This is a genomic window from Nocardia sp. Marseille-Q1738, from assembly GCF_965283145.1.
Genome location: NZ_CBDIMS010000003.1, coordinates 169,431 through 283,737 on the forward strand (window position 1 = coordinate 169,431; position 114,307 = coordinate 283,737).

Here is a 114,307-nt window from a genome sequence, read left to right on the forward strand (position 1 = left end):
GCCGATGTGCTCGCCTCCATCGCCCTGCACGACGGTTCGGACGAGGACGAACCGAAGGCAACGGTGACGATCGAGGCGAACGGTGGATTCCGCCACGGTGTGCAGGTCGGCAGGCACCGTAAGGCCGACGCGGAGTACATCGGCGCGACCGCCCGGGCCAGGCGCCGCGAGATCCGCTCGACCGAGCTGACCGCGGCCATCGCCACCGCGGAGGAGGACCGGCGCGCCGCCGAGCGGCAGGAGGCGGAGGCAGTCGCCGAACTCGCGCGAATCTCCGCCGCCGCCAAAGGGCTGCCGCGCCCGGCCGCGGTGATCACCGCGCTGCGCGCGGTGTCGGAGGCCGCGGGCATGATGCGGTCCCGCGCCGAAGCCGCCGCCCACGCCGAGCGCGAACTCGACCAGGCGATCGGCGAATTGTCCGCCGCGGAGAAGAAGCTGCGCGCCACCGCGGCGGCGCACCGCACCCCGCGCACGGGCCGGGAGATCGACGCCCTCGCCGCCGCCATCCGGCACTTCGAGAACACCGGCGCCGGACTGCTGCGGCTACGCGGCGACCACGAGCGAGAACGCGAGCGCGAGCGGGAAGCCGAGGACCGCCTGGCCGAGGCTTCCGACCTGGCCGAGGCGTTCGCGGAGGAGGCCGACGCCGCACGGTCCGGCTACCTGGAACAGATGCGCAAGCTGGAGACCCTACGCGAGGCGCTGGGCGCAGGCGCGGCCGACATCGACCGTGAGCTGGAGCAGGCCAGGCAGCGGATCGAGGCGACCAAGGCCGAGCAGAAAGCCGCGCGCAAGGCCGCCAACGAGGCCATCGAGGCGGTCGGAGACGCCGAGGCCGCCTACCGCACCGCGCACGAATCGCTGGCCACCGCGCTCACCGAGGTGCTCGCGGAGGTGAAAGCCCTTGCGCCGTACGCCCAGCCGGATCTGCTCACCCTGCTGGGCGCATCCACCGGCGGGCGCTGGCCCAGCAGCGACGCCGCGTGGTCGACGCCCGAACAACTGCTGTACCGAATCTCGACGGCGGGACCACAGACGCAGCCGCGGGTGCTGCCCGACGAGGTCGCCGAGCTGTTCGAAGCCCTTGCCGCCGCCACCGCCTCGGTACGGGCCGGCGAGTCGACACGCAAGTCCACCCGCAGCGCGGTGACCGCGGCGCTCCAGGAGTTCGACTCCGCCCTCGCCGGTTCCGGCCGCGACTACCGGCTCCAGTGGGACGCGGCCGACGGCCTCACCGTCGTGCAGGTGCAGGACGAGCACGGCGTCTCGGCGCTCGCCGAGTTCGCCGACCGCGTCGACGCCGCGCGCCGCGACCAAGAACTGCTGCTCACCGACGCCGAGCGACGGATCCTGGAGGACGCGCTGCTGACCGGCCTGGCCCAGCAGATCCACGAACGCACCAGCGACGCACGCGATCTGATCGCCAGGATGGGCGCGGAGATGAAGCAGCGGCGGATGTCCTCGGGCAACACCATCGGCGTGCACTGGGTGCTCGCCGACAACCTGTCCGACGCGGCGCGGGCCATGTGCAAGCTGCTGGACCGGGACGCCTCGGCCCTGACAGCCGAGGATCTGGCGGCGATCCGGGCGCATTTCGCCGCCGAGATCCGGGCGGCCCGGGCCGCGCACCCCGAACGCTCCTATCCCGAGATCCTCGCCGCCACCCTGGATTACCGCGGCTGGCGGGTGTTCTCGTTCACGCTGATCTCCGCCGACGGCAGCGAGGACAAGCTCACCGTGGCCCGGCACAGCGCGCTGTCGGGTGGCGAGCAGTCGGTGTCGCTGCACCTACCGCTGTTCGCCGCGGCGCACGTCATGCTCGATTCGGCCGATCCGCAGGCACCGCGCCTGCTCGCGCTGGACGAGGCGTTCGCCGGCGTCGACGACAACGGCCGTAGCGAATTGCTCGGCCTGAGTGTGCAATTCGACCTCGACCTGTTCATGACCGGCTACGACCTCTGGATCACCTATCCGCACGTGCCGGCCTGCGCGCACTACGACCTGGCCCACGCCGCGGCCGAGAACACCGTCAGCGCGACGCTGCTGGTGTGGGACAGCGGCGAGCTGCTCGCCGAACACGACGGGACCGATCTGACCGCCGCGCTCGGCTCCCCCGATCGCCGCCGAGTTCCCAGCACGATCGAGGGCGGACTCGAACTCGCGCCGGTGACCTGATCATCCGGCACCGCCCCGCGATGTACGCGGCCCGGTGTGGCTAACGCACGCTCGCGTCCGGCTTCATCGGCGGGCAGTCCGCGCCCGGCAGGGTGGCCAGTTCGAAATGCCACCACTCGTTTTCGAACATCCGGCACAACCCCCATCGGTGGCCGTTCGCCTCCAGCCACTGCGCGCCCTGCCGCGGACCGACGTCGATCGCCTGCCCGGAGACGTGCGTCGACTCCTCCGGCGGCAGCACCCAGCGATGTGCGCCGTCCGGGCCGTAGGTCGCCACGCCGTCCTCCCACAGCGCCTGCTGCTCGGCGGGCGTGCGGTATCCGGAGGTGATGGACAGCGGCACACCCTGCGCGTGCGCCTCATGTTCGGCGAGCGTGTACGCCAGGGCCAACGCGGGCTCGAGACCTTCGGTCCCGGTCGCGGAGCCCACCGGCTCCCGCTGATCTATGCCGCGAAGGTCGGCCTGTGCCTGCCCCGCGAGAACGCCGGTCGCGACCAGCGCGGGCAGCACCGCCACCGATAGTCGCGCCGGCAACCGATTCCGACCATGATTCCGAAGCACCATGCGCCGATGCTATCGTCCGCGGTCGCCTATGCCGGGTATGCCCCGGTTCGTCGGGTGCGGGCACCGTCGCGAGGCGGCCTCCGGCACGAGCGCGGCCGGTCCTGACAGCGAGTACCCGACACGCCGACTGTCCGCCAGTCGGCGGCGTGGCGGCGCCAGGCCATCCCCAAGAGATCTTGTGGACAACATTCAGCGAATTCCACAGAGAACGGCGCTACTTCACAGTATAGCGACCTGGTATGTCCGATATGTGCCCAATTATCCTCAGGCGGCTAATATTTCGCTCACATGGAAGGGCTGCTGTCCACAATCTATTCCAGTGTTGTGGATCACGCCGGAGGGATCGACGCTATCACTGGCGGAATTGTCGGAATTCGCAGCCCTTCTCAAGGAGTCCCGTCACCTCGCGCGGTCACGTCAAGGTACATCCGGGCCAATTCGCGAGCGACTTCCCGCCATGCGAGCATTCCGTTCGACCCGAATTTCACACTCCGTCCCCATGCGGAGATCGAGTCGGGTGCCACATGAACCTTCGCGGACGGCGGCAACGACGGCCGCGCACCGCGCGAAATCCTTTGCTTCCCAAGCAGGGTGAAGGGCAACACCGCCGACGCACCGCGGACGGCTACCGGCCTGCGCCGGATAACCGTCCGCGAGTGACGTGAGACTGTGCACAGAGTGTGAGCATTTCCACATTTCGCTCCACAGTATGTGAAGACCTACTGCACCGGACAATCCGGCCGAATCACGCGCGTGGCGGACCGTCCAGTACGCTCGACCGCATCGCCCTCGCGGCTACTCGCCGCCGACCGCGGCGAATCGCTTCCACCGCTTGCCTATTGCGTCCGATCCGGTCCAGGATCTCGCCGCCGTGTGCCCTGGCGTAGGCGAGTGCGATCCTGATCTTGCTCGTGTGCAGATCCGACTTCGCGCTGAGCACCGCGATGCGGCGCTCCACCGGACCGTCCAACTCCCGCAGGCGCGCAACGACTTCCCAGATGTCGGGTCCGGCGGCCAGCGCCGCGCGCCGATCGTGCAGCGGGCCACGGAAGACGACCCCGGGATGGTCGAGCTGGTCCACACCCTCGCGGATCAGCCGATCGAGCAGGACGGCGCAGGTGGTTCCGTCGCGCGCGGCGCGCTCGGCCAACCGGCGCGCGGCCGACTCCGAGACGCGCAACGACGGCGGCACCGGCCTGGACTTGCTCCTGGATGTACTCATTGCCACTCCTCGACCCGCATAGGTACCGGAATCAACGACGTACTGGGCTCAGGGTGCCCGGTGCGACGGCGAGGCCATCCCGGCGATCGAGGTGACATCACCGTGTCCGCGGACTGCCGCCCGCGGGCCGAGGATGGCTCAGACGCGCTCTTTGGAGCGGGTACGCACGCGCAGCGCGATGGGCTTCTGCGTTTCGGCGAAGAAGTCGTTGCCCTTGTCGTCGACCACGATGAACGCGGGAAAGTCCTCGACCTCGATCTTCCACACCGCTTCCATGCCGAGCTCGGGATACTCCAGCACCTCCACCGACTTGATGCAGTCCAGCGCGAGCCGCGCGGCGGGGCCGCCGATGGAGCCGAGGTAGAAGCCGCCGTGTTCCTTGCACGCCTTGGTCACCTGCGCGGATCGATTGCCCTTGGCCAGCATGACGAACGAGCCGCCCGCGGCCTGGAACTGGTCGACATAGGAGTCCATCCGGCCCGCGGTGGTCGGGCCGAAGGAACCGGACGCGTAGCCCTCCGGAGTCTTGGCCGGGCCCGCGTAGTAGACGGCCATGTCACGCAGATAATCCGGCATCGGCTCGCCCGCGTCGAGGCGCTCCTTGATCTTGGCGTGCGCGATGTCGCGCGCGACCACCAGCGGACCGCTCAGCGAAAGCCGGGTCTTCACCGGGTATTTGGACAATTCGGCGCGGATCTCGTCCATCGGCCGGTTCAGGTCGATGCGCACCACGTCACCGCCGAGGATGGCGTCGGTCTGCTCGGGCAGATACTGCGCGGGCTCGCGCTCGAGCTGCTCCAGGAACACGCCTTCGGCCGTGATCTTGGCCAGCGCCTGCCGGTCCGCCGAGCAGGACACCGCGATGGCGACCGGACAGCTTGCGCCGTGCCGCGGCAGACGCACCACCCGCACGTCGTGGCAGAAGTACTTGCCGCCGAATTGCGCGCCGATGCCGAAGGACTGGGTCAGCTTGAAGACCTCTTCCTCCAGTTCCAGGTCGCGGAAGGCGTGCGCGGACAGCGACCCCTCGGTGGGGAGGTTGTCCAGATAGTGCGCCGAGGCGTATTTGGCCGTTTTCAAAGCGAACTCGGCGCTGGTTCCGCCGATGACGACCGCGAGGTGATAGGGCGGGCAGGCCGCGGTGCCGAGCGAGCGGATCTTCTCGTCCAGGAATTCCAGCATGCGCTGGGGATTCAGGATGGCCTTGGTCTCCTGGTAGAGGAAGGACTTGTTGGCCGAACCGCCGCCCTTGGCCATGAACAGGAACTTGTAGGCCGGGTGCGCCGGATCGCCTGCCGTGGAGTACAGCTCGACCTGCGCGGGCAGGTTGGAACCGGTGTTCTTCTCCTCCCACATGGTGATCGGCGCGAGCTGCGAGTAGCGCAGGTTCAGCTTGGTGTAGGCGTCGAAAACGCCCCGGCTGATCCATTCCGCGTCGTCGGCGCCGGTGAGCACGCCCTCGGACTTCTTGCCCATGACGATCGCGGTGCCGGTGTCCTGGCACATCGGCAGGATGCCGCCCGCGGAGATGTTCACGTTCTTGAGCAGATCCAGCGCCACGAAGCGGTCGTTACCGCTGGACTCCGGGTCCTCGATGATCTTGCGCAGCTGGCCGAGGTGCGCCGGGCGCAGGAAATGGCTGATGTCGTGCATCGCCGTTTCGGTGAGCAGCCGCAGCGCCTCCGGCTCGACCTGCAGGAACGTGCGCCCGTTGTGCTCGAACGTGCTGACGCCCTCAGTGGTGAGCAACCGGTAGGGGGTGTCGTCCGCGCCGATCGGCAGCAGATCTGAATAGCGGAAGTCCGGCGCGGTCACCAGTCGCACTCCTTCGGATGGGCCCGGGCGCCATGAGCGGCCGGGCTGGTCACGAGCACAGCGAGCCTAGCCACCGCTGCGCGCGCACCGAATGGTTAGGCAACCCTATCTCGGACAGTTGGCCAAGAAAGGTTGCACGTTCAACCCCGGTGATGCTACCTCTCATCTCTGAGAACGCGCTCGGGCGTCCGATCGCCCGGCCGCGCGCAGACTGTTCGCGCGCCGCACGCGGCGACGCCGGACGGTCTTTGTGATCACGTCAGAGTTTGGAGCGCTATCGTGACCGATCCACATTGGCTAGATGAGGTCGAGATGCGCGCCTGGATAGGTTTCGTGCGCACCCGCGACCTCATCGCCGCGGCGGTCGGGCGAGACTCCACCAGGGAGTCCAACCTCACCTATGTCGAATATTCCGTGCTGGCCTATCTGGCCGACACCCCGGACCACCTGCTCACCTTCGCCGCCTTGGCGGCCAAACTCGAGTGGTCGCAGAGCAGGCTGTCGCATCAGATCACCCGGATGGAGAAGCGCGGCCTGGTCGTGCGGGAGCCGATCCCCGACGATGCCCGCCGCACCGCCGCGCGGCTCACCCCGCACGGCGCCGAGGTACTGACCGGCGCCGCGCCCGGGCACGTGCGCAGCGTGCGCAGGCACATGATCGACGTCCTCGATCGCCAGCAGCTGGCCGCCCTGGCCGATATCTACGACACCCTGCTCGCGCACCATCGACGATCGGCGACCGAGAGCTGACTCACGCGGGCGCGGCCGCCGCACGATCCCCCGAAGTGCCTGCCGCACCGGCTGTTTCCGGCACCCCCAGCGCCAGCTCGAAACCGGCGGGCACCACCACATCCGAGCGGTCCAATTCGGTGACGCGAGTCTTGCGCAGGCCCAGCAGCGCCGAATCAATGCCGCCGCGCAGGATGTCCAGCACGTTCTCCACGCCGGCCTGCCCATTCGCGGCCAGCCCCCACAGATAGGCCCGCCCGATCAGCACCGCCCGCGCACCCAGCGCCACCGCCTTCACCACGTCACTTCCGCGCCGGATGCCGCCGTCGAACAGCACCTCGATCTGCGAGCCCACCGTGTCGGCGAGCACCGGCAGCGCGCGGATCGCGGCCGGAGTGCCGTCGAGGTTGTTGCCGCCGTGGTTGGACACCGAGATCGCCGCCACACCGGCGTCCACCGCCCGCAGCGCGTCGTCGACCCGCATGACGCCCTTGAGCAGCACCGGCCCGTTCCATTGCTCGCAGACCCACCGCACATCCGCCCAATCCGGCGCCGGCGTGCCCATCCATTCGCCGTAGGCGCCGAAGAAGCCGGGCGCTGGGCTGTCGCCGATGGCCATGTTCGGAGCGGTCAGGTCCGGGATGCGGCCCGAACGCAGGTAGGTGGCCAGCCACCGCGGACGCGCCAGAGTCTGCGGTGCGAATTTCAGCATGGTGCGCAGGTCGAGTTTTTCCGGAATGACCGGGCTGCCCCAATCGCGTCCGTGCGAGAACGACCAGTCCAGCGTCAGGATCAACCCCACCGCCCCGGCAGCTTCGGCCCGCGCCATCCGCTGCAGGATCTCGTCCTTGCCACCACACCAGTACAGCTGGAAGAAGGTGGCCGGGTTGGCCGCGACCACCTCTTCGATCGGCCTGCTGGCGAACGAGCTCAGCCCCATCGCGATACCGCGCGCGGCCGCGGCGCGTGCGACGGCCACCTCGCCGTCCGGATGCACGGCCTGCACGCCGGTCGGCGAGATCAGCACCGGCATCGAAAGCTGTTGGCCCAGCACGGTCGTCGACTGATCGCGCGCACCGATCGGTCCCGCGACATGCGGCGCGAAACCCAGTTCGGTGAACGCCTTCTGGTTGTCCTCGATGGTCTGGCCGCGCTCGGAACCGGCGATCAACGCGCCGTACACCGATTTCGGCAGCCGCTTCTTCGCCCGCCGCTGCGCTTCGGCGACGGTCTCGAACCACGGGTTCATGTTCCGGTCCTTTCCGGGAAGTTCTCCGGCCACCAGAGCCGGGTTCGGTCGAGCAGCTCGGCGCCCAGGTGATCGAGCAGGGCGGCGCCTTCGGCTTCGGTCGCGCCCGCCGGGTCGCCGAGCACGCCGTTGGCGCTCACCGCGCGTACGCCTGCGGCGCGCAGCACCGGCAGCAGCTCGGCCAGCGGACGCGGGTCCCCCGCGGCGGCCCGGTCGACCCGCACCCGGCCCGGCGCGAGCGCCAGCTGGAGCGCGGTCTCCGACCGCCCCGCGTGCAGGTCGCCGTCGAAGCGCGGCAGGTAGACGCGCACGTCGCGGGACTCGGCGCGCAGCAGATCCTTCGCCCGGCGCAGCGGTTCGACATTGCCGCCGTGCCAGTTGACCAGCAGGATGCGGTCGAAGGCGCCGGTCGCCGAGCGGCACAGCTCGACCACCAGCAACTCCAGCGCCGCCTGCCCGATCGAGAGCGTGCCGGGAAAATCCGCGTGCTCACCGCTGGCGCCGTACGGGATCGCCGGTCCGACAAGCACATCGGATCGTGCGGCGGCCAGCCGGGCACACAGCGCCGCCGCGACGTCGGTGTCGGTGGACAGCGGCAGATGCGGGCCGTGCTGCTCGGTCGCCCCGACCGCGACGGCGAGGATCGCGCCCGCGCGGGCGCGCTCGCCCGCCTCGGGCCAGGTCAGATCCGCCAACATGCGGCGAGATTATCGTCAGTCACTGACATAATCAAGAGTAGTGCACGATCGAGCAGAATCAGACGATGCGGCAGAGCCAGACCACGCGCGGACGCCCACGCGGCACCACCAAGCGCCAGCTCGAACTGATCGCCATGCGACTGTTCACCGAGCAGGGCTTCGACGAGACCACCGTCGAGCAGATCGCCGCCGCCGCCGGCATCAGCGGACGCACGTTCTTCCGCTACTTCCCCACCAAGGCGGAGGTGCTCTGGTGGCAGTTCGACGACGAGGTCGCGGCACTGCGCGCGGCCTTCGCGACAGTGCCCGACGACGTCCCGATGATGACCGCCGTGCGCCGAGTCGTGGTGAACGCCAACCGATATCGCGCCGAGGACGTCCCGGAACTGCGCACCAGGATGCAGCTGATCGCCACCGTCCCCGCGCTGGCCGCCACCGCAGGCACACACTACGACGCCTGGGAACGCGCGGTGAGCGCCTTCGCCGCGGGACGGCTCGGCGAGCCGGAGGACGGGCTCATTCCGCTGGCCGTCGGGCGGACCACGCTCGCGGCGGCCCGAGCCGCGTTCGACGCCTGGCTCGCCCGCGCCGACGCGGACCTCACCGTGTATTTGGACGAGGCGCTCGCGGCGCTGGAGCGCGGGTTCGCTACGGTGCCGTGAGAGCAACCACATCCGAACGCCAGGCGAACAACCGGCAGGTTTCGTCGGCGACTCGGGTGGGGTATGACTAGGCTCGGAATCGGCTAGCAGCCGAAGCACGAAAAATCCCGACTCAACCGTCGAAAGGGGCAGGAGTTTCCATGTCCGAGGTGTCTATGAGCCTTTCGGCGGATTCCCTGGCCGCAGGACCGATCGACCAATTGCTGCCCCAGCTCGTCGAGCACCTGCGCCAGAACCGCACTGCGCTGCGTGAAGAGTGGGCGCGCCGCATCGCCGACGCCCAGCTACTCACCGCCATGACCCCGGAGGAGATCTTCTCCGAGGCGACCTCGATCTACGACGGCTACGTCGACGTGCTCGAGACCGGTAGCGTCGAAGCGCTGCAGGCTTACGCGCGCGACCTGTCCGAACGCATCATCCCGAGAGGCGTCGAGACCGACGAGGTCATCGGCATCGTGCTGCTGCTGCGCGACGTGCTGGCACGCAGCCTTTTCGAGAAGTATCAGTCGGACTTCGAACTCCTCAACAAGGTGCTCGACGCCTACGAACCGGCCGCCAACCGCATCGCCAACACGGTGACCGTGTCCTTCGTCCAAGAGCGCGAGCGCGTCATCCGCCAGCAGCAGGAAGCCATCCGGGAGCTGTCCACGCCGGTGCTCCAGGTGCGTGAGCAGCTGCTGATCCTGCCCATCATCGGCGTGCTGGACAGCCAGCGCGCCCGCCAGCTCACCGAGCAGCTGCTGCGCGCCATACGAGCCAACCGCGCGAAGGTCGTCGTCATCGACATCACCGGTGTGCCCGCGATCGACTCCACGGTGGCCAACCACTTGGTGCAGACCGTCGACGCGTCCGGACTGATGGGCGCGAACGTGATCATCACCGGGCTGTCCTCGGAGATCGCGCTGACCCTGGTCACCATCGGCCTCGATCTGTCGAAGATGAACGCGGTCGGCGACCTGCAGGGTGGCATCGAGGAAGCCGAACGCCTGCTGGGTTACGAGGTCTCCCGCGTCACCGAACGCGACGGCCGCTGATCAGGCGGGCGGGCAGATGCCGGTTCCGATTCTCAAACAGGGCACGTATCTCATCGCGTCGGTGCAGTCCGCGCTGACCGACGCCGACACCGAGCGCCTGCAGGACGACCTGATGAAGCAGGTCAGCAAATATCGGGCACACGGCATCATCGTCGATGTCACCGCGATCGACGTCATGGATTCGTTCGCCGCGAGATCGTTGCGTACCATCGCGCACATGACGCAGCTGCGCGGCGCCGAAACGGTGATCGTGGGCCTGCAACCAGAAGTCGCGTTCGCCATGGTGCAGCTCGGTCTCACGTTCGAGGACATGCACACCGCCCTCGATCTGGAAGAGGGACTCGCCTGGTTGGACCGCAAGACCCCAGCCCGTCGCCAGCGAGACGGTCGTGACAGTGGCCGCTGAGAACGTGGTGATCGCGGTCAGGGTGTCCGGGGACATCGTGACCGCACGTCAGGCCGGACGCGAACTGGCAGCAAAGCTCGGATTCACCCTCACCGATCGAACCATGATCTCCACGGCGATCTCCGAAATCGCCCGCAACATCACCAGTTACGCGGGCAGCGGCGAAATCCGTTTGCTTGTCGATGACCGAGAAGGGCGCCAAGCGCTGGTGGTGCAGGCCGAAGATCAAGGGCCCGGCATCCTCGACATCGCTCGCGCGCTGGAGGACGGCTACTCCACCGGTCGCGGCCTCGGACTCGGCCTGCCCGGCGCCCGGCGGTTGATGGACCGGCTCACCGTCGACTCGGCGCCCGGCCGCGGCACCCTGGTGGAAATGTGGAAGTGGGTGCCCAACGGTGCATGAGGACGGGCTCATCGGCCGGATCGAGTGGGCGGTGGCCGGTCGCGCACTGCCCGGTCAACAGGTCTCCGGTGACCGCAGTGTCGTCCTCGACACCGGCGGCGGCACAGCTCTTTTCGCCGTCATGGACGGGCTCGGGCACGGCGCCGCCGCCGCGGACGCGGCCGACCGCGCGGTGCGGGTGCTCGCGGAGAACCGCGCCGAACCGCTCGACGTGCTCATGGTGCTGTGTCACCGCGCGATGGCCGACACCCGTGGTGCGGCGATCTCGCTGGCCCTGTTCGACGAGGGCGACACGGTGCGCTGGCTCGGCGTGGGCAATGTCGAATCCCAGGTGCTCACCGCGGGTCCTGCCGGTCTGACCGTGCGCGCCACCGTGCTGCTCACCGCGGGCATCGTGGGCTACCGGCTGCCGGCGAACCTCCAGCCGCAGTCGGTGTCGGTCCGCCCCGGCGACCTCCTGCTGATGTGCACCGACGGCATCGTCGCCGAATCCGCCACGGGCATCGACCTTTCCAAGTCCACCGCCGACATCACCGCCGAACTCCTCGCCGCGCACGCCAAGGACACCGACGACGCGCTCGTGCTGGCCGCCCGGCACCGCGGTGCGGGAGCAGCGCCGGGCCGCGCGGTCATGGCGGAGCGGAGCGCCGGCGAGGCGGACACATGAGTGCGCTGCTGGCCGATTTCCTGGACGCCTACGCGGACGCGCTACGGCGGCACCTGCATTCGCCCAGCCAAGCGGGTCTCGCCGAAGGGTACGAACTCGGTAGGCGTGCGCTGGTGGAGGGCATCAGCCTGCTCGATCTCACCGAGAACCACTTCCGGGTCGTCCAGAACGAGCAGCACCGGCACGACGTCGCGCCGGAAGGCGGCGAGTCCGAGAGTCGTGTGCCCGAGCACGCGCTGGAATTCCTGTTGCAAACCCTGGTTCCGTTGGATATCGCCACCCGCGGCTATCTCGACGGCACCCGCCGATACGAGCAACAGCGTTCGCGCGCCGACGATCTCGCCGGACGGGATGCCTTCCGCACAGCGCTGGTCGAATCGCTTCAGGACGGCTTCTTCGTCGCCGACGCGCAGGGCACCATCATCGAGGTCAACACCGCATTCGGCGCGCTGACCGGCTACGGCGCCGCGGGTGTCCCCTACCCGCTGCCGCATCCGTGGTCGAGCCCGGAGGGCACGCGCTACCCCGATCTGGGTACCGAGGCGCAGCGTTTCGTCATCCCGATCCGGCATCGCGACGGGCGGAACGTGTGGCTCGCGGTCAGCACCAGCGCGCTGATCAAGCCGGAGGGCAACGAGCGGATCTTCGTCGGCACCATCCGCGATGTGACCGCCGAACACGATGCGCAGGCGCGCGACCAGGCGGCCTCCCGGCTGGCGACCGCGGTCGGTGCGGCGACCAGCGTGGTCGAGGTGCTCGCCGTCGGGCTCGACGAGCTGCGCCGCACCGTGGGCGCGGAGACCGCGGTGGTGGCGGTGTGGCCGAGCCGCACTGCCGCGCCAGAGGTATACGTCTCCGGCGCGGGCGCGGACGGCGCTTCGCACAACGGTGCCGCCGCCCTCGACGACCGGTCGCGCGCGCTGCTGGACCGGGCCAGGCGCAGGCCGCCACGCAGCCTCCTGGCCATCCCCGAAGGCGCCGAGAGCTCCGAGGGCATCATCGCGCCGCTCGGTGAGACTCGCGACGCCGCCATGTGGTTGCGTTTCGCCGCGCCCCGCGCGATCAGCGCCGCGGACTGGACGCTGTTCTCCCTGTTGATCGGCCACCTCAGCCTCGCGGTCCAGCGGGCGCGCAACTTCGACCAAGCGCGCGCCACGTCGCTGACCCTGCAACGCGCCATGCTCGGCCCGATCGAGCTTCCGCCGCGCTTCTCGGTGCACTATGAGCCCGCGCTGCCACCACTGGAGATCGGCGGCGACTGGTACGACGTGGTGCCGCTGCGCGACGGAACAATCGGCGTGGTGGTCGGCGACTGCGTGGGCCGTGGCCTGTCCGCCGCGGTGGTGATGGGCCAGCTGCGGACCGCGGCGCGCGCGCTGCTGCTGCGCGGCGCGGGACCGGCGCAGTTGCTCGCCGAACTCGACACGGTCGCCGCACGCATCCCGGGCGCCATGTGCACCACGGTGTGCGCCGCCGTGCTGGACCCGGTGCGCGGGCTGGTCCGCTACAGCAGCGCCGGGCACATGCCACCGATCCTCGCCGATGTCGGCAGGACCGGCAGGCTGCTCGAGGGCGGCCGCTCGGTGCCGCTGGCGACGTTCGATCCGCCGCGCCGCCCGGAGGCCACCACGGCACTGGCCCCCGGCTCGACGCTGGTGCTGTTCACCGACGGCCTGGTCGAACAGCGCGGCGTCGACATCGATGAGGGGTTCGCCAAGATCGCCGCGGTGCTCGCCGACACGTCGGGACGGCTGCCGCGCGAGGTCGCCGACGCGGTGCTGTCCCGGCTGCGGCCCGCGGCCGGATACGACGACGACGTGGCCATGGTGGTCTACCGCCAGCCGCCCGCGCCGCTGCGACTGGACGTGCCCGCGCACGCGGACGAGCTCGCGGTCTTGCGGCGCACGCTGAAAGGCTGGCTGGCCGCCGCGGCGGTACCGCACGACTTGGCCGCCGATCTGGTCGCCGCGGCCAACGAGGCGTGCAGCAACAGCATCGAGCACGCCTACCGCAACGGCGACGCCGGGCAGGTACTGCTCTCGGCCACCTGCGATATCGACACGGTCGTGATCGTGGTCACCGACACGGGCGACTGGAAGCCACGCGCCTCCGATCCCGGCTATCGCGGCCGCGGCATCGACATGATGCGCGCACTGACGGAGGAACTCGACATCGACAACTCCGGACCGGGGACGACGGTCCGGATGTCGGTGACACTGCCCGCCATCACCTTCCCGGTGGCCAACCCACTGCGTGGCACGAACCGGCGGATTCCCGGGTGATGGTGCGGCGGTAGCCAGCAGCACCGGCGCCACCACCTCCGCTCGGTCGGATCACGCACCAACGGTGTTGCCTATCTTTCCTTTTCGATGAGGCGGATGCCGGTGACGATGTCGGGTTCGATGGCGATCACCGCGTCGGTCACCTGGTCGACCCACGGCCGCAGCAGCTGCTCGTAGTGGGCGGCACGGGCGGGATCGGTAACGGTGTGCGCGAGCCCGACCACGACGACCGACCACCCCAGATGCCGGACCGGATCGATCTCGTCGGCCTCGTAGGCGACCACCACGGGAAAGCTTCCGCGCACGGCGGTGGTGAGCCCCGACGAGAGACTGGTTCGCACGATGATCGCGCCGCGGTCGTCGACCAGGTGATTAACCGGGCGGATGGCAGGTAAGGCGTTGCGGGTGAAGACCACTCGTCCGATCGGCACCCCGGCAAGCAGTCGCATCGCTTCCGCACGGTCCAGCGCGACGGTCTCGCGGGCACTGGGCCCCTCGGCGGTTCGCTCGGTCACGAGACGGCCCGCCTCGGGCCTGAGGGGCCGCACCGGTCGAGCCGATCGGCGACGAATGTGGCGATGCACCCCCGGGGACCGGCGACCTGCACCCTGATCGGCCTGTCTCGATCGTCGATGTTCACCTGTGCCAGCACCGGACCCGTGACATCCGGCGGGCCGGTGAACCTCACCCTGGCCGTCTCGACGCCGCCACGGCATCGCATCGCACGCTCGATCGACCGCACTGTCCTGGCGAAATCGGTCGAGTCGCCAGAACCCTTCGCCCGCACCGTCACCACCGACGCCGCTTCAGCCGACTCCAATTCGGAAGTACTCACCGGCATCGACTCGCTTTCCGCTCCCGCGATCACCACTACGACTCCGGCGAATATCCCCGGATCGGCGCGTCCCCGAGTAGGGCCGAAAGTCCCCGTGCCGGATGACCAGTGCACCGCTGAATGCCCGATCCGGACGCGCCCGACCACCGCTTGCCGTCAGCGCGATCGACCGAGCCGCAAGTTACACACCCAATGTTTCTCGGGGCGCTCGACTTTCCGGCGACCAGGCGCACGGCCGAGCCTGTGGTAGGCGGCCATCCAGCTCGGCCACGCTTCCCTACGTCACTGGTGGAAGTGACGGTGTCGGCGTTCACCGGGCAGGCTCATCCGCTCGCGCGCGAGTAGCGTCATGTGCGGGTTTCCTCGTCCGGCCGTTTCTCGAGCATTTCCACGAGAGCCGAGGCGATGAGGGCCACGGCCCGATCATCGTCGTGGGTCAGTTGCTGCAGGATGTCCAGCGCGATGGTCCCGGGCATCTCGGCGAGTGCCTGGGTCAGTCGCATCCGCATCGCCGAGTCCGCTGTGTGTGCGGTCAGCTCGTCGACCAGCGCACTCAGGATCCGATCTGCCCACTTCGCGTCCCGTGCCAACGTGCCCAAGAGCTCGGCCGCCTCGACATCGTTCGGGCCCTCGACCACCGTGCCGACTAGTGCCGGCACAGCCAGGGTCACGCCCCGCGCACCCAGTGCGAGAGCAGCATGTCTGCGGATCGTCGTGTCCTCGTCCCCGAGCGCGTCCGTGAGCACCGCGGTCGCCTTGTCGCCGGGTAGCTCGGCGAGCGCCAGGACCGCGCGGCGCCGGACGTCGACGTCCTGCGAGGCCATGCCGGATGCCACGCTCGCCACACCGTCACCGCCGGCCCGCGCCAGGGCCCACCGCAGGGCCCCGGCAACGTTCGGATCGGATTCGGTGAGGACCGCACCGGCCAGGAGCTCGGCGGGCACCGGCACGTCCTCGGCCGGGGCCAGGACGGCCTGCAGCCGCCGGGCGGCACTCTGCGAACCGAGTCCCCGCAGTAGCTCGACGATGCGCAGGACATCGTGCCAACCGGAGGGCTCGGCCGCATCGACCGTACGGAGCCGCTCGAGGAGTTCCTGCTCCCGGTTCAGTCGTTCCTCGGTTTTTCGGATGAGGTCGCCGACCAGTGCGGACGGGGTGAATCCGAGATCATCGAGAGCGGATCTGATTTGGCTCAGTGACAGTCCCAGGGACCGCAACCCTTCCACGTGGAAGATCCGCCGGATGTCTTCGGGGGAGTATTCCCGGTAGCCACCCACAGTGCGGCCGGTCGGTCGTACCAGCCCGAGGGAGTCGTAGTGCCGGAGCATCCGCGCGCTCACCCCCGAGCGGCGCGCCACCTCGCCGATCAGCACGCGGTTGTCTCCTCCCGGTCCGGACCGAGCGCGACGACCCGTCTCGCCGCATCGACGGCGAGGTCGAATCCGGCATCCGGGTCGCGCAGGAGCCGCTCCGTGGCGCTCGCATGCGCACGCACCGTCGGGTCGTGACTTGCCATCGCCGTTCGCAGGACCGGCTCGACCACGTTGCCGAGCGCGACGAGGGCACGGCTCAGACTCAGCCGCACTTCCCGGTCACCGCGGCCGAATTGCGTGGCCAACTCCGCGGCCAGCCTGTCCTTCTCCCCGTCGGGCACGAGAACGACGGCAGCGCGCCATGCACTCCGCGCGACCTCGTCGTCGGCGTCGCGCAGCAATGACCGCGTGATCGAGGGCCACGCGTTCGGGTCCCCGATTTTGGACAGCGTGTGCAACGCTTGGCTGCGGGCCTGTGCACGCTCGGAACGGAGTTCCGCGCAGAGTTTCGGAACCGTGATCTCCGGTGAGAGACGGGTCAGCGCCCAGGTGAGCATGTCGCGGACGAAGAAGTCCGGCTCGATCGCGCACCGTTCTACGAGCGCATCGACGAAACCGGGCTCGGGATGCGTGCCGACTGCCAGGGCCGCCTGCAGCCGCGTCGACGAGTTCGCAGCCGCCAATGCGTCGAGCAGCCGCGTGTCCTGTGGATTCCTATGTGTCGAGTTGATGGGGACCACCTCCGACAGCCAGTGAAGGCCTTGTCACAGTGACAATGTCAAGTTCGCGGGCGAGCCGCCGTGCACATCGTTGTACTCGACGCAACTCGCCCGCGTTCGCGCACGACTCGGTGCCGATCACACTGCCGAGCGCGACGATCGCACGCGGGCGCAGTTCGCTGCCCTCGAGACCGCACGCGACGAGGCGGCCGATAGTGGTGCCGGTCTTCGTATTTCGGCGCGGCGGTTACGCCGGTCACGTTCGGGTAAGTTGACTTCGGAGAACGCTCACAGCCTTGTCGCGCCTGGCGTGACGAGGCTCGATGGTGCAGAGGTGGGAAAGTGGCGAATTGCGAGCTGGGAGGTCGGCTGTGAGCGGCGAGGGGGCGACCAAAGTTCTCGACGTCCAGGTGCGCGAGCACGGCGAGGTCGACGTCGTCATCGTGCAGGGCGAGGTCGACATGGCTTCCGCACCGCAGCTGCAGGCCGCCTTGAAAGAGGCTCAGCGGGGCGGAAAGTCGCTGGTCGTCGACATGTCCGAGGTCGGCTTTCTGGGCTCGGCGGGACTGAGCGTGCTGCTCGTCGCTTCCGAAGCGCAGCAGGCACGACTGCGCGTCGTTGCCTCCGACGCGGTGCGCCGCCCGATCGAACTCACCGCGCTCGACGAGCTGCTCTCGGTGTTCCCCTCGCTGGACGCCGCGCTCGCCGCGGACGAGAGCCGCACCCCGAGCTGACCGCGCCTGATGGGCGCTGTCGGACGAAGTCCGTCGAAACCCGCGCGTATGGCCGGAGCGAAAGGCGGAGGTACGCCTAACGCTGCCGCGGCAACCGTACGACCTGCACGAAGAACTCGTCGATCTGCTTGATCGCGGCCACGAACTGGTCGAGATCCACCGGCTTGGTCACGTAGGCACTGGCGTGCAGTTTGTAGCTGCGCAGAATGTCCTCTTCGGCCGCCGAGGTGGTCAGCACGACGACCGGGATGTGCGTCAGCTCCGGATCGGCCTTGATTTTCTCCAGCACCTGCCTGCCGTCGTACTTCGGCAGGTTCAGATCGAGCAGGATCAGATCGGGTCGCGGCGCGTTCGCGAATCCGCCCTGCCGGTACAGGAAGTCGAGCGCCTCCTGCCCGTCGTGCGCGACGTGCAGCGTGTTGCCGATCTTGTTGTCCTCGAACGCCTCCCGCGTCATCAACTCGTCGCCGGGATCGTCCTCGACGAGCAGGATGTCGATCGGCTGGACGGGAATGGTCATACGCTGGCCCTTTCGGTGGTTTGGCTGGACTCCGTCCTCGCGGATTCGACGGGTTGGAGGGTGAAGCAGAGGCGGGTGCCGTCGCGGTGGTCGGTATCGATCCAGATTCTGCCGCCGTGATATTCGACGATCTTCTTGCAGACGGCCAATCCGATTCCCGTACCGCTGTATTCGTCGCGGCCGTGCAGACGCTGGAAGATGACGAACACCTTCTCGGCGAATTCCGGTGCGATGCCGATGCCGTTGTCGGTCACCGAGAACTGCCAGCCCTCGGTCCCTTCCGCGGCGCGCTCGCAGTCGACACGCACGACCGGCGGAACGTCGGGCTTGCGGAACTTGACGGCGTTGCCGATCAGGTTCTGCCACAACATCGCCAGCAGCGTCGGCTCACCGAGGATTTCGGGCAGTTCGTCCGGTAGTTCGATGGTGGCGCCGTTGTCCTCGATCGCCGACGACAGGTTGGTGAGTGCCTTGTGCAACGGCTGGTCCAGCCGGGTCGGCTCGATGCCCTCGCTGATCCGCCCGACGCGGGAGAACGTCAGCAGGTCGTTGATGAGCACCTGCATGCGCTTGGCGCCGTCCACCGCGAAGTCGATGTACTGCCTGCCGCGTTCGTCCAGCTCCGAGCCGTAGCGCTTCTCCAACAGCTGGCAGAACGAGGCGACCTTGCGCAGCGGCTCCTGCAGGTCGTGCGACGCGACGTAGGCGAACTGCTCCAGCTCGGCGTTCGAGCGGCGCAGCTCCTCGGCCTGGAGATCGAGGTCCGCCTTCTGCTGCTCCAGCAGCGCCTGCTGCGCGCGGGAGGCGCCGAGCTCGGCGACGATCCGACGTCGCATATCCTCCACCGCCTCGGCGACCAGGGCGAGGTCGGCAGGACCGTGGGCGTCGATGCGATGGTCGAATTCACCGTCGGCGACCCGCTTCGACGACTCGGTGAGGTGGCCGAGCGGGCGCGCGACCAACCGCCGGATCAGCGCGGTCAACACGACGCCGGTCAGCAGGATGGTGGCGATCAAGCCGGAGAGCACTACGTTGCGCACCGTGCGGGCGTGCGCGAGTTCCTCGCTGCCATGCGCGACCTCGGCCGCGATGTTGTCGCGCTGCGCGGCGGATGCGGCCCGCACCTGATCGAAGATAGCTTTGCCGCGCAACGCCGCCGAGGTCTCGACCGGACGGGTGGTGCCGGTGGTCACGGTCGCGGCCAGCGGGTCGGCGTACTCGTCGCGCCACCGCTGCGCCGCCCGCTCCACCGCCTCGACATCGGCGATCCGGTCCGGCCGGTCGGCGAGCAGCTCGCGCAGCCGGGCCGCGGCGCGCTCCTGTTCCCGCTTGCCTTCGTGGTACGGCTCGAGGAACCGCGAGTCGGCGGCGATGGCGTAACCGCGCAGGCCGGTCTCCTGGTTCACCAGCGCGCTTTCCAGGCGATATGCCTCGGCGGCCGCGGGCATGGTCTGGCTCAGCAGCCGGTCGGTGACCCGATTGGTGTGCGCGATGACCTGCCCGCCCGCGATCGCGCCGACGATCACCAGCAGGACCATCACGGCGAGCACGAGCTGGAACCAGCCCTGCGCGGTCAGCCTGCCGACGGTTGTTCTCGTCATCGGTCTCGCCTCCCGTCCGCTCGCCAGCGCAGATACAAGATCGCCAGGTCATCGTCCAAACCGCCTGCGGAGCCAGCCAATTCCTCGACCCGGCGGATCAGCTCGTCGACGAACGGTTCGGCCCGTTCGGCGGGAACCGTACCCGCCAGTTCGAGCAGGCCCTGTTCGCCGAGCCGCTGCGCACCCGCGCCGACGCGGCCCTCGAACAGGCCGTCGGTGAACAGCATCAAACCCGCGCCGTCCGGGAGATCGATCTCGTGACTCGGCCATTGGGCGCGCCCGGGCAGAAACCCGAGCGCGGGTCCGCCCGGCACCTCGAGCCAGTGCAACTCGTCGCCGCGCCGGCGCAGCATGCCGGGGTGCCCGGCGCGCCAGACGTGCACTCGGCGCGTCCGCGGGTCGAGTACCAGGCTGGTCGCGGTCGCGAAGGTCTGCCGATCGGTGCGCTCGGCGAGCAACACCTGCTCCAGCAGACGCAACTGCCGCGGACCGGTGACGCCGCTGAGAACCAATGTGCGCCAGGCCAATCGCAACGCGACACCGGTGGCGGCGGCGTCGGGTCCATGCCCGGACACGTCGCCGATGACGGCGTGCACCGTACCGTCCTCGCTCTGGACCACGTCGTAGAAATCGCCACCGAGCAGCGAATGCGCGCGACCCGGGCGGTACCGCGAGACCACGTCGACGGTCCGGTCCGGTCCGAGCAGCGGTTTCGGCAGCAGGCCGCGTTCCAATCGGGCGTTCTCCTCCGCCCGCATCTGGCTGGCCTGAAGGGCCGCGCTGGTGCGCTCGGCGTGTTTGCGCTGGATCGCGTAACGCACCGCGCGCACGAACACGTCGGGTTCCACCCGGCCCTTCACCAGATAGTCCTGCGCCCCGAAGGCGACCGCGTCGAGGCCGGTTCGCTCTTCGTCGAGGCCCGTCATCACCACGACGGCGACCCGATCGTTGTACGCGCGGACCCTGGCCAGCGCCTCCAAGCCCTGGGCGTCGGGGAGGTGCAGATCGAGCAGCACGCAATCGGGAACCGAGACGCGCAGCCGCTCGCCCGCCTCGGCCAGCGTCCGCACCCACTCCAGGCGCAGACCCTGCGCGACATCGGCGACGAGCTCCTCGACCAGCAAGGCATCGCCGGGGTCGTCCTCGACCAACAGCATCGTCGGTTCCCGGTCCAGCCGGCTCGAATCGACAGAGACATCAGCATCGTGGGTGCGCAACGACACCACGGCCTCCGATCACGACAAACTGGCGTCACCCCGGGGGCACGCCGACATACTCAGCGGCCGGTTGCTGGACCGAGAGGCAGCAGTGATCGTATCCGATCTTGTACGCGGCGCGGACTCGCCGGGCAATTGCTGTGTTGGCGCCGGTTCCCGCATCGTAATAGTTGGGCGCGGAACGACGACACCGAGACGGCTTTGTCGCGGTCCTCTGTGCGCTCCTCCGGCGATGGCCTGCCCTCACGTCATCGCGATGACGACCTTTCCGGCCTTTGCGCGGCTCTTCTCGACGTACTGCAGGGCCTCGCGGGTCTGCTCGAACGGGAAGACCCGGTCGACGACTGGACGAATCTTCCCGGCGTCGATGAGCGGCGTGAGTTCGCGCAGCTGGTCGCCGCTGGCCTTCATGAACAGGAACGAGTACGTGACGGTGCGGCGCTTGGCGCGGCGCCGGATCTTGAAGCTCAGCGCGCTCATCGCCAGTCGCAGGATCGCGTTCGCGCCGAGCTCGCGAGCGAAAGCCGCGTCGGGAGGGCCTGCGATGCTGATGACCTTGCCACCGGGCTTCAGTACCTGCAGGGATTTCTCGAGCGTCTCGCCGCCGAGGGTGTCCAGCACGACGTCGTAGCCGTCAAGGACTGTCTCGAACGCCTGCTGCTTGTAGTCGATGACGACATCCGCGCCGAGCTCCTTCACGAGGTCGATGTTGGCCGTGCTCACGGTCGTTGCCACGTGCGCACCCAGGTGCTTGGCCAGCTGGACGGCGATGGTGCCCACGCCGCCGGAGCCCGCGTGGATGAGGACCTTCTGACCTGGCTGCACCTGTGCCCGCTCGACCAGCGCCTGCCACGAGGTCAGGGCGACCAGGGGAAGGGACGCGGCCTGCGCCATGGTGAGCGTGGCCGGTTTGATCGCCACATCGTCCTGGTGGACGGCGATGAGTTCGGCGAAGGTACCGATGCGGTCTTTGCCGGGCCGCGCGTAGACCTCATCACCCACCGCGAACCGCGTGACGGACGATCCCACCTCGACCACCACCCCGGCGAGGTCGTTGCCCAGGACGAGCGGGAGACGGTACGGCAGGATCGCCTTGAAGTCCCCGTCGCGCAGCTTCAGGTCCAGCGGGTTGACGCTCGCCGCGTGGATCCGGACCAGGACGTCGTCGGCGCCCACCCGCGGCTCGGGCATCTCGCCGGCGCGCACCCCGGCCTTGTCGCCGTACCGCTCGATCATGAAGGTTTTCATCATCGTCTCCGTTTCTCGTCCGCCCCGGTGGGTGGTGACTACCGCAACCGCGTCCTCCTTCAGTTCCATGCCTACCCCCAGTGTGCGGGCTGAAGGCCTCCGGCCTGACCCACGGCGGCTTCTCCAAGCAGTTCGCCTCCAAAGAGGCGCTCATCGACGAAGCCACCGCCCACGCTTTCGACGAACTCACCCAGCTCCACAAGGACGGACTCGAGCAGAACGCCGAGCAGATCCTCACCGCCGCGCGCGCGGCTTTGACGGCAACCGCGACCAGCTGATCGGTGACGACCGATGACGGTCGAATACCCTATTCGGCATGCGCGTGCGTTCAGGTTGAGGGCGGATGCATTGCGCGACAACCGATCAGCGGCTACTTACCGTCCGCTCGGTTGGTCACATCGGTCCGATACCGCAGCAACCATGAACATCTCGACCTCGCCCGCTACATCGTGACCGCTATCGACAACGCCTATGCCCCGAACTTCGTTCTGCGACACCACTATCCGCGTACCTCGCTCTCCGGCACACGGCCGACTATCGACTCTCGGGTTGTCTGTCTACACTGACGGCTGTGGCATGCCGCATCAGTGAGCTGGTCATCGACGCCGCCGACCCCGACCGGCTCGCCGGATTCTGGAGCAAGGTCCTCGGCTACGTCGAACTCGGCCGGGAGGACGACGGAAGCATCGAGATCGGGCCGCCCGACGCCGGCTTCGGCGGCCCGCAGCCCACCCTCATCCTCATTCCCAGCAGCGACCCGCGGACCGGGAAGCTCCGACTGCACATCGATGTCAACCCCACCGACCGCGACCAGGGCGCCGAGCTGGAGCGGCTGCTCGCTCTCGGCGCCAGGCCCGTCGACGTCGGCCAGACCGTCACCGACAGCTGGCACGTCTTGGCCGACCCAGAAGGCAACGAATTCTGCCTCCTGCAGGCCCGGCTCCAGCCCCTGTGACCACGTGCGCCCTGACTGTCGGGCACACAGCTCGCCCACCTTCACCTATGCGCATGCGTCGCTGGCGGAGGCTGTGTCGGCGTCCACCGGGGGCGCATCCCCGCGCGTGAGCAGCGTCATCCGGTGGCGCCGCGACCTCCGCGACCTCCGCCTGGTTCGCGCCCTCGATGCATTGTTCGGCTCGACGAACACTCCTAGGTTGCGAATCTGCGGCAATTTGTGTGTGGTGAAGAGGTGACCAACACTTCCGGAGACGCGTATCCCCTCGCGGACACGATGACCACCACGGTTGCGGCGCTCGACGGCGCGACGGTGCTGACGGTGGCCGGGGAGGTCGATCTGGCGACAGCCCCCGCCCTGGAGAACGCGATCGAGGCCATTCTCAGCGGGAAGCCCGCGGCCCTGATCATCGACCTCACCGCGGTCAGCTTCCTCGCCTCGGCGGGTATGGCGACGCTCGTCGCTGCCCATCAACGCGCGGGCACCGCGACCGCGATCGCCGTGGTCGCCGAAGGCCCGGCGACCAGCCGCCAGCTGAAGATGACCAGCCTGGATCAGGTGTTCGCGCTACATTCCACGCTGGACGCGGCGCTCGCGGCGCTGCGTCAGAGCTGACCAGGGCCGTCGCCGCCGTCGCACCGGGCGACGGCGGCGACGCTGCGCTCACACCAGTTCGCGCAGCTGCTCGATCAGCTTGACCCGCTCGGCGGCGGTGCCCGCCATCGGGACGACGTTCAAGACCGTGACGCCCGCCTCCCGGAAGGCCGCGACCCGCTCCTTGACGTAGCCCGCCGGACCGACCAGGGAGATGTCCCGCGCCAGCGCGTCCGGGACGGCCTTCGCCGCGGCCTCCTTCTCGCCGGCCAGGTACAGCTCCTGGATGCGGTCGGCCTCGGCCCCGTAGCCGTACTTCGTGGCCAAGGCGTGGTAGAAGTTCTTGCCCTTGGCGCCCATGCCGCCGATGTACAGCGCCAGGTGCGGCTTCACGAACTCCAGCAGCGGTTCGACGTTGTCCCCGATGGCCAGCGCCGGACCGGCGAACACGTCGAGGTCGCCGAGGGCGGGGTCACGCTTGGCCAGGCCCGCGTCGAGCGAATCGCCCCACACCTCCCGCGCCTTCTCCGGCAGGAAGAAGATCGGCTGCCAGCCCTCGGCGATCTCGGCGGCCAGCTCCACGTTCTTCGGCCCGAGCGCGGCCAGCAGCACCGGAATACGGTCGCGGACCGGGTGATTGATCAGCTTGAGCGGTTTGCCCAGACCGGTCCCCTGCCCGGCGGGCAGCGGGATCTGGTAGTGCTTGCCCTGGTACTCCAGGCGCTCGCGCCGCCACACCTTCCGGCAGATCTCGACCAGTTCCTTGGTGCGGCCGATCGGCGCATCGTAGGGCACGCCGTGGAAGCCCTCGATCACCTGCGGACCCGACGCACCCAGGCCGAGCAGGAAGCGGCCGTCGGAGACGAAGTCCAGGCCCGCCGCGGTCATCGCGGTCAGGCTCGGGGTGCGCGTGTAGATCTGCAGGATGCCCGAGGCCAGCTCCAGACGCGTCGTCTTGGCGGCCAGGTAGCCGAGCGCGCTCACCGCGTCGAACGAGTACGCCTCGGGCACGAACACGATGTCCAGACCCGCCCGCTCGAGGTCGGCGACTTCGGCCGCCGCCTCCTTGAAGCCCCCCGAGTAGTTGATGCTCAATCCGATCCGCATGGCACTCAACATAACGGCGACTATGTGGCGCCCGCGCACCGGCCAGCCGGGAATGCCCGCCAGAGGTGTGGTCGCGGCCGGATCCGCCGGTGCGACGAGGTAGCGTCTACCCGTAGTCCCATTCTCGCCGAGAACGAAAGGCAACATCCCCGTGTCGCAGCCCAGCACGTCGTCCACGGACACTGCGCCGTCCTTCGGCGAGGTCAACCTCGCGCAGTACCTGAACGATCTGGCCGCCAAGATTCCGGCGCCGGGCGGCGGCGCGGTGGCCGCGGTGCACGCCGCGCAGGCCGCCGCGCTGGTGGCGATGGTGGCTCGCTACACCACCCGCGCCAAGGACGCGGACAACCGCCCCGTGGTCGACCGCATCATCGAGGCCGCCGACGCCGCCCGCGACCGGGCTCTGGCGCTCGCGGACGCCGACGCCGCCGCGTTCACGGCCGTCGGCGCCGCCTACAAGCTGCCCAAGGACACCGCGGAGGAACGCGCCGCCCGCACCGCGGCGATCAACGCCGCGCTGTTCGAAGCCGCCCGCGTCCCGGCCGCGGTCGTCGACGAGGCCGACGAGGTCCTGTCGCTGGCCACGGAACTGTTCCCGATCGGAAACCCGAACGTGGTCACCGATATCGGTGCCGCCGCCGACGCCTGCCGTGCCGCCGCGGCCAGTTCGCAGCTCAACATCGAGATCAACCTGACGTCACTGCCCGCGGCCGAGGGCGATCGCTTCGCGCCCGTGCTGCTGCGCATCGACGAGCTGACCGCACGCGCCGACGCTCTGCACGCCGACGTGGTGCACGCACTACGCAAGTAGTCCCGCGCCGTCAGCACGTTCATGCGGGCGGGTTCCAGGCGACCAGCACTATCTTGCCGCGCACCCGTCCGGATTCGCTGATCCGATGCGCCTTCGCGATCTCCGACAGCGGCAGGACCTGGTCGATCGTGGCGCGCAGATGCCCGCGTTCGACCATGGTGGTGATCTCGCGCAGCGAGACGCCGGACGGTTCGACGTAGAAGCGCTCGTAACGCGGGTCGGCCTCGGCGTCCGAACCCTGGGTGTCGATCAATCTGCCATCGGGGCGCAATACGGCGGCGGAGCGGGAGCCGTATTCACCGCCGACCAAATCGAGCACGATATCGACGTCACCGACTGCGGCGCCGAAATCGACCGCGGTGTAATCGATCACCTCATCAGCCCCGAGCCCACGCAGGTACTCGTGGTTGGCGGCGCGTGCGGTGCCGACCACGAACGCCCCGCGGTGCTCGGCGATCTGGACCGCGAGGTGCCCAACGCCGCCCGCGGCCGCGTGCACGAGCAGGCGCTGTCCCGCACCGAGCGCGGCCAGCGCCTGCCAGGCGGTCAGCGCCGCCGCCGGCAGTGCCGCCGCGTGCACGAAATCGATGTTCCTCGGCTTCTGCGCCAATGTATCGGCCCGCGCCACAACGTATTCCGCGTTGCCACCGCCGAACACCATGCCGTACACCGGATCGCCCACCGCGAAGCGGTCCACGCCGGGACCGAGTTCGTCCACGACACCCGACACGTCGAGGCCCAAGGTCAGCGGCGGATCACCCAGCCCGCCGATCAGCCCGGCGCGCGCCTTCCAGTCGGCCGCGTTGACGCTGGTGGCGGCCACCCGCACCAGGACCTCCCCGGGACCGGGCCTCGGCCGATCGACCTCCACCATGTGGAGAACTTCCGGACCTCCGAACGCATTCTGCGTGATTGCGAGCATGCGACGATTCTGCGAGAGCCTGGTACCTTCTGGAAAGAAGGCACCTTTTTGATATCGAGGTACCCGATGGATACTGCCTGCGACTGGCCGAAGTCGCCGAGCCTGGTCGAGAGCTACCTGCACCATTGCCCTGCCCGGGAAGTGCTGGCCGTCCTCGCCGACAAGTGGGTCATGCTCGTGCTGGGCGTCCTGCGCGACAACGACGGGCCGATCCGCTTCAACGAACTGCGCCGCCGCCTGGACGGCATCACCCAGAAGATGCTCACCCGCACGCTGCGCAACCTGGAACGCGAGGGGTTGGTGCGCCGCGCGGTATACCCCACGGTGCCGCCGCGGGTGGAGTACTCCCTCACCGAACTCGGTTCGAGCATCGGTGCACTCAGCCACGCCATGGGCGTGTGGGCCGTCGAGCATCAGCACGAAATCTTCGCCGCGCGAGAAGAATTCGACGCGCGGTCGGCGACCGAACCGGAGCCCCTGCCCGCACGCCCCGCCCGCTGATCGAGCTACCCCGGTATCGGCGCCTGTTTCCTTCGCGGCCGAACGGGTAGGCGACCAGTGGTAGGCGATTCCGCCGGAGACAACTGGACCACGGACCAAATCCATCCGTGGCCGAGTTGATCATGCGGGCTTAGAATGTTTCCTTGCCTACCACACCATCTCGAAGGGGTGGACGCCATGAGGAGCGCAATTCGGTACCTGTTCCTCGCGACCGTGATCGTGGCACTGGCCGCGTTCGGGTCGGGCGCGGCGGCAGCGACGGTGATCGGACGGCCAACGGCACCTGCCGTGGCGTCGATCGGACCTTCGAACGGCCAGGTGGTGGGTGTGGCTCATCCCGTGACCATTCGCTTCGCCGCGCCCGTGACGGATCGCGCACGCACGGAACAATCCATCGACATCAGAACGACCCAGCCACTCGCGGGCACGCTCGCGTGGACCGGCGATCGCGAAGCGGTGTGGACACCGACCGGGTTCCTGCCCGCCAATGCCCGCATCGCCGTCTCGGTGGGCGGTACACGCACGGAATTCCGGACCAACGCAGGCGTTTTCGGTGACGCCGACATGTCGGCGCACACGTTCACGGTCACCATCGGCGGCACCGTCGTGCGGACCATGCCCGCCTCGATGGGCAAGCCGGGCTTCGAAACGCCGTCGGGCACCTGGCCGGTTCTGGAGAAGTTCCGTTCGATCGTGTTCGACTCCCGCACCATCGGTATTCCGCTGAGTTCGCCGGAGGGCTACATCATCAATGGCGAGTTCGCCGAACGCCTCACGTGGAGCGGCGTTTTCATTCACTCGGCGCCGTGGTCGGTGGATCAGCAGGGTAATGCGAACGTCAGCCACGGCTGCATCAACCTCGCCCCCGCCGACGCCGAATGGGTCTATTACACCCTCGGTATCGGAGACCCGGTGATCACCCACTGGTGATCGGCAGGTCCAGTGCGGCAATGCTTTTCGACTGAAAGCCCGCTGCACTTGTCGCCCGCGGACGTGCCCGAACCAGATACCCGGCAGTATTCTCCGGAGTGCGTGAAGCTCGGAGGAAGGACGCGGCACCGCGTTCCCGCAACCGGGGCATGCGGATAACCTGACGGGACCTGATGAAGGGTGGGGCGATGGATGGACCGGAGATGAGCGCACGACCTGGCTACGACCGCGGGAATCGGGGCATAGCTGGGCAAGCAGGCAACCCGCCCGGAGGCGGCGAGGACTACCGGGGTGAGTGGTCCGCGTGGGTCGACCAGGTACCCGCCGGGGTGCAGCCGCCCGGCCCCGCACCGGTACCCGAGACCCCGCCCTACGAGGATGAATTCACCGGGTTGATCGATCGCTCGGGCAGGCGGCGGGCAACGCGGCGGTGGGCGACACCGCTGCTCGGCACGCTCGGCATCGCCGCTCTCGGCTTCGCGGCCTACATGCAGTTCGGCACCGGGGGCCCGGGCCAGCCGACCGGATCCGCCCCGTCCGCCCAGGCCACCGCGTCGGCGGCGACGCCGATCGCGCAGTGCCCGGCCGAGCGGGTCGGCAACCGCATCCAGGGCAACGGTGTGGGCGGTTTCGACTCCGGCCCCGCGGTGATCTTCGCCTTCCAGCACGCCTACTACGTGACCCGCTCCGGCGAGCAGGTCCGCACCACCACGACCGCCGACGCCGCGGTGCAGACCGCCGACGCCATCCAGCAGGGCATCGACACCATCCCTGCCGGGACCACTCATTGCGTGGCGATCACCCCCGGGGCGTTCGCAGGCCAGTACGTCGTGGTCGTCACCGAATATCGCCCGGGGCAACCTCCGGTCACCTACAACCCGCAGATCGTCACCACGACCAAGGACGGCAACCGCACCTTGATCAGCGCCATCGGTCGCGGCTGAATCCCACGCTCCTGAGCTGCCGTGTCCAGCGCTCGCAGCGGAGGCCGGTGCGAGGTCAGGAGGATGGGAGCACTCAGGCGCTGCGGCCGGTTTCGGCGGCGGTGACGACGTGACGCATGAGCAGGGCGGTGGTCACCGGGCCGACGCCGCCCGGGACGGGGCTCAGCCCGGCGGCCTTGCCGCGCAGCGATTCCGCGTCGACGTCGCCGACGATCTTGCCGTCGGGCGCCTCGTTGGTGCCGACGTCGATGACCACCGCGCCTTCCCGGACGTGCTTGCCGGAGATCAGGCCGATGCGGCCCGCCGCGGCGACCACGACGTCGGCGGTGGCGGTGACGGCGGCCAGGTCGGCGGTGCGGGAATGGCATACCGTGACCGTGGCGTCCTTCGCCAGCAGCAGCTGGGCGAGCGGCTTGCCGACGATGTTCGAGCGGCCGACGACCGCGACGTGCCGGCCGGCGAGCGGGATCTCGTGGTGGTCGAGCAGTTCCACCACGGCCTCGGAGGTGGCCGGGACGAAGCCGTCCAACCCGGCCGCCAGCAGGCCGAGCGACAGCGGGCTCACGCCGTCGACGTCCTTGGTCGCGACGATCGCCGAGCTCACGTCGTCGAGTCTGACGCCGGCCGGAAGCGGCGTCTGCAGCATGATCGCGTCGGTGGCCGGGTCCTCGCCGCGCGCGGCGAGCTCGGCGCGGATCGCCGCCGCAGTCGCGTCGGGACCGAGATCGACCGTGTCGCAGGCGATGCCGAGCCGTTCGGCCGCCTTGCGGAGCGAGTTCACATACCAGGCACTGGCCGGGTCGTCGTTCGCCACGATCAGCGCGAGACGCGGCGCGCCCGGGCCGTCGGTGAGCGCGGTGGCGCGAGCCTTGGTGTCGGCGTTGATGGCGGCGGCGAGTTCCTTGCCGGACAGCGAAACGGTATCCACGTCGACACAGCCTAATGGGCGCACCCGCCCGAACACCGTCCCCAGCCCCACGCCGGGCCGCGTCAGCCGAGCCAGCCGCGGAAAGGACACAGCCGGAACTCCGTCCAACGCCCGCGCCAAGCCAGCGATGGCGAGGCAACCGCAGAAAAGATGCAGCCGGACGAAGTCCGTCTGAAGTCCGTCTACAGCCCGCGCCGGGTCGAGCGAAGGCGAGACGTCTGCGCCCGCTGTCGGCATGTGCGGGTAGACGCGCGCAACACCATCACGGAATCCGTCCGGCAGTTCCCTTATGCCGGGTTCGATCGCCCGTATCGTGATCTCTGTTTGCCCCAACTGACTGCTAGTGCGTACCAACCCGTTCATCAGCGGAAAGGTGTCGACTGTAGTGAAGATCTCGAGGCATGTGAAACTTCTCGTCGCGACGTCGTTCGCCACGTTCTCCCTCACCGGTCTGGCCGGTGTTCCCGCGCACGCCGCGCCGGACACCGCCGCCCTCTACAACTCCGCCCAGCGGCACTTCACCAACGGCGACGATGCGGCGGGCCGCGCGGACCTGCGCGCCCTCATCGGCGCCGACCCCGGTGACGCGCAAGCGCTCTCCCTGCAGGCGATCTGGTCCGACTACGCGGGCGACCTGCCCGCGCTCATCGACGCCATGACGCGGCTGCGTGTCGTCGATCCGGCCATGGCGCAGGGCACCGACAATGTGCTCGGCGCCATCCGCGCCGCGGTCGGCACCCTGCCGAATCCGCTGCCCGCGCTGGCCGGGCCGCAGACGGGCATCGTCGTCCTCGGCTACGGCCTGCTCCCGGACGGGTCGCCGCGCCCTGAACTGGTGAACCGGCTCACCGCCGCGTGGCTGCAGTCGATCGCCGCGCCGTTCTCGCCGATCGTCGTCACCGGCGGCAACCCGCAGAACGGCATCACCGAGGCCGAGGCCATGCGCAACTGGCTGGTCGCCCACGGTGTGCCCGCGTCACGGATCCACGTGGAGAGCCGCGCGGGCTCGACCGTGCAGAACGCCCTGTTCAGCACGCAGATGCTGCGGGATGTCGGTGCGACGAGCGCCATCGTGGTCACCTCGCCGAACCACATTCGCCGGGCCGTCGCCGATTTCATCGTCGCGGGAACCCGCGTGGTGGGAGCGACAACCTCGCTGGAGCAGCTGGTCTCACAGCTACCCCCGCCGGGCAGAGCGTCGCAGCGCGGCATCTACCTCGACGCCACGCGCACCTTTCAGCTGAGTACGTCACGCTGACCCGCGATCGGGACCCGACCCGTGCGGGTCCCGATCTCCCGGAAAATGCGTTGGCGGAATCACCCGTTGGCGCGGCAGGATGGCGCGGTGACGTCAGCCGGAACCGATGTGGTCGCCCAGCTCCGCGCGGCGGGCTGTGTGTTCGCCGAGGAGGAGGCGCGGCTGCTGATCGCCGCGGCGGCGGAGACCGGCGCCGCGCTCGAGGCGCTGGTCGCCCAGCGCGTGCAGGGCACCCCGCTGGAGCATGTGCTCGGCTGGGCGGAGTTCCAGGGGTTGCGGGTCGCTGTGTCCCCCGGCGTTTTCGTGCCGCGCCAGCGCACCGCGTTCCTGGTCGACCGCGCGGTCGAGCTGGTCCGCGCCAGGACGGGTCATCCGATGATCGTCGACCTGTGTTGCGGTTCCGGCGCTCTCGGCATGGCATTGGCCACGATCGTCGCGGCAGAGGGCCGCACGGTGACCCTGGCTGCCGCCGATATCGATCCGGTCGCGGTCGAGTGCGCCCGCCGCAATCTCACCCCGCTCGGCTCCCCCGTCTACCAGGGCGACCTGTTCGAGGCCCTGCCGGAGGAACTGCGCGGCTGCATCGACATCCTGCTCTGCAACACCCCCTACGTTCCCTCGGCGATGATCGCGCAGATGCCGCCGGAGGCCCGCGATCACGAACCGCGTACCGCCCTCGACGGCGGATCCGACGGCCTCGACATCTTCCGCCGCGTCGCCGCCGACGCAGCCTCCTGGCTCGCCCCCGGCGGACACCTGCTGGTCGAGTCCAGCGAGGACCAAGCGCCGCTCGCGCTGGCGGTCCTGAGCGAACACGGCCTCGTTGGCGACGTCGCGGAATCCGGCGAGCACTACGCGACCGTCGTGGTCGGCACCCGTCCCTGACCACGCGACGACTGATTTCGCAGGCGGGCAGTCCTCTTGTGCAGCGGCCCGTACGGTGCGCTCTCGTGCACGAGGGGTCATCAGTACTCTCGCGATGTGTCCGGCACCATGCGTCCGGCGTCGATCAGCGTTTGACGTGCTGCCGCCTTCCGCTGGCACTGATCGGCACGACATCCCTTGTGTCGCTGCATGGTGGCGTGCGCTTCGGACACACTCATCGGGTGGTCAGGTGCCTCGTGCGGCCAGCCGGTCGGCCATAGCCGAGCGTCGGCGGGCTTCGCCTGCTCAGCGCGGATACGCTCGCGGCGGCGTTCAGCCCGCCACTCGTCCTGCACGCGGTCGATGATCGCCTGCGCCGACGTTTCGTCCGGCTCGGCTTCCCTCCACCAGCTGAATCCCACCGCTTCACCCCTACTGATCGTTCGCCATTGGTGCGGCACCCGCCGCCGGGGAACCGATGAAGGATCGGATCAACCCGGCGGCGAGGCCGATATCCACCTTGTCTGCCGAGCTGACTGCGAACGGCCACAACCTGTGTCACCGTGGAGGCATGGACGATGCCGGGATCGGGGAACGTACCGCCAGGGCGCGCAAGCTCGCCCGGCTCACGCAGCCACAGCTTGCGCAGAAGGCGAACGTGTCGATGTCGCTGCTGCGCAAGGTCGAGCGAGGCGACCGGCCCGCCTCGCCCGCGTTCATCGCGGCCGTGGCCCGAGCGCTGGGTGTGAACGTCGAAGCTCTGACCGGGCAGCCGTATGCCCCAGTGCGCGTCGACACTGCGGCACACGCCGCCATCCCCGGACTGCGACGTTCGATCCTGGCGTTCGACGATGAACCACTCACCGGGCCAGCGACATTCGAGGATTTGACTGCGGCACTGCATCGGGTCCGGGAGAGCAGGCACCGGGGCCGGTACGGTGACCGCATCGCCGAACTGCCGGACGTGATCCATGGTTTGCATGTGCTCGCAGGTGACGAGCCTTCCGGGCATCGCCTGGGGGCGATCTATTCGACGCTCGCCTACGCCTATAACAGTGCGTCGTCGATCGCCTACCGGTACGGCTACCTCGATCTCGCCGGGCTGGCCGCCGAGCGTTGCGTGTGGGCCGCTGAGCGCAGTGGTGATCCGGCGTGGCCGATCGCGGCGGAATATCATCGCGCGCTGATCCTGCTGTATTCCGGCGCGTACGCCGGTGGGTTGCGGATCGTTGAGCGCGCGCACGCCGCCAGCGAGCAGCTGCCCACGACACCGGAGGTTCTCGCGGTGCGGGGCGCGTTGCATCTGCGGGGGGCAATACTGTCGGCCCGTGCGCTCGACGGCGACACCGCGGACGCGCATCTTCGGGAGGCACGCCGGATCGGCGAGGCGATCAGCTCCGACCAGTATCAGGAGTACGGGACCAGGTTCAATCTGCCGAACGTCGACATTCATTTCGTCGCTGTACCGGTCGAACTGTCCGATGGGACAACGGCCGTATCCCGCGCAGGGCAAGTACGCCTACCGGCGTCGGTCGCACCCTCCCGCGCCGGGCATCACTGGATCGACGTGTCCCGCGCATGGTTGCTGCACGGTGACAAGCAGCGTGCCCTGACCAGCCTCGAACAGGCGCGCAAGATCGCGCCGGAGCTGACCCGCAACCACCCCCAGGTGCATGAGACCGTGCGCGTGCTCGCACGCGCACGGCGCAGCACAGACGGATTGGCGACCTTCGCCAAGTGGGCCAACGTCAAAATATGACCCTGCGGTAGCGGATCACCGACCAGTACGGCGTGAAGACCCGGACCGGCGGGGACGCGACGAACTGTGCAGAACTACTTCTTGCGGCTGGTGAACTTGTCCATCGAGTGGTAGGCACCGACCGTTGGACTGCGCTATCGCAGCGAGCAGATTACCTTGCTGGCCCGCAATTTTCGGGCTAGCCTGCCGACTCGGACCGCGGAAGCGCGACACCTGGACGATGCGCTGACCACTCTCTACAGAATGGACGATCTATGACGCGCTTGGCCATCACCGGGCATCGAGGTCTACCGGCGCCGACGACCGCGCTGGTCGATGCACAGCTACGCGCCGAAGTCGCTGTGCGCGCCGACAGCGAGCTGATCGGCATAAGTTGCCTCGCCGATGGTGCCGACAGCCTGTTCGCTCGGGCGGTGCTCGACCTCGGCGGTGGTTTGATCGTTATTGTCCCAGCGCGAAAATATCGAGACAGCCTGCCCGCCGAGCATCATCGCGTGTATGACGAATTACGTTCTGCCGCCATGGAAGTAATCGAACTCGATCGAGAAGAGTCCGACTCCGAGGCGCACCAGGCAGGCAGTGTGCGCATGCTCGAGCAAACCGACGAATTGATAGCGGTGTGGGACGGGAAACCGGCGCGCGGCTACGGCGGTACCGCTGACGTGGTGGCCGTCGCTCGTGAACGTGGCATCCCGGTGACGATCGTGTGGCCGGACGGAGCCGAGCGGGACTAAGGGAATCCCCGTAGCGTGCTCGACGTTGGGCGGTCTGCGCGTGGCCCTGTGATCGGCCACTTCCGAGCGGCGCTTCGGCCCGAGCGGCACCAATGTCCCGCGTTACTTCTTGCGGCCGGTGAACTTGTCCATCGAGTGGTACACCCCGACCGTGTCGAGGAACAGGTCGCGCAGCTTGATCGGGAGCAGGCCGGAGAGCGCCTTGTTCAGGCGGGAGGTCCAGGGCAGCACGACCAGCGGGGTGCCGTTCTTCATTTCGCGCCATGAGGTGTCGACCACGTCCTGCTGTTCCAGGATCGGGGTGAACCAGAATCCCTTGGCGCCCTCGAACATTCCGGTGTTGATGTAGGTCGGGCACACGGTGGTGATCTTCACGTGGTCGTGGCCCGCCTGCTCCAGTTCGATGCGCACCGAATCCGACCAGCCCAGCGCCGCCCACTTGGACGCGGCGTAGACACTCATGCGGGGATTCGACACCAGACCCGCCGACGAGGCGATGGTGAGCACCCGAGCCTCGGTGGAGCCCGCGACCATGGCGGGCAGGAACTCGAGCGTGACGTACATCGGGGCCATCGCGTTGATCGCCATCGTCTTGTCGATGTCGGCGCGATTCTCGGTTTCCCAGAAGTAGCTGTTGCCGCGCACGATGCCCGCGTTGTTGACCAGGATGTCGATGCCGCCCACCTGCTCGCGCACGGTCGCGGCCGCCTCGGCGATCGCTTCCCGCGCCGAGACGTCGACCACGTGGTGGTGCACGGCGCCGCCGAGGCCGGTCAGTTCGGCGGCGGTCTCCTTCAGCGCGGTCTCGTTGATGTCCCACAGCACCACCGCGGCGGCGCCTTCGCGCACCGCGCGTTCGGCGAACAGCTTGCCCAGCCCCATCGCGGCTCCCGTGACCAGGACCCGCTTGCCCGCGACCGTGTTCAGTTTCATCCGTGTTCTTCCTGATCCGTGAGTCGTGCGAGTTACTTCTGCCGTAGCGCCTTCATCACGCCGAAGTACAGCGTCATGGTTTTCGCCCACATCGCGTCCGACATGCCGGGCAGCGGCGCGATCGGCAGCACGCGTTGCACCGCGATGGTCTGGGTGTCGATGTACTTCAGCAGGCCTTCGGGGCCGTGCCTGCGCCCGGTGCCGGAGATGCCGAGCCCGCCGGACGGCGCGTCGGCGCTGCCCCACGCGGCGATGAAGCCCTCGTTGACATTCACCGAGCCCGCGTTGATCCGCGCCGCGACCGCACGGCCGCGGGCGGTGTCCTTGGTCCACACGCTGGCATTCAGGCCGTAGGCGGTGTCGTTGGCCTGTTCGATAGCTTCATCATCGCTGTTCACCCGGTAGATCGACACCACGGGACCGAACGTCTCCTCGCGGTGGACCGTCATACCGGGCCGCACCCCGGTCAGCACCGTCGGTTCGTAGAAGTACGGGCCGAGGTCCGGCCGCGCGCGACCGCCCGCAAGCACGGTGGCACCCTTCGCGACCGCGTCGTCGACGTGTGCGGTGACCGTGTCGAGCTGCCGTTGGAACGTCAGCGACCCCATGTCGCTGTCGTAGTTCAGCCCGGCACCGAGCCTGATCTCCTGCACGTGTCCGACGAATTCGGTGACGAACCGGTCGTACACGCTGTCGTGAACGTAGATTCGCTCCATCGACTCGCAGAGCTGTCCGGCCGAGGCGAAACAGGCGCGGATGGCGATCTTGGCCGCGCGCGAGACGTCCGCGTCGGCGAGCACGAGCAGCGGGTTCTTGCCGCCGAGTTCGAGCGAGTACCCGATCAGCCGCTCGCCCGCCTGCTGCGCGATGGTCCGGCCGGTCGCGCTGGAACCGGTGTAGTCGACATAGTCGGCGCGGGCGATCACCTCGCCGCCGATCACCGATCCGCGGCCGAGCACTGCCTGCCAGAGTCCGCGCGGCAATCCGGCGCGCACGGCGGCGTCGATGGCCCACAGTGCGGTGAGCGCGGTCTGGTTATCCGGGCGGGACACCACGGCATTGCCCGCGACGAGGGCGGGCAACGCGTCCGAAGCGGCCAAGGCCAGCGGATAGTTCCACGGCGAGATGACCGCGACCACGCCCTTGGGCCGGTGCCGCACGTCGACCCGGGTGAGCACGGGAAGCACACCGCGCGGCCTGCGCGTGGCCAGCAGCCGGTCGGCCACCGAGGCGTAGTACCTGGCGTTCACGGCCACGTCGCCGACTTCGTCGAACGCGTGCGCGCGCGACTTGCCCGTCTCGGTCTGCACGATGTCGAGGATGGCGTCCTGCTCGGCCAGCACGATGTCGTGGAACCGGCGCAGCACCGCGACGCGCTCCCGGACCGGCCGCCGCGCCCACTGCCGCTGCGCTTCCCGCGCGGTCGCGAAGGCGGTCTCGATGTCGGCGGCGGAGGACTGCGGAAGGTCGACGATCTTCGCGCCGGTCGCGGGCGCGAACACCTCGACCGCGGGGGCGCCGCCCGCGACGGCGTGCGAAAGCAGCGGCCGCACCAGCGACGAAGGCAGCGCGTCGGCGGTGGCCGACTGGGAGGCGGTCGTCATGGTCGGCCCTCTCGAGAACGGTGGGTTGCGCCGCACGCAAGCACCATTTAATGAACAGTGGTGTTAGATTAATGTCTATGTCACACCTCGTGTCAAGCTGTTCGTCGTGGGACACAGGCATGCCGAGGGCCGCGTTGTGAGGCGGCACGATGTCGGCTGAGACCACGGCCGCGCGGCGCGGGCGACCGCCGCAGACCCAGGAACAGGCCGAAGAGGTGCGCGCCCGCATCGTGCTCGCCACCGCGGAAGTGTTCACCCGCAGCGGTTCCCGCGGGCTGAGCGTCGCGCAGATCATCGAGCAGGCGGGGCTGGCGCGGCCGACGTTCTACCGCTATTTCGGCAACGCGACCGAACCGCTGCTCGCGGTCCTGGACAGCTCCAACGACGGGCTGGTCGGCGGCATCCGCACGGCGCTGAGCGGCACCGACGAGCCCGTCGAGCTGGGCATCCGGCTGATCGACGCCTATCTGGACTGGGCCCGCGGTCATGGCCCCATGCTGCGTCCGCTGTTCGCCGAACTGCACGACCCGGGTTCGCCGGTCTCGGCGTACCGGGAGCGCGCGCTCGACGACATTCGCGACCTGGTGCGCGAGACCTTCACCGAGCTGGGCCGTCCCGTTCCGACCCCGCTCGACTTGGACGCCGCGCTGCATCTGTGCGAGTACGTGGTCTACCGCATCTCCGCGGGCACCGCACCCGGCGCCGAACCGGACGCGGATACCGTCGCCGCCGCGCGCCTGACGATGATCCGGGTGTTGCTCACCACCCTCGGCACCCGGGCCGATCTGCAGTACGCGCTGACGCTGGAGACGATCTTTCCCGCGGAGCCGTAGGTCAGCGCGGAACCGGGGTGACCGGCTGGCTTTCCGTCCTGCGCTGTTCGACGCGGTGGATCAGGTCGTGCACCCGCGGGTCGCGTGCGAGCCTGCCGTCCAGCACCACGTTGATCACGCCGCGCAGCAGCGCGTAGGGCTCCCATTGCGGGGGCGCGACGGTGCGCGGCGCCCGGCGCGCGATGCCATCGGCGAGGGATTCCGCCGCGTCGCGCACGGTGATCCGCTGGTTGAGCGGCCAGGGCAGCAGTGCGCCCAGATCGGCCCCCAACTCGTCCTCGTCGAGCGTGCCGTGCGTCATCGCGGTGTCGACGACGCCGAAGTACGCCACGCCCGCCGTGGCCCCGACCGCGGCCAGCTCGACCCGCAGTGCTCGCCCGAACTGCTCCACCGCGGCCTTGCTCACCATGTAGGGCGAGCCGCCCATCCCGGGTGCGAACGCCGCGGCGGAGGAGACGACAACGACGTGCCCTTTCGCGGCGACGATGTCGTCCAGCGCCGGGTGCACGGTGTTGAACACGCCGGTGACGTTGATGCCGATGACCCGATCGAAATCCCCGGGATTCATCGTCCTGATCGTCGCGGGCTCCGGCACCACGCCCGCGTTGGCCACCACCACATCGATCCGGCCGAACCGCTCACGTACCCGGGATATCGCCTGGCGCATGCCGATTCGATCGGAGACGTTCGCGCGCACGACGAGCGCTCGCTCCCCCATCGAGCGGCCGACCGCCGCGGCGGCGGCCTCGTCGATATCGATCAGCGCCACCGAAGCGCCCGAGGCGTACAGCTTTTCGGCGAGTGCCCGGCCGATGCCGGTGCCCGCGCCGGTGATCACCACCACCCGGTCCCGGACATCCAGCCGGTCCGCGGCGGACTGGGCGGACAGGGAAAGCACCCGGCGCAGCAGGTCCATGACCACGGCGCTCACCCGACCCGCAACTGGTAGGACTCCGGATCGAATCGGCTTGTCCGCCGCCGGTATTCGAAACTCCAGTTCGGATACAGTCCCGCGTTGCCGCCGTCGGCGGTCTGGTAGTAGCTGCGGCAGCCGCCGGTCAGCCAGGCGGTGTCGCGGCTGCGGTCGGCCACCTCGTCGAGGAAGGCGCGCTGAACCTCCTCGCGCACATCGATCCGCTGGATGTTCCGCGCACGCATGGTGGTCACGGCATCGACGATATAGCGCACCTGCGCTTCGATCATATAGATCGCGGACTGGTTGCCCGCCGCGCCGAACGGCCCGAGGGTGCAGAAGAAATTCGGGAAACCCGCCATGGTCGCGCCGAGGTAGCTGCTGGGACGCGCACGGTAGCGATCACCGATCGATCGACCGTCGACGCCGAGTATCCGATCGAAAAGCGCAGGCGGGACGCCGAATCCGGTACCCCAGATGATCGTGTCCACCGCACGTTCGGCGCCGTCCGCGGTGACGATCGACCGTGCGCGGATCTCCCGGATGCCGTCGGTCACCAGCTCGACATTCGGCTTGGTCAGTGCCGGATAGTAGGCGTCGGAGAAGATCGCGCGCTTGCAGCCGATCACATAGTCGGGAGTGAGCTTGCGGCGCAGCGCCGGATCACGGACCTGGCGCAGCAACTGGAGTTTCCCCAGCGCCTCGTACGGGTGCCGGAAGCGCTTGTCCACGAAGCCGACCAGGCCGAACCCCTCGATGCCGGTGTAGTACAGACCGCGGATCGCCTTGCCGAGCAAGGGCATCCGGCGCAGCAACGCCCGTTCGGCGGACAGCGTGCGGCGATCCAGCCGCGAGACGATCCACGGCGCCGAACGCTGGAACACGGTCAGCTTGCCGACCACCGGCTGGATCTCCGGTATGAATTGCACCGCCGAGGCGCCGGTGCCGATCACCGCGACCCGCTCGCCGGTGAGGTCATGCTCGTGGTCCCAGTGCAGCGAATGGAATTGCGTGCCCTCGAACGCTTCCGCGCCGGGCAGCGACGGGATCTGCGCCTCGCTGAACGGCCCCACGGCCGAGATCAGCACGTCGGCCGTCAGGTCGCCGCGGCCGGTGCGCAACCGCCACCGGGTCGCCGCCTCGTCCCAGCGCGCCTCCACCAGTTCGACATCGAACCGCATGTGCCGCACCACATCGTGGCGCGTCGCGACCGACCGAATGTAGGTGAGGATCTCCCGCTGCGTCCCGTAGGTGCGCGACCAGTTCGGATTGGGCGCGAAGGAGTACGAATACAGGTGCGAGGGCACATCACACGCGCAACCCGGATAGGTGTTCGCCCGCCAGGTGCCGCCGAGATCCCCGGCGCGTTCCAGCACGACGAAATCGTCGAAACCGGCCATACGCAGCGATACGGCGAGGCCGATCCCGGCGATCCCTGCTCCGATCACCACGATCGGTACGTGTTCCGGATCCGCAGTCACAGTCATGCCTTCCTCCCACACGCGGGCACCATTGCCCGCCGAGCTGTGTCGATGGTTCGCTCACAGGTCCAGGTCGAGTTCGCCGCCACGCGCCCGGGACACGCAGGTCAGCATCGCGTTCGCGCGCTCGTTGTCGAGCAGCAGCCGGTCCCGGTGTTCCACCGCGCCTGCCAGCACCCTCGTCTTGCAGGTCCCGCAGAACCCCTGCTGACAGGAGTAGGCCACGCCCGGCAGCACCCGGCGGATCGCGCTGAGCGCGGACTCGTCGGCGGCCACGTCCACGTCGAACCCACTGCGGTGCAGGCGGATCCGGAACGGCTCGCCGTCCCGCACGGGTAGCGGCGAGAACCGCTCGGTGTGCAGCGAGATCGTCGGGTCGTGCAGGGCGAGCACCGCACGCGCGGCTTCCGCCAGTGGCGGCGGGCCGCAGACGTACACCGCGGCGCCGGTCGGCGTCTGCTCGAAGATCATCCGCGCGTCCGGGACGCCGAACTCGTCGTCCGGTCGCACCACCACGTCGCCGCCGGTGTAGCGGGCCAGCTCGTACAGAAACGGCATCCGCGACCGGGTCCGGCCCAGGTACATCAGCCGCCACGGCAGGTCGGCGCGCTCGGCGGCGGCGACCATGGGCAGGATCGGCGTGATCCCGATGCCGCCCGCGACGAACAGGTAGCACGGCGCCTCGACGAACGGGAACGCGTTACGCGGACCGCGCACGCGCAGCCGGTCACCCGCCTGCAGCTCCCGGTGGATCTCCGCGGAGCCGCCCTCGCCCCCGGCGATGAGGCGCACCGCGATCCGGTAGAACCCGCGGTCGGCGGGGTCGCTGGTGAGCGAGTACTGCCGCTGACGCCCCGACGGCAAGAAGACGTCCAGATGAGCGCCCGGCGTCCAAGCGGGCAGCGGCGCACCGCCAGGGTCGCGCAGCCACAGACTCACCACCCCGTCGGCCTCCTCCCCGATCCGATCGATGACCACCTCGAGGTCGTAACCGGTGTGGCGCACCGGGTGGGGGCGCGAAAGCCATCGCGCGGTATCGCCTTCCACGAACAGCCGCTTGTACGCGTCAGCGGCCGAGCCGATCAGCCGCAGTGCGGCGCCGGGCCGGAACCGCTGCCCGACGGCGGTCACGCGTCCGCCGCCCGTGCCGCGGGCGACTGCGCGAGGTAGCGCAGCGCGTTGTCCATCGGGCCCAGCTGCGACGGGTGGAAGCCGGGCCGCAGGTAGCGCGGGATCTCGGTGAGGAAGGTCGTCATGCTCGGCACCACGCCGCGCACCGACGCGCTGACCAACTGCAGCGGCCAGAACCGTCCCTTCTCCGGTGACGGGTCCTTGTGGAACAGGTAGCCGCCCGAGGCGGCGAACAGGATCAGCAGTCCCGCGCTGGCGATCAGCGCCTGCCGCGCCTTGCGCGCGTATCCACCGTCGAGGTACATGTACGCGTCGTAGACGACGCTGCGATGCTCGACCTCCTCGGCGCCGTGCCAGCGGATCAGGTCGAGCATCGCCGGGTGCATGCCCTTGGCTTCCAGCTTGTCGTTGGTCAGCAGCCATTCGCCGATCACCGCGGTGTAGTGCTCCATGCCCGCGAACAGAGCCAACCGCTCGCACAGCCACTCGTGCTTGGCGCGTCCGGTCAGCCCGTGGTCGCCGAGCACCCGGTCGATCAGCCACGCGACACGGTCGACCATCGGGCCCACGTCCAGACCCAGCCGCTCCAACTGCCGGCGCGCCTTCTCGTGCGAACTGGCGTGCATCGACTCCTGGCCGATGAAGCCGCGTACTTCCTCGCGTAACCGCTCGTCCTCGATCAGGGGCAACGCCTCGGCCAAGGCCTGCGCCATCGCGCGCTCCCCTTCGGGTAACACCAGGTGCATCACGTTGATGATGTGCGTGGCCATCGCCTCGCCGGGAATGTAGTGCATCGGCACCGTGGCGAAATCGAACTCGACGGCGCGCGCGTTGATCGCGTGCGCTTGATCGGCGTAGACGGCAGACCCCATCTCAGACCCCTCGTCGTTGATCGGTATCCTCGCAATCTATTGATGACATCAACTGCTGTCAACATCACATGATGTCAACTCGATCGCTGTGAGAGGATGACCGCATGGTCGAAGCCGACGGGTCGATTCCGGGTATGCGTCGCTGGCGCGGGCAATCTCCGGCCGATCGCGTCGCCGCGCGCCGGGAGCAGCTGATCGAGGCCTGCACGGAGTTGATGGCCACCATCGGCGCCGCCGAGACGTCGATGCGCGGCGTATGCAGGCAGGCCGGGCTGACCGAGCGCTATTTCTACGAGAGCTTCCCCAACCTGAACGCCCTGCTGACGACCGTGCTCGACACCGTGGTCCTTGGCGCACGCGACCGGCTGCTCGCGGAGCTGCCCAACGCACCGGTCGAACGCGACGCGATGTTCCGCCACATGGTCGGCGTCTTCACCGACTACCTGCTGGAGGACCGCCGCCGCGGCCGGATCATGTTCGTGGAATCGCAGGCCACACCGGTGCTGATGCCGCGGGCGAACGAGCTCATCGGCTTGTTCACGGCACCGATCGCGCTCATCATCGGCGCGGGCGACTACGCCGATCCGGTGTCCGACGAGCACGACTTCGCCCTCAACGCCAACGCCATCTTCGGGGCGCTGGCCTACCTCTACCGGCCCTGGCTCGACGGCGAGATCCCGGTCGCACGGGAACGTTTCGACGAGCACGCCGCCAACGTCATCGAGCGGATCGCGACGGCGCGCTCGTCGCTCGGCACCGAGGCATAACGGGCGCCGTCGGACGCAGTCCGTCTTCAGCCGCGCACGGCCGGAGCGAAGGCTCGGCGGTACGCATCACGCGCACGGCCGGAGCGAAGGCTCGGCGGTACGCATCACGCGCACGGCCGGAGCGAAGGCGGAGGTACGCCTAATCCCGGGCTCCGGCTTCCGCGCGGCGGCGCGCTCGTTCGAAACGCATGGCACGGTCGGCGATTCGGCCGTATCGCAGCGTGAACACGTCCCGCAGATAGTTCATCCGCAGCCGCCACGGGGCGCGATCACCTTGGACCGGGAACAGACTCTCCGCGCGGCGCACGTAGCCGGGGGTGAAGCCGGGGAAAAGAGATTGGGTGCCGACCGACGGGTCCCGGACCGGCACGCAGCGCACGTATCCGTGCTGATCCATGTGTTTCAGCAGCCGCACGACATACTCCGACACCAGATCCGCCTTCAATGTCCACGAGGCGTTCGTGTACCCGATGACGAAGGCGAAGTTCGGCACGCCGGACAGCATCATCGCTTTGTAGGCCATGGTCGCCGACGGCGTCACCGGTGTGCCGTCCACCACGAGTTCTACACCGCCGAAGGCTTGCAGGTTCAAACCCGTTGCGGTGATGACGATATCGGCCTCCAGCGTCGCTCCGGAGGCCAAGCGCAGACCGGTCTCGGTGAAGGTCTCGATCCGGTCGGTGACCACGTCGAGCACGCCGTGCCGGATGGCGCGGAAGAAATCGCCGTCGCGCGCGAGGCACAGTCGCTGGTCCCACGGGTTGTACCGGGGCGTGAAGTGCGTATCGATGTCGTAGCCCGCAGGCAGCCAGCGCCGCTGCCAGCCGCGGATACGTTTGCGCGTACCCGCCGGATAGCGCCTGCTGAGCTGGTAGAGCGCGGTGGAGATCGCGACATACTCGGCGCGGGCGAGCGCGTACGCGACGCGCTCGGGCAGCAAGCGGCGGGCCGTCAGCGCCACCGGGTCGCGGGAAGGCGCGGCGATGACGTAGCTCGGGCTGCGCTGCAGCATGGTCACGTGCGCACCCTGCGCGGTGAGCGCTGGAGCGAGCGTCACCGCGGTGGCGCCGCTGCCGATGAGCACCACCCGTTTGCCCGCGCAGTCGAGCTTCTCCGGCCAGAACTGCGGATGCACGATCGAACCGGCGAACCGTTCGGCGCCGGGGAACTCAGGGGTGTACCCGGCGTCGTAGCGGTAGTACCCGGAGCAGGAGAACAGGAATCCCGCTGTGAACGTGACGGTTTCGCCGGTGTCGGTGCGCTCGGCGGACACCGTCCAGCGGTTGTCCGCGCTGGACCAGTCGGCGCGAATCACTCGGTGCCGGAAGCGGATACGGCGGTCGATGCCGTATTCGGCGGCGGTCTCGCGCAGGTAGTCCAGGATGGCACCACCGTCGGCGATCGAATCCTCGCCGAGCCACGGCTTGAACCGGTAGCCGAGGGTGAACATGTCCGAGTCGGAGCGAATGCCGGGGTACCGGAACAGATCCCACGTCCCGCCCAGGGCCGCCCGGCTCTCCAGGAGCAGGTAGGAGCGCCACGGGAAAGCCCGGCGCAAGTGGCACGCCGCACCGATGCCGGAGAGCCCGGCGCCGACGATGAGCACGTCGACGTGCTCGGCCGCAGTCGTCATCACCTCTCCCTTCGGTCGTCGGCGAACGTCCTCCCGGATCGGGCGACGCTCGCCCTCCTCCCACCCTATCGCCCCAGGTAGAGGGTTCGAGACACGAGCCCGACGGACCCCGGTGGAAACTACGTGTTCCCTTCTCCCGCAATAGAGTTCGACAAATCGGACAGGCCGGACAGACCCGCGATACCGACCGGTCCCGCATGCGAGATTCGCAGTGAAGTCACTCACATCCACCGGTGGGCACAACTGGCCGAGCGCGCACGAACCACCACCATTCGGCAATAGCCGGTCAGTTGCCATTCCGAAAGCGGTGGATTCGCCGACCCCGAGCGCCATGCCGGGTCTCGAATGGAAAACACCGCGATAAACCGATACGTGCGATCGAATCGCACTGATGCGAACGCCATAGCCAGCAGGTCACCAGTTGGCGATACCTCGCGGAACATCTACGCCCGGACGTGATTCCCGTCTCAGACGGATCGGTCACCGTACCTATAGCCATTCGTTGTTACTGTCGGGTAGTGTCAATCTCACCGACGATCAGAGTCGATCCGGAACCGTATATGTCAACGATTTCAGGAGCGCTCGTGTCCAATTCTCGCTTCGAATCCATCGGCGCCTATCTGCCCTCGAATGTCGTTACCACCGAGGAGCTGCTGTCTCGAATGAAGGAACCCCCTTCGTTCGATCTGGAGAAAATCACCGGCGTCCGTGAACGCCGGCGGCGTGATACTCGACCGGAAAGTCACGAAGACTCGTTCACTCTGGCCATGAAGGCTGTGGAGGACTGTCTGTCCAGGTCACAGTATGGTCCAGAGGATATCGACGTGATCATCTACACCTCGATCTCACGTAGCAAGCATGCCACCCGCATGTATATGGAGCCCTCGTTCGCCTTGGGGGTCAGCCGTCTTATCGGCGCCAAGAACGCCATTGCGTTCGATATATCCAACGCGTGTGCCGGAATGCTCACCGGCACCTACATCCTGGACCGGATGATCCGCTCCGGCGCCGCCCGAAACGGACTCGTCGTCAGTGGTGAAGCGATTACCGCAATCGCCGACACCGCGGTCAACGAGATTTCCGAGAAATACGATCGGCAGTTCGCTTCGCTGACCGTCGGCGACTCCGGATGCGCCATCATGCTGGACAAGGCCGTCGATGAAAACGACGTTATCCACTACATCGAAATGATGACGGCCGCGGAATACTCGCATCTGTGCCTCGGCATGCCGAGCGGTAAAACCCAAGGCATGGCGATGTACACCGACAACCGCACGATGCACAACGAGGACCGTTTCCTGCTCGGCACCAATACCCAGCGCAAATTCCTCGAGGCGCGGGGCACGACCTTCGCCGACGAGAACTTCGACTACGTCATCCACCATCAGTTCGGCGCCTCCGCCATTCCGTGGATGAACGCCATCGCCGAGCGCGAGTTGGGCACCCCGATGCCGCCGGATCTCCGGGTCATCGATAAGTATGGAAACACCTCCACCACTTCGCATTTCATGGTTCTGCACGACCAGCTCAGCCAGCAGAACATCCCCGCGGGTTCGAAGTTGCTGCTGATCCCGGCGGCCTCCGGCATCGTCACCGGGTTCGTGTCCACCACCATCTCGTCGCTGAAGGTCTGAGGTCAGTCATGAGTGTGCGCATCAAGTCCACCGGCGTCAGCCGGGCAGGCGACACCCACAGCATCATCGAGCACACCGCCCGCGCTGCCAAGCAGAGCCTGCAGCGCGCCGGAATCCGTTCCGACCAGGTGGGCCTGCTGATCAACGCGGGCATCTACCGCGATTCGAACATCGTCGAACCCGCGGTGTCGGCTTTGATCCAGAAGGCGGCCGGCATCGGCCTGGAATACGCCAAAGACGACCCGAGGACCTTCTCGTTCGATCTGATGAACGGGGCGGTCAGCGTGCTCAACGCGGTGCAGGTGGCCACTTCGGTCCTGGAGACCGGCAGCGCCGAGCACGTGCTGATCGTGTCCGGCGACACCCATCCGTCGATGACCCGCTACATCGCCGACGACGAGTTCCCGTACGCGGTCTCCGGCGCGGCACTGTTGCTGGAGCGCACCGACGAACCGGTCGGCTTCGGCACGGTGCACAGCGTGAAGGGTGAAGGCACGCCGGCGGTCGAGGGCTATCTCGAGACCTCGACGATGGGCAACCGGGGGCGCGGCCTGATCACCGTGGTCCGGGAGCCCGGCTTCGAAGACCGCCTGCTGGAGGTGGCCGTCGACGCCGCACGCCGAGCGCTGGCCGAGTCCGACCATGACTCGCTGAGCGAGATCGCGCTGATCGCGTCGACGCCGAGCCCGGAGTTCCCGAAGCGGCTGGCCGCCGCCCTCGGCATCGACGAGGGATCGGTCCGCACACCGGATCTGCGCTACGGCGACCCGCACACGGCCGCGCTCCCCGCGGCGTACGACCTGGCGATCGCGGACGAGAGCTTCGCCGAGTACCGCCAGGTGCTGTTCGTCGCGGCGGGCGCGGGTCCGGCGGCCGCGGCGGTGCTGTACCGGTTGCCCGTACTCGCCGGGGCGCCTGCGTGACAACGGGGACCTACTGGCAGGCCATCGATCGGTTTCGTGCGGTTGTCCGCACTGATCCCAACCGTGTGGCGGTTCGCTACGCGGACGGGGTCAACCCCGATGGCCTGCCGGCCTACCGGCACCTCACCTATCGCGAGCTGGACCTGTGGTCGGAGACGATCGCCGAACGGCTGGCCCGGGCGGGCGTCGGTACCGGGACGCGCACGATCGTGCTGGTGCTGCCGAGCCCGGAGCTGTACGCGATCATGTTCGGGCTGATGAAGCTCGGGGCGGTGCCGGTGGTGATCGACCCCGGCATGGGCGTGCGAAAGATGTTGCGCTGCCTGCGCGCCGTGGACGCCGAGGCGTTCATCGGCATCCCGCAGGCGCACGCGTTGCGTGTGCTGTTCCCGCGCAGCTTCCGCACCGTCCACACCGCGGTCACGGTCGGCAAACGCTGGTTCTGGGGAGGCGAATCGCTGCGGGCATGGGGCCGGACCCCCACGGGTCCGGTGCCGCCGGGTCGTCCCGCCACCGAGGACGACCTGCTGCTGATCGCGTTCACCACCGGCAGCACGGGACCGGCCAAAGCGGTCCGGATGACCCACGGCAACCTGGCCGCCACGGTCGACCAGGTGCACATGGCGCGCGGCGAGGTCACGCCGGAAGCTTCGCTGATCACCCTGCCGCTGGTCGGCGTGCTCGACCTGCTGCTCGGCTCGCGCTGCGTGCTGCCTCCGCTGATCCCGAGCAAGGTCGGCGCGACCGATCCGGCGCACGTGGTCGACGCGATCCAGAAGTTCGGCGTGCGAACCATGTTCGCCTCCCCCGCCGTACTGATCCCGCTGCTCGAGCATCTGCGTGCCCACCCGGCCACGCTGACGTCGCTGGAGAGCATCTATTCCGGCGGGGCTCCGGTGCCGGACTGGTGCATCGCGGGGCTGCGCGAGGTGCTCGACGAGGACGTGAAGGTCGTCGCCGGGTACGGATCCACCGAAGCACTGCCGATGTCCACCATCGAATCCCGCGAACTATTGGACGGACTGGTCGAGCGGGCGCACCGCGGCGAGGGCACCTGTATCGGCAGACCGTCCTACCAGCTGCAGGCGCGGGTCGTGGCGATCACCGACACTCCGATTCCGACCATGGCCCGGGCCGAGGAACTCGCCGACGAGCTGGAAACCACCCGCGGCATCGGCGAACTCGTGGTCGCCGGGCCGAACGTCAGCACCAGGTACCACTGGCCGGAGCAGGCGAACGCGCAGGGCAAGATCGTCGACGGCGATCGGATCTGGCACCGCACCGGCGATCTGGCGTGGATCGACGAGCAGGGACGGATCTGGTTCTGCGGACGCAAGAGCCAGCGGGTGGTCACCGTGGACGGGCCGATGTTCACCGTTCAGGTCGAGCAGGTGTTCAACACCGTCGCGGGCGTGGCCCGTACCGCGCTGGTCGGGGTGGGCCCGCGTGGGGCGCAGCGGCCGGTGCTCTGCGTCGAAGTGAAGCCGGGCGCCGACCCGGACATCGTCGAGCCCGCATTGCGGGCCCATGGCGCACAATTCGAAATCACCAGGACGATCGCCGATTTCCTGGTCCACCCGTCCTTTCCGGTCGATATCCGGCACAACGCCAAGATCGGGCGCGAACGACTCGCGGTGTGGGCGGCCGAACGGCTCGGAACGGACGCATAAAAAATGAAAATTACTTTATTTCGGGCAATTCCCGTACTCGGGTGGCTGTATTTGGCCGGCGGCGCGCTGGCCGCGGCAACCGACCGTGTCCCGGACAGCCGGCTGCTGCGCACGGTGTGGTGGATCGACGCGTTCCTCAGCATCGTGGTGCACGCGGCCCAGATTCCGGCGGCCCTGCGCGCCGCCGAGGGCTCGGGCCACAGTCGGCTCGAGACCGCGGTGTTGACGCAGATCTTCGGCTTGACCTGGTGGCGGACTCAGCCCGGCAAGGAGATAGAGCAATGAGCAAAGTTCTGGTAACCGGCGCGTCCGGATTTCTGGGCGGGGCGCTGGTGCGCAGGCTCGTGCGCGACGGCGAGCACGACGTGACGATCCTGGTGCGCCGCACCAGCAACCTGACCGACCTGCGCGACGACATCGACAAAATCGAACTGGTCTACGGCGATCTCACCGACCCCGCCTCGCTGGAGGAGGCGACCCGCGGCGTCGACATCGTGTTCCACAGCGCGGCGCGGGTGGACGAGCGCGGCACCAGGGAGCAGTTCTGGAACGAGAACGTCCGGGCCACCGAGCGGCTGCTCGAAGCCGCCCGCCGAGGCGGAACCGGACGGTTCGTGTTCATCTCCAGCCCGAGCGCGATGATGGACTACTACGGCGGCGACCAGATCGACGTCGACGAATCGGTGCCGTACCCGCGGCGCTACCTGAATCTCTACGCGGAGACCAAAGCCGCGGCCGAGCGAGCCGTCCTGGCCGCCAACAGCCCGGGATTCCGCACCTGCGCCCTGCGCCCACGCGCGATCTGGGGCGCGGGCGACCGGTCCGGTCCGATCGTGCGGATGCTCGGCCGCGCCGGTATGGGGACACTGCCGGACCTGTCCTTCGGCCGCACCGTCTACGCCTCGCTCTGCCACGTCGACAACATCGTGGACGCCTGTGTGAAGGCGGCGGACTCGGACGCGGTGGGCGGCAGGGCGTATTTCGTCGCCGACGCCGAGAAGACCGATGTCTGGCGTTTCCTCAGCGAGGTCGCCACCCGGCTCGGGTACCGGCCACCGACCCGGAAGCCCAACCCCACGGTGATCAACGCGGCGGTGCGCGTGGTCGAGACGATCTGGCGCATCCCGGCCGTCGCGACCCGCTGGTCGCCTCCGCTGTCGCGCTACACCGTCGCGCTGCTGTCCCGCAGCGCCACCTACGACACCACCGCCGCCGCACGAGATTTCGGCTACCAGCCGATCGTGGACCGCGACAGCGGACTCGCCGACCTCCTGGCATGGCTGGAAACCCAGGGCGGTCCGGTCGAACTCACCCGGAATCTGCGCTGAACACCCACCGGTACCGGAGGCCAGGATGAGCAACGCCACCGTCTTTCGCAGAAAGATCACTCCCACCGAACATCTGTACTTCTCCACGCGCGCGGTGACTCCGCCGTTCGTCATGCACATGGCCGTCCACGGCGACGGCAGCCTGGACCCGGGGGCATTGCAGCGCGCCGTCGACGCGGCTTCGGCGGTCAACCCTGGTGCACGCCTGGTCCGCGACGGTGACGACTGGGTGGACTGTGGTCTGGCCGCCAGCGTGCGCCACGTGCCGGGCTGGTCGCTGAACTACGCCGCGCTGGAGAAGGACGCGGTGCTGAACACACCTATCGGTCCGACGCCGGACCGGACCACCGAAGTGCTGCTGCTCACCGGCGAACAGACCACCATCGTGTTCCGTGCCTTCCACGGCGTGATGGACGGGATGGGCATGCGCCTGTGGGTGGACGACGTGTTCCGCGCGCTGCGCGGACACCCGCCGATCGGCGCGCCCGACCCGATCGCCGACGCCGAGCTCGTGGCAAGGATCGGCGCGCCCGGCACACCGACCCTGGTGCTGCCCACCTTCAAGGCGGCGACCGGACGCGGCCGCCAGAATCGGGCGGCCCCGCGTTGGCTGCTGCGCCACCGCACGATCAACGCGACCGGAAAGGGGATCGTCGCACGGATAGCGGCGATCCTGGCCGCGGAGTCGGGAGCCGAGTCCCGCTTCATGATTCCGGTCGACCTGCGCAGGCACGACCCTGTCCTGCGCTCCACCGCCAATTTGGCACTGCCGCTGTTCCTCGACGTCTCCCCGGGCGAGAGCTGGGAGACGATCAGCGGCCGGATGCGCGGCGGGCTGCGGGAACGGCGGGAGCTGAACCAGCTCGACAATGGCCGCCTGTCGAAATTCCCATCCGGCGTGATCCGCGGGGTGCTGCGCACGAGCAACTGGCTCGGAGCGCGACTGAACCGGAACATGGTCTCGGCCACCGTGTCGCACATGGGCACGGTCGATCTGGACGAGATGGCGGTGCCCGGCTGGACGCCGACCAGTGTGCGGTTGCTGCCCCAGCACAGCGGCGCGATGCCGCTGCTGTTCACCATGATCGAAGCGCACGGGAAGCTGGAGCTCACCGTCTCCTGCCGCAATGGCTCCGGCATCGAGGCCAGGTTGGAGGCGCTGCTGGACAAGATCGCCGCGCGGCTGGAGGCCGAGCTGGCGATGCCCGAGGTGGTCGCGCGATGACCGCCCCGATCCGCTTCGTCCTTGCCCGGCCCCGCATCGTGCTCGCGCTCGTCGCCGGGGTGATGCTGCTGGCCGGTCTGCTCGGACTCGGAGCGTCCGACAAAGTCACCGCGGCCGGTTTCGTCGATCCCGGCAGCGAGTCGTCGCGAGTCGACGAGTTGGTGAGCGAGCACTTCGGCCCGCAGAATCCCGACGTGGTCGTGCGGTACACGGCACCGGAGGGACAGACCATCGACGATATCGGCGCCCGCGTCCAAGAGTCGCTGGCCCGGATCGACCCCGCCATGCTGCAACGACCGATCGAAACCTACTGGAACGCGGGGTTCGCTCGTAAACAGTTCCTACGGTCGGCGGACAATCGGCACGCTCTCGCGGTGGTGTATCTCGCCGGTGACGCCAACCAGCGCGTCAGCGTGTATCCGGACATCGAACCCGAGCTACGGGTTCCGGGTATCGCGACCGATCTGTCCGGCTACAGCGCGATCTCCACCGAGATCAACGAGCAGTCCCAGCGCGATCTCCTCCGCGCCGAATCACTCTCGCTGCCGCTGACGCTGGGGATCCTGGTGGCGGTGTTCGGCGGGTTGATCGCCGCGTCCTTCCCGGTGGTGGTCGGCGGCCTGACTGTGCTCGGCGCGATGGGCGCGATCCGCGTGCTCGCCGAGGTCACGGAGGTGAGCACGTTCGCAGTGAACGTCGCCTCGCTGCTGGGGCTGGGCATGGCCATCGACTACGGGCTGTTCCTGGTCACCCGGTTCCGCGAGGAGGTCGCCGACGGGCACGACGTGAAATCCGCGATCACCCGCACCTACGCCACGGCCGGCCGCACGGTCGCGTTCTCGGCGCTGCTGCTGATCTGCGCGTTCGCGGGCACGTTCGTCTTTCCGCAGGCGGTGCTGCGGTCACTCGGCATCGGCGCGATCACCGCGGTGGCGCTGGCCGCCGCGCTCTCGCTCACCGTGCTGCCCGCCCTGCTGGTGCTGTTCGGCGCGCGCATTGGCAGCGCGCGGGCCACCGATCGCACCGAGCGGTTCTGGGGACGCTTGGTCGACCGTGTGCTGCGGCGGCCGGGTCTTGTGACCGTGGTCGTCGGCGCCATTCTGCTCCTGCTCGCGGCTCCGCTGTCCGGACTGCGGCTCGGCGACATCGATCATCGCGCGCTGCCCGAGGGCAACGAGATGCGCAGTACCGTCGAGGAACTCACCGCGCAGTTTCCCGCGGCGGGCAGCGGCGTCACCGCCGTGCTGCACGGCGAGGACGGGCCACCGCAGTCGGCCGCCGTCGACGCGACCGCGTCCGCGCTCGGCAAAGTCGAGGGTGTGCGGCAGGTGGTGCAAGTGGGCCGCGCGGAGGACTTCGTGGTTTTCCACGCGTTCCTGAATAGCACCGACCGCACCGAAGAAGCGGGTGCGACCGTGCGTGGCATGCGCGAATTGGCGCCGCCGGACGGCACGGTCGTCTGGATCGGCGGCGACACGGCGGCCACCGTGGACAGCGTGAGCTCGATCGTCGCGCGAATGCCGTGGATGATCCTCGTCATGGTGGCCGCGACGATGGTGCTGCTGTACGCGGCGTTCCGCTCGATCGTGTTGCCGCTCAAGGCCGTCGCGATGGCGTTCCTGAGTTTGGCCGCCACCTTCGGCGTGCTCAGCTGGATCTTCTGCGGCGGACACCTGGCCGGTGTGCTCGGCGTCAGCACCGGACCGATCACCGCGGGCATGCTGGTGCTGATCCTCGCGGTGGTGTTCGGGCTTTCCACCGACTACGAGGTGTTCCTGTTGTCGCGCATGGTGGAGGCACATGACGCGGGCGCCGACACCGCCGCGTCGGTGCGGATCGGCACGGTGAAGACCGCGCGCGTCATCACCGCGGCCGCCACCCTGCTGGTGATCGTCACCGGGGCATTCACGCTGTCTCCGCTGGGGCCGATGCGCTTCCTCGGTCTCGGCATGATCATCGCCCTGGTCGTGGACGCCACCCTGGTCCGCATGCTGTTGGTCCCCGCGCTGGTCCAGCTGATGGGCCCGGCCAACTGGTGGTCGCCGCGCCGCCGCCGTCGGCTCGTCCCGGCCACCGTCGACCGGATCGAGGAGAAGACCCCGACGACCGCTTGATCGGGTACCTGGTGGCCGTCGACGCGACGGCCACCAGGTCCGTTCTCCTCCGGCGCGGACTCCTCCTGAGTCGCCGTTACGCGGCGGCAGCTCTCCGCGCGGGTATAGACGACATTCTCGACACCGGGTCGATGAGCTCGACGCCGGGTCGATTGCAGAGCAGTCCCCGCCCGCGGGACTCGGGTTCAACGATGCGTTCTCAGACCTCCATCGATCCAGGGTCCGAAACCCCTTTCCAAAGGCCCTGGCACGCGAGGACGCGGCACCACCAGCCACGTTGGGAATCTTTCTGCGGCGGCGGGGTTGTCAACGGCGATGGGATCTCTGGACGGGTGTTCGCCTCTGTCTCTTACCGCGCGCCATCCGGTCGCGGTTCACCCTTCCCGGCGTGACAGTCCGCTGGCGCGCAGCACCCGGCGCGCGATACCCGCGCGGATGGACTCGTCGGTTCCGATGATCCGCACGTGACGACGGGCCCTGGTGATCGCGGTGTAGAGCAGTTCTCTGGTCAGCAGTGTCGATTCCGGCTCGGGCAGCACGATGGAGACGGTGTCGTACTGGCTGCCCTGGCTGCGGTGGATGGTCATCGCGAAGACCGTGACGACCGCGGGAAACTGGGTGGGATGCACCAGATACGGTTCGCTGCCGCGTTGCAGCGCTGCCCGGAGTGAGCCGTCGGGCATGCGCACGACGACGCCGGTGTCGCCGTTGTAGATGCGCGCCTCGTGATCGTTCGCGGTCACCAGCAGCGGCTGCCCGGCGTACCACGGGGCCTGGTAGGCGTCGGGGCCCGCTCCCCCGGCGGCGGCCCACTCGGCGGCCATCCGGTCCCAGCGTTCGACGCCGAAGGGTCCTTGGCGGTGCGCGCACAGCAACCGGTGCGATTCGAGCGCGCTCAGCGCGCCCGCCGCGTCCCCGTCGAGCGCCGCGCCGGTGACCGCGCCGGCGGCACGGACGACGTCGGCGCGCACCGCGGTCAGGTCATCGGGCGCGGCCAGCGACAACTCGTCGCCGCCGGTGCGCAACAGCTCGAGGGCGGCGTCCGCGTCACCTGCCCGCACCGCGACGGCCAGGTCGGCGATCCGGCCGCCGAACCTGCGGCCACGGGTCAATCGCACGATGCCGCCGCGCAGACGGGTCCGCTCGAGCGCTGTCAGCGCTTCCGAATGATCCGCGGCCGCTGGGGTTTCCGGGCCGAGAATCTGGTCGAGGACGGGGTTCGGGGTGGTGGCGACCGGTCCGGCGACGAGGTCGGCGAGCACGGCGCCCGCGTCGACCGAGGCGAGCTGATCCGGGTCGCCGACCAGGATCAGGCGGGTGTCCGGGCGCAGCGCGGCCAGCAGCCTGCTCATCATGGTCAGCGAGACCATCGACGTCTCGTCGACGACGATCACGTCGTACGGCAGGCGGTTGAACTCGTGATGCCGGAACCGGGTGCCGCGCCCGCGTTGCCAGCCGAGCAGCCGATGCAGGGTCGCGGCGGTGAGGTCCGGGAGTCCGAGCGAATCGGCTTGTTCTCGAACGGCTTCCTGCAAGCGCGCGGCCGCTTTGCCGGTCGGTGCGGCCAGCGCGATGCGCAGCGCGGGCAGCTTGGGCTCGGCCTTGCGGTGTGCGACCAGCAGCGCGATGATCCGCGCGATCGTGTGGGTCTTTCCGGTGCCGGGCCCGCCCGCCACCACGGTGGTCCAGTGCGTCGCCGCGAGCGCCGCCGCCAGCCGCTGGCGATCCGGCGCCGCGCCGGCCGGTGCGTCGAACAACCGGTCCAGCTCGCGACGCACGATCCGCGGGTCGACTGCGGGGTGCTGCGCGGACCGCTCGGTGAGCACCCGCCGGATCGTCTGCTCCTGCCGGTAATACCGATCCAGGTAGAGCAGGGGGCCGGAATCGCCGGGCCCTTGGGATTCGACCAGCCGCAGTGGCCGCAACGGCCCCGCAGGTCCGCCGCACACCAGGGGGCTGACCCGCAGTGCGGCCACCACCGCCGCGATTTCCGGCCACGGCAGCGTCGCCGGATCGATGCCCGCGTCCCACGTTTCGTCGGCGTCGACGCCGATCTCCCGCATCCGGCGCAGTTCCAGGCACACCGAGCCGGAGCGCACCGCGCGCACGGCCAGCGCCGCGGCGAACAGCACCTCCTCCGACGATTCCCGGCCCAGTCTGCCCAGCCGCAGCGCCACGTGCACGTCGGCGGCCGACAGCACACCCGCCTCGTTGAACGTGCGCAACAGGCCGGTTCCCCGCTGCGCCACCTGAATCGAGGTCATCGCCCGGCCTCCCCGGCCAGCAGCGCCGACAGTGCGACGACCAGATCGGCGGGCGGATACCAGTCGAAGACGCCGCAACCGGACGGCGTTTCCGGTCCGACCATGCCGCGCACGAACAGGTATCGAACGCCACCGAGATGACGCGCCGGGTCGTAGCCCGGCAGTCGCCAGCGCAGATATCTGTGCAGCGCAACCGAATACAGCAGCGCCTGCAGCGGATAGTGGGAGCGCAGCATCTCGGCGGCCATCCGGTCGCGCGTGTAATGCGCGACGGTGAGATCGCCGGTGCCGAGCCGGTTGGTCTTGTAGTCCACGATGACGAACCGCGGCGCCGCGTCATCCGGGATGCGCAGCACGGCATCGATACTGCCGGTCAGGTAGCCGCGCAGCGGGATGTCCTCCAGTGCCGCCATCAGGTCCGCGTACGCGTACAGGTCGTCGTCGGCCGGGAGGTGGGCGCGCAGCAGGTCGGCGATCCGTCGCAGCGTCGCCGCGGTGGAGACGGCCTGGTCGCCACCCGCCAGCGGCAGTTCGAATTCGAGTTCGGTGAGACGGTCGCGGCGGGCGACGTCGGCCAGGCAGCCACGCCCGAGCGGTGTCCGCAGCACCGCGAGCAGCGCGGTGGCGAGCTGTTCGTGGTCCACCTCGGCCATCAGTTCCGCCACCGCCTCGCGGCACCGGTCGCGTACCTCGGCCGCCAGATCGGCGCGATCGGTATCGATCCGTTCCAGCACGCTATGCACGAGGGTGCCGAATTCCGCGCCGTAGGGCAGCGCGTTCATCAGCGAGGCGGTGCCGGTGGGCTCCGGCTCGGGCGCGCCGATCGGCGGTGCATCCGGGGGCTCGTCGCCGGGATCCCTGGTGTCCTCCGGTTCGCTGTCGGTCTCCAGTGCCGGTCCGTGCGCCGCCGCGGTGAGCGCCGAGTACGAGGTGCGCCGCCACTGCTGGTCCAGGACACGGTCGAACCGCGCGGCCGCCAGCTCGCCCAGCGCGGGTTCGGTACGCACCCGCCGGATCGGAACGTCGTCGCTCGCGGCCACCGCCGTCACCGAGACAGCCGCTCCCGCGTCCTGGGCCCAGGCCGAAAGAGCTGACGCGGCCACGGCATCCGCGGGCACGGCGGCGCGCGCGGCGACCGCGGCGCCCCGGTCGGCCCGTCCGAAGACCATCCGGTGCAGCGGGGAAGCCGCGGTGGTGATCGCAGGCGCCCACCAGGCGACGATCTGGCACATCGCCCGCGTGAGCGCGACGTACAGCAGCCGCAGCTCCTCGCCCGCCTCCTCGGCTTCGCTGCGTGCCTTGCGTTCGGCGTAGCCCGCCGCGTCCGGCCCGCCCACGTCGAGCACGCGCGCACCCGCGTCGTCGTGGAACAGCAGCGTCGCGGGGTACGGGTTCTTCGCGCTGTCCCAGGCGAACGGCAGGTAGACGACCGGGAATTCCAGTCCTTTGCTGGCGTGCACGGTGGCGATCTCCACGGCGGCGGCGTCCCGGTCCAGCCTGCGGCTGCGGTCGGCGACGGCGCCGGAGGCGGGATCGCGCACCCGGTCGGCCAGCCATCGGGTCAGCGCGGTCAGCCCGAGTCCTTCGGTGAGCGCGACCTGGTCGAGCAGCTGCGCGATGTGCCGCAGGTCGGTGAGCCGGCGCTCCCCGTTCTCCACGGCGAGCAGCCGCTGCGCCAGGCACGCTTCGGCGGAGATCTTCTCGAAGACGGCCGCGAAGCCCGCGCGGGTGAACAGCCGCGCGGCCTCACGCAGTTGCGCGCTGACCCGCCCGACGAGATCCGCTCCCCCGCTGTCGATCTCGGCCGCGGTGATACCGAGCAGCGGGGTGCACGCGGCCAGCCGCACCCGGTCGCCGCGGTGTGGCTGTTCCAGCGCCCGCAGCACCCACAGCCAGTCGGTCGCGCTACTTGTCGCGAAGACGCTGGTGCCGCCGGCGAGCACGGAGGCGACGCCGACGCGGTCCAGTGCGGCGCGCACCACCTCGATCTGCGAGCGGGTCCGCACCAGCACCGCGATGTCACCGGGTCCGATCGGCCTGCGCGCCGCGTCGCCGGGCACCGCCTCACTCGAATCGGCCACAGCCATAACGGGTTCGGCTTTCACATCGAGCAGCACGCCGGATTCGAGCAGGCGGACGATGTCGGCGGCCAGGTCGTCGGCGACCTTGGCTCGCATGCGGCCGACGGACGGGAACCCCGATTTGTTCAGCGGCCCGGCGCCCGTGCGGGGCAGGCATCGCACGCGCATCGGGGTGATCAGCTCCTCCGGACCGGACAACCGCGACCACGGTCGGGTCGGGGTGACCGGATGCACGCCGATTTCCTTGTGCCCCAGCGCGGCACCGCCCTGGAGGTGGTCCAGCGCGGCCAGCAGTCCCGCGTCGCTGCGCCAGTTGGTGGTGAGTTCCTTGCGGGTGTCGGCGTGCGCGACCGCGTCCAGGTAGCTGAGCACCTCGGCGCCGCGGAACGCGTAGATCGCCTGCTTCGGGTCGCCGACCAGGACCAGGGTGGTATGCCCGTGGAACGACCTGCGCAGGATGTCCCATTGCAGCGGGTCGGTGTCCTGAAATTCGTCGACCAGGGCGACGCGGTAGCGTGCGCGGATGCGGCGGCACGCGCGGGGGCCGTGCTCCGGATCGGCGAGTACGTCGTGCAGCAGCACCAGTAGATCGTCGAAGTCGCGCAGCCCGGCCAGCCGTTTGCGTCGTTCGGTCTCCGCGCGGACGGCGTGCGCGAACGCCACCCGCTCGCTCGCACCGGACTCGCCGTCGGGGACCAGCGCGGCGTGCCGGTCCCGCACCGCGGCCAAGGCGAGCGTGCGGGCCTCCTTCACCGGGAACGGAGGTTCGGCACGGGCGTACCGGTTGAGGTAGAGATCGTCGACGACCGTGGCGACCAGGTCGTCCACGTTTTCCACCAGCCGGGTGCCGGGATCGTGTTCGCCCGCGAACCCGAGTTCGTCGAGCATGCGCTGACAGAAGCTGTGCGTGGTGGCGATGGTGCCCGCGTCGAAATCCGACAGCGCCGTCAGCAGGCGGCGACGCCGCAGGCGCACCTCCGCTTCGTCGGCGTCCGCCAAATACCGGACCAGCTCGTCGGCATGTGCCCGCGCCGCGTCCGGGTCGGCCAATCCGGCGGCGACGGCGACGAACCGGTCGCGGGTGCGTTCCCGCAGCTCCTGGGTGGCGGCGCGGCTGAACGTCACCAGCAGCAGCTGAGACACCTCGATACCGGCCTCGGCGACGTAGCGTACGGCGAGCCCGACGATGGCATGCGTCTTGCCGGTGCCCGCACTGGCTTCCAGCACGGTCGTTCCGGTCGGCAAGGGCCCGTACGGCTCGAACGCGGCGGCGTCGAACGCGGGCGCGGTGAAGGAGGTTTCCTGGACGGTCACGCGTGCCTCCCTCCTGCGCGGCCGGACGTCACGCGATCTGTGGACGTCGCGAACGCGCGGTGGATCGGCCACGCCGCGCCGACCGGATCCGATGTGCCAGCCGGATACGACTGTCCGAGCTGCCATTCTGCCGTGCACCCGACCGCGCAACGGCGACCAACACGCGCCATGGCGGTGGTGGATTCCAGTGCGCCGCGCCGAAGCGTGCCCGCCGGACGGCGCCGCCGGGCCGCATCGTGACCGATCACGGCTGCCCCTGGCTTTCCGCGGCCAGCAGCGGAGCCCAGATCCGCCGGGCCAGCGCGCCGAAGCGGGTGGTCTCGCCCGGCTCTCCCGCGGGCGCGGGCGCGGCCATGAGGTCGTCGAGCCGGGGCGCCGGGCCCCAGACGTAGCGCAGGTGGCGGTCGGTGTGGTCGCCGAATGGTCCGGGACCGTTGGGGCCGCCGTTGAATTCACGCTCCGCCGCGGCGATCGCATCGTCGGTATTCGCCCCGCGGAAGCGGCGTTCGGCGTAGACCGCGGTGGCGGTGGGCGCGACGGGTAGCGGTTCGGTCAGCCCCGCGTCGCGCAGCGCGACGAACTCGCGCAGGATCTCCTCGGCAACCGGCGCATCGGGTGCGGTGAGCTCACAACGCCATGCCGGACGGCCGAATTGGCCACGACCGGTGCTCACCGCGCGCCACGACCGGTCCTCGGTGACGGCGAGAGCGAGCAATGAAACCCACGCGCCGACACGGTGTTTCGGAGCGAGCCGGGAGAAGGTGGTGCGGACCAGCGTTTCGCCGCGCACCTCCGGCACGGTGCCGGTGAGCCTGCGTCCGTTGCCCAGGTCCACCGCGATGTCCACGGCGCGCGGGGTGCCCTCGTAGTCCGCCTGCGCGACGCGCACCAACAGGTCCACGGTGTGCTCGACCTCGTCGAGGACGGCCGCGCCGAAACCGAAGGGCGGCAGTGTGCCGCGCCGCCATTCCGCCGCGCGCAACCCCGCCGGGTCAGCGCCGGTCAGGCGGGCGGCGAGCAGGCGCTCGCCCAGTTCCCACTTGGCGAGGCCGTCGAGTTCGATGGGCAGCCGGTCGGCGATGTCCTCCTCGTGCTCCGGGACGCGCAGGCCGAGACGCTGCCACAAGAAGGCGCGCACGGGATGCTCGGCGAACGAGATCAAGTCGGCCAGCGCCACATCCGTCTTGTCGGCGGGCGGCAGCGGCGCGGGCAGGAACGCGGGCCGCGGCTGCGCGGGCCGGCCGGACGCGTGCGCGCCCGCCAGCGCCGCGGTGTCGAAACTGAACGGGCGCTCGGCTCGGAAATTGCGGCGGTCGAAGTCTTGCAGCGGATGCCGCGTGACCACCCCGTCCATCGCCGAGGCGCCGACGTGCGCCCGCAGCGCGTCCAGCAGTTCGGCGACCGGGATGGCGGGCGGCCGGTGCGCCCCGCTCACCGGATCGGCGCCGGTGTGGAACACCAGCAGTGTGTCACGGGCCGCGAGAACCGCGTCCAGCAGCAGCTGCCGATCCTCGCTGCGCGGATCCCGTTCGCCCAGCAGCGGTTGCCTGGCCAGCAGGTCGTCACCATCCGCGCCGCTCGCGCGCGGGAACACCTCGTCGTCCAAGCCGAGCAACACCACCACGCGGTGCGGCACCGACCGCATCGGCACCATCGTGCAGACGGTGAGCTCCCCGGTACGGAAGTTGGCCCTGGTGGGCCGCGCGGCCAGCCGCGAACGCAGCAGCACCCCGACGTCGGCCAGCCGCAACGACACCTCGCCCGCGTGCTCGGTGGCGGCGGCGAGCTCCTGCCTGGCCTCGGTGCGCACCCACGCCTGGGCCTCCGGCACGTCGGTCAGCAGATCCAACGCGCGGCCGAGCGCCGCCGCCCACTCCTGCGCGGGCCGCGGACCACGCAAGTCGCGCAGGCACACCGCGAGCCGATCGATGAACTCGGCGAAGCGTCCGGCCAAGTCGACATCGTTGCTGTCCACGTCGTCCAGTGGTAGCGCGAGATCCAGCCAGTCATCGGAGGTTTCGCCCGCGGTGACGCCGAGCAGAATCCGGTCCACCGCGCTGTTGAGCGTGTTCTGCGCGAAGTCGGCGAGCCCGAACGCCTGGCGCTGGCGCTGCCCGATCCCCCAGCGCGCGCCGGATTCGGCCGCCCACTCGCGCAGCCGTTCGATATCGTCGTCGTCGAAACCGCAACGGCGCCGGACGGTTTCGGCCGCCGCCAAGTCGAGCACCTGGGTCACGGTCACCCTGCCGTCGGCCAGGTCCAGCAGTACCCCGATCACCGCGAGCAGCGGATTGGTCACTCCGCGCCCCCGGTCGGCCAGGCGCACCCGCAGCCGATGCGCCGGGTGCTCCGAATCATCCTGCGCCTCCGGCGATCCCGGCGTCCGCTGCCCGAACGCAGCGCGTACCAGTGGCGCGTACGTCTCCACTTCAGGGCACATGATCAGCACGTCGCGCGGCTGGAGTGTCTCGTCGGCCGCGAACAGCCCGAGCAGGCATTCCCGCAGGACCTCGACCTGCCGCGCGGGACCGTGGCACGCGTGCACCTGCACGGTGCCATCCGCGCCGACCGCTCCTGGCACCGGCGGCCATCGATCGTCTCGGATGCCCGCCTGCAACGCACGGAGCAATGTTGTGGGCGAATCTCCTTCCGGCGCAACGGTATCGGTTCCGGCCACCGCGGCGGAACTGTGGGTGTCGGAGCCGGTGGCCGCGAGCTCGGCCAGCCGCTGCTGGAGCTCCCGGACGTCACGGGCCAGTCCCGCCAGAAGCGGATGCGACACAGCCGCGGCGCTGCGATCCTCGGCACGGGTGCGTGCCGCGGGCATCCGATCCAACCGCGACCACAGGACGGGGCTCGGATGCGCGAGCCACAGGTGGATGTCGCGGGCGGCGGCCAAGGCCGAGAGCACCGCGAGCTGATCGCTGGGGAGCCGGGTCACCCCGAACAGCGACACCCGCGGGGGAAGCGGGACCAGATCCGGTTGCGCTCGCAGGCGCGCGCAGGCGGCCTCGAGTCGCTCCGCCGGGCTGGGCGCCCCGATCTCGGCGCGCAGCCTGCGCCACAGCATGGGTTGCCAGCGCAGGTCGTCGGGCACCGCGGCGCCCGCGCCGTCGGTGTCCCGGCCCGCCGCCCACTCGGTGATCAGTGCTGGGCGCTGGGTGCCGTAGCTGTCGAACAGCGCGGCCACTTCGGCCGCGGTCGCGTAACGCCGACCGACACGGTGCTCGCGGCCCGCGCCGGCCGGCGCGCCCAGATGCCTGGCCAGCACGGCGCACCACGGCTCCGGCAACGACGCGTCGATCACCCGCAGCAGGGTCCACACGGCCCGTTCCTGCGCCCACGGGTCGTCCTCGGGCGCCACCCCGCTCGCCGCGGCCAGCACTTCGGCGACCAGCGCGGCCGGTGACGGAAAGGCGATGTTCGCGCAGACACCGTCGGCGGAGTTGCCCGCCCCGAGCACCGCCGAGAGCGTCTGCGTCAGCCAGCGCTCCACGCCCTTGGCGGGCACCGCGACCACCTCGGCCGCGAACGGGTCCTCCTGCGGCGACGACAGCACCCCGGCGAGCGCCCGGGCAAGGACGTCGGCGCGCTCGGCACGGTGGATGTGCAGCGGCATCTGCGCCCTCTCGGTCGATGGGTGCCGGGCTGCGCTGGCCTCGGACTTCGTGCACGTTTATACGCCCGGCGACCGACGCGCAATCGCACCGCCCCATCCGGACGTGAGTGAAATAGACCACACGAGAACGGATTACTCCGTCGTGTCACGCGGGCTCCGCGCGACCGATGTGCGACAGTGCTGCACCGGGGAGGGACGAGAGCTGCACCGAAAGGCTGGTTCGCGTTCATGGATGCGATGGTGATTCCCCTGGTTCCGAGAGGCGGATTCACAGTCCGCCGAGTCGGTGACCGTTGGGAGCTCGTCAACTCGCGCCACTACGGTCGTACCGTCGTGCTCCATTCCTGGCCCCGGGACCGGCACACCGAGGCGTTCGAGCACTGCTACCGCCTCAACGGACGGACGGTCGAGGAACTGCGCGCCGCCTTCCGCTGAACCGCTCTGGCCTGCGACGACGGTCGAAACGCGGTGCGACGCAAGCACGAAAACGCCCGAATAGCACAACCCGGACCCGAGCTCAAGACGTGCGTCCGGACCCGCGATGTGCGATCGTGGTCCCTCGTGCGTTATCCGTCGCCCGCCACCCGAACCGTTCCCCGCGTGGCCGCCTCCGCCTGTGTCCTCGCCGCCACGGCTTTCCTCGCTCCGAGCCTGCCCGCCATGCTCCCGACCGCGGGTGCGGCGCCGCTCGCGCATACGCAGGGATGCCTGGCCGGTTTCGACTGCGATATGAGCAGCCGCATCGCCGCCGTCGACGCCTATCTCAAGAACCGTCCCGGCGTCACCGGCTACGTCGTGCGCGACCGGGTGTCCGGCGGTATCTACGCCAATGCCAACGCCGAAAGCGCGGTCTGGACCGCGTCCACGATCAAGCTCGCGATCGCCGCGGATCTGCTGAATCGGGCGCGGGTCGGTGCGATCGCGCTGCCTCCGGAAGACCGTGGCCTGCTGGAATCGATGCTGGCCACCTCGAACGACGGCGCCGCCGACCTGCTGTGGACGAAGTACGCGGGCATCGACCGGATGGCGTTCAACAACGCCTTCCGCGCCAACGGCATGACCTCGCTGGTGCCGCAGCCGACCAACACCGCGCTGTTCCCGGACTGGTCGTTCCAGAAGTGCACCGCCGCGGACCTCGACCGCCTGATGAACCACATCCTCGAGCAGATGCACCCCGACGACCGCAACTACCTGGTGGACCGGATGCGCGCGGTCGACTCCAACCAGCACTGGGGCGTGTGGGGCGCGGGCGCGAAGATGCGCCCTGGCCTGAAGAACGGCTGGTCCGCCGAGGAGGGCGGCTGGGTGGTCAACTCGGTCGGCTTCGCGGGACCGGGCGAGCGCTACACCCTGGCCATCATGACGTCGCTGGGTGACGCGGGCGGCTACACCGAGGGCGCCGACACCGATACCAAGGTCGCGGAGATGCTGTTCGCCGGACGCTGAGTTTGATTTGCAGCGCCTGCGGCGCTGCGTGTTCGCGGCCCCGGGAAGTCTCGCGTCCGAGCGACCGAGACTCGCGCCTGCGGCGCATGCGCTTCGGCCGCTCGGACGCGAGACGGGCCGCGAACGGTGCTCGTAAGACTCGCACCCGACGCTGCTGGGCGGCGTGAATCGGCTGGACTGTGTTTGTTTGCCAGCGCCTGCGGCCGAGTAGGGCCTAACGCCTGCGCAGCGTCATGGGCGCGCCGTCCCTGGGGAACGGGATCGTGGTGAATCCCCAGGGCATCCGGTACTTCTCCGGGATCCGCCACTCGTATTCGCGGACCAAGGCGGCGGTCACCGTCTTGACCTCGAAGGTGCCGAAGTGCATCCCGATGCACTTGTGCGCGCCCGCGCCGAACGGCATCCAGGCCAGGCGGTGCGACTTGTCCTCGCGCCGCTGCTCGCCGAACCGCTCGGGATCGAATCGCTCGGGCTGGGTCCATAGCTCGGGCAGCAGGTGATTCACCTGGTAGGCGAGGTCGACGGGGGCGCCGGCCGGAATGTAGTGCCCGGCGATCTCGGTGTCGCGCACGGCGCGGCGCGACAATCCCGGAACCGGCGGCATCAACCGCAGGCTTTCCTTGACGACCAAGTCCAGATCGCGCAGTCCCTCCAGATCCGCGATGGTCGGCGGCGCGTCGCCGAGCCGCTCGTCCATGCCGAGCACCTCGGCGCGCACCCGCTGCTGCCAGTCCGGGTGTTTGCCCAGGTAATAGGCGACGGCGGTGGCCGTGGTCGTCGTGGTGTCGTGCGCGGCCATGATCAAGAAGATCATGTGGTTCACCACGTCCGCGTCGCCGAAGACGCCGCCGTCCTCGCTGCGCGCGTGACACAGCCCGGAGAAGAAGTCCGGCGATTCGGTGCGGCGCTTCCGCGGCAGCATGGCGGTGAAGTACTCCTCGAGCACCCTGCGGCCGCGCAGCCCGGCCCGCCAGTTGCCGCCGGGCACCGAGTGCCGGATGATGGCCAGCCCGGCGTGGGTGCAGTCGACGAACGCGTCGATGAGCTGCTGACGCCGAGGGCCGACGTCGACGGCCATGAACGTCTCTCCGGCGATGTCGAGGGTCAGCTCTTTGATCGTCGGATACAGCCGGACGGTCCGTTCGGCGTTGCGCCCCTGCGGAACCCACCGCGCGATGCTCGCGCGCACCACCGGGGTCAGCGCCGCCAGGTGTGCCTCCAGCCGGTCCCTGGTGAAGGCCTGCTGCATGATCCGGCGATGGAATTTGTGCTCGTCGAATTCCAGCAGCAGCAGTCCGCGCCGGAAGAACGGGCCGATGAAATAGTCCCAGCCCTGGCCGAAGTCCCGGCGCCGGTGACCGAGCACCTCGTCGAGCGCGTCCGGCCCCGCGACCAGTACCCGGTCCACGCCGAGTGAGGTGTTCAGCGAGACCGGCCCGTAACGGCGGTAGCGCTCCATCATCTCGGCCGGACCCCAGCGCATGTAATGCAGCGCCCGGCCCAGATAGGGCAAGCCGGCATCGCCGCGCACGGCGACGGTGTCGCTGCCGCGCGGCGGAGTGGCCAGCACCTGGCGCCGTTCCGGCAATAACCCCAGCGCACGGTCGATCAGATGATCGTGTGGGACCTCGATCAGCGCGACGTTCTCCGATTCGGCCTGCACGCTGGGTTTTCGGCCGATCACGCGGTCACCGGCGACCATGGCGAACCTCCCTGAGCGACAGTGTCCATCGTAGGCTTTCCGCCGCCCCCGCTCGGCCGGTTCCGCCGCGACGATCCTCCCCGCGGCGATTCGCCGGCGGTGAGATCTCGCACCGCAACACGCCAGGAACGGGGATCTCGCCGTGACGGTGCACGGCGCGGCGGCTACGGTTGGGCGTGTCAGGAACCGTCGCCGGGGACGCCCCCGAGGTCCATCGAGGAGCAGCACGATGAGCAGTCAGACTGTCGGGAACGGTCGTCACCGGGTGGTGGTGATCGGCTCGGGCTTCGGCGGCCTGTTCGGCACCAAGCACCTCAAGCGCGCCGACGTCGATGTCACGCTGATCTCCAAGACCTCGACCCACCTGTTCCAGCCGCTGCTCTATCAGGTCGCGACCGGCATCCTGTCGGTCGGCGAGATCGCGCCCGCCACCCGGCTCGTGCTGCGCAAGCAGAAGAACGCGCAGGTGCTGCTCGGCGAGGTCACCGACATCGACCTGCACAACCAGACGGTGACTTCGCGTCTGCTCGACAAGGACACGGTCACCCCGTTCGACAGTCTGATCGTCGCGACCGGCGCGCAGCAGTCCTACTTCGGCAACGACCGGTTCGCCACCTTCGCGCCCGGCATGAAGACCATCGACGACGCGCTGGAGTTGCGCGGACGGATCCTCGGAGCGTTCGAGCAGGCCGAGCTGGCCACCACCCAGGAGGAGCGCGACCGGCTGCTGACCTTCGTCATCGTCGGCGCCGGCCCGACCGGGGTCGAGCTGGCCGGTCAGATCGCCGAGCTCTCCGACCGCACCCTGGAGGGCACCTTCCACAACATCGATCCGCGCGACGCGCGCGTGGTGCTGATCGAGGGCGCGGGCGCGGTACTCGGGCCGATGGGGCCGAACCTCGGCGGCAAAGCCGAACGACGGCTGATGAAGATGGGCGTGGAGATCCAGCTCAACGCGATGGTGATCGATGTCGACGCGTTCGGCGTCACGGTGAAGGACTCCGACGGCACCATCCGCCGCATCGAGTCGGCGTGCAAGGTCTGGTCGGCGGGCGTGCAGGCCAGCCCGCTGGGCAAGATGATCGCCGAGCAGTCCGACGGCACCGAGGTCGACCGCGCGGGCCGGGTCGTGGTCGAGCCGGACCTGACCGTCAAGGGTCACCCGAACGTGTTCGTGGTCGGCGATCTGATGTCGGTGCCGAACGTGCCCGGCCAGGCGCAGGGCGCCATCCAGGGCGCGACCTACGCGGCCAAGCAGATCAAGGCGGGCCTGAACGGACAGGCGCCGCAGGAGCGGAAGCCGTTCAAGTACTTCAACAAGGGCAGCATGGCCACCATCTCGCGGTTCAGCGCCGTGTGCCAGGTGGGCAAGCTGGAGTTCGGCGGGTTCATCGCGTGGCTGGCCTGGCTGGCGTTGCACCTGTACTACCTGGTCGGATACCGCAGCCGGATCATCACCGTGATCCAGTGGTTCGTCACCTTCCTCGGCCGCACCCGCGGACAGATGGCGGCCACCGAGCAGTGGGTGTTCGCGCGACTAGCCCTGGAGGCCATCAGTACCGGCGACGACGAAGACGCCGAACAACTGGCCGCCGCGCTCGGCGCCTCCACCAACAGCCGGGCCGCGGTGGACAAAGCCAACACCAACGTCAAAGCGGGTTAGATAGCAAACACGTAGTTATTTCAATTCGTGGTGTCATAGCGAACTCGACCAATCCAGGTCGCCAGCGAATCCGAATGTGAGGCGTCGAAGTCTCCTTCCGGATGAAAGGTGATCTATGGGCACAGGCAAGCACAGAGCAGCCGACCCGCATCGACAGAAGATCGGCTCGATCGTCGTCGCGGGCGCAATCCCCTTGGTCGTCGCGCTGGTGGGAACCGGCACCGCGAACGCCGAGCCCGATCAGTCCGTCCCGTCGGGGCCGGCCGATCAGTCGGAGCAGTGGCCCGCGGCCGAAGCGCCGAACGTGCGTCCATACCAGGGTCTGCATATTCCGGAGGACACGCTCAGCTCGCTGCAATGGGCGCGGCCGATGCCGGAGAAGAAGTACCTGGCCCCGGTAGACGTGCTGCACCTGCCCGTTCCGGTCGCCCCGGTGCCGCCGATCGCGCCGCCGGCGGGCAAGTTGCGCTTCGGTGACGTGCAAGTCGACGCACCGGAGTGGCTCTACCGGGAGCAGGCGATCCAGCTCAACGACGGCGCCGCGCAAGTCGAGGCCACTATGGCGACATTCCTCGACTCGGTCGGCATGGAGCGCACCCGATCCGACCGCATCGCCGGCCAGACCGTGGGCGCCGCGGCGCTCGGTGCGGCCGCGGGTGCGGCGGTGGCAAGCCCGTTCGCGCTGTTCGGGGCCGCCATGGGCGGTGCGATCGGCGGGGCCATCGGCCTGCCGTTCGCGCCGATCGGTCTCGCCGCGGGCCCGATAGGTGCCGCTTACGGCGCGGCCCTCATGGCCGTTCCCCTCGCGGCCATCGGCGCGGGCGTCGGTGCGGCGCTCGGTGCGGTGCACTCCTTCAGCGCGCCTCCGCAGGCCCTCAGCACGCCTCCGGAGTCCGACGACACTCCTGAGGTCGATCCGGCCCTGGAGGGGGCCAACGGTTGACCGGACCGGCACACTCGAGGGACGAGCCGGAAGGGTGGGAACCCGACGACGCTGGCGGGCTCCCACCCTTTCTTTCTCCCCTGCTCGACCGGATTACACCCGGACCGGGCGAATTCCACAGGACGCGTAGGACCAGTCGTTACGACTCCCGATGAGGGCTGTGACATATCGCCGCAACGGAACCCGAGCGGTAGAAGCGGCCCGCCAAAGGCTCGGCGAGGTCTCATTCGGAGACGGCGAGCAGCGACCCGGTGCGAGTGAACAGGCTGCCACCGGCCGCGAGCGGCAGCCGGGTCTGGGTCAAACCCGTTGTCGCCGCCGGACGTCCGTCGGGATAGACGAGTTCGCTCTCCAGCGCGCGCGGAGCGGCCAGCGCGTCGTCGGCCGTTGTTCCCGCGCCCAGTTCGAGACGATGGCGCAGCAACGGGGTGGCGTCGATGTCGGCGATCAGGTCTCCCCGCCACTCACCCGCATCCTCACCAGTGCGGCCGATCTGGACACGTTCGCGCATGCGCAGCCGGGCATCGACGGCCAGGCGGATCCTGGTGACGGTGTGGTGGCGGGCGCCGCCCGCGACGATCATCGGCTCGGGATCGAAATCCAGCGCTCCCCCGCTGCCGACCTCGAGCTGCCAACGCGCGAACGACAGCGGCGTCGCCCCGCCGGGCAGCGCCAAGCTGGCCGCGACCGAGCGCACCACCAGTTCGGCCCCCGGCGCGACCACGACGACGATGTCGAGCTCGTCACCGCCGAGCGGCGTGGCGGCAGTGCCGATCAGATGAACCGTCCGCGGACCGGTGCGGCGAGCCGACAGTCCACCGCTGGCGTGGATCTCCGGGAGTGCCGCGGCGGTGGCGACTATCCGTAGCTCGGTGCGCAACAGCGGAACTCAGTGCGCGACAGCGGATTCGCCGGTGCCCGCCCGGTCCTGCTCCGCGACCGCGCGTAGTTGCTCGCGCACCCAGTTCAGCACCGGCGTGGCCGCCGGGTCCTCGGTGAGCGAGACCAGCACGGTCGGGCGACCGGCACGTACCCGTCCCGCGTCGCGCTCCATCACGCCCAGATCCGCGCCGACCAGCGGGGCGAGATCGGTCTTGTTGACCACCAGCAGATCCGAAAAGGTCACGCCGGGGCCGCCTTTGCGCGGTACCTTGTCGCCGCCCGCCACGTCCACGACGAAGATCTGCACGTCGATCAGTCCGGAGGAGAACGTCGCGGTGAGGTTGTCGCCGCCGGATTCGACCAGGATCAGATCCAGTGGTGGGTTGGCGGCGACCAGATCGTCGATGGCGTCGAGGTTGGCGGTGATGTCGTCGCGGATGGCGGTGTGCGGGCAGCCGCCGGTCTGCACAGCGGTGATCCGCTCATCGGGCAGTACCGCATGCCTGCGCAGGAAGTCGGCGTCCTCGGTCGTGTAGATGTCGTTGGTCAGCACGGCCAGCGACAGCTCGTCGCGCAGTTGCCTGCACAGCGCGGCCACCAGAGCGGTTTTGCCGGAGCCGACCGGACCGCCGATGCCGATGCGCAACGCCTCGCCAGGAGTCCGAGTCCGCTTGGGCCGATCGTGACTGTGGTCGTGCGGCTCGCCGTCGATCAGGTGCGGGGGCATGGCGCGGTCTCTTTCGCTCGAGGGTCTTCAGCTGGCGAACAGTGGCATGTCGCGGCGCAGGTGACGCTCGGCGAGCACGTCTTGCAGCGGATCGGACACCGCGGCCAGACCGGTCACCGCCTCCGCGGCGACCCCATCGCACAGGTCGGCGAGGCGCACCGTGCACGCGGCGATCGCGGCGGGGTCCAGCGCCAGCAAGCGCTGGGCGGCGGTCGCCGCACCGGTGAGGGTGGTGTAGACGACAACGCTCGCGATCTGTCGCGGCGGCACCGCGGCGGCCACGCCGACCACACCGAAAACCGTGGACAGGTGCGGTGTCGTGCCGAGGGGCGACCACTCGTGCTCAGGCCACAGCTGTTTGGCCAGACGCAGCAGGCCGCGGCCCTGCGCGCGGGACGCCGCGCGGGCGCCGGGCGCGGGTGTGCGCGCGTCGGCCTCCGCCTCGGCGCGGGCCGGATCGAGTTCGCCCGCGCACACCGCGGCGGCCAGCGACGCGGCCACCAGGCCCGTTGTCCGGATTCGGCGGCGCAGGTACAGCTCTACCGTCGCCGCGTCGCGGATCAGGCCGGAGGCGACGGCCTCCTCCACTCCGCCGGAGTGCACGTGCCCGCCGATCGGCAGCCGCGAGTCGGCGAGTGCGAGCACCGTCGTAAGGCTCGACGCAGCCGGACGGCTCGGACCTGATTCACGCACCCGTCGATCCTATGTCCCGGCGTGTCGCACAGGTGTCCCGGCCGTTTCGCGGACGTTCCTGCGTCGCGCCGGTTCTGGTTCGGAGCAGGTCAGCGCCGGAAGGCGCGTTCCATGAATCGCTGGGCGCGGCCACGGGTCAGGTCGGTCCATGCCTGCACCGGCGCCGACCACCAGGGGGCGATTTCGCGCGGCTTGGCGGTCACCGCGTGGCAGACCAGGTCGGCGGCCTCGTCGACGGTGAGCCCGGGAACCCGGCTGAAATCGGTGGGCGCGCTCATCCTGGTGTGTACCAGCGGCATATAGATCGAGGTAGTCGTCACGCCGTCGGAGGCCACCTCGGCCGCGACGCTGCGCAACCACACGTCGAATGCGGCCTTGGACGCACCATAGGCCGCCCACCGTGGGGCAGGCGGCACACGCACACCCCACGTCGAGATGTTGACGATGTGCCCTCGCCCGCGAGCCCGCATCTCGGGCAGCAGCGTGAGCAGCAGGCGCACCGGACCGAGATAGTTGATATCCATGGTGCGCGTGAAATCGTGGAAGCGGTCGTAGGAATCGGCGATGGGACGGCGAATCGACTTGCCCGCGTTGTTGATCACCACGTCGAGGCGGCCGTGCTCGTCGAGCAGTCCGCGGCCGAGGCGTTCGACGGCATCCATGTCGGTGAGATCGGTGGGATAGGCGTGCGCGACGCCACCCGCCGCGGTGATCTCCGTGGCCAACCGGTGAAGTTCCTCGGCGGAGCGGGCGACGAGCAGGACGGTCGCCCCCGCCGCGGCCAGCTTGCGCGCGCTCGCTTTGCCTATCCCGTGCGATGCGCCGGTGACCAGCACGATCTGGCCGTCGACCGCGGCGCGCAACGTCTTTTCACGCGGACGCGATGTGGGATAAAGCAGACGGGTCGCCACCCGTTCGGCGATCGGCCGCCCGTTGCTCGAAGCCGGGGTGTGGTTCACGGATTCGACTGTAAGCCCAGATCAGGCCGTTCACCCGGGGATCGCGTGATCACCGCTCGCGCACGAGTTGCAGCAAGTCCCGCCGGTGAGGTAGCGATGCTCGAGCCGCCGTCGGTGCGCCGGACCAGGAAATCACTGACGAGGTCGAGGGCGGGCGCGTCGCCGAGCGACAGTGTCCAGTGCGCGGAGGTGAGCCAGTAGTGCGTGCGTCTCGGTAGGCGCGCCTAGGACAGGTAGCTCTGGTCGCCGAGCCCGTGCCTGGTCAACGCCGGGCGGACGAGGCGAACCGGGCGATCAGAGCCATCGCCACCAGCGCCGTCGCGCCGACGGCCACCGCGATATGCATTCCGTTGACGAAGGATTCGCGTGCCGACTCGATCAGCGCCGCATCGCCGCCCGCCTTCTGGATGGTCTCGCCGAGCGTCGCCGCATAGTCCCCGCCGGAGCGGAAGATCAGCGCCGCGAGCGAGCCGAGCAGAGCGAGGCCCAGTGCGTTCCCCAACTCGAAGCTGGTCTCGGAGATGCCGACGGCCGACCCGGCCCGTTCCGCCGGCACCGAGGACACCGCTACGTCGGACACCAGGGTGAAGGCCAGGCCATAGCCGATTCCGGCGATGGTGGAGCCGGTCAGGTACCACCAGAGCCCGCCGTGCACGCCCACGCCGAGCAACATCAGGTTGCCGACCGCCGAGGCCAGCAAGGCGAACACGAAAGTGGCGGTAACCCCGAAGCGGTGTCCGACCCGTGCGCCGCCCATCGAGCAGACGAACACCGCGATCGCCATCGGGATGCCGAACAGCGCCGCGGCCAGCGGCGTGCGCCCGGTCACCGACTGCAGATAGACGCTGGTCAGATAGCTCAGACCGGCCAGCGACATCATGCCGATCAGGCTGGAGCCGATCGCCACCGAGAACGGGACCCTAGCGAACAAACGCAGGTCGAGCAGTGGTTCGTCGAGCTGCCGCTGCCTGCGGACGAAGACGATCGAGAGCACCGCGCCCATCAGCGCGATGACGACGGCCTGCGTATCGATGCCTTCGGTCGCGGCGTGCTTGATGCCGTAGACCACCGGCAGGATGCCGCCGATGGACAGGGCGACGCTCGGCAAGTCCAGCGGTCCGAGTACGACCGCCCGATGTTCCGGCAGCACGAACGGCCCGAACCCGAGCAGGATCAGCAGCACCGGGATATTGATGAGAAAGACCGAACCCCACCAGAAGTGGTGCAGCAGCACGCCGCCGATGATCGGTCCGACGGCGGAGCCGCCGGCGAAGAACGCCGTCCAGACGCCGATCGCGGCGGCGCGCTCGCGGGCGTCGGGAAACAGGCTGGAGATCAGCGCCAGACTGGACGGCAGCAAGGTCGCGCCGCCGATGCCCATCAGCGCCCGCGCCGCGATCAGCACGCCCGCGCTCGGCGCGAACGCCGCGATCACCGACGCGATCCCGAACACCGCGGCGCCCGCCAGCAGGATGGTGCGCCGCCCCACCCGGTCACCGAGGTTGCCCATGGTGATCAGCAGGCCCGCGATCAGGAACCCGTAGATATCGAGAATCCACAACTGCTGGTCCGCCGAGGGGTCCAAGTCGACGGTCAGCGTCGGCAACGCGAGGAACAGCACCGAGATGTCCATCGACACGAGCAGCACCGGCAGCAGCAGGACGGCCAGGCCCAGCCAGGCGCGGCGCGAGCCCACCGTGGTCGGCGCCGTCCCTACTGCCCGCACGTCTGTCATTCCGAACATCCTCTCACTGGCGCGTACGTCGTACGCATGGTCCGGGTACAGTGTACGCTACGGATTCGGGCCCCGAATTGGAAGCGAGCCGTGGGATGACCGAGATCAAGCTGCACCGCACCGCCATCGTCGACACCGCCATCGAGCTCGCCGACGCCGAGGGCCTGGACGCGCTGTCCATGCGGCGCATCGCCGACCGGCTCGGCGTGGGAGCCATGTCGCTGTATCGCCACGTCGCGAACAAGGACGAGCTACTGGCGTTGATGACCGACGAGGTGGCGCGGCGCAACCCGTATCCCTCGCCGGAGGGGCAACGGTGGACCTGGCGCGACCGGGTCCGCATCGCCGCCGAGATCGATTGGGCGCTCTACCGGCAGCATCCGTGGGTGCTGCTCACCTTCGCCACGCCGCGCTACAGCTTCGGCCCGCAAAGCCTGACGTGCCTCGCGTGGCTGGTGGACGGCTTCCTGGAACTCGGTGTGTCCACCCGCGAGGCGACGAGCATGTCCTTCACCGTGTGGAACTACATCTCCGGGGCCACCCTGCCGGAGATCAGCGCCGAGCTGATGGAGCGCAAGGGCATGAACCCCGCCGGCGACAACGCTCTGCGGACACTGCTGAACGGCACGGCCGAGGGGCCGGTCCCGCCGGTGCTGGCCGAGCTCGCGGGCAGCGGCGTGAGCGACCTGACGCAGGAGGAACTGCTCTATGGCGGGCTCGACGCCCTGTGCGACGGATTCGCGGCACGGGCGGCACGGCGCGAGCATTTGACCTCGACCTAACTCGAGGTCGCAGGCTGGTCGGTGACCGCATCACGAACAGGAGTCACCGTGCACGCCATTCGCCTCCATAGCTTCGGCCCGGCCGAAAACCTGCGCTACGAAACCGTATCCGACCCCACACCCGGCCCCGGCCAGGTTCGCATCGCCGTGTCCGCCGCAGGAGTGCACTTGGTGGACACAACGCTCCGTAAGGGCGAGCCCGGCCCCTTTACGTTGCCGCAACTGCCGACCATCCCGGGACGCGAGGTCGCGGGCACCGTGGACCGAGTCGGTGCGGACGTCGACCCGAGCCTGCTCGGCACGCGGGTAGTGGCCCACCTCGGCGCGGTGCCGGGCGGTTACGCCGAGCTCGCGGTGACCGAAGTCGCTCGGCTACATCACATTCCAGCGAACCTGGATGCGGCCGAGGCAGTGGCGATGATCGGCACCGGGCGCACCACCATGGGCATTCTCCAGTTCACCCAGTTGGATTCCGGCAGTGTCGCCGTGGTGACGGCCGCCGCGGGCGGCATCGGCACGCTGCTGGTGCAGTACGCCGAGAACGCCGGAGCGACGGTGATCGGACTGGCCGGCGGCCCCGCGAAAGTCGAGCAGGTCCGGCGCAACGGCGCCGACCTCGCGGTGGATTACCTACTGCCGGATTGGCCGGACCGAGTTCGTGCGTACATCGGCGACCGCGGGGCGAGCGTGCTCTTCGATTCCGTGGGCGGCGACGTCGCCCGCGCAGGCGTGGACCTACTCGGCAAAGGTGGGCAGCATGTGGTCTACGGCCGGTCCGGCACGTCGAATGATCAAGGGCCGCTTACGCTTTCCGCCGATGAGCTCGCCACCCGCGACATCACCTCCGAGCTGGTGGTCGGCCCGCCGATGCTGGCGCGGGCCGGTGGCGACCTGCGCGTCCTGGAAGAGCAAGCCATGGCCGAGGCGGCCGCCGGTCGGCTGCGCCCCGCGGTACACCCTTTCCCGCTGGCCGAGGCAGCCGCCGCACACCGCGCGCTGGAAACCCGTGGAACGACCGGCAAGGTAGTGCTGATTCCCTGACCGCGGCGGCTCACTCGAAGCTGTCACCGTTGACGACGGCGTAGGCGAAACCGTCCCATCCCTTGCTGCCCACGGTCTGCACCACGGTCGCGTCCAGGCTCGGTTCGGCCGCGAGCAATTCGATCAGTTCCCGGCTGGCCTGCGCGGCCGGGTCCTGCGAGTGCTCCTCGGCGACCGCGCCGCCGCGGACCACGTTGTCGACGATGATCACCGAGCCCGGCCGGGTCAGGCGCAGCGCCCACAGCACGTAGTTCGAGTTGTTCACCTTGTCCGCGTCAATGAACACCAGATCGAACGGATCCGGATCCTCCTCGGCGAGCACGGGCAGGCTGTCCAGTGCGGCGCCGACCCGGATGTCCACCCGGTCGCCCACCCCGGCCCGCTCCAGGTTGGCCCGTGCCACCTCGGCGTGCTGCGCGGCGAACTCCAGCGTGACCACCAGTCCCTTCGCGCCGACCGCGCGGGCGAGCCAGATGGTGCTGTATCCACCGAGCGTGCCGATCTCCAGCACCCGCCGCGCTCCGACCGTCCTGGCCAGCAGATGCAGAAACTTGCCCTGCGGAGGTGACACATCGATCGCGGGCAGGCCCGCCGCCTTGTTCGCGGCCAGCGCGGCTTCGGACGCCGGATCCGCCACCAGCGTGTCCACGATGTAGCCGTCTACGTCGGCCCATCCAGGTGTTGTCATGCCTGGAAGTCTGCCACTGTATTTCCGCGCCACGGATCGGCTTGCCGAGTAGCGTGCGGCACAAGGAGACGTGCTCGCCCGCTCAGGACTGCGCCAGCCGAGACCACACAGGACACGACATGACGAATCTGTCGCACGCCATCGCCGTCACCGCCTGCCTGCTCGCCCTCGGCAGCACCGCCCCCGCCGCCGCGATGCCCGCCGGAGGAGGGGCCGAGTACGTCGCGCTCGGCGATTCCGGCGCGGCCACCACCGGTGTGCGGAACTTCGACACCTCGGCCCCGCCACGGTGTCTCCGCTCGACCGCGAACACCCCGAAGCTGGTCGCCCGGGATCTCGGCCTGCGGCTCGACGACCGCACATGCAACTCGGCGCGCATCACGGACCTCACCACATCGCAGGAGCCGGGCATCGCACCGCAGTTCGACGCCCTGGGCCCGGGCACCAGACTGGTGACGGTGCACATCGGCGCCAACGACGCCCTGATGGCCGAACACGTGGTCGGCTGCCACGTGTCCGGGGTATCCGGCATCGGCGCCTGCGCCGATCCGGGGTGGGACGCCGACATCGATGGCATAGCGGCGTCGTACTCGGCCGCGTTGCGGCAGATCTCGTCGCTGGCACCGAACGCGAAGATCGTCGTGGACGGCTGGCCGCGTTACGTCCGCGACGGCGGTTGCCCCGAACTGGTCGGCCTCCGCCCGTCCGACGCCGCCCATATACAAGCCGCCTTCGACCGCCTCAACACTGTGGTTGCCCGGGCCGCCACGGCACACGGAGCCACCTATGTCGACACCCGCGCCGCATCGGAAGGCCACGACGCATGCGCCCCCGCCGGTGTTCGCTGGATCGACCCGGTGATCGCCACCGAAACGCTGGTCCCCTACCACCCCACCCCGCAGGGCATGCGCGGCGTCGCCGACGTCATCGTTCCGGCGATCCGCGCCTCGGGACTGCCCGATTGAGCGTTCCCGGTGCCACAGTGCCCCGGACTCCAGTGAGAATCCGGGGCGCTTTCGACGCGGTCTTACTTCGAGAAGTTCTCCGGGGGCTGCCAGGGGCGGCCGTGCGGGTCATCCGGGCGGTGGGCCGGGGGTTGCTCCGGCGGCTGCTGTTGCGGCGGCTGCTGCTGCGCCGGGAAAGCCTCCTGCGGAGGAAGCACCGGCTGGTGCGGGGAGGGTTCGTACCCCTGCGGCGGCGAGGTCGGCGCCAAGCCCTCGACCGGAGTGCGCGCCGTGGCCTCGGCGGCGCGCACGGCCCGCTCGATGGTCGGGTCGGGCGCGGTGTCGAACCAGTCCGCGACGTCGGAGTCGTCCTCGGGCCTGACTTCCGAGCCGTCGGAGGCGGGCGGTTCGTAACGGAACACCCCGTCCTCGCCCTGCGTGCCGAAGCTCTTGGCGAACCCTTCGAGCGCCTTGCCGAAATCGCTCGGCACCAGCCACACCTTGTTGGCATCGCCGCGGGCGACCATGGGCAGCGTCTGCAGGTACTGGTAGGCAAGCAGTTCCGGCGTCGGCTTGCCGGATTTGATGGCGGCGAAGACCTTTTCGATCGCTTTCGCCTGCCCCTGCGCCTGCAGATAGGCGGCGGCGCGCTCACCTTGGGCGCGCAGAATGCGGCTCTGCCGTTCACCTTCGGCGGACAGGATCGCCGATTGCTTGGCGCCCTCGGCGGAGAGGATCTGCGCCTGCTTGGCGCCCTCGGCCGTCTTGATCTGCGATTCCCGCTGACCCTCCGCGGTGAGGATCATCGCGCGCTTCTCGCGGTCGGCCTTCATCTGCTTCTCCATCGACTCCTGGATCGATGGCGGCGGATCGATGCTCTTCAACTCGACCCGCGCGACGCGCAGCCCCCAGCGCCCGGTCGCCTCGTCGAGCACGCCGCGCAGCTGGCCGTTGATCGAGTCGCGGGAGGTGAGCGTCTGCTCGAGCGTCATCCCGCCGACCACGTTGCGCAACGTGGTGACGGTCAGTTGCTCGACCGCGGCGATGTAGTTGCTGATCTCGTAGACCGCCGCCTGCGGGCTGGTCACCTGGAAATAGACCACGGTGTCGATGTGCAGGGTCAGGTTGTCCTCGGTGATCACCGGCTGCGGGGGGAACGACACCACCCGCTCGCGCAGATCCACCTTGGCGCGGATCCGGTCGGCGAACGGGACGAGGAACGTGAGCTGGCCCGACACCGTGCGCGAGTACCGGCCGAGGCGCTCGATCACCGCGGCCTCGGCCTGCGGCACCAGCGCGATCGACTTGAAGACCACCACCACGACCAATAGGACGAGGACGGCGGCAACGATCAGTACAGCCATTACGGCCCCTTCCAGACGACGGCGGTCGCGCCGTCGATCTTCATGACGTACACGGTCGTACCCGGCTCGTAGACTTCGCTCACGTCCATCGGCCTCGCGGTCCACACCTCTCCGCCGAGTTTCACCTGACCGGAATGCGCCGCGACCTGCTCGAGCACCAGCGCCGTCTTACCCGGAAGGGCGTCCACGTTCGTCGGCGTCGGCGGTGGAGTTCCGAAACGTCGCCGGAGGACGGGGCGGACGCCGAGCAGCAGCACCCCTGAGATCACCGCGAACACGATGGCGTCCACCACGAGCGACGTGCCCGCCGCGGCGCTGACCCCCGCGGTGCCGAGCGCGGCCGCACCGAGCATCAGCAGCGTCAGGTCCCCGGTGAGCATTTCCGCTGCCGCGAGCAGGATGCCCGCGACAAGCCAAAAAATTGCGGCCACACGATCACTGTAGTGCTCCGGCCGTTCTCGCGGGACCGACCGCCGTGAGTATCCCGTACGAATTCGCCGCCGGGACGCGCGCAGACCCGTTGCCTTGAAACCTTCAGCGGCGGTGCTAGCTTCAGGCGGGTGAGCGGGCGTGACAGGTATGGCGACATCTTCTCCGGACATCCCCGATCGAAAAAGCGGGCGGTACCTACGGTCACCGCGGAACGCGACCTGGTCGTCGAAGACGCCGCCACCGGATTCTGCGGCGCGGTGGTCGGTTTCGATCGCAGCTACGACGGCGAGTTCGTGAAACTCGAGGACGCCCGCGGCGCGGTGCGCCTGTTCGCACTGCGCGAGGCCGCGTTCCTCATCGACGGCGAGCCCGTCACGCTGGTCCGGCCGGTCACGGCCGCGCCGAAGAAGCCGAGCCGCTCCGCCTCGGGCTCCACCCGGGTCGAGGGACTGCGCGCGAGGGTGGCCCGTGGTAGCCGGATCTGGGTCGAGGGTGTCCACGACGCGGCGCTGGTGGAGCGGGTGTGGGGGCACGATCTGCGCGTCGAGGGCGTGGTCGTCGAGCATTTGGAGGGCCTGGACAATCTGGCCGAGCGGCTGGCGGACTTCCAGCCGGGCCCTGGCAGGCGGGTCGGCGTGCTGGTCGACCATCTGGTGACCGGATCGAAGGAGACGCAGCTGACCACCGGACTCGGACCGCACGTGCTGGTGACCGGGCATCCGTTCGTCGATGTCTGGCAGGCGGTGCGCCCCGCGACCGTGGGGATCGCGCAGTGGCCCCACGTGCCGCGGGGTGAGGACTGGAAGACCGGCGTCTGCGCACGCCTGCGCTGGGGCACCCCGCAGGACGGATGGCGGCGCGTCTACGGCGCGGTGACCTCCTTCCGCGATCTGGAGGCGCCGCTCATCGGGGCGGTGGAGCGACTGATCGACTTCGTCACCGAACCGGAATAGGCAGCTGCCTCGCATCCGCTCGGCCCGGTGCATGAGCAGCTGCCTCGAGCATTCGCCCGGCCCGGTGCATGAGCAGCCGCCTCGAGCATTCGCTCGGCCCGCCGCATGAGCAGCCGCCTCAAGCATTCGCCCGGCCCGCCGCATGAGCAGCCGCCTCGAGCATTCGCCCGGCCCGGTACACGAGCGGCCGCCTCGAGCCTTCCCTCGGGGCGGCGCGGGCTGAGGATGGACTTCGGCCGGAAGCGTCGTAGCGCGTCAGCGGATCGTGGCCGCGACGGCCGGATGCCGGAGGGTATCCGCGCGGATCCAGCGGTCGTCGCCCGCGGTGCGCCCGTGGTTCCGGCGCTGCTCACGAATGCCATCGCGCATGGATGCCCACCGGTAGCGCCCACCCTTTATGCTCGATAATTATGTGCTCTCCAAGCGCGACGCTGACGGTCTGGGCGAGCTCCTGGCTGGCCGGCCGCAGTGCGCCCGACGACGTTCTGGTCGCCTTGCACGCATGGGCGCCGAGGCACACGATCGCGGCGGGTGATCCGCTCGCCGGCGGCCGCACCGACTTACCCTGGTCCGCGCACGGCAATCTGCCGGGAAGCGGAGTCATGGCCCTGCTCAAGCTGGTTCGCGAGACCGTGGCGCTGCCTGGTTCGCAGCTGCGACTGGTGCTCCCGGTCCCTGGAGACGTGCGCGGAGTCCCCGGGGGCACGGCGTTCGCCGCCGACGCGATGGCCGCCGAGGAGGGCATCCTGATCGGCGTCCCCGGCACCGACGGTACCGGTCTCATCCCACAGTGGGCGGACGAGGACACCCTGCAGTGGACCGTCTACAGCACCCCCATCCCCGCGGCGCCGGGCCCCGACATGTCGCTGGGCGAGGCCGAATACGCGATGCGGGAAGCGGTCCGCGACGCCGCCGACGCGCTGATGAAACTGCACACCACCGCGCTCGGCACGGCCGAATCCGATCCGCGTGAGCTCATCGAGGCCGAACTCGCCGACTACTCCCGGCATGACTATCCCGACTCGATTCCGTTGCGCGCCAGGCGCATTCTGGATACCGCCGACCATGTCGCGGCCATCCTCACGGTAGCGCAGCGGGAACCGGCCTCCGCTCCCACCTCCGCCAGCGCGATCGGCGCGCAGGAATCGCTGTTGCGCCCGCTGTGGGACGCGATCCGCGCGGCCAGGCTCGTCGCGGTGCACGCCTCGGCGCGCGGAAACGACTGACCTCCTCCCCGCAGAGCGGATCGCGATGTGCGTTTCCACGCCATTCCCCGTCGAATAGCGGCACCATCCCGGGCAGAGCGGCGCGCCGCCGCTGAAATCCGCAACCACGCTTCTGCGCACATCGGCCGTTCCTGTAGTCGCCAGCTGTGCACGGTCCCGCAGGATTCCGTGCACGGCCTGCTCCGCCGGAAACAACAGCGGCGGACCACTTCCCGGAGACGATCGCCTCGCGGGTCGCACGCTGGCGCGACGGCAGGGCGGGTCCTGACTCTTCCGGGCCTCCCGCGTGCTACCCGACGTCTGGATTACTTCTGGTTACTGCTGCGGCGGGTATTGCTGCTGGTATTGCTGCTGCGGCTGGTACTGCTGCGGCGATTGCGGCTGGTAGGGCTGCTGATACTGCTGCTGCTGTGGGTACTGCTGATACTGCTGCTGCGGCTGGTAGGGCTGTTGGTACGGCTGGGCCTGCGGATACTGCTGCGGCGGATACTGCTGCTGCTGGGGCTGGTTCGAGTTCGACTTTCCTCGTTTGCTCAGCCAGATCACCAGGCCGATCACCACGGCGACAACCCCGAGGCACAGGATAAGGCCTCCAATCGAAAAGCCTTTACCGCTGCTACGACCGCGGCGCCGGGCTTCGGTGGCGTCCAGAGCGACGGTCCACACATTCGCGTCGGACCAGGCGTGTGGGTCGAGTACGGCGGCGTTGGTCAGCACGTCGGCATAGGTCATCGAAAATTACCCCCAGAGGTATGAGTTCGTTGATCGGTCTCAGGCGCAGATGGATGCTATCGCGCGTACTCGGCGTCAATTCCCAGCACTGGGACGACGATTCGGAGCACAGCAGCCGGGCGCGCACGGGGCGCCGTTGCGCGTGCAGCCGTATCCGGGGACGCCGCCGAGCCGACGGGGTTCGGTATCGCCCAAGTGCTCGGAGACCAATTCGACGACCAGCTTCGCGAACCGGGGATCGGCGCCGGGCGTAGCAACCCGCGAAAACCCCATGCCGAGTTCGGCGGCCTTCTGCGCGGCCTCGTTGTCGAGATCCCAGATGACCTCGAGATGATCGGAGACGAAGCCGACCGGACAGACGAGGACGGCTTCGACACCCTTGGCGGCGAGGTCGTCCAGATGGTCGACGATGTCCGGCTCCAGCCACGGCACCTGCGGCGGACCGGAACGAGACTGCCAGACCAGGTCGTAGTCGGGGAAACCGGTTGCCGCGGCGCACAATCGGGCGGCCTCGGCGACCTGACGGCTGTAGAGCCTGCCGCCGTCGGGCGGCGGGCCCGCGGCGGCGTCGGCGGACACCGGAACCGAATGAGCGGTGAACACCAGTCGCGCTCCGGCACGCTGGTCGACCGGAAGCCGCTCACGCGCAATACGAATCGCGTCGGCGAATGCCTCGATGAGCAGGGGGTGGTCGAAGTACTGGCGCAGTTTCACCAGTTCCGGCGCGCTGTCACCGAAAGCCGCACGCGCCCGTGCGATGTCCTCGTGATACTGCAGGCAGCCGGAGTACCCACCCCACGCCGAGGTCGGGAACACCAGCGCGGAGCCGACACCGTCGGCGGCCATCCGCGCGACGGTGTCCTCCACCATGGGATGCCAATTCCGGTTGCCGAAATAGACCGGCAGATCCAGCCCCGCCGCGGCCAATTCGGCCGCTACCGCCGTGATGATGTCCCGGTTGAGCGCGTTGATCGGGGAAACGCCGCCGAAGTGCAGGTAGTGCTCGGCGACCGCGTCCAGGCGCTCGCGCGGCACTCCCCTGCCCCGGGTGACGTTCTCCAGGAACGGCATCACGTCCTCGGGCCGTTCCGGACCGCCGAAGGACAGCAGCAGCAGCGCGTCGACGGCCCGGACCACGGTGTCTCCCATCGAATCGGAGCTCAGTTGATCGCCATGTTCTCCGGGAACCAGGTGTTGTGGCTGGCTCCACCGTCGACGTAGATGATCGAACCGGTTGTCCCCGGCAGCCAGTCCGACAGCAGCGCGACGATCGACTTCGCCACCACCGTGGGATCGTCGACGTCCCAGCCGATCGGCGACGCGCCGTCCCAGTAGGTGTTGAGCTGGTTGAGCTTGGCGGCGTCGTCGGTCGCGGTGCCCGCGATCGCCTTGGCGGCCAGCGTCTTGATCGGACCGGCGGCGATCAGGTTGGAGCGGATCTTCTTGGCGGTGCCCACTTCCCGCGCCACATACCGGTTCACCGACTCCAGCGCCGCCTTGGCCACGCCCATCCAGTTGTAGTACGGCATCGCGGTGCGCGGATCGAAGTCCATGCCCACGATGGAGCCGCCCTCGTTCATCACCGGCAGCACCGCGCGCGACAGCGACGCGTAGCTCCACGCCGAGATCTCGAACGCCTTCGCGGCGTCCGGTCCCGGACCGTCGAGGAACGGCCGAGCCTCCGGCCCCATCAGGGTGCGGGGCGCGAACGCGATCGAGTGCAGCACCCCGTCGATTCCCTCGGGCGCCAGTTCCCGCAGCTTGTCGGCCAGCCCGGCGAGATCCTCCTCGCTGGTGACGTCGAGCCCGATGGCAGGCGGGACCTCCTGGGGCAGGCGCTTGGCGATCCGATCGATCAGTCGCAGCCGCTCCGGGATGCCGGTGATGACCACCTTCGCGCCCTGCTCCTGCGCGACCGCCGCCGCGTGGAACGCGATCGACGAATCGGTGATGATGCCGGTGACCAGAATGGTCTTGCCTTCGAGCAGTCCGCCCATGTGTTCTCGGTTCTCCTGAAATCTCGGATGGTGAGTTGGCTGCGGGCGGCCGGGACCGGCCGCGCTACGCATTCGGTCCGGTCAGTGGCCCATACCCATACCGCCGTCGACCGGGATCACGGCGCCGGAAACGTAGCCGGAATCCTCGGACGCCAGGAAGCTCACTACGGCCGCAATGTCTTCCGGCTGGCCCAGCCGCTGCAAGGGGATGAACTTCTTGGCCATATCGCGCATGTCGTCGGGCAGGCCCGCGGTCATGTCGGTCTCGATGAAGCCCGGGGCGACGACATTGGCGGTGATCGAGCGCGAGCCGAGTTCACGGGTGATCGAGCGCGCCAGACCGATCACACCGGCCTTGGACGAAGCGTAGTTGATCTGGCCGGCTTGGCCGCTGAGGCCGACGACCGAGCCGAGGAAGATCATCCGGCCCCAGCGCGCCCGCAGCATCGCACGGTTTGCCCGCTTGGCGCAGCGGAACGCACCGGTCAGGTTGGCGTCGAGCACCCGGGTGAACTGCTCTTCGGTCATCCGCATCAGCAGCGTGTCGTCGGTGATGCCCGCGTTGGCCACGAGCACCTCGACCGGACCCTGGTGCGCCTCGACCTCGGCGAACGCAGCATCCACCGACTCGCTGTCGGTCACATCGCATTTCACACCGAACAAACCGTCCGGCACTCCGGACCCACGATGCGTGACGGCCACCTTGTGACCGTCGGCAAGCAGACGCTGCGCGACCGCGAGACCGATGCCGCGATTACCGCCGGTCACCAGGACCGACCGGGATGTGATGTTCGACATGGGGTTCAACCTACCTGGTCGTATAGATCGGTCATGACAGGGCCGCCACGTTCGTCGAACCGATACTCGCACCAGGTGGTGTTGGTGAATCGGCACAACGTCAGCCCGAGTCGAAGCGAGGCCTGCTGGGTGGTACGGGCACTCGGCTCGTAGCGCTAGGGCAGCCGCTGACGGTACAGCAGGCCGATGACGATTCCCGCGGCGATGACCAGCAGTCCGAGCAGCAGCCACGGACGGCTGGCGTCGCCTCTGGTCAGCTCGTAACCGATCTGCTGCTCCAAGGTGTCGTAGACCCTGGTCAGCTCCTGCAAGGACGACGCGGAGTAGAACTCTCCGCTGGACAGCCGAGCGAGTTCGCGCATGGCGTCGTCGTCCACCGGCACCCGCACCTGCTCGCGGCTGCCGTCCTCGCGGGGAATCTCGACGACGCCCCAACTGGTACCGAACGAAATCGTCGAGATCGGGACGTTCTTGGTCTTCGCGAGCCGGGCGGCGACGAACTCGTGCCGCGGATTGTCCACGTCCTCGAACGCGGGCACGGTCTGCTTTCCGTCCGACATCAGGACGATCCGGGCCGGTGGCGGTTCCTGGGCTCCACCGAGAACCGTGGCCAGCGTGTCGATCGCCTGCAGCGCGGTGAGAATGCCTTCGCCCGTCGCGGTGCGCTCGGCGAGCCGCACGTTGTCGATCGCGGCTTTGACCGCTTCATGGTTCGTGGTGGGTGACACCATCACCGAGGCGGTGCCGGCGAAGGTGACGAAACCGATGTTCACCCCCTCCGGCAGGCCGTCGACGAACTCCTTACCGGCCTTCTTCGCGACCTGAATCCGGCTCGGCGCCACGTCGGTCGCCTCCATCGACAGCGACACGTCCATCACCAGCATGACGGTGGCGCGGTTGCGCGGCACCTTCTTGACCGCCGTCGGCCCCGCCGCGGCGACGGTGAGAAACACCAGGCCGACCAGCAGAAGCGCGACGGCGACGTGCCGGAACGGGCTCGGCCGGGAGGGAGCGACCTTCTCCAGCAACTCCATGTTGGTGAACGTCAGCATGTGCTTGCGCCGGTTGCGCTGCACCAGGACGTAGCCGAGCGCGATCAACGCGATGACGGCGAGGAATCCGAGCCAGATCTGCGCGGTGAAATGCGAAATACTCACTGACGTGGCACCCGCCCGGTCGGGGCGCCGAAGCTGTGGCGCCGGGTGGACACGAACCGGACCACGTCGGCGATCCAGTCCCGATCGGTTTGCAGGGTGAGCACCGGAGCGCCGCAGCTGCGCAGGGCCTGTTCGACCTGCAGGCGGTGGCGCTGCGCGGCCGCCGCGAAATCGGCGCGCAGGGTGGGCGTCATGCTGAACTCGCGGGTGCGCCCGGTCTCCGGGTCGTGCAGCACGACGTCGCCGATGTCGGGCAGCGACAGGTCGCGCGGGTCGAGCACCTCGACCGCGAGCAGGTCGTGCCTGGCGGAGATGGCGCGCAGCGAGCGCTGCCAGTCGATGTCACCCAGGAAGTCGCTGATGATCACCGCGAGCCCGCGTTTGCGCTGCGGGCGGCGCAGCGATTCGATGCCGCCGCGCAGGTCGCCGCGGACGCCGTCACGCGCGTGGGGGGTGGTCGCGATGCTGCGCAGCAACGACTGCGCGTGCAGGCGCCCGCCGCGTGCCGGGATGCGGACCAACCGCTCGCCGGTCGCGACGACCGCACCGATCCGGTTGCCGCCGCCCCTGGTCAGATGCGTGATGGCAGCCGCGGCGGCGATGGCGAGATCGCGCTTCTGGCACGAAGCGGTGCCGAAGTCGAGGCTGGCCGACAGGTCGACCACCATCCAGGTCTCCAGCTCCCGGTCGGCGATCATCTGCCGCACGTGCGGATGGGTGGTGCGGGCGGTGACCGACCAATCCATCTGGCGCACATCGTCGCCCGGCTGGTACACCCGCGCCTCGCCCGGCTCGGAGCCGGGTCCCGGAATGAGCCCGAGGTGATCACCGTGTAGCACGCCGTCGAGCCTGCGGCGCACGGTGAGCTCGAGAGTCTTCAGCGCGACCGTGAGCCGGGGGTCGGTCAGCTCCCCTGCGTGGAAGGATGGTGGTGCGTGCGACGACATCGGCACTGGCGCGACCGGATCCGAGGCCGAGGTCACTTCGGCGGGATGGTGCCCGCGGGCTGCGACGGCTGCCCGTTCGGCGGCTGGGGCACGGCTTGCTGCTGCGGCGACGGCGGCTGCGGAATCTGCTGCTGCGGCGCACCCTGCGAGGCGGAGGGTGTGCCAGGCGCGACTGCCTGCGGCGCGACCTGCGGCAGGCCGACCGTCTGCAGCACGCGCTTGATCACGTCCTCCGGGCTGACCTCGTCGGCGAGCGCGTCGTAGGACAGCACCAGACGGTGCCGCAGCACGTCCGGAATCACCTCGACGACATCCTGCGGCACCACATAGTCGCGGCCGCGGATCAGCGCGACGGCACGGGCCGCGGCGATGATCCCGAGGCTGGCGCGCGGCGACGCGCCGTAGGAGATCCAGCTGGCGACGTCCTGCATGCCGAAGTCGGCCGGCGTGCGGGTCGCCGTGATCACCCGGACCACGTAATCCACCAGGGCGTGGTGGACGAAGGTGTTGGCCGCGACTTTCTGCAGGCGGATCAGGTCTTCCGGTTCCAGGATCCGGCCCGCCTCCGGCGGGGTCACGCCCATCCGGTAGATGATCTCGCGCTCCTCTTCCACGGAGGGGTAGTCGACGAGGAGCTTGAACAGGAAGCGGTCGCGCTGCGCCTCGGGCAGCGGGTACACGCCCTCGCTCTCGATCGGGTTCTGCGTCGCCATGACCAGGAAGGGATCCGGCATCGGATAGGTCTTGCCGCCGATCGACACGTGCCGCTCGGCCATCACCTCGAGCAGTGCCGACTGCACCTTGGCCGGCGCGCGGTTGATCTCGTCGGCGAGCACGAAGTTCGCGACGACCGGGCCGAGCTCGGTGTCGAATTCCTCGCGGCCCTGCCGGTAGATGCGGGTACCGATGAGGTCGGTGGGCACCAGGTCGGGCGTGAACTGGACGCGCGCGAACGAACCGCCGACCACCGTGGCGAAGGTCTCCACGGCCAGGGTCTTCGCGATACCGGGAACGCCTTCGAGCAGCACGTGACCACGCGCGAGCACACCGACCAGCAGACGTTCGACCAGGCGGTCCTGGCCCACGATCACCCGCTTGACCTCGTAGATCGCCTTCTCCAGGGTCTGGACGTCACGCTCGAGGGTGCTGGGCGCTGAGGCCGGCGCATCCTTCGCCAGATTCGCCCCGCTCACACCGTCCGTCGAAGTCACCAACATCCCCGCTTTCGCCTTGGTCCTGTGCGTGCTGCCACAACTATTCCAGGTAATCACGGCCTGTGCCGCAACGGGACCCGACATGATGGGAATTCGACGAGCCCCCGGCTCCGCTGCGACACCCGGAATGTCCGATATGTCAGGAGACTATGCGCACCGCGTAGGGCATGAGTCCGCTTTCGCGGACCGGGGACACCTTCACCACATCGCCGGACTCGGGTGCCTCGACCATCTTGCCGTCCCCGAGATACAGCGCGACGTGCTGGCTGCCGTTCGGACCCCAGAACAGCATGTCGCCGCGTTCTCGCTCACCGACCGGCACCCTGGTCCCCGCGTTGTACTGGTAGCCGCTGTAGTGCGGCAGCGAAACCCCGATACCCGCGAACGCGTAGACCATCAGACCCGAGCAATCGAAGCCGACCTTGTTGTAGTCGCCGTGGCTATCGGCGACGCCGCCGTCGCGGATGCCGAGCGTAGGCCCGCCCTCGTCGCCGCCGCCCCAGGCATAGGTGACGCCCAGCTGCGACATCGCCCGGTCGACCACGATCTCGATCGCCGCCGAACCACCGACCGACGGCGAGCCCGGTCGTGGCGCGCTCCGGCGCGGCGGCGGCGCGTCCTCCAACTGGGTGTGCGGGCGCTTTCCGGTGCCGAGCTGGGCGGCGCGGTCCCGGGCGGCCTGATCACCGGCCGCGCGGGCGGCGGCGGCCGCCGCGGCCGCGTGCACGGCCGCCTCCTCGACCTTGCGCTGCGCGTCCCAGACCAGGAAGGCGTCACGCTGGTCCCGCAGACCGGCCACGTTATGGCGGGCCTGATCCAGCCTGCCCTGCGCGTCCTGGCGCCTGCGCAGCAGGTCGTCGCGCTGCGCGGCCTGGTGGGCGAGTTCGGCCTTTGCCGCGGCGACCGCGTTCTCCGCGTCGGTCTTGCGTGCCGCCGCGACTGCCGCGGCGGCATCGGCGGCCGACTTCGCCTGCCTGGCAGCGGAATTCTTGTTGCCCTGATCGATCTGAGCGCGGCGCAGGCCGTCGAGCACCTGCTGCCGGTTCTTGGAGACCAGCTCCAGCAGCTGGGCGCGGTCGAGCGCGGCCGCGGGGGTGGCGGCCGCGAGGTAGGTGATCATCGAATCGGAGCCGGGCCGCGTGTAGACCTGGGTGGCGAACTGGTCGAAGTTGTGCCGTGCTCGGCCGACGTGCGCTCCGGCGTCGGCCAGTGCGCGCTGGGTATCGACGACCACCACGGCCGCCGCGTCGGCGGCATCCCGCGCGTTCTGCAGGTCGACCAGCGCCCGGTTGACGTCTTCCCTGCGCTGCGCGACCACGTCGTCGAGTTGCCGCAGTTGGTGGTCGGCGGTGGCGACCTGGTTGATGAGCGTGCCCACCTCGGCGACCCCGGCGTCGACGTGGGCGCCGGCCTGGGCGATCTGCGCGTCGCTGGGATTTGGCGGAGGGGGCGGCACAGCGGCGACCGGTCCGGTGGTGACCACCGTGGCGACCGCTATCAGCAATCCCATAGCGACCCATAGCGGGCGCCGGTCGGCTAGCTCGCCGTTGTTGCGCATCACACCTCCCATGGACCGGATTCCGGTAATGCCTCACGGGCATCAGGCGAACCATGACGCACTGTGGTCGACAGATGGCCTCTGGAAACACATATTCCCCATAACGGACCATTCGAACCGTATGACACATAAGTCACTTGAACAACACCAGTAACACGACTGGCCATCGGCGATCAGCGATTGCTATAAGTTTGCTGAACTCGCTGGATTCTTCCGCCGGATAGAACAGACCAACCGGACGGAAAGTTAGCTAGTGAGATACTGGCGTCCGGATTGCCACCGAGTGGGGCGCATCGCAGCCTTCGTGTGAGCGAAGACCGCGCCAGGAGTCCCAGCCGGTCGAGAGTGATACCGCGGGCGATGCCACGCGGCCGAGGGCCGATCGCAGGAGAGACCGGCCGAGAAGAGCGGAAGCGCCGCGCGGCGCTAGACGGCGCGAACGTCCGGTGACTCGCCTACCCGGTCGGCGGCGACGTGCCGGTCTTCCCGCGCCCGGCGGGCTTTGATCCAGCACAGCCCGGCGATGAACGCCAGCGTCCCGGCCAGCAGGGTGCAGGTGATGGCGGTCCAGGAGACCGGTTCCGGCGATTCGAGACGGGCCGCGAAAATGCTCGCCGCCTCGCCGGTGTCGCCGTGCCGGTACTTCGCGGCGTCCTCGGCCCATTCCAGCCGCACCCGGCTGATCGTGTCGCTGTAGGTGCCGATCCAGTCGTCGCTGAAGACGACGACGGTGCCGTGCTGCGTCTTACCCACTTCGGTGGCCAGGTCCCGTAGGCTCGAGTCGTGTCCTGGATTGCCGGGGACGACCACGATGCTCAGCGGGATTCCATGGGATCGCGCTTCCGCGGCGATGGCCGCCAGTTCGGCCTCATCCTTGCCGGTCAGCGTCGCGACGTGATCATCGGCCAGATCGGCGTTGAGCGAGCGCACGGTGTCGGTGGTGAGGTTCGGCGGCAATTCCGCGGCCATGGGGGTGAAAACCGAGGTGTGCGGGGCGGTCATCTTCCATCCGGTCTGTCGAGCCGCATCGGCAACCGAAGCGACAGGCATCCAACACTGCAGGGTCGAGCGAGGTCCCCCTTGCTGGCTCGAAAGCACAGTACGCGACGGAGTGTCGCATCACCGGCCCACGGCACGCCCAACCGGCCCCCTGGTACTTCACAGGACAAGCGTACTGTTAAGGTCGTACCGCGAGGACCCGGCGCCCCAGCGGCGCCGGAGCACCTCCGAAGACTCGGTCGCCGGCACAGCCCCGTCGGCGGCCACCCTCACAGACGAGTGGAGCTGACGTGACGACAAGTATCGATACTTTCGGCGCCAAGGGCACCCTCGAGGTCGGTAGCAACTCCTACGAGATCTTCCGCCTCTCCGCCGTGCCCGGCACCGAGAAACTCCCCTACGCACTGAAGGTCCTCGCGGAGAACCTGCTCCGCACCGAGGACGGCGCGAACATCACCGCTGATCACATTCGCGCGATTGCGAACTGGGACCCGTCGGCGCAACCGAACACCGAGATCCAGTTCACGCCTGCCCGCGTGATCATGCAGGACTTCACCGGCGTGCCGTGCATCGTCGACCTGGCCACCATGCGCGAGGCCGTGGCCACCCTCGGCGGCGACCCGGACAAGGTGAACCCGCTCGCCCCCGCCGAGATGGTCATCGACCACTCCGTCATCATCGACGTGTTCGGCCGCGCGGACGCCTTCGAGCGCAACGTCGACATCGAATACCAGCGCAACGGTGAGCGCTACCAGTTCCTGCGCTGGGGCCAGACCGCTTTCGACGACTTCAAGGTCGTCCCGCCGAGCACCGGCATCGTGCACCAGGTCAACATCGAGCACCTGGCGCGCGTCGTCATGGTCCGCAACGGTCAGGCCTACCCCGACACCTGCGTCGGCACCGACTCGCACACCACGATGGTCAACGGCCTCGGCGTGCTCGGCTGGGGCGTCGGCGGTATCGAGGCCGAGGCGGCCATGCTCGGCCAGCCCGTCTCGATGCTGATCCCGCGGGTGGTCGGCTTCAAGCTGACCGGTGAGATCAACCCGGGCGTCACGGCGACCGATGTCGTCCTCACCGTCACCGACATGCTGCGCAAGCACGGTGTGGTCGGCAAGTTCGTCGAGTTCTACGGCAAGGGCGTGGCCGAGGTGCCGCTGGCCAACCGCGCCACCCTGGGCAACATGAGCCCGGAATTCGGCTCGACCGCCGCGATCTTCCCGATCGATGACGTGACCGTCGACTACCTGCGCCTCACCGGCCGTTCCGACGAGCAGGTCGCGCTGGTCGAGGCGTACGCCAAGGAGCAGGGCCTCTGGCACGACGCCGACTCCGAGCCCGCCTACTCCGAGTACCTCGAGCTGGATCTGAGCACCGTGGTGCCGTCCATCGCGGGCCCGAAGCGTCCGCAGGACCGCATCCTGCTGTCGGAGTCCAAGATCGCCTTCCGCAAGGACATCCACAACTACACCAGCGACGAGGTCAGCGGCCCTGCCGCCAGCACGCCGCACTCGCACCTGGACGAGGCCATCGAGGAGTCGTTCCCGGCCAGCGATCCGGCCGTGCTGTCCTTCGCCGACGACGACGCCGTCCTGGTGTCGGCGGCCAACGGCGCCGAGGGCCGTCCATCCAAGCCGGTCAAGGTGAGCACCGAGGAGTACGGCGACTTCGTGCTCGACCACGGCGCGGTGGTGGTCGCCTCGATCACCTCCTGCACCAACACCTCCAACCCGTCGGTCATGCTCGGCGCGGCGCTGCTGGCCCGCAACGCGGTGGAGAAGGGCCTGACCCGCAAGCCGTGGGTGAAGACGTCCATGGCGCCGGGCTCGCAGGTCGTCAACGGCTACTACGAGAAGGCCGGCCTGTGGCCGTACCTGGACAAGCTGGGCTTCAACCTGGTCGCGTTCGGTTGCGCCACCTGCATCGGCAACACCGGTCCGCTGCCGGAGGAGATCTCCAAGGCGGTCAACGACAACGACCTCACCGTCACCGCGGTGCTCTCCGGCAACCGCAACTTCGAGGGCCGCATCTCCCCCGACGTGAAGATGAACTACCTGGCCTCGCCGCCGCTGGTCATCGCCTACGCGCTCGCCGGAACCATGGACTTCGACTTCGAGCACGACGCGCTCGGCCAGGACCAGGACGGCAACGACGTCTTCCTGAAGGACATCTGGCCTTCGCCGCAGGAGATCCAGGAGACCATCGACCGGGTCATCTCCCGCGACATGTTCCTCGAGGACTACAAGGACGTCTTCCGCGGCGACGAGCGCTGGCGCAGCCTGCCCACGCCGGAGGGCAAGACCTTCGAGTGGGCCGAGGAGTCCACCTACGTGCGCAAGCCCCCGTACTTCGAGGGCATGCCGCAGACCCCGGAGCCGGTCACCGACATCACGGGCGCCCGAGTGCTCGCGCTGCTCGGCGACTCGGTCACCACCGACCACATCTCGCCGGCGGGCAACATCAAGCCGGGCACCCCGGCCGCCCAGTACCTGGAGGCCAACGGCGTCGAGCGCAAGGACTACAACTCCTATGGCTCGCGTCGCGGCAACCACGAGGTGATGATCCGCGGCACCTTCGCCAACATCCGGCTGCGCAACCAGCTGCTCGACGACGTCTCGGGTGGCTACACCCGCGACTTCACCCAGCCGGGCGGCCCGCAGGCGTTCATCTACGACGCGTCGCAGAACTACCAGGCCGCGGGCATCCCGCTGGTCGTGCTCGGTGGCAAGGAGTACGGCTCGGGCTCGTCACGTGACTGGGCCGCCAAGGGCACCCGGCTGCTGGGCGTGAAGGCCGTCATCACCGAGTCGTTCGAGCGCATTCACCGCTCCAACCTCATCGGCATGGGCGTCATCCCGCTGCAGTTCCCGGCGGGTGAGTCGGCCGCGTCGCTGAAGCTGGACGGCACGGAGACCTTCGACATCGAGGGCATCACCAAGCTGAACGAGGGTGTCACCCCGAAGACCCTGAAGGTCACCGCCACCAAGGAGAATGGTGACAAGATCACCTTCGACGCGGTCGTGCGGATCGACACCCCCGGTGAGGCCGATTACTACCGCAACGGCGGCATCCTGCAGTACGTGCTGCGCAACATGATTCGCGGCTGAACTGTGTTCCGCCGACGGTAGGAACCGTCGCAGAAGGGTCCGCGCACCGCATCCGCGGTGCGCGGACCTCTCCACATTCCGCTTCGCGCCGCACCGCGCACCCACGCGCGATGCCCGCTTCCCCCGGAGGAGCCCGATGCCCAAGGTCAGTGACGATCACCTCGCCGCCCGGCGCAGCCAGATTCTCGACGGGGCACGCCGCTGCTTCGCCGAGTACGGCTACGACGGCGCCACCGTGCGCCGCCTGGAGGAGGAGATCGGGCTCTCCCGAGGCGCTATCTTCCATCACTTCCGCGACAAGGACGCGCTGTTTCTCGCCCTCGCCCAAGAGGATGCCGAACGCATGGCCGACGTCGCGGCCAACCAGGGCATCGTGCAGGTGATGCGCGATATGCTCGCCCACCCCGAGCAGTTCAACTGGCTCGGAACGCGTTTGGAGATCGCGCGGCGGTTGCGCACCGATCCCGAATTCCGCGCCGGCTGGACCCAGCGTTCCGCTGAGCTCACCGCCGCCACCCTGGCCCGCCTGGAACGCCGCAAGGCCGCGGGCGCACTGCGCGACGACGTCCCCACCGACGTCCTGCTCGGCTACCTCGACCTCGTCCTGGACGGCTTGATCGCCCGGATCGCCTCCGGCCACACCAACGAAAACCTCTCCGCGGTGCTGGACCTCGTAGAAGCCTCCGTCCGCTCCCCCGCCTCGCTCCCCCGCCTCTCCGGGCCTTCAGACCGTACTAGTTGAGTGACGCGAGATTTGCGTTCAGGTCCTGCGTTGGGTGCCACCTGTGTTTCGGGCGTACCCGGCGAGTTACCCATGTGCGTGCGAAATCAGTCGTCACGTCGTAGATCCGGCCGAAAAGCGCGGAGAGGCGGGGAGCGCAGTGCTTGCGGCGAGGAGTGTTCAATACGTCGCGTTGATGTACTCCGCGGCGTGCTTGGTCCAGAGAACATTCGTGCCCGGCATGTTTTTCGTCGCGTAGAGCACGTGCTGACCGTGCGGCCATGGGGTCAGGTAACCGATGACGCCGCGGACCGCCGCGCTGTAGCGGTCGAGGTTGCCGATCGGGTCGCGTTGCAGGATCTCGAGTAGTTCGGCGAAGATCAGCGGCGCGACGTTGCCGATGCGAGCGCCCTCGACGAAAGAGAACGGCGAGATGCCGACGCCGATGATGCGCAACGGCGAATCCTTCGGGGCGGCGGTAATGATGTCGCCGGGGTTGGCGTACTCACGGACCGCGACCGACGCAGGCCACGCGCCGCGCTGCCCGTGCAGACCGAAGGTCGATGCCGGGCAGAGATTTCCGACCGACTCACCGGCCCGGCGCAACGGGTTGGCGATGTTCACCACGAACGCGATCTCCAGCGGCGTGCCATCGATGTTCTTGTACTTCCCCGACCGGACGCCCTCCAAGATCCGGCTGGCGCAGATGCCGCCGAGCGAATAGCTCAGCAGCCCGCAGACATTCGGCGAGTCCTGGATGGCTTTCACCCCCGCGGCCGTGCCGAGCCGCACCGATGTGTCCAGGGAAGGCCCCCAGACATTCGGCGCGGGTCCCACCGGCACCGGCCCCACCGATGCGGGCCACTCCGGCTCGAAACAGCTGAATTTGTCGGTGTCGAGTAGTTTGGCGACTTCGTGCAGCATGCCCGCGGGCGTTCCATCGGAGTTCCGCGGCTCCCCGGTGCCGCGGAGAGTGATGATGTCGATCATCGTGTCCTCCTTGCACAATCGCACCGAAACTTTCGGCACGCAATTCCAAGGTAAACCCGCGCGGCACCGCAGGCGTGAGTATCGAGCTACCTCATCCGGCTACGAGTTTCCCCATGTAGAGCGGGATTCGACGGATGGAGGGCCGCGTGAGCTACCGCGCCGGGTCCCCGGGTTCCATGCTGCTGAGCAGAATTCGCGCGATCCGGTCCAGTTCACGCCGCTCACCGGCGGTCAGCACGGACAGCATCCTGGTCTCGTTCGCGGTGTGTTCGGTGACCACGGTGTCGACGAGTTCCCGCCCGGCCTCCGTGAGGGCGACCCGGATCGCGCGACGGTCCTGTGCGTCCGCGACCCGCCGCACCAGCCCCGCCGCTTCCAGCCGATCCAACCGCCCGGTCATCCCCGCCCGCGAGAGCATCAGCGTGTCGGCGAGGACCGATGGGTTCAGCTCGAAGGGTCCCCCCGAACGACGCAACGCGGCGAGTACATCGAACTCACCGCGTTGCAGGCCGTGTTTGCCGAACACCGCCTCGATCTCGCGCTGCGCCACCATCATCAGCCTGCCCATCCTGCCGATCACGGCCATGGCCTCGAGGTCGAGGTCCGGGCGTTCGCGCCGCCACTGCGCCACGATCGCGTCGATGGGGTCGGTCCTACGTTCGGTCATGGACGGATTCTATTCGGCGGTATATAGTTCGGTAGCGAACTATATACCAACGAATCATTGGAGTCCCGATGAGCGCCCCCGCACCGCACACCGATGCCGCGATCCGTCAGCCGCAGGACGCGGAGACACTGCACACGAAGTCGGTCACCCTGCGACTACTGATCGACGCCGAGGAAGCGGGCGGCGCGCTGAGCACGCTCGAAGTGACCATGGACCGTGGGGCCGACGGCGCGGCACCGCATTACCACACGCTCTCCGAAGAGTTGTTCTATGTCGCCGACGGCGAACTGCAACTGCTGGCGGGCGACCGGATCGTCACAGTGGGCGCGGGCGGTTCGATCGTGGTGCCCAGATTCATGCCGCACGCGTTCGGCGCCGCGCCGGACAGCTCGGCGCGCATCTTGATCGCCCTCACGCCGGGCGTGCAGCGCTTCGAGTACTTCCGCCTGCTGGAGCGCATCGCGGCGGGCGAATCGGCCATGGCCGAGCTCGCGGCGGCCCAGGAGGAGTTCGACAACCACTTCGTCGATGCTCCCGCGTGGTGGGCCGAGCGCAACGGCAACCGACGCTGAGCTCCCTCCGGCGCGACTGGCCCCGCAAATCCCGGCCCGTGCAGTCCGATTCGATCGAATTGATCAAGACGACCCGCACGGCCGAGCCGAGGAAATACGATGCCGCGCGGACGCGGTGGCGGTTCCGCCCGGGCCGGCCGCGGAGGTCGCGGTGCACGAAAGTACAGATGCACAGCCGCCAATATCGGGCTATGGACGCGGTCCACATCCAACGCCGGGGGTAGCTCGATGATTGCGCCCTGACTATTTCCGGCCTACCGGAAATCTTTCGGTGCTCGCTGGTTCCGTATCGGAATTCAGTTTGCCATCGGCCGGTAAATCTCCCGATCCCAACCGATCGCAGCACCTACCGCGATATGATCGCTCACACGCTTGGGGGTCGTGGCAAATGGTGAGCAGATCGGAGAAACGGCTATGACCGACGCAATCCGCCTTCCCGGGACGACGCCGAAGGGTGACCGCGTTCCTCCGCTCCAGGGTCTGCTGGTCGCGGAATCGGACCGCGAGATCAGCGTGCGCGTCACCGAGGGAACGTGGACGTTCCGTCGGTCCGACGTTCTGCGAGTCGTCGATTCCGCTGTGCCGCACTCCGATCAGGACGGCCGCCCGGTGCTGGTGGACATTCGCGCGGGCGCCACCGCCGACTTCACCCAGCGACTGCGGATCGACCTGGTCGACCGGCCGATGACCATCCCCGAGGCGCCGTCGGAGGCGCTCGGCGACGACCAGCTGCGCCGCCTCACCGAAATCTGGGCCGACCGGCTGCAACTCGTGGAATGCCCGGGTGCGGGCGGCGCGACGTTCACCTACTGCCAGACCAAATCGCTCGGCGGCAGCGACGACGGCATCAACTGCGACAGTCTCGACTGAACGGCACGCGCATGGCGGGACGCCGGAAGGCTTCGGTCTTGATCGTGTCCGAATCCGATGACCTCCACGGCACCGCGATGGCGGCGACGTTACGAGAGCACCACGGGCTCAGTCCGATCCACCTCGATTTGCGGGATTTTCCCCGCGAGTCCGGCAGCTTCCGCCTGGACCGGCTCGGCACGACTCGCTCGCTGTCGCATCTGATCGGCCTCGACGACGTCCGGTCGGTGTGGTGGCGGCGCCCGCATCCCGCCCAGGTGCCCGCGGGGGTCCGAGCCTCGGACAACGACTTTCGCCAAGCCGAGTGCGATGGCTTCATCCAGGGACTGCTCTGGTCCATCCCGGCCCACTGGGTCAACGACCCAGGCGCGGACCGCACCGCGGGACGCAAGATCGTGCAGCTGGAAACGGCGCTGCGGGCCGGGTTCGCGGTACCGGAGACGCTGATCACCAACGACCCGGACGAGGCGCGCAGTTTCGTCGAATCCCGGCCCGGTCCCGTGGTCTACAAGCGCACCGGCACCAGCCGCGGCGAATTCGCCGAGACCAGGATCATCTCCCGCGACGACTTCGGCAGGCTCGCCGCGATCCGTTCGGCGCCGACCACCTTTCAGGACTACATCGACGCCACCTGCGACCTGCGCGTCGTGTGGGTGGACGGGATCGAATGGACCGTGCGCATCGACTCGCAAGCCGGCGTCGGCAAGGTCGACTCCCGCCTGGACACCTCGGTCGACTTCACGCCCGACCACCTGCCCGCCGCGGTGAGCAAGTCGCTGGCCACCCTGATGGGTGCGCTCGGGCTGTCCTTCGGGGTACTCGACATCCGGCTCGGCCGCGATGGCGAGTACTACTTTCTCGAGGTCAATCCGCAGGGCCAGTTTGCCTATTTGGAGATCAAGACCGGGCTGCCCATCTTCCGCAGCCTGGCCAACCTCTTGGTGGACGGCGACGGCATGGTGGCCGGTTACTGAATCCGGCGATAGGTCTGCCGTACCACGCCGGACGCCGGGAACGCGACGACGTCCACCAGCCGCAGCCGCCGTGGCGCCACCCCCTCGAACAGCGGCCGGCCCGCGCCGAGCAGCACCGGAAACACCAGCAGCCGAAGCTCATCCACGGCGTCGAGACGAAGGAACTCCTGCGCGGTCCGCACGCCCGCGAACACCACCACCGGCTTGCCGGAGCTGTTCTTCAGCTCCGCGATCTCGGCGGGCAGGTCCGCGCCGATCCGGCGGGCGGGCTGCCACGGCAGCTCCAGGTCCGGCCGGTGCGTGAGCACCAGTTTGGGCAGCGCGTTGACCAGCGGAGCGAGCCGCGCGTCTCCGGGTGTGGCCGGATTCCGTTGCGCGTCCGGCCAATACCCGGCGAGCAACTCGTAGGACGTGCGCCCGAAGATCTGCGCGTCGACGCCGCTGAGCAGCTCGGCGAGATAGTCGTCCAGTTCGGGATCGTCGACCTCGATCCAGTCGAGCGCTCCGTCCGGCCCGGCCGCGTAGCCGTCCAACGTCACCATGATCTGCAGCAGCAGCTCCCGCACCGCGTGGTCCTTCCGTCGACACCGTCTCTTTCAACAGTGCGGACGATCCCCGCGGCGCGAATTCATCGCGGGACGCTACTGGCCTTTCCGGCGATTGGCCCCACCCCGGCTGCGGAGCTGCACATGCGACTCCACTAGCACGTTGTGGATGAAGCCATAGGAACGGCCGGTGGACCGTGCCAGTGACCGGATGCTCGCACCCGCCTCGTATTGCTTCTTCAGCTGGGTTTGTAGGCGATCGCGTGACTTCCCGGTGACGCGTGTGCCCTTACCCAATGTGGCCTTGCTATGTGTGGGCCTGTCGCTCATGGCTTCCTCCGAGTCGCCGAGCAGCGTCTTTCCAGGCTAAGCACTCAGCAGGCCGTGATCAACGGGTTCCTGTGATGAAACTCACGCAAGCTGAATAAGTTCCAGGTATTCCGCCGACCAGTGGTCTTCTGTCCCGTCCGGGAGGAGGATCACCCGTTCCGGAGACAGCGCCTCCGCTGCCCCTGGGTCGTGGGTCACCAGCACCACGGCGCCCGCGTAGGTGCGCAGCGCGTCCAGCACCTGCTCGCGCGAGACCGGGTCGAGGTTGTTGGTCGGCTCGTCCAGCAGCAGGACGTTCGCCGCCGAGGAGACCAGGCCGGCCAGTGCCAGACGGGTCTTCTCACCACCCGAGAGGGTGCCGGCGGGCTGGTCGAGCTGCGGACCGGAGAACATGAACGCGCCGAGCAGGCCACGCAGGTCCTGTTCACCCGCGTCCGGCGCGGCGTGGCGGATGTTCTCCCAGACGGTGGCGTCGTCGTCCAGGGTGTCGTGCTCCTGCGCGAAGTACCCGATCTTCAGGCCGTGGCCTGGCACGAGGCCGCCCGCGGTCGGCTGCTCGACCCCGGCGAGCAGGCGCAGCAACGTGGTCTTGCCCGCGCCGTTGAGCCCGAGCACCACCACCCGGCTGCCGCGATCGATCGCGAGATCGACGCCGGTGAAGATCTCCAGCGAACCGTAGACCTTGGTCAGGTTCTCGGCCATCAGCGGTGTCTTCCCGCAGGGCGCCGGCTCGGGGAACTTGATCCTGGCGACCTTGTCGGCGACGCGCACGTCGTCGAGTTCGGCCAGCAGGCGATCGGCCCGTTTGGCCATGTTCTGCGCCGCAGTCGCTTTCGTGGCCTTCGCGCCGAGCTTGGCCGCCTGGGCGCGCAGCGCGCTCGCCTTCTTCTCGGCGTTCGCGCGTTCACGGCGCCTGCGCTGTTCGTCGGTGGCGCGCGCGTCCAGATACTTCTTCCACCCCATGTTGTAGATGTCGGCTTCGCCGCGCACCGCGTCCAGGAACCACACCTTGTTCACCACGTCGGCGAGTAGTTCGACGTCGTGGCTGATCACGATCAGGCCACCGTCGTGGTTCTGCAGGAAACCGCGCAGCCAGGTGATCGAGTCGGCGTCGAGATGGTTGGTCGGCTCGTCCAGCAGCAGAATGGTGTCCGAGCGGCCGCCGCTGCCATCGGAGGCGGCGAACAGGATGCGCGCCAATTCGATTCGGCGGCGCTGGCCGCCGGAGAGGGTGCGCAACGGCTGGCCGAGCACCCGGTCGGGCAACCCGAGGCTGTGGCAGATGCGCGCCGCTTCGCTCTCGGCGACGTAACCGCCGAGAGCGGAAAACCGTTCCTCGAGCCTGCCGTACTTGCGTACCGCCTTCTCGCGCTCCTTGTCGTCGGCCACCTCGGCCATCAGGGCCTGCTGCTTCTCCATCTCACGGATCAGCGTGTCCAGGCCGCGCGCGGACAGCACCCGGTCGCGGGCAAGCACGTCCAGGTTGCCCTCGCGCGGATCCTGCGGCAGGTAACCGATCTCGCTGGAACGCAGGATCTTTCCCGCGTACGGCTCGCCCTCGCCCGCCAGGATGCGCAACGTGGTCGTCTTGCCCGCGCCGTTACGCCCGACCAGTCCGATCCGGTCCCCCGCCTGCACGCGCAGCGCCGGCCCAGGGGCCGACAGCAGGGTGCGGACTCCGGCCCGGACCTCCAGGTCGGTCGCGGTGATCACAAACTTCTCCTCGCGGATCGTGGTGCTGGACGCATGCTGCTCGATTGTGCGACCCGACGCGCACAAGAACCACCGATTTTAACCGGGACGAACGGCCCTCCCACAGCCCAGCGCCCCGCATGTGACGGCGGTAACGGCGCGCGCGGACCACTGCGCTACCGTGCGATGCCATGAGTACCGATCTATTGGGCAAGAGCGCCCTGGTCACGGGGGCCAGCCGGGGCATCGGCAAGGCGGTCGCGGCGGAGCTGCTCGGCCGCGGCGCGAACGTGCTGATCACCGCACGGAAGAAGGACCCGCTGGACGAGGCGGCCGCCGAGCTGCGCGAACTGGGCCACCAGGGGCAGGTCGTCGCGCTGGCGGGCAACTCCGGCGTCGCCGAGGATCGGGCGGCCGCGGTCGAGCGCGCGGTCACGGAGTTCGGTTCGCTGGACGTCCTGATCAACAACACCGGCATCAACCCGGTGTTCGGCTCGCTGATGGACGCCGACCTGGACGCCGTGCGCAAGATCTTCGACGTGAACGTGGTCGCGGCGCTCGGCTACATCCAGGAGGCCTATAAGGCGTGGATGCGCGACCACGGGGGCGCCGTGGTGAACGTGGCCAGCGTGGCGGGTATCCGCTCCACCGGCGTGATCGCCGCGTACGGCGCGTCCAAAGCTGCGCTCATCCGCCTCACCGACGAACTGGCCTGGCAGCTGGGACCGAAGATCCGCGTGAACGCGGTCGCGCCCGGCGTGATCAAGACGAAGTTCGCCGACGCGCTGTACTCGGCCGACGAGGAACGCGCCGCGAGTGTGTACCCGATGAAGCGGCTGGGCAGCCCGGAGGACGTGGCACGCCTGATCGGCTTCCTGGTGTCCGACGAGGCCGCGTGGATCACCGGTGAGACCGTGCGGGTGGACGGCGGGCTGCTGTCGACCGGCGGACTCTGACCGTCTGCTCCCGTACCGATACGGGCGCCGCCGCGCTACCGGAACGCCAGTGCGCCGAGCATGTCGGCGTGCCGGTAGCGCAGATACTTCTCCACCGTCTCCACGGCGACCGCGTCGGTGGCGGTCGCTATGGTCACGACGACGAACTCCTTCTGGCTGCCGTCCTTCCACTTGCCGGTCGCGTAACCGGAAATGTACGAGCCCGGCCGCAGGATCAGGTCCGCGTCGGCGAATCGATCCTTCGCCGCGGCGGCCCGATTCTCATCGGCCATGCCGAGGATGAACTGGGTGAGCATCACGGCGCCGCCCTCGGTGCGGAACACCATTTCCGCCGCGTACGTGCAACCGAGACCGGTGAGCTTGCCCGCCTTGTCGATGTCACCGCAGTCGGAGTGGTCGCGGCCGTCGACCCAGTCGGCGTGCAACTCGACGCCCCCGAGCCGGAAGTCCCAGTTCCCGGCGTATTCGGTGTGGCTCAGCCGGCCGGACGACGGGCCGACCGGCCGCGTGCTGGTGGCGGTGGTCGCACGGGCCGTCGCGTCGGCGGACGTGGCTGCGGCTTGCGCGGAGCCATGCTCGCGCGGGACCACCGCTACGCCGATGCCGACCGCGACCAGGACGACGACGATGCCGACGACCAGCCCGGCTATCGGGCCGGTGCTGGATTTCGGCGGCGGGGGCAACGGCGGCGCTTCCCACGCCGGCATCGGGTACTCGCTGGGCGGGGATGATTGCCCCCACCCATACTCCACACCGTCGGATTTCGCGTAATCGCCTGACCCGCCGTCGAATTCGGAGCCGGGAGGATACGTCATCGCGGTCACCTTCCCACATCCTCGGGCGGCCGTCCCACCCCATGCGGGCTCCCCCGGGCTGCCCGACCGACCCTACCGGATACGCGGATCAGAGCCGGGCGGGCTGACGCCAATCCCGGGAGCCGGCAACCGGGGCGGCAGGTCCCTCCTCGATGCCGAAACGCCGGTGCAGCTTGCGCAGTGGCCCGGGTGCGTACCAGTTCCAGTCGCCGAGCAGCTCCATCGCCGCGGGCAGCAGGAATCCGCGGACCAGGGTCGCGTCCACCAGGACCGCCAGCGGAAGGCCGATGCCGAACGCCTTCATGAACGTGATGTCCGAGGCGAGGAAGCCGAGGAACACCAGCGAGATCAACACCGCCGCGGCCGTGACGATCCGCCCGATCCGCTCCAGCCCGGAGGTGACCGCCAGCGCGTTGGATCTGGTCCGCTGGTACTCCTCACGGATACGGGCCAGCAGGAACACCTGGTAGTCCATGGCAAGGCCGAACGCGACGCCGAACAGCATGACCGGAACCGTCGGCGGCAGGTCGCCGGTGACGGTGAACCCGAGCAAGCCGGACAGATGCCCGTCCTGGAAGATCCAGACCAGCGCCCCGAAGGTCGCGGTCAGGCTCAGCACGCTGAGCACCACCGCCAGCAGCGGCAGCACGACGCTTCCGGTGAGCAGGAACAGGACCACCACCATGATCAGCACGACGAACACGAGCGCGTACGGCAGCGCGGAGACCACCGCGTCGATCGCGTCCGCGTTCGCCGCGGCCACTCCGCCGACCAGCACCGGCGACGCGGCGGGCGTCGCGCGCACGGCACTGGCGATCCGGTCGAGCGCACCGGGATCGGTGGTGTCCGGAACCACGCTGAGATAGGCGGCGTTCGGCGCGCGGAAGCGGTCGTTGGCCGCGGTGGGCGAGGCGAGCAGACCGCCGTGGCTGTAGCTGCCGGTGGCGGTGTCGACCCGGCGGACGTTCTCGATCTCCGACAGTTCCCGGGCGTAGGCGTCCAATTCCGCCGCGTCGTAGGCGGTTTCGGGCAGCACCGCGAACAGTCCGTTCTGCTCGGTGGCGGAGAAGTCACGCTGGATGGCCTCGGTGACCTGGCGATTGTTCATCGACTCCGGCAGCGAACGTTCGTCCGGGAAGCCGAGTTTCACGCCGAGGAACGGCGCGCCCAGTACCAGCAGCAGCGCGGTCACCGCGAGCCCGATGGGCACCGGCCGCATCATCACGAACCGGGCCAGGCGATGCCAGGCGCCCTCGCCCGGCGCGGGCCGGGCGGCGCGCAGGAACCACCACAGCTGACCATTGTCGATCTTGGTGCCGAGCAGGAACAGGATCGCGGGCAGCACGGTCAGCGAGACCGCCGCGGCGATCACCGCCACGGCCAGGCCCGCGTATCCCATCGACCGCACGGCCAGCAGCGGGAAGAACAACAGGCCCGACAGCGCCACCGCGACGGTCACGGCCGAGAACGCGACGGTACGACCGGCCGAGTGCATGGTCGCCACCACCGCGGCCGCGGGCTGCTGTCCGGCGACCAGCTCGTCGCGATAGCGGCTGATGATCAACAGGCTGTAGTCGATCGCGAGGCCGAGCCCGAGCAGGGTGGCGACGTTGGTCGCGGTCGCCGCGAGATCGGTGACACTCGCGATCAGCCACAGCGCGCCCATCGTGATCATCACCGTGATCATGGCGACGACCAGCGGCAGGCTGGCCGCGACCAAACCACCGAAGACCAGCAGCAGCGCGATCAGCGTGATCGGGAAGGCGATGGATTCGCCGAGCACGACGTCTTTCTCGCTCTGCTGCACCGTCTCGTGCAGCAGCATCGCGTAGCCGCCGACGCGCACCTCCAGCGGGCCGTGCGTGCCGCCGAACCGCTCGGCGAGATCGCCGACCCGTTTGTCGACCTCGGACTCCTCGCCGAGGATGCTGGCCACGATCAGGCCCTTGGCGCCGTCGGTGCTGCGCAGCGCGGGCGACTTCTCGGTCCAGTAGGAGGCGACGCCCGCGACGCCGGATTGCGACTTCAGCTCGGCGACCAGCTCGGTCGCCGCGGTGACCGCGGCGGCGTCGTCCACCGACCCGGGAGTCCGCACCAGCAGCACGAGATTCGGGGTGGCTTGGCCGAAGGTGTCCCGCAGCACCGCGGCCGCCCGGCTGGATTCGCTGTCGGGATCGATGTACCCGCCGCCCTGCACTTTGTCGAACAGCGTCGCGCTCAGTGTGCCCATCGCCAGCGCGAGCACGACGAACACCCCCAGGATCCACCGGCTGCGCCGCCTGGTCAGTTCGAACACCGCGTCTACCCCTAACTCGTTCCGGCCGTGCCGCTTTCGTCCTCGGACTGCCACGGTGTCGCCGGTTCGGCTACCTGTCCGGCACGCCATCGCGGCGCACCGGTACGCCGGTCATTCGCCGCCGAACCTCGACACCGGGGCCGGATGCGTGCGCCAGCGCCCCGGAATCCTAACAACGTCGGGCGAAACTCCGGTGGGCGAGAACACATTCCGTACGTGAGCGGCGCGGGGACGTGCGCTGCCCGCCGTGCGGCCGAGATTCCGTGCCACCGCGCGCCGGGACGTTTGCCGTGACACCGCCGCCCTCCTGGGCGCACACCTCAGCTGTCCGCGAAGCGTGTGGTACCGCGCCCAGGAGCAGAGTTCGCTGCGCCGTTGTTCCCGGCATCTCGACGGCAGCTCCGCCGTGGTCTCGGACAACCGACCCGCGGCCGGGGTTCGTGCCGCGGTATTCGCGAAGAATTCATCTGGGACTTGCCCGGCTTCGGCATGACAGCGTGGGCCGACGGCGAGAACCGCGATATCGCCGTCGAGGCGAGGCGGCTACTAGGCTCCGACCAGTCGAGGACCGAGCGAGCGAACGAAAGGCGCAGACGATGCACGCAGGCGCACCCCCGCGGACGTAGCGTGACGCCGGACCTGATCGTCTGCGGCCTCGGCCCGGCCGGACGTGCCCTTGCGCATCGCGCTACGGCGCGCGGGCTCACGGTCATCGCTCTGGATCCCGCGCCGGAGCGCGGATGGACGGCCACGTACGCGGCGTGGGCCGATGAACTGCCCGATTGGCTGGCGCCGGAGGCCATCGCCGCGACGGTGCCGCGGCCGATGGCATGGGGAACTCGGGCACACCGGGTCGACCGCCGCTACGTAGTGCTGGATACCGCGCGTTTGCAGATGTCGTTGTCCTTGCCCGGCGCACGGATCATCCAGGACCGCGCGGTCGAGGTCTCGCCCGAGCGGGTGACTCTCGCCTCGGGCAGGTCACTCGCGGCGGCCAGAGTCGTCGACGCCCGCGGCCTCACCCGTTCTCCGGCGCGGGCCGAGCAGACGGCCTATGGCGTGATCGTGGACGCCGAGCGCTGCGCAGATCTCGACCCGCTGTTCATGGACTGGCGCGCCGACAACGGCGCGGCGGCCGGCGAAACGCCCTCGTTCCTCTACGCCGTCCCGCTCGACGACCGGCGGATGCTGCTGGAGGAGACCTGCCTGGCCGGTCGTCCCGCGCTCGCGGGTTCGCGGCTGCGCGTGCGCCTGCACCACCGGTCGCGTTCCAGGGGCATCCAGCTCACCGGTGCGGAACCCGTCGAGCATGTCCGGTTTCCCGTGCAGGGCGGACGTCCGGGTCCGCACATGTTCGGCGCGGCGGGAGGGTTCCTGCATCCGGCGACCGGATACAGCGTCGCCGCGGCGCTGACCGCGGCCGATGCCGTTGCGGCCGGTCAGGACGTGTGGCCGGTGGCCGCCCGGATTGTCCACCGTCTTCGCGGCGCGGGACTGCGGGCGTTGCTGGCCCTGCCGCCCGCTGACCTCCCGCAGTTCTTCGACGCGTTCTTCGAGCTGCCTCCGGCGGCGCAACGCGCGTATCTGTCCGGCCGCACCGACCTGACCGGCACCGTCGACGCGATGCGGACCCTCTTCACGGCGTTGCCGTGGCGGCTGCGCCGGCGGGTCGCGGCCGCGACACTCGGAGTTCCGGTTCCGTCGCGCGGTCGCCCGGGTTCGGCCATGATGGAGGAATGAGATCGATCTGGAAGGGCTCGATCGCATTCGGGCTGGTGAACGTCCCGGTGAAGGTGTACACCGCCACCGAGGACCATGACATCCGGTTCCATCAGGTCCATGCCAAGGACGGTGGCCGGATCAAGTACGACCGCGTGTGCACCGTGTGCGGTCAGTCCATCCCGTACACCGACATCGACAAGGCCTACGAGTCTCCGGACGGAGACAAGGTCGTCCTGACCGACGAGGACTTCGCGAAACTGCCGGTGGCGGAGAGGCACGAGATCCCGGTCCTGCAGTTCGTGCCGTCCGACCAGATCGACCCGATCCTGTTCGACAAGAGCTACTACCTGGAACCGGATTCCAGCACACCGAAGGCGTACGTGCTGCTGGCCACGACGCTCGAGGAGGTCGAGCGCACCGCGCTGGTGAACTTCACCCTGCGCCAGAAGACCAGGCTCGCCGCATTGCGCGTGCGCGACGGCGTCCTGGTGCTGCAAACCCTGCTGTGGCCGGATGAGGTGCGCTCGGTCGACTTCGAATCCCTCGACGGTGTCGCGCAACCGAAGCCGCAGGAGATCAAGATGGCCGAGACGCTGGTCGAGGCCATGTCCGACGACTTCGATCCGGACCAGTTCACCGACGAATACCAGATCGAGCTCAAACGCCTGCTGGACGAGGCGATCGCCAGCGGCACCGGCACAGTGCCCGAGCAGCCCGAGATGGTGCCGACCGGGATGGACGCCGAGGTGGTCGACCTGGTGGCCGCGCTGCAGCGCAGCCTGGAGGCCAGCGGACGCCGGACGGCCGGTGGCGACGGTGCGGCGAAGGCCGAACCGAAGAAGGCGGCGAAGAAGACGGCGGCCAAGACTTCCACGAGCGCGGCCAAGAGCGCCGCGTCGAAGAGCACAGCGAAGAAGGCCCCCGCGAAGAAGACCGCCAAGAAGACCGCGACCCGCAAAGGCGCCTGATCTTCGCCGGTCGGACGTTCGGTGCGCGGCCGGCCACCGAACTGGTCGGCCGGGGGTCAGCTCTGGGCCGCCCGTTCCCGGCCTTCCTCGAAGAATTGCAGCAGCGCGGCCACGGTGTTCACCTTGTCGCGCGGACGCAGCGCGCCGAACGGCGCGTTCCAGAAATCGCCGCTGCGCGGGGTCCACGGTCCGACATAGGCGTACGGTCCGGGATGCGCGTCGTCGCCCGGCGACACGCCATAGTTCACCTCGTCCAGCGTGCTCGCCAGATCGAAATGCTCCGGCCACAGCACCGGCGTCACATCGGGTGCCAGGCAGCGTAACGCCCTGTCCCCCACCGCGAACCACTCCTCGATCAGCCCGGCCGCCGACGGATCCAGCTCGATCGCGGCGTCGGGATCGACACCGGTCATGTCCGAATAGGACCCTTCCGGCGCTCCCGGTTCGAAGCCCGCCACCCGCGCCACCTCGCGGTAGGTGCCCTCCAGTAGGGTCCGCCCCTCCGGCCACACCAACTCGGCGCCGACGACCGAAACAGGCCACCGCACACCCCCGAATCCCCCGTGCACGGCCCGCAGCCGGATTGTGCCGAACTCCCGGTACTGCGGCCCCGCGATCAGCAACTCCGCCGTCGCGTGCAGTGCCTGTCTCGACCGCAGATACGTCAACTCGTCCACTCCGGCATCATGTCCACTTCGGCCGCCGGACCGCACGGGTTTCGCCGGATACCCGTGGCTTGGTCCAGAGCCCGGCGCAGCGGCGTGACGGCCGAGCGACCGCGCCGATCACCTGTCCCGCCCTCACCCGACGCTGCCGGCGGGCCGCCCGGAGACGATGGGATGGGATGTCGGCGCCGGTCGTGGAGCGACGGTGACGGGCTGGTAACGGCGACCGGTGATGGGTTCGGGCTGATACCGCACGGCCGGATCGGGCATGACCGAGCGGTCGAGCGCACAGGCGACGAGGATGACCGGGCCGGACCGGGTGACCATCGCGGGTTTCTCCTGACGCATAATCGGCTCGACGGTTATTCGCCGAGGTGGGTGATGTGCCCGAACTGGCGTTCGTAGTTGCTCATCGCATCGTTGAGCGTCTGCATCAACCGGAAGATCAACGCGGGCGGGAATTTGACCCGGGATACCACCTGCACGGGCTGCCGCATCACCGGCCCGTCGCTCTTGACCGCACCGGGTTCGGCGGGCAGATAGACCAGGAAGTCGACGGTGAAATCAGTACGGTTGTACCAGCAGGTGAATCCGTTCGCATATACCCCGGCGCTCAGCACCTCGGGTACCACCACCTCGACATCGACCCCCGGCTCCTCCGCCGGGGGAGGCGGGGTCTGATCACTCATCGCCACCCACCTCTCCCGGACCGGCGAACCGAACGCACCGGGCTTCCGGTGCGCCGGTCCGTCGGCGCGTACTCACTCGGTATCCGCCCGCCGGGTCAGCGACCCTGCAGCTGCCGGGCCTGCTGGCGGATCTGATGCAGCTGCATCTCCCACTGGCCGGACCGATCCTGGGTGCGGCTGGCCTGGTCCTCCGCCTGCTGCGCCAGCTGCGTGGCCTGATCGGCCTGATCCTGCGCGGAGGCCGCGCGCTGCTGAGACTGATTGGCTTCCCCTTGGGCCTGCTGGGCCTGGTTTTGGGCCCGGTCGGCCTCGCTTTGGGCCTGCTGGGCTTGATTCGCCGCCAGAATGGCCTGCTGCCGGGCCTGCTGAGCTTGCTGATTGGCCTGGTTGGCGTCCTGCTGGGCCATCTGCGCCTGATGCTGCACCTGACGAGCCTGCGCCTGGGCTTGCCGCGCCAACCCGCTGGCCTGCATCGCGTACTGGCGGGCACTCTGTGCCTCCTGCCGCGCCTCGTCCAACCGCATCCGCAGCATCTCCACCTCCCCCCGGACATCCGCCATCTCCTCACGCCGACCCTCCGACATCGTCCTGCTTTCGGTGGCCATGTCCTGTGCTGCCATAACCGAGCTCCCTTCCAGGAAAGTAAGTGGATTCCGACTGGGACGAACTCGCGTGACCGGACCCATTCTCACACCCAGCCCCACGACCATTAGCAACTTTGCAGCAACCATCAGGAAACGCTGCTGTAACGCGGCCTGCGGTTTCCATCGGCGGAACAACCAGCAATTAACCGACCGCGAGCAAACCCCAGGCGAACCGGCAGGCAGCTGCCCGCACCGTGCCGCTATCCGCGCCCCGCTACTTGCGGAATCGAGCCTCGAGTTCGGCCAGCGTCGCCTGGAGGTCGGCGGGGGTATTGGTCTTGAAGATGCCCTGATAGCCGGTTTCCGCGCGGACGGCGGCCGCTACCTCCGGATCGTGGTAGAGCTGGGCGAGTTTGCGCAGGGTCGGATCGTCCTTGTCGGCGGCGCGGGCGGCGAAGACGTTGATGTACTGCTTCAGCTCCGGGCGCTCGGGGTCGTCGGTGTAGATGACCTCGTCGACGGTCAGGCCCGCGGGGCGGGCGAAAGTGTCGTCGACAAACGCGGCGTCGGCGCTGCCCAGCGATTGAGCGGTGAGCGTCGGATCAATCGGCGTGAGCTTCACCCGGGAGCCGCCGGGGTCCACGTCCTCGATCTTGGAATCCCAGCTCGCGCCGCCCTTCAGCACGATGAGGCCGGCCGCGGCGAGGCTCAGCAGCGGGCGCACCTGATTGGCCGGATTGTTGCTCAGCGTGATCTGGCCACCCTTCGGGATGTCGGCCACCGACTTGTGCTTGCGCGAGTACAGCGTCAACGGGAAGATCTCGGTCGCGCCGATCGGCACCAGGGTGTCGTTGTTGCGCACGTTGTAGTTGGCCAGATACCGCACGTGCTGGAACTTGTTGAGATCGATGCGTCCTTGCGCGAGCGCGGGATTGGGCTGGTTGTAGTCGGTGAAATTGGTGAACTCCACCGTGATGCCCTGCTCGGCGGCCTTCTTCCGGTAGACCTCCCAGTGCGGCAGCGACAGGTCGTTCACCCCGATGCGGACCACGTCGGAGCGGTCCGCGCCACCGCAGCCCACCACGGCGACGGCTAAGACGGACACGATCGGGACCAGCAGTCGGTGGCTGAAGCGCATTGCCAGCAAACTAGACGATCGTACAATTCCGGCCGACGGTTTCGCTCACCACAATCGAAAACGTTGCCGCTCGTTCGCCCTCGCCGCTTGGATGACCGGGTTCATATCGCGACGAGCAATCGGGAGCACGAGTGAAATTCCATCGGGTACTGGCGATCCCGGTCCTGGTAGCGACCGCGGCCCTGACCTTGACGGGCTGCGGCGGTGACGACGCCTCGTCGGAGAAGGTAGTGCGGATCGGCACCACCGACAAGGATCGCTCCTGGGATGTCTTCGAGCAGCGGGCCAAGGACAAGGGCATCACGCTGCGGATCACCAACTTCTCCGACTACAAGCAGCCCAATCTCGCGCTGTCGCAGAAGCAGATCGACATCAACCTGTTCCAGCACCTGCAATTCCTCGGTGCTTACAACGTCGCGAACAACGACACGCTGACGCCCATCGGTTCCACCTACATCGTGCCGCTCGGCCTGTATTCGAAGAAGCACAAGTCGCTGGCCGACATTCCGCCGGGCGCGGAGATCGCGATCCCGAACGACCCGACCAACCAGGCGCGGGCGCTGTTCGTGCTGGAGGCCGCCGGTCTGCTGAAGCTGTCGTCCGACACCAAGGCGCCCTCCCCTGCCGACATCGACAAGGCAGCGTCGAAGGTGCGCGTGACGCCGGTCGACGCCGCACAGACCGCGCTGTCGCTGGCTTCGGTCGACGGATCGATCGTCAACAACACCTTCCTGGAGCGCTCCGGCATCGACCCGCACTCGGCGCTGTACAAGGACGATCCGAAGAACCCGGCCGCCGAGCCGTACATCAACGCGCTCGTCACTCGCGCCGAGGACAAGAACGACCCGGTCTATTTACAGCTGGCCGAACTCTGGCACGATCCCGAGGTGCAGAAGGCGCACAACGACGTGACCAAGGGCACCGCCGTCGAGGTGCGGCGCAGCGGACCGGAACTGGAGCAGATCCTGCAGCGGGTGCAGCAGACCATCCGCGACGGCAAGTGAGCGACCCGGCCGTTCCCGCGGTCGAGTTCCGGTCGGTCACCAAGGTTTTCGGCAAGGGCGCGCAGCGCAATGTCGCGCTCGATGCCATCGACCTGCGCATCGAGCAGGGCGAGATCTTCGGCGTGATCGGCTATTCCGGTGCGGGAAAGAGCACGCTGGTCCGGCTGATCAACGCGCTGGAGAAACCGACCAGCGGCACCATCGAGATCTACGGCACGCCCATCACCGGTGTGCCGGAGGCGCAGGTGCGGCGGCTGCGGCGCGACATCGGGATGGTGTTCCAGCAGTTCAACCTGTTCCGGTCGCGCACGGCCGCGGGGAATGTCGAGTACCCGCTGAAAGTGGCGGGCTGGAAACGCGCGGAACGCAAGGCGCGCGTCGCCGAACTGCTCGACTTCGTCGGACTGTCGGACAAGGCGCGCAGCTATCCGGATCAGCTGTCCGGCGGCCAGAAGCAGCGTGTCGGCATCGCCAGGGCGCTGGCCACGTCGCCGTCGCTGCTGCTGGCCGACGAGTCGACCTCGGCGCTGGACCCGGAGACCACCGGCGAGGTGCTGCGGCTACTGCGGAAGATCAATCGCGAGCTCGGCGTCACCATCGTGGTCATCACCCACGAGATGGACGTCATCCGCGCGGTCGCCGACCGGGTCGCGGTGCTCGCGGAGGGACGGATCGTGGAACTCGCCGGCACCTTCGAGGTCTTCGCCACGCCGCAGGCCGCGCCCACGCGGTCATTCGTCGAGACAGTGCTGCACAATCGCCCGTCCGGGGACGAACTGCGCCGCCTCGCCGAGCGCCACGGCGGGCGGCTGGTCACGGTCGATGTCGACGACCGGCGCGGTATCGGTGCGGCGCTGGCCGCGGCGGCACAGGCGGACGTCCGGTTCGAGGTGGTCTACGGCGGGGTGAGCAGCTTGCAGAAGAAGACTTTCGGCAGCCTCACCCTGGCGCTGCACGGTCCCGACGACGCCGTCGACAAGGTGGTCGCCGAACTCGAACGCCGAACGGCCTGACAGGAGTCGCGCCATGCATACCGATTGGGACAAACTCCGCCCGGTGCTGAACGAGGCCATCGGCACCACCCTCTACCTGGTGGCGATCACCTTCGTGGTCGGCGGCTTCGTCGGGCTGCTGCTCGGTACCGCGCTCTACACCACCCGCAAGGGCGGGCTGCTGGCGAACGCGCCGATCAACCTGTTGCTCAACGTGATCGTCAACGTGGTGCGGCCGATCCCGTTCATCATCCTGCTCGCCGCGCTCGGCCCGGTGACGCTCGAGGTGGTGGGCACGACCATCGGCACCGAGGCGGCGGCGTTCGTGATGATCGTCGCGGCGTCGTTCGGCATAGCGCGCATCGTCGAGCAGAACCTGGTGACGGTCGATCCCGGCGTGATCGAGGCGGCGCGCGCGGTGGGCGCGGGCCCGCTGCGGATCATCCTGACCCTGCTGATCCCTGAAGCGCTCGGCCCGTTGATTCTCGGCTATACGTTCGTGGTGATCGCGATCGTCGACATGTCCGCGATGGCGGGCACGGTCGGGGGTGGCGGCCTCGGCGACTTCGCTCTGGTCTACGGGTATCAGCGCTTCGATTGGCAGGTCACGCTGGTCGCGACGCTGATCATCATCGCGGGTGTGCAGGGCATCCAGTTCTCCGGCAACTGGCTGGCCCGGAAAGTGTTGCGCCGCTGAGCTATCCGGCTGTCATCGTGCAGACCGTGAGGCGCACTGTGGCGGGGCGAGGCACGGCGCTGCCGAGATCGGGGAAGGGCGGGGCGCTGGGACCGAGGAACTCGATGGCCCGGCGTTCGGCGTCGGCCCGGGTGGTCGCCCACGCCCAACCATGGCGACCGTCGGCGCCCCGGACCAGCGACCCGCAGGCATTCCAGAACTGCACGACCGTCCGGCAGTCGCTGACACCGCACTGGGAACGGGCGGCGGTCTCGGCCGCGGCGGCGGTCGAGAAGTTGACCGCCGACCCGATCGCGCCGGTGCTCGACGAAAGCGCAATCGCGCCATGGTAAGCCCCGGCCGCACGCGCTTGGCCCGCAGGACTGCCGACTACGGCGCAGGTGGCGGCGGACACCACCGCCAGACCGAGAGCAGCCTTGTGCGGCACCGACATGTGATCCTCCCCGTCTTCGACAGATTCCGGGCTCAGATCATCGTCCAGCTCACTTGCTCTGTCCAAAACCGGGACTTCCCACGCTGGGCGGCAGTGACCACGTCGATCACTGTGCTCGTCGCGGACCTACTCGATCGGCAACTGGTTGCCGTTGCGAGCGTGACCTCGGACCGGGCCTGTGCGGAAGGGAAACAGCCGACACCGCACCCGAATCGTCTAGCTACCGCGGGGTTTTCGGACGGCTCACCGTGCGGTGGCTCCGAACCCGGCTTTCACGAGAAGGCGAGCCCAGGTCGACCGACGCGAACGGGCCCGGTCCCCTCGGGGATCCGGGCCCGGAATCTCACCGTCGAATCAGCGGGCGTTGCTTGTGCAGACGACCTCGACGATCTTCGCGCCGCTCAGGCTGGCGGAGCCGACGTTGGCGAGCTGCGCCGTCGGGGTGATCTGCGCGAGCCGCTGATAGGCGGCACGCTCGGCCTCGGCCCGGTTCGGACCGGACGCCGCGGCCACACCCTCGTTGCTCTCGGCCAGCGCACCGCATCCGTTCGCCCAAGA

Annotated in this window: 106 protein-coding genes (2 of these 106 only partly in view); 48 read left to right on the forward strand and 58 right to left on the reverse strand. The window is 68.9% G+C overall.

The window, feature by feature from the left end:
- A protein-coding gene (locus tag ACWPXK_RS14250) for a TIGR02680 family protein (RefSeq protein ID WP_454196590.1) crosses the window boundary here: on the forward strand, positions 1-2,175 show its 3' portion. 2,022 nt of this gene lie to the left of the window's left edge; 2,175 of the gene's 4,197 nt are visible here — the last part of the coding sequence; its start codon lies off the left edge, out of view; the stop codon is at positions 2,173-2,175.
- A 40-nt stretch (positions 2,176-2,215) separates the two neighbouring features.
- Here the strand turns inward: ACWPXK_RS14250 and ACWPXK_RS14255 are convergent, their stop codons facing one another.
- The 3 genes from ACWPXK_RS14255 to ACWPXK_RS14265 all read right to left on the reverse strand — a co-directional run bounded on the left by ACWPXK_RS14255 (position 2,216) and on the right by ACWPXK_RS14265 (position 5,777).
- Positions 2,216-2,740 (reverse strand): M15 family metallopeptidase, encoded by a 525-nt coding sequence (locus tag ACWPXK_RS14255; protein WP_454196591.1) that lies wholly within the window; start codon positions 2,738-2,740, stop codon positions 2,216-2,218.
- Between the two features lie 745 nt (positions 2,741-3,485).
- Positions 3,486-3,962, reverse strand: coding sequence for a hypothetical protein (locus ACWPXK_RS14260; protein ID WP_454196592.1), 477 nt, complete (start codon positions 3,960-3,962; stop codon positions 3,486-3,488).
- 138 nt (positions 3,963-4,100) lie between these two features.
- Entirely contained in the window at positions 4,101-5,777 is a 1,677-nt protein-coding gene (locus ACWPXK_RS14265; protein ID WP_454196593.1) for a fumarate hydratase, read from the reverse strand.
- 279 nt (positions 5,778-6,056) lie between these two features.
- On the opposite strand from ACWPXK_RS14265, the gene ACWPXK_RS14270 reads away from it, so the two are divergent.
- Positions 6,057-6,527, forward strand: coding sequence for a MarR family winged helix-turn-helix transcriptional regulator (locus ACWPXK_RS14270; protein WP_454196594.1), 471 nt, complete (start codon positions 6,057-6,059; stop codon positions 6,525-6,527).
- A 1-nt stretch (position 6,528) separates the two neighbouring features.
- On the opposite strand, the gene mftD is transcribed toward ACWPXK_RS14270, so the two are convergent.
- Positions 6,529-7,755 carry a pre-mycofactocin synthase MftD gene (mftD, locus tag ACWPXK_RS14275; protein WP_454196595.1) on the reverse strand — a complete coding sequence of 409 codons (1,227 nt, stop codon included), beginning with the start codon at positions 7,753-7,755 and terminating at the stop codon, positions 6,529-6,531.
- Positions 7,752-8,453, reverse strand: a complete 702-nt coding sequence (mftE, locus tag ACWPXK_RS14280; RefSeq protein WP_454196596.1) for a mycofactocin biosynthesis peptidyl-dipeptidase MftE — start codon at positions 8,451-8,453, stop codon at positions 7,752-7,754. The genes mftD and mftE overlap by 4 nt, the downstream gene beginning before the upstream one ends.
- 65 nt (positions 8,454-8,518) lie before the next feature.
- Here mftE and mftR point away from each other — a divergent pair, with 65 nt between their 5' ends.
- The 6 genes from mftR to ACWPXK_RS14310 all read left to right on the forward strand — a co-directional run bounded on the left by mftR (position 8,519) and on the right by ACWPXK_RS14310 (position 13,907).
- Positions 8,519-9,115, forward strand: a complete 597-nt coding sequence (mftR, locus tag ACWPXK_RS14285; protein ID WP_454196597.1) for a mycofactocin system transcriptional regulator — start codon at positions 8,519-8,521, stop codon at positions 9,113-9,115.
- Between the two features lie 140 nt (positions 9,116-9,255).
- Positions 9,256-10,149: an STAS domain-containing protein gene (locus ACWPXK_RS14290; RefSeq protein ID WP_357732523.1), complete on the forward strand. Its 894-nt coding sequence runs from the start codon at positions 9,256-9,258 to the stop codon at positions 10,147-10,149.
- A gap of 16 nt (positions 10,150-10,165) precedes the next feature.
- Positions 10,166-10,555: an STAS domain-containing protein gene (locus ACWPXK_RS14295; protein ID WP_040779629.1), complete on the forward strand. Its 390-nt coding sequence runs from the start codon at positions 10,166-10,168 to the stop codon at positions 10,553-10,555.
- Positions 10,545-10,958 carry an ATP-binding protein gene (locus ACWPXK_RS14300; RefSeq protein WP_195083374.1) on the forward strand — a complete coding sequence of 138 codons (414 nt, stop codon included), beginning with the start codon at positions 10,545-10,547 and terminating at the stop codon, positions 10,956-10,958. The genes ACWPXK_RS14295 and ACWPXK_RS14300 overlap by 11 nt, the downstream gene beginning before the upstream one ends.
- Positions 10,951-11,625, forward strand: a complete 675-nt coding sequence (locus ACWPXK_RS14305) for a SpoIIE family protein phosphatase (RefSeq protein ID WP_454196598.1) — start codon at positions 10,951-10,953, stop codon at positions 11,623-11,625. The genes ACWPXK_RS14300 and ACWPXK_RS14305 overlap by 8 nt, the downstream gene beginning before the upstream one ends.
- The gene (locus tag ACWPXK_RS14310; RefSeq protein ID WP_454196599.1) at positions 11,622-13,907 is read left to right on the forward strand and encodes a SpoIIE family protein phosphatase; all 2,286 of its coding nucleotides are present in this window, start codon (positions 11,622-11,624) and stop codon (positions 13,905-13,907) included. The genes ACWPXK_RS14305 and ACWPXK_RS14310 overlap by 4 nt, the downstream gene beginning before the upstream one ends.
- Positions 13,908-13,978: 71 nt before the next feature.
- On the opposite strand, the gene ACWPXK_RS14315 is transcribed toward ACWPXK_RS14310, so the two are convergent.
- The 3 genes from ACWPXK_RS14315 to ACWPXK_RS14325 form a co-directional block, all read right to left on the reverse strand.
- Complete coding sequence (locus ACWPXK_RS14315; protein ID WP_454196600.1) at positions 13,979-14,422, reverse strand: pyridoxamine 5'-phosphate oxidase family protein; 444 nt, start codon at positions 14,420-14,422, stop codon at positions 13,979-13,981.
- Positions 14,423-15,089: 667 nt separating this feature from the next.
- Positions 15,090-16,115 carry a MerR family transcriptional regulator gene (locus ACWPXK_RS14320; protein WP_454196601.1) on the reverse strand — a complete coding sequence of 342 codons (1,026 nt, stop codon included), beginning with the start codon at positions 16,113-16,115 and terminating at the stop codon, positions 15,090-15,092.
- Entirely contained in the window at positions 16,109-16,795 is a 687-nt protein-coding gene (locus tag ACWPXK_RS14325) for a HEAT repeat domain-containing protein (protein WP_454196602.1), read from the reverse strand. Before ACWPXK_RS14325 ends, ACWPXK_RS14320 begins: the two co-directional genes overlap by 7 nt.
- 350 nt (positions 16,796-17,145) lie before the next feature.
- On the opposite strand from ACWPXK_RS14325, the gene ACWPXK_RS14330 reads away from it, so the two are divergent.
- Positions 17,146-17,508: an STAS domain-containing protein gene (locus tag ACWPXK_RS14330; RefSeq protein ID WP_454196603.1), complete on the forward strand. Its 363-nt coding sequence runs from the start codon at positions 17,146-17,148 to the stop codon at positions 17,506-17,508.
- A gap of 76 nt (positions 17,509-17,584) precedes the next feature.
- On the opposite strand, the gene ACWPXK_RS14335 is transcribed toward ACWPXK_RS14330, so the two are convergent.
- The 4 genes from ACWPXK_RS14335 to ACWPXK_RS14350 form a co-directional block, all read right to left on the reverse strand.
- Positions 17,585-18,028: a response regulator gene (locus ACWPXK_RS14335; protein WP_454196604.1), complete on the reverse strand. Its 444-nt coding sequence runs from the start codon at positions 18,026-18,028 to the stop codon at positions 17,585-17,587.
- A complete protein-coding gene (locus ACWPXK_RS14340) occupies positions 18,025-19,629 on the reverse strand; it encodes a sensor histidine kinase (RefSeq protein WP_454196605.1) in 1,605 nt (534 codons plus the stop codon). The genes ACWPXK_RS14335 and ACWPXK_RS14340 overlap by 4 nt, the downstream gene beginning before the upstream one ends.
- Entirely contained in the window at positions 19,626-20,786 is a 1,161-nt protein-coding gene (locus tag ACWPXK_RS14345) for a PP2C family protein-serine/threonine phosphatase (RefSeq protein WP_454196606.1), read from the reverse strand. The genes ACWPXK_RS14340 and ACWPXK_RS14345 overlap by 4 nt, the downstream gene beginning before the upstream one ends.
- 303 nt (positions 20,787-21,089) lie before the next feature.
- On the reverse strand, positions 21,090-22,094 hold the full coding sequence (locus tag ACWPXK_RS14350) for an NADP-dependent oxidoreductase (RefSeq protein WP_454197039.1): 1,005 nt from the start codon (positions 22,092-22,094) through the stop codon (positions 21,090-21,092).
- 80 nt (positions 22,095-22,174) lie between these two features.
- On the opposite strand from ACWPXK_RS14350, the gene ACWPXK_RS14355 reads away from it, so the two are divergent.
- The 3 genes from ACWPXK_RS14355 to ACWPXK_RS14365 all read left to right on the forward strand — a co-directional run bounded on the left by ACWPXK_RS14355 (position 22,175) and on the right by ACWPXK_RS14365 (position 23,664).
- Positions 22,175-22,372: a hypothetical protein gene (locus ACWPXK_RS14355; RefSeq protein ID WP_454196607.1), complete on the forward strand. Its 198-nt coding sequence runs from the start codon at positions 22,175-22,177 to the stop codon at positions 22,370-22,372.
- Between the two features lie 293 nt (positions 22,373-22,665).
- On the forward strand, positions 22,666-23,049 hold the full coding sequence (locus tag ACWPXK_RS14360; protein WP_454196608.1) for a VOC family protein: 384 nt from the start codon (positions 22,666-22,668) through the stop codon (positions 23,047-23,049).
- A 276-nt stretch (positions 23,050-23,325) separates the two neighbouring features.
- A complete protein-coding gene (locus ACWPXK_RS14365; protein WP_454197040.1) occupies positions 23,326-23,664 on the forward strand; it encodes an STAS domain-containing protein in 339 nt (112 codons plus the stop codon).
- A gap of 48 nt (positions 23,665-23,712) precedes the next feature.
- Here the strand turns inward: ACWPXK_RS14365 and ACWPXK_RS14370 are convergent, their stop codons facing one another.
- Positions 23,713-24,750: an LLM class F420-dependent oxidoreductase gene (locus ACWPXK_RS14370; protein WP_454196609.1), complete on the reverse strand. Its 1,038-nt coding sequence runs from the start codon at positions 24,748-24,750 to the stop codon at positions 23,713-23,715.
- Positions 24,751-24,901: 151 nt separating this feature from the next.
- Between ACWPXK_RS14370 and ACWPXK_RS14375 the strand changes: the two genes are divergently transcribed.
- On the forward strand, positions 24,902-25,561 hold the full coding sequence (locus tag ACWPXK_RS14375) for a cyclodeaminase/cyclohydrolase family protein (RefSeq protein ID WP_454196610.1): 660 nt from the start codon (positions 24,902-24,904) through the stop codon (positions 25,559-25,561).
- 19 nt (positions 25,562-25,580) lie between these two features.
- Here ACWPXK_RS14375 and ACWPXK_RS14380 read toward each other — a convergent pair whose 3' ends face one another.
- Entirely contained in the window at positions 25,581-26,483 is a 903-nt protein-coding gene (locus ACWPXK_RS14380; protein WP_454196611.1) for an NADP-dependent oxidoreductase, read from the reverse strand.
- 66 nt (positions 26,484-26,549) lie between these two features.
- Here ACWPXK_RS14380 and ACWPXK_RS14385 point away from each other — a divergent pair, with 66 nt between their 5' ends.
- The 3 genes from ACWPXK_RS14385 to ACWPXK_RS14395 all read left to right on the forward strand — a co-directional run bounded on the left by ACWPXK_RS14385 (position 26,550) and on the right by ACWPXK_RS14395 (position 28,858).
- On the forward strand, positions 26,550-26,984 hold the full coding sequence (locus ACWPXK_RS14385) for a winged helix-turn-helix transcriptional regulator (RefSeq protein ID WP_454196612.1): 435 nt from the start codon (positions 26,550-26,552) through the stop codon (positions 26,982-26,984).
- A gap of 177 nt (positions 26,985-27,161) precedes the next feature.
- Positions 27,162-27,914: a L,D-transpeptidase gene (locus ACWPXK_RS14390; RefSeq protein WP_454196613.1), complete on the forward strand. Its 753-nt coding sequence runs from the start codon at positions 27,162-27,164 to the stop codon at positions 27,912-27,914.
- Between the two features lie 203 nt (positions 27,915-28,117).
- Positions 28,118-28,858 (forward strand): hypothetical protein, encoded by a 741-nt coding sequence (locus tag ACWPXK_RS14395; RefSeq protein ID WP_454196614.1) that lies wholly within the window; start codon positions 28,118-28,120, stop codon positions 28,856-28,858.
- A 73-nt stretch (positions 28,859-28,931) separates the two neighbouring features.
- On the opposite strand, the gene ACWPXK_RS14400 is transcribed toward ACWPXK_RS14395, so the two are convergent.
- Complete coding sequence (locus ACWPXK_RS14400) at positions 28,932-29,786, reverse strand: bifunctional 5,10-methylenetetrahydrofolate dehydrogenase/5,10-methenyltetrahydrofolate cyclohydrolase (protein ID WP_454196615.1); 855 nt, start codon at positions 29,784-29,786, stop codon at positions 28,932-28,934.
- 385 nt (positions 29,787-30,171) lie between these two features.
- Here ACWPXK_RS14400 and ACWPXK_RS14405 point away from each other — a divergent pair, with 385 nt between their 5' ends.
- Complete coding sequence (locus ACWPXK_RS14405; RefSeq protein WP_454196616.1) at positions 30,172-31,044, forward strand: ElyC/SanA/YdcF family protein; 873 nt, start codon at positions 30,172-30,174, stop codon at positions 31,042-31,044.
- Positions 31,045-31,089: 45 nt separating this feature from the next.
- On the forward strand, positions 31,090-31,929 hold the full coding sequence (locus ACWPXK_RS14410; protein WP_454196617.1) for a putative protein N(5)-glutamine methyltransferase: 840 nt from the start codon (positions 31,090-31,092) through the stop codon (positions 31,927-31,929).
- Positions 31,930-32,009: 80 nt separating this feature from the next.
- Here the strand turns inward: ACWPXK_RS14410 and ACWPXK_RS14415 are convergent, their stop codons facing one another.
- Positions 32,010-32,330 (reverse strand): hypothetical protein, encoded by a 321-nt coding sequence (locus tag ACWPXK_RS14415; protein WP_454196618.1) that lies wholly within the window; start codon positions 32,328-32,330, stop codon positions 32,010-32,012.
- A 149-nt stretch (positions 32,331-32,479) separates the two neighbouring features.
- Between ACWPXK_RS14415 and ACWPXK_RS14420 the strand changes: the two genes are divergently transcribed.
- Together ACWPXK_RS14420 and ACWPXK_RS14425 are read left to right on the forward strand one after the other, a co-directional pair.
- On the forward strand, positions 32,480-33,667 hold the full coding sequence (locus ACWPXK_RS14420; RefSeq protein ID WP_454196619.1) for a helix-turn-helix domain-containing protein: 1,188 nt from the start codon (positions 32,480-32,482) through the stop codon (positions 33,665-33,667).
- 341 nt (positions 33,668-34,008) lie between these two features.
- The gene (locus ACWPXK_RS14425; protein ID WP_454196620.1) at positions 34,009-34,401 is read left to right on the forward strand and encodes a hypothetical protein; all 393 of its coding nucleotides are present in this window, start codon (positions 34,009-34,011) and stop codon (positions 34,399-34,401) included.
- Positions 34,402-34,503: 102 nt separating this feature from the next.
- On the opposite strand, the gene ACWPXK_RS14430 is transcribed toward ACWPXK_RS14425, so the two are convergent.
- Positions 34,504-35,334 (reverse strand): SDR family NAD(P)-dependent oxidoreductase, encoded by an 831-nt coding sequence (locus tag ACWPXK_RS14430; protein WP_454196621.1) that lies wholly within the window; start codon positions 35,332-35,334, stop codon positions 34,504-34,506.
- Between the two features lie 32 nt (positions 35,335-35,366).
- Complete coding sequence (locus ACWPXK_RS14435) at positions 35,367-36,938, reverse strand: succinic semialdehyde dehydrogenase (RefSeq protein WP_454196622.1); 1,572 nt, start codon at positions 36,936-36,938, stop codon at positions 35,367-35,369.
- A gap of 149 nt (positions 36,939-37,087) precedes the next feature.
- On the opposite strand from ACWPXK_RS14435, the gene ACWPXK_RS14440 reads away from it, so the two are divergent.
- Positions 37,088-37,771 carry a TetR/AcrR family transcriptional regulator gene (locus ACWPXK_RS14440; protein ID WP_454196623.1) on the forward strand — a complete coding sequence of 228 codons (684 nt, stop codon included), beginning with the start codon at positions 37,088-37,090 and terminating at the stop codon, positions 37,769-37,771.
- Position 37,772: 1 nt separating this feature from the next.
- On the opposite strand, the gene ACWPXK_RS14445 is transcribed toward ACWPXK_RS14440, so the two are convergent.
- Genes ACWPXK_RS14445 through ACWPXK_RS14460 form a run of 4 tightly spaced genes read right to left on the reverse strand, consistent with a single transcriptional unit; the run spans position 37,773 to position 42,168 of the window.
- Positions 37,773-38,687, reverse strand: a complete 915-nt coding sequence (locus ACWPXK_RS14445) for a short-chain dehydrogenase/reductase (protein ID WP_454197041.1) — start codon at positions 38,685-38,687, stop codon at positions 37,773-37,775.
- An 11-nt stretch (positions 38,688-38,698) separates the two neighbouring features.
- Positions 38,699-40,171, reverse strand: a complete 1,473-nt coding sequence (locus tag ACWPXK_RS14450) for a flavin-containing monooxygenase (protein WP_454196624.1) — start codon at positions 40,169-40,171, stop codon at positions 38,699-38,701.
- Positions 40,172-40,225: 54 nt separating this feature from the next.
- Positions 40,226-41,296 carry a PDR/VanB family oxidoreductase gene (locus ACWPXK_RS14455; protein WP_454196625.1) on the reverse strand — a complete coding sequence of 357 codons (1,071 nt, stop codon included), beginning with the start codon at positions 41,294-41,296 and terminating at the stop codon, positions 40,226-40,228.
- Positions 41,293-42,168 carry a metal-dependent hydrolase gene (locus ACWPXK_RS14460; RefSeq protein ID WP_454196626.1) on the reverse strand — a complete coding sequence of 292 codons (876 nt, stop codon included), beginning with the start codon at positions 42,166-42,168 and terminating at the stop codon, positions 41,293-41,295. Before ACWPXK_RS14460 ends, ACWPXK_RS14455 begins: the two co-directional genes overlap by 4 nt.
- 104 nt (positions 42,169-42,272) lie before the next feature.
- Between ACWPXK_RS14460 and ACWPXK_RS14465 the strand changes: the two genes are divergently transcribed.
- Entirely contained in the window at positions 42,273-42,935 is a 663-nt protein-coding gene (locus tag ACWPXK_RS14465) for a TetR/AcrR family transcriptional regulator (RefSeq protein WP_454196627.1), read from the forward strand.
- Positions 42,936-43,074: 139 nt separating this feature from the next.
- On the opposite strand, the gene ACWPXK_RS14470 is transcribed toward ACWPXK_RS14465, so the two are convergent.
- Positions 43,075-44,568: a flavin-containing monooxygenase gene (locus ACWPXK_RS14470; protein WP_454196628.1), complete on the reverse strand. Its 1,494-nt coding sequence runs from the start codon at positions 44,566-44,568 to the stop codon at positions 43,075-43,077.
- 584 nt (positions 44,569-45,152) lie between these two features.
- On the opposite strand from ACWPXK_RS14470, the gene ACWPXK_RS14475 reads away from it, so the two are divergent.
- The 7 genes from ACWPXK_RS14475 to ACWPXK_RS14505 are packed head-to-tail and all read left to right on the forward strand — an operon-like array spanning position 45,153 to position 53,462.
- The gene (locus ACWPXK_RS14475) at positions 45,153-46,202 is read left to right on the forward strand and encodes a 3-oxoacyl-ACP synthase III family protein (protein ID WP_454197042.1); all 1,050 of its coding nucleotides are present in this window, start codon (positions 45,153-45,155) and stop codon (positions 46,200-46,202) included.
- A gap of 8 nt (positions 46,203-46,210) precedes the next feature.
- The gene (locus ACWPXK_RS14480) at positions 46,211-47,125 is read left to right on the forward strand and encodes a hypothetical protein (RefSeq protein ID WP_454196629.1); all 915 of its coding nucleotides are present in this window, start codon (positions 46,211-46,213) and stop codon (positions 47,123-47,125) included.
- Positions 47,122-48,795 carry a fatty acid CoA ligase family protein gene (locus ACWPXK_RS14485; protein WP_454196630.1) on the forward strand — a complete coding sequence of 558 codons (1,674 nt, stop codon included), beginning with the start codon at positions 47,122-47,124 and terminating at the stop codon, positions 48,793-48,795. Before ACWPXK_RS14480 ends, ACWPXK_RS14485 begins: the two co-directional genes overlap by 4 nt.
- A gap of 3 nt (positions 48,796-48,798) precedes the next feature.
- On the forward strand, positions 48,799-49,080 hold the full coding sequence (locus ACWPXK_RS14490; protein WP_454196631.1) for a hypothetical protein: 282 nt from the start codon (positions 48,799-48,801) through the stop codon (positions 49,078-49,080).
- A complete protein-coding gene (locus ACWPXK_RS14495; RefSeq protein ID WP_454196632.1) occupies positions 49,077-50,123 on the forward strand; it encodes an NAD-dependent epimerase/dehydratase family protein in 1,047 nt (348 codons plus the stop codon). Before ACWPXK_RS14490 ends, ACWPXK_RS14495 begins: the two co-directional genes overlap by 4 nt.
- 25 nt (positions 50,124-50,148) lie before the next feature.
- Positions 50,149-51,348, forward strand: a complete 1,200-nt coding sequence (locus ACWPXK_RS14500) for a peptide synthetase (protein ID WP_454196633.1) — start codon at positions 50,149-50,151, stop codon at positions 51,346-51,348.
- Positions 51,345-53,462, forward strand: coding sequence for an MMPL family transporter (locus ACWPXK_RS14505; protein ID WP_454196634.1), 2,118 nt, complete (start codon positions 51,345-51,347; stop codon positions 53,460-53,462). Before ACWPXK_RS14500 ends, ACWPXK_RS14505 begins: the two co-directional genes overlap by 4 nt.
- 374 nt (positions 53,463-53,836) lie before the next feature.
- Here the strand turns inward: ACWPXK_RS14505 and recD are convergent, their stop codons facing one another.
- From recD to recC, 3 genes are all read right to left on the reverse strand, one after another.
- Positions 53,837-55,726 (reverse strand): exodeoxyribonuclease V subunit alpha, encoded by a 1,890-nt coding sequence (gene recD, locus ACWPXK_RS14510; RefSeq protein WP_454196635.1) that lies wholly within the window; start codon positions 55,724-55,726, stop codon positions 53,837-53,839.
- Positions 55,723-59,121 carry a UvrD-helicase domain-containing protein gene (locus tag ACWPXK_RS14515; protein ID WP_454196636.1) on the reverse strand — a complete coding sequence of 1,133 codons (3,399 nt, stop codon included), beginning with the start codon at positions 59,119-59,121 and terminating at the stop codon, positions 55,723-55,725. Before ACWPXK_RS14515 ends, recD begins: the two co-directional genes overlap by 4 nt.
- 244 nt (positions 59,122-59,365) lie before the next feature.
- On the reverse strand, positions 59,366-62,740 hold the full coding sequence (gene recC, locus ACWPXK_RS14520) for an exodeoxyribonuclease V subunit gamma (protein ID WP_454196637.1): 3,375 nt from the start codon (positions 62,738-62,740) through the stop codon (positions 59,366-59,368).
- Between the two features lie 600 nt (positions 62,741-63,340).
- On the opposite strand from recC, the gene ACWPXK_RS14525 reads away from it, so the two are divergent.
- Positions 63,341-64,186 (forward strand): tat pathway signal sequence, encoded by an 846-nt coding sequence (locus ACWPXK_RS14525; RefSeq protein ID WP_454196638.1) that lies wholly within the window; start codon positions 63,341-63,343, stop codon positions 64,184-64,186.
- Positions 64,187-64,400: 214 nt separating this feature from the next.
- Here the strand turns inward: ACWPXK_RS14525 and ACWPXK_RS14530 are convergent, their stop codons facing one another.
- Complete coding sequence (locus tag ACWPXK_RS14530; RefSeq protein WP_454196639.1) at positions 64,401-65,888, reverse strand: cytochrome P450; 1,488 nt, start codon at positions 65,886-65,888, stop codon at positions 64,401-64,403.
- A 229-nt stretch (positions 65,889-66,117) separates the two neighbouring features.
- Here ACWPXK_RS14530 and ACWPXK_RS14535 point away from each other — a divergent pair, with 229 nt between their 5' ends.
- Positions 66,118-67,551 carry an NAD(P)/FAD-dependent oxidoreductase gene (locus ACWPXK_RS14535; RefSeq protein WP_454196640.1) on the forward strand — a complete coding sequence of 478 codons (1,434 nt, stop codon included), beginning with the start codon at positions 66,118-66,120 and terminating at the stop codon, positions 67,549-67,551.
- Positions 67,552-67,666: 115 nt separating this feature from the next.
- Positions 67,667-68,494, forward strand: a complete 828-nt coding sequence (locus tag ACWPXK_RS14540) for a hypothetical protein (protein WP_454196641.1) — start codon at positions 67,667-67,669, stop codon at positions 68,492-68,494.
- A gap of 223 nt (positions 68,495-68,717) precedes the next feature.
- Here the strand turns inward: ACWPXK_RS14540 and ACWPXK_RS14545 are convergent, their stop codons facing one another.
- The 5 genes from ACWPXK_RS14545 to ACWPXK_RS14565 form a co-directional block, all read right to left on the reverse strand.
- A complete protein-coding gene (locus ACWPXK_RS14545) occupies positions 68,718-69,374 on the reverse strand; it encodes an urease accessory protein UreD (RefSeq protein ID WP_454196642.1) in 657 nt (218 codons plus the stop codon).
- A 9-nt stretch (positions 69,375-69,383) separates the two neighbouring features.
- Positions 69,384-70,103, reverse strand: coding sequence for an urease accessory protein UreG (gene ureG / locus ACWPXK_RS14550; RefSeq protein ID WP_454196643.1), 720 nt, complete (start codon positions 70,101-70,103; stop codon positions 69,384-69,386).
- Positions 70,104-70,130: 27 nt separating this feature from the next.
- The gene (locus tag ACWPXK_RS14555; RefSeq protein ID WP_454196644.1) at positions 70,131-70,796 is read right to left on the reverse strand and encodes an urease accessory protein UreF; all 666 of its coding nucleotides are present in this window, start codon (positions 70,794-70,796) and stop codon (positions 70,131-70,133) included.
- Positions 70,797-70,885: 89 nt separating this feature from the next.
- On the reverse strand, positions 70,886-71,755 hold the full coding sequence (locus ACWPXK_RS14560) for an SDR family NAD(P)-dependent oxidoreductase (protein ID WP_454196645.1): 870 nt from the start codon (positions 71,753-71,755) through the stop codon (positions 70,886-70,888).
- 262 nt (positions 71,756-72,017) lie between these two features.
- The gene (locus ACWPXK_RS14565) at positions 72,018-73,490 is read right to left on the reverse strand and encodes an MFS transporter (protein WP_454196646.1); all 1,473 of its coding nucleotides are present in this window, start codon (positions 73,488-73,490) and stop codon (positions 72,018-72,020) included.
- Positions 73,491-73,585: 95 nt separating this feature from the next.
- On the opposite strand from ACWPXK_RS14565, the gene ACWPXK_RS14570 reads away from it, so the two are divergent.
- On the forward strand, positions 73,586-74,272 hold the full coding sequence (locus ACWPXK_RS14570) for a TetR/AcrR family transcriptional regulator (RefSeq protein WP_454196647.1): 687 nt from the start codon (positions 73,586-73,588) through the stop codon (positions 74,270-74,272).
- A 21-nt stretch (positions 74,273-74,293) separates the two neighbouring features.
- Positions 74,294-75,313: a zinc-binding dehydrogenase gene (locus ACWPXK_RS14575; protein ID WP_454196648.1), complete on the forward strand. Its 1,020-nt coding sequence runs from the start codon at positions 74,294-74,296 to the stop codon at positions 75,311-75,313.
- 10 nt (positions 75,314-75,323) lie between these two features.
- On the opposite strand, the gene ACWPXK_RS14580 is transcribed toward ACWPXK_RS14575, so the two are convergent.
- Positions 75,324-76,001, reverse strand: coding sequence for an O-methyltransferase (locus ACWPXK_RS14580; RefSeq protein WP_454196649.1), 678 nt, complete (start codon positions 75,999-76,001; stop codon positions 75,324-75,326).
- 119 nt (positions 76,002-76,120) lie between these two features.
- Here ACWPXK_RS14580 and ACWPXK_RS14585 point away from each other — a divergent pair, with 119 nt between their 5' ends.
- Complete coding sequence (locus ACWPXK_RS14585) at positions 76,121-76,966, forward strand: SGNH/GDSL hydrolase family protein (RefSeq protein ID WP_454196650.1); 846 nt, start codon at positions 76,121-76,123, stop codon at positions 76,964-76,966.
- 62 nt (positions 76,967-77,028) lie between these two features.
- Here ACWPXK_RS14585 and ACWPXK_RS14590 read toward each other — a convergent pair whose 3' ends face one another.
- Both ACWPXK_RS14590 and ACWPXK_RS14595 read right to left on the reverse strand, forming a co-directional pair.
- A complete protein-coding gene (locus ACWPXK_RS14590; protein ID WP_454196651.1) occupies positions 77,029-78,309 on the reverse strand; it encodes an SPFH domain-containing protein in 1,281 nt (426 codons plus the stop codon).
- The gene (locus ACWPXK_RS14595) at positions 78,309-78,740 is read right to left on the reverse strand and encodes an NfeD family protein (protein WP_454196652.1); all 432 of its coding nucleotides are present in this window, start codon (positions 78,738-78,740) and stop codon (positions 78,309-78,311) included. Before ACWPXK_RS14595 ends, ACWPXK_RS14590 begins: the two co-directional genes overlap by 1 nt.
- A gap of 129 nt (positions 78,741-78,869) precedes the next feature.
- Between ACWPXK_RS14595 and ACWPXK_RS14600 the strand changes: the two genes are divergently transcribed.
- Positions 78,870-79,694, forward strand: coding sequence for a DUF3097 domain-containing protein (locus tag ACWPXK_RS14600; RefSeq protein WP_454196653.1), 825 nt, complete (start codon positions 78,870-78,872; stop codon positions 79,692-79,694).
- Between the two features lie 410 nt (positions 79,695-80,104).
- On the forward strand, positions 80,105-80,920 hold the full coding sequence (locus ACWPXK_RS14605; protein ID WP_454196654.1) for a hypothetical protein: 816 nt from the start codon (positions 80,105-80,107) through the stop codon (positions 80,918-80,920).
- Between the two features lie 315 nt (positions 80,921-81,235).
- Here the strand turns inward: ACWPXK_RS14605 and ACWPXK_RS14610 are convergent, their stop codons facing one another.
- The 9 genes from ACWPXK_RS14610 to ACWPXK_RS14650 all read right to left on the reverse strand — a co-directional run bounded on the left by ACWPXK_RS14610 (position 81,236) and on the right by ACWPXK_RS14650 (position 90,325).
- Positions 81,236-81,652, reverse strand: a complete 417-nt coding sequence (locus ACWPXK_RS14610; protein ID WP_454196655.1) for a hypothetical protein — start codon at positions 81,650-81,652, stop codon at positions 81,236-81,238.
- Between the two features lie 75 nt (positions 81,653-81,727).
- Entirely contained in the window at positions 81,728-82,801 is a 1,074-nt protein-coding gene (locus ACWPXK_RS14615) for a ferrochelatase (RefSeq protein WP_454196656.1), read from the reverse strand.
- An 11-nt stretch (positions 82,802-82,812) separates the two neighbouring features.
- Complete coding sequence (inhA, locus tag ACWPXK_RS14620) at positions 82,813-83,649, reverse strand: NADH-dependent enoyl-ACP reductase InhA (protein ID WP_454196657.1); 837 nt, start codon at positions 83,647-83,649, stop codon at positions 82,813-82,815.
- Positions 83,650-83,730: 81 nt separating this feature from the next.
- On the reverse strand, positions 83,731-84,447 hold the full coding sequence (gene fabG1, locus ACWPXK_RS14625) for a 3-oxoacyl-ACP reductase FabG1 (protein WP_364322377.1): 717 nt from the start codon (positions 84,445-84,447) through the stop codon (positions 83,731-83,733).
- 155 nt (positions 84,448-84,602) lie between these two features.
- Positions 84,603-85,604: a VWA domain-containing protein gene (locus ACWPXK_RS14630; protein ID WP_454196658.1), complete on the reverse strand. Its 1,002-nt coding sequence runs from the start codon at positions 85,602-85,604 to the stop codon at positions 84,603-84,605.
- Positions 85,601-86,551, reverse strand: a complete 951-nt coding sequence (locus ACWPXK_RS14635) for a DUF58 domain-containing protein (protein ID WP_454197043.1) — start codon at positions 86,549-86,551, stop codon at positions 85,601-85,603. Before ACWPXK_RS14635 ends, ACWPXK_RS14630 begins: the two co-directional genes overlap by 4 nt.
- 32 nt (positions 86,552-86,583) lie before the next feature.
- The gene (locus ACWPXK_RS14640; RefSeq protein WP_454196659.1) at positions 86,584-87,768 is read right to left on the reverse strand and encodes an AAA family ATPase; all 1,185 of its coding nucleotides are present in this window, start codon (positions 87,766-87,768) and stop codon (positions 86,584-86,586) included.
- A gap of 136 nt (positions 87,769-87,904) precedes the next feature.
- Entirely contained in the window at positions 87,905-89,323 is a 1,419-nt protein-coding gene (locus ACWPXK_RS14645; RefSeq protein ID WP_454196660.1) for an NlpC/P60 family protein, read from the reverse strand.
- 426 nt (positions 89,324-89,749) lie between these two features.
- Positions 89,750-90,325 (reverse strand): Rv1476 family membrane protein, encoded by a 576-nt coding sequence (locus ACWPXK_RS14650; protein ID WP_454196661.1) that lies wholly within the window; start codon positions 90,323-90,325, stop codon positions 89,750-89,752.
- A gap of 287 nt (positions 90,326-90,612) precedes the next feature.
- Between ACWPXK_RS14650 and acnA the strand changes: the two genes are divergently transcribed.
- Both acnA and ACWPXK_RS14660 read left to right on the forward strand, forming a co-directional pair.
- Positions 90,613-93,429: an aconitate hydratase AcnA gene (gene acnA / locus ACWPXK_RS14655; protein WP_454196662.1), complete on the forward strand. Its 2,817-nt coding sequence runs from the start codon at positions 90,613-90,615 to the stop codon at positions 93,427-93,429.
- Between the two features lie 136 nt (positions 93,430-93,565).
- Positions 93,566-94,171, forward strand: coding sequence for a TetR/AcrR family transcriptional regulator (locus tag ACWPXK_RS14660; RefSeq protein WP_454196663.1), 606 nt, complete (start codon positions 93,566-93,568; stop codon positions 94,169-94,171).
- A gap of 159 nt (positions 94,172-94,330) precedes the next feature.
- Here ACWPXK_RS14660 and ACWPXK_RS14665 read toward each other — a convergent pair whose 3' ends face one another.
- The gene (locus tag ACWPXK_RS14665) at positions 94,331-95,140 is read right to left on the reverse strand and encodes a hypothetical protein (protein ID WP_454196664.1); all 810 of its coding nucleotides are present in this window, start codon (positions 95,138-95,140) and stop codon (positions 94,331-94,333) included.
- 151 nt (positions 95,141-95,291) lie between these two features.
- Positions 95,292-95,807 (reverse strand): MarR family winged helix-turn-helix transcriptional regulator, encoded by a 516-nt coding sequence (locus ACWPXK_RS14670; protein WP_454196665.1) that lies wholly within the window; start codon positions 95,805-95,807, stop codon positions 95,292-95,294.
- A 158-nt stretch (positions 95,808-95,965) separates the two neighbouring features.
- On the opposite strand from ACWPXK_RS14670, the gene ACWPXK_RS14675 reads away from it, so the two are divergent.
- From ACWPXK_RS14675 to ACWPXK_RS14685, 3 genes are all read left to right on the forward strand, one after another.
- On the forward strand, positions 95,966-96,379 hold the full coding sequence (locus tag ACWPXK_RS14675; RefSeq protein WP_454197044.1) for a cupin domain-containing protein: 414 nt from the start codon (positions 95,966-95,968) through the stop codon (positions 96,377-96,379).
- Positions 96,380-96,793: 414 nt separating this feature from the next.
- Entirely contained in the window at positions 96,794-97,249 is a 456-nt protein-coding gene (locus ACWPXK_RS14680; protein WP_454196666.1) for a hypothetical protein, read from the forward strand.
- A gap of 44 nt (positions 97,250-97,293) precedes the next feature.
- Positions 97,294-98,223: a hypothetical protein gene (locus ACWPXK_RS14685; protein WP_454196667.1), complete on the forward strand. Its 930-nt coding sequence runs from the start codon at positions 97,294-97,296 to the stop codon at positions 98,221-98,223.
- Here ACWPXK_RS14685 and ACWPXK_RS14690 read toward each other — a convergent pair.
- The 3 genes from ACWPXK_RS14690 to ACWPXK_RS14700 form a co-directional block, all read right to left on the reverse strand.
- On the reverse strand, positions 98,217-98,789 hold the full coding sequence (locus ACWPXK_RS14690) for a dihydrofolate reductase family protein (RefSeq protein WP_454196668.1): 573 nt from the start codon (positions 98,787-98,789) through the stop codon (positions 98,217-98,219). The two genes, ACWPXK_RS14685 and ACWPXK_RS14690, sit on opposite strands and share 7 nt — an antisense overlap.
- Before the next feature lie 75 nt (positions 98,790-98,864).
- Positions 98,865-99,098: a helix-turn-helix domain-containing protein gene (locus tag ACWPXK_RS14695; RefSeq protein WP_454196669.1), complete on the reverse strand. Its 234-nt coding sequence runs from the start codon at positions 99,096-99,098 to the stop codon at positions 98,865-98,867.
- An 81-nt stretch (positions 99,099-99,179) separates the two neighbouring features.
- Positions 99,180-100,811 carry an ABC-F family ATP-binding cassette domain-containing protein gene (locus ACWPXK_RS14700; RefSeq protein WP_454196670.1) on the reverse strand — a complete coding sequence of 544 codons (1,632 nt, stop codon included), beginning with the start codon at positions 100,809-100,811 and terminating at the stop codon, positions 99,180-99,182.
- Positions 100,812-100,981: 170 nt separating this feature from the next.
- Here ACWPXK_RS14700 and ACWPXK_RS14705 point away from each other — a divergent pair, with 170 nt between their 5' ends.
- On the forward strand, positions 100,982-101,746 hold the full coding sequence (locus ACWPXK_RS14705) for an SDR family oxidoreductase (protein WP_454196671.1): 765 nt from the start codon (positions 100,982-100,984) through the stop codon (positions 101,744-101,746).
- A gap of 35 nt (positions 101,747-101,781) precedes the next feature.
- On the opposite strand, the gene ACWPXK_RS14710 is transcribed toward ACWPXK_RS14705, so the two are convergent.
- Together ACWPXK_RS14710 and ACWPXK_RS14715 are read right to left on the reverse strand one after the other, a co-directional pair.
- On the reverse strand, positions 101,782-102,561 hold the full coding sequence (locus ACWPXK_RS14710) for a hypothetical protein (RefSeq protein ID WP_454196672.1): 780 nt from the start codon (positions 102,559-102,561) through the stop codon (positions 101,782-101,784).
- 88 nt (positions 102,562-102,649) lie between these two features.
- Complete coding sequence (locus ACWPXK_RS14715; RefSeq protein WP_454196673.1) at positions 102,650-104,857, reverse strand: MMPL family transporter; 2,208 nt, start codon at positions 104,855-104,857, stop codon at positions 102,650-102,652.
- 627 nt (positions 104,858-105,484) lie between these two features.
- Between ACWPXK_RS14715 and ACWPXK_RS14720 the strand changes: the two genes are divergently transcribed.
- Positions 105,485-106,597, forward strand: a complete 1,113-nt coding sequence (locus ACWPXK_RS14720; RefSeq protein ID WP_454196674.1) for a lycopene cyclase family protein — start codon at positions 105,485-105,487, stop codon at positions 106,595-106,597.
- Positions 106,594-107,547, forward strand: coding sequence for a non-homologous end joining protein Ku (gene ku, locus ACWPXK_RS14725; RefSeq protein WP_454196675.1), 954 nt, complete (start codon positions 106,594-106,596; stop codon positions 107,545-107,547). Before ACWPXK_RS14720 ends, ku begins: the two co-directional genes overlap by 4 nt.
- A 56-nt stretch (positions 107,548-107,603) precedes the next feature.
- On the opposite strand, the gene ACWPXK_RS14730 is transcribed toward ku, so the two are convergent.
- From ACWPXK_RS14730 to ACWPXK_RS14750, 5 genes are all read right to left on the reverse strand, one after another.
- The gene (locus ACWPXK_RS14730; RefSeq protein WP_454196676.1) at positions 107,604-108,224 is read right to left on the reverse strand and encodes a hypothetical protein; all 621 of its coding nucleotides are present in this window, start codon (positions 108,222-108,224) and stop codon (positions 107,604-107,606) included.
- A gap of 123 nt (positions 108,225-108,347) precedes the next feature.
- On the reverse strand, positions 108,348-108,539 hold the full coding sequence (locus tag ACWPXK_RS14735) for a hypothetical protein (protein WP_454196677.1): 192 nt from the start codon (positions 108,537-108,539) through the stop codon (positions 108,348-108,350).
- 35 nt (positions 108,540-108,574) lie between these two features.
- Complete coding sequence (locus ACWPXK_RS14740; protein WP_454196678.1) at positions 108,575-108,901, reverse strand: DUF3467 domain-containing protein; 327 nt, start codon at positions 108,899-108,901, stop codon at positions 108,575-108,577.
- A gap of 95 nt (positions 108,902-108,996) precedes the next feature.
- A complete protein-coding gene (locus ACWPXK_RS14745; protein ID WP_454196679.1) occupies positions 108,997-109,521 on the reverse strand; it encodes a hypothetical protein in 525 nt (174 codons plus the stop codon).
- Between the two features lie 238 nt (positions 109,522-109,759).
- On the reverse strand, positions 109,760-110,623 hold the full coding sequence (locus ACWPXK_RS14750; protein ID WP_454196680.1) for a MetQ/NlpA family ABC transporter substrate-binding protein: 864 nt from the start codon (positions 110,621-110,623) through the stop codon (positions 109,760-109,762).
- A gap of 131 nt (positions 110,624-110,754) precedes the next feature.
- Between ACWPXK_RS14750 and ACWPXK_RS14755 the strand changes: the two genes are divergently transcribed.
- The 3 genes from ACWPXK_RS14755 to ACWPXK_RS14765 are packed head-to-tail and all read left to right on the forward strand — an operon-like array spanning position 110,755 to position 113,316.
- Positions 110,755-111,627 (forward strand): MetQ/NlpA family ABC transporter substrate-binding protein, encoded by an 873-nt coding sequence (locus tag ACWPXK_RS14755; RefSeq protein ID WP_454196681.1) that lies wholly within the window; start codon positions 110,755-110,757, stop codon positions 111,625-111,627.
- On the forward strand, positions 111,624-112,640 hold the full coding sequence (locus tag ACWPXK_RS14760; RefSeq protein WP_454196682.1) for a methionine ABC transporter ATP-binding protein: 1,017 nt from the start codon (positions 111,624-111,626) through the stop codon (positions 112,638-112,640). Before ACWPXK_RS14755 ends, ACWPXK_RS14760 begins: the two co-directional genes overlap by 4 nt.
- A gap of 13 nt (positions 112,641-112,653) precedes the next feature.
- Positions 112,654-113,316, forward strand: coding sequence for a methionine ABC transporter permease (locus ACWPXK_RS14765; protein WP_454196683.1), 663 nt, complete (start codon positions 112,654-112,656; stop codon positions 113,314-113,316).
- Position 113,317: 1 nt separating this feature from the next.
- Here the strand turns inward: ACWPXK_RS14765 and ACWPXK_RS14770 are convergent, their stop codons facing one another.
- Positions 113,318-113,749: a DUF4189 domain-containing protein gene (locus ACWPXK_RS14770; RefSeq protein WP_454196684.1), complete on the reverse strand. Its 432-nt coding sequence runs from the start codon at positions 113,747-113,749 to the stop codon at positions 113,318-113,320.
- 354 nt (positions 113,750-114,103) lie between these two features.
- On the reverse strand, positions 114,104-114,307 hold the 3' portion of the coding sequence (locus tag ACWPXK_RS14775; protein WP_454196685.1) for a DUF4189 domain-containing protein. It continues 171 nt past the right edge of the window; 204 of the gene's 375 nt are visible here — the last part of the coding sequence; its start codon lies beyond the right edge, outside the window; its stop codon occupies positions 114,104-114,106.

Excerpts from the sequence above, each read along its gene's own strand:
- ACWPXK_RS14380 (WP_454196611.1), bottom strand. The coding sequence starts at position 26,483 with ATGCTCGCAATCACGCAGAATGCGTTCGGAGGTCCGGAAGTTCTCCAC.
- ACWPXK_RS14460 (WP_454196626.1), bottom strand. The coding sequence starts at position 42,168 with ATGGGGTCTGCCGTCTACGCCGATCAAGCGCACGCGATCAACGCGCGC.
- ACWPXK_RS14395 (WP_454196614.1), top strand. The coding sequence starts at position 28,118 with ATGAGCGCACGACCTGGCTACGACCGCGGGAATCGGGGCATAGCTGGG.
- ACWPXK_RS14495 (WP_454196632.1), top strand. The coding sequence starts at position 49,077 with ATGAGCAAAGTTCTGGTAACCGGCGCGTCCGGATTTCTGGGCGGGGCG.
- ACWPXK_RS14705 (WP_454196671.1), top strand. The coding sequence starts at position 100,982 with ATGAGTACCGATCTATTGGGCAAGAGCGCCCTGGTCACGGGGGCCAGC.
- ku (WP_454196675.1), top strand. The coding sequence starts at position 106,594 with ATGAGATCGATCTGGAAGGGCTCGATCGCATTCGGGCTGGTGAACGTC.
- ACWPXK_RS14365 (WP_454197040.1), top strand. The coding sequence starts at position 23,326 with ATGACCACCACGGTTGCGGCGCTCGACGGCGCGACGGTGCTGACGGTG.
- inhA (WP_454196657.1), bottom strand. The coding sequence starts at position 83,649 with ATGGGCGGACTGCTCGAAGGCAAGACCATTCTGGTCACCGGCATCATC.
- ACWPXK_RS14470 (WP_454196628.1), bottom strand. The coding sequence starts at position 44,568 with ATGACGACTGCGGCCGAGCACGTCGACGTGCTCATCGTCGGCGCCGGG.
- ureG (WP_454196643.1), bottom strand. The coding sequence starts at position 70,103 with ATGCCCCCGCACCTGATCGACGGCGAGCCGCACGACCACAGTCACGAT.
- ACWPXK_RS14650 (WP_454196661.1), bottom strand. The coding sequence starts at position 90,325 with ATGACCGCCCCGCACACCTCGGTTTTCACCCCCATGGCCGCGGAATTG.
- ACWPXK_RS14340 (WP_454196605.1), bottom strand. The coding sequence starts at position 19,629 with ATGACGAGAACAACCGTCGGCAGGCTGACCGCGCAGGGCTGGTTCCAG.
- ACWPXK_RS14610 (WP_454196655.1), bottom strand. The coding sequence starts at position 81,652 with ATGACCTATGCCGACGTGCTGACCAACGCCGCCGTACTCGACCCACAC.
- ACWPXK_RS14445 (WP_454197041.1), bottom strand. The coding sequence starts at position 38,687 with ATGGACCTGCTGCGCCGGGTGCTTTCCCTGTCCGCCCAGTCCGCCGCG.
- ACWPXK_RS14255 (WP_454196591.1), bottom strand. The coding sequence starts at position 2,740 with ATGGTGCTTCGGAATCATGGTCGGAATCGGTTGCCGGCGCGACTATCG.
- ACWPXK_RS14350 (WP_454197039.1), bottom strand. The coding sequence starts at position 22,094 with ATGAAAACCTTCATGATCGAGCGGTACGGCGACAAGGCCGGGGTGCGC.
- ACWPXK_RS14385 (WP_454196612.1), top strand. The coding sequence starts at position 26,550 with ATGGATACTGCCTGCGACTGGCCGAAGTCGCCGAGCCTGGTCGAGAGC.
- ACWPXK_RS14370 (WP_454196609.1), bottom strand. The coding sequence starts at position 24,750 with ATGCGGATCGGATTGAGCATCAACTACTCGGGGGGCTTCAAGGAGGCG.
- ACWPXK_RS14440 (WP_454196623.1), top strand. The coding sequence starts at position 37,088 with ATGTCGGCTGAGACCACGGCCGCGCGGCGCGGGCGACCGCCGCAGACC.
- ACWPXK_RS14490 (WP_454196631.1), top strand. The coding sequence starts at position 48,799 with ATGAAAATTACTTTATTTCGGGCAATTCCCGTACTCGGGTGGCTGTAT.
- ACWPXK_RS14615 (WP_454196656.1), bottom strand. The coding sequence starts at position 82,801 with ATGGGAGACACCGTGGTCCGGGCCGTCGACGCGCTGCTGCTGCTGTCC.
- ACWPXK_RS14645 (WP_454196660.1), bottom strand. The coding sequence starts at position 89,323 with ATGCGCAACAACGGCGAGCTAGCCGACCGGCGCCCGCTATGGGTCGCT.
- ACWPXK_RS14765 (WP_454196683.1), top strand. The coding sequence starts at position 112,654 with ATGCATACCGATTGGGACAAACTCCGCCCGGTGCTGAACGAGGCCATC.
- ACWPXK_RS14580 (WP_454196649.1), bottom strand. The coding sequence starts at position 76,001 with ATGACAACACCTGGATGGGCCGACGTAGACGGCTACATCGTGGACACG.
- ACWPXK_RS14570 (WP_454196647.1), top strand. The coding sequence starts at position 73,586 with ATGACCGAGATCAAGCTGCACCGCACCGCCATCGTCGACACCGCCATC.
- ACWPXK_RS14585 (WP_454196650.1), top strand. The coding sequence starts at position 76,121 with ATGACGAATCTGTCGCACGCCATCGCCGTCACCGCCTGCCTGCTCGCC.
- ACWPXK_RS14565 (WP_454196646.1), bottom strand. The coding sequence starts at position 73,490 with ATGACAGACGTGCGGGCAGTAGGGACGGCGCCGACCACGGTGGGCTCG.
- fabG1 (WP_364322377.1), bottom strand. The coding sequence starts at position 84,447 with ATGTCGAACATCACATCCCGGTCGGTCCTGGTGACCGGCGGTAATCGC.
- ACWPXK_RS14535 (WP_454196640.1), top strand. The coding sequence starts at position 66,118 with ATGAGCAGTCAGACTGTCGGGAACGGTCGTCACCGGGTGGTGGTGATC.
- ACWPXK_RS14310 (WP_454196599.1), top strand. The coding sequence starts at position 11,622 with ATGAGTGCGCTGCTGGCCGATTTCCTGGACGCCTACGCGGACGCGCTA.
- ACWPXK_RS14500 (WP_454196633.1), top strand. The coding sequence starts at position 50,149 with ATGAGCAACGCCACCGTCTTTCGCAGAAAGATCACTCCCACCGAACAT.
- mftE (WP_454196596.1), bottom strand. The coding sequence starts at position 8,453 with ATGTTGGCGGATCTGACCTGGCCCGAGGCGGGCGAGCGCGCCCGCGCG.
- recC (WP_454196637.1), bottom strand. The coding sequence starts at position 62,740 with ATGCCGCTGCACATCCACCGTGCCGAGCGCGCCGACGTCCTTGCCCGG.
- ACWPXK_RS14480 (WP_454196629.1), top strand. The coding sequence starts at position 46,211 with ATGAGTGTGCGCATCAAGTCCACCGGCGTCAGCCGGGCAGGCGACACC.
- ACWPXK_RS14605 (WP_454196654.1), top strand. The coding sequence starts at position 80,105 with ATGTGCTCTCCAAGCGCGACGCTGACGGTCTGGGCGAGCTCCTGGCTG.
- ACWPXK_RS14290 (WP_357732523.1), top strand. The coding sequence starts at position 9,256 with ATGTCCGAGGTGTCTATGAGCCTTTCGGCGGATTCCCTGGCCGCAGGA.
- ACWPXK_RS14710 (WP_454196672.1), bottom strand. The coding sequence starts at position 102,561 with ATGACGTATCCTCCCGGCTCCGAATTCGACGGCGGGTCAGGCGATTAC.
- ACWPXK_RS14670 (WP_454196665.1), bottom strand. The coding sequence starts at position 95,807 with ATGACCGAACGTAGGACCGACCCCATCGACGCGATCGTGGCGCAGTGG.
- ACWPXK_RS14665 (WP_454196664.1), bottom strand. The coding sequence starts at position 95,140 with ATGATCGACATCATCACTCTCCGCGGCACCGGGGAGCCGCGGAACTCC.
- ACWPXK_RS14390 (WP_454196613.1), top strand. The coding sequence starts at position 27,162 with ATGAGGAGCGCAATTCGGTACCTGTTCCTCGCGACCGTGATCGTGGCA.
- ACWPXK_RS14450 (WP_454196624.1), bottom strand. The coding sequence starts at position 40,171 with ATGACTGTGACTGCGGATCCGGAACACGTACCGATCGTGGTGATCGGA.
- ACWPXK_RS14465 (WP_454196627.1), top strand. The coding sequence starts at position 42,273 with ATGGTCGAAGCCGACGGGTCGATTCCGGGTATGCGTCGCTGGCGCGGG.
- ACWPXK_RS14420 (WP_454196619.1), top strand. The coding sequence starts at position 32,480 with ATGGACGATGCCGGGATCGGGGAACGTACCGCCAGGGCGCGCAAGCTC.
- ACWPXK_RS14295 (WP_040779629.1), top strand. The coding sequence starts at position 10,166 with ATGCCGGTTCCGATTCTCAAACAGGGCACGTATCTCATCGCGTCGGTG.
- ACWPXK_RS14530 (WP_454196639.1), bottom strand. The coding sequence starts at position 65,888 with ATGGTCGCCGGTGACCGCGTGATCGGCCGAAAACCCAGCGTGCAGGCC.
- ACWPXK_RS14590 (WP_454196651.1), bottom strand. The coding sequence starts at position 78,309 with ATGGCTGTACTGATCGTTGCCGCCGTCCTCGTCCTATTGGTCGTGGTG.
- ACWPXK_RS14335 (WP_454196604.1), bottom strand. The coding sequence starts at position 18,028 with ATGACCATTCCCGTCCAGCCGATCGACATCCTGCTCGTCGAGGACGAT.
- ACWPXK_RS14505 (WP_454196634.1), top strand. The coding sequence starts at position 51,345 with ATGACCGCCCCGATCCGCTTCGTCCTTGCCCGGCCCCGCATCGTGCTC.
- ACWPXK_RS14540 (WP_454196641.1), top strand. The coding sequence starts at position 67,667 with ATGGGCACAGGCAAGCACAGAGCAGCCGACCCGCATCGACAGAAGATC.
- ACWPXK_RS14435 (WP_454196622.1), bottom strand. The coding sequence starts at position 36,938 with ATGACGACCGCCTCCCAGTCGGCCACCGCCGACGCGCTGCCTTCGTCG.
- ACWPXK_RS14410 (WP_454196617.1), top strand. The coding sequence starts at position 31,090 with ATGCGTTGGCGGAATCACCCGTTGGCGCGGCAGGATGGCGCGGTGACG.
- ACWPXK_RS14750 (WP_454196680.1), bottom strand. The coding sequence starts at position 110,623 with ATGCGCTTCAGCCACCGACTGCTGGTCCCGATCGTGTCCGTCTTAGCC.
- ACWPXK_RS14345 (WP_454196606.1), bottom strand. The coding sequence starts at position 20,786 with ATGCTGTTGGTCGAGGACGACCCCGGCGATGCCTTGCTGGTCGAGGAG.
- ACWPXK_RS14660 (WP_454196663.1), top strand. The coding sequence starts at position 93,566 with ATGCCCAAGGTCAGTGACGATCACCTCGCCGCCCGGCGCAGCCAGATT.
- ACWPXK_RS14635 (WP_454197043.1), bottom strand. The coding sequence starts at position 86,551 with ATGTCGTCGCACGCACCACCATCCTTCCACGCAGGGGAGCTGACCGAC.
- ACWPXK_RS14260 (WP_454196592.1), bottom strand. The coding sequence starts at position 3,962 with ATGAGTACATCCAGGAGCAAGTCCAGGCCGGTGCCGCCGTCGTTGCGC.
- ACWPXK_RS14680 (WP_454196666.1), top strand. The coding sequence starts at position 96,794 with ATGACCGACGCAATCCGCCTTCCCGGGACGACGCCGAAGGGTGACCGC.
- ACWPXK_RS14735 (WP_454196677.1), bottom strand. The coding sequence starts at position 108,539 with ATGGTCACCCGGTCCGGCCCGGTCATCCTCGTCGCCTGTGCGCTCGAC.
- ACWPXK_RS14695 (WP_454196669.1), bottom strand. The coding sequence starts at position 99,098 with ATGAGCGACAGGCCCACACATAGCAAGGCCACATTGGGTAAGGGCACA.
- mftR (WP_454196597.1), top strand. The coding sequence starts at position 8,519 with ATGCGGCAGAGCCAGACCACGCGCGGACGCCCACGCGGCACCACCAAG.
- ACWPXK_RS14770 (WP_454196684.1), bottom strand. The coding sequence starts at position 113,749 with ATGTCGGTGCCGCACAAGGCTGCTCTCGGTCTGGCGGTGGTGTCCGCC.
- ACWPXK_RS14640 (WP_454196659.1), bottom strand. The coding sequence starts at position 87,768 with ATGTTGGTGACTTCGACGGACGGTGTGAGCGGGGCGAATCTGGCGAAG.
- recD (WP_454196635.1), bottom strand. The coding sequence starts at position 55,726 with ATGACCTCGATTCAGGTGGCGCAGCGGGGAACCGGCCTGTTGCGCACG.
- ACWPXK_RS14430 (WP_454196621.1), bottom strand. The coding sequence starts at position 35,334 with ATGAAACTGAACACGGTCGCGGGCAAGCGGGTCCTGGTCACGGGAGCC.
- ACWPXK_RS14740 (WP_454196678.1), bottom strand. The coding sequence starts at position 108,901 with ATGAGTGATCAGACCCCGCCTCCCCCGGCGGAGGAGCCGGGGGTCGAT.
- mftD (WP_454196595.1), bottom strand. The coding sequence starts at position 7,755 with ATGAACCCGTGGTTCGAGACCGTCGCCGAAGCGCAGCGGCGGGCGAAG.
- ACWPXK_RS14745 (WP_454196679.1), bottom strand. The coding sequence starts at position 109,521 with ATGGCAGCACAGGACATGGCCACCGAAAGCAGGACGATGTCGGAGGGT.